Source organism: Cellvibrio sp. PSBB006 (genome assembly GCF_002162135.1).
In the GTDB taxonomy this organism is placed as follows: Bacteria; Pseudomonadota; Gammaproteobacteria; order Pseudomonadales; family Cellvibrionaceae; genus Cellvibrio.
This window is the reverse complement of the sequence record NZ_CP021382.1, coordinates 922743-1038085: the sequence shown is the minus strand read 5'-3', so window position 1 is coordinate 1038085 and position 115343 is coordinate 922743. Positions and strand designations below refer to the sequence as shown.

At 49.5% G+C, this 115343-nt stretch carries 93 protein-coding genes (1 of these 93 only partly in view); 78 read left to right on the top strand and 15 right to left on the bottom strand.

Annotation, left to right across the window (positions count from 1 at the left end; genetic code table 11):
• The 3 genes from CBR65_RS04255 to CBR65_RS04245 form a co-directional block, all read left to right on the top strand.
• On the top strand, positions 1-444 hold the 3' portion of the coding sequence (locus CBR65_RS04255) for a Wadjet anti-phage system protein JetA family protein (protein WP_087465705.1). 1053 nt of this gene lie to the left of the window's left edge; only the last 444 of its 1497 coding nucleotides appear in the window; the start codon falls outside the window, past its left edge; the stop codon is at positions 442-444.
• Complete coding sequence (locus CBR65_RS04250; RefSeq protein ID WP_232461348.1) at positions 437-1153, top strand: DUF4194 domain-containing protein; 717 nt, start codon at positions 437-439, stop codon at positions 1151-1153. Before CBR65_RS04255 ends, CBR65_RS04250 begins: the two co-directional genes overlap by 8 nt.
• Before the next feature lie 354 nt (positions 1154-1507).
• Positions 1508-5149, top strand: coding sequence for an ATP-binding protein (locus CBR65_RS04245; RefSeq protein ID WP_087465703.1), 3642 nt, complete (start codon positions 1508-1510; stop codon positions 5147-5149).
• Positions 5150-5245: 96 nt separating this feature from the next.
• Here the strand turns inward: CBR65_RS04245 and CBR65_RS04240 are convergent, their stop codons facing one another.
• Entirely contained in the window at positions 5246-5902 is a 657-nt protein-coding gene (locus CBR65_RS04240; RefSeq protein WP_087465702.1) for a response regulator, read from the bottom strand.
• 101 nt (positions 5903-6003) lie between these two features.
• Here CBR65_RS04240 and CBR65_RS04235 point away from each other — a divergent pair, with 101 nt between their 5' ends.
• The 10 genes from CBR65_RS04235 (at position 6004) to CBR65_RS04190 (ending at position 20487) form a co-directional block, all read left to right on the top strand.
• Positions 6004-6864: an ATP-binding protein gene (locus CBR65_RS04235; RefSeq protein ID WP_087465701.1), complete on the top strand. Its 861-nt coding sequence runs from the start codon at positions 6004-6006 to the stop codon at positions 6862-6864.
• Between the two features lie 33 nt (positions 6865-6897).
• Entirely contained in the window at positions 6898-9006 is a 2109-nt protein-coding gene (gene ovoA, locus CBR65_RS04230; protein ID WP_087465700.1) for a 5-histidylcysteine sulfoxide synthase, read from the top strand.
• Between the two features lie 33 nt (positions 9007-9039).
• Positions 9040-10230 carry a MalY/PatB family protein gene (locus CBR65_RS04225; RefSeq protein ID WP_087465699.1) on the top strand — a complete coding sequence of 397 codons (1191 nt, stop codon included), beginning with the start codon at positions 9040-9042 and terminating at the stop codon, positions 10228-10230.
• Positions 10231-10548: 318 nt separating this feature from the next.
• A complete protein-coding gene (locus tag CBR65_RS04220) occupies positions 10549-11625 on the top strand; it encodes a glycosyl hydrolase family 18 protein (RefSeq protein ID WP_087465698.1) in 1077 nt (358 codons plus the stop codon).
• 343 nt (positions 11626-11968) lie between these two features.
• Positions 11969-13147 carry a hypothetical protein gene (locus CBR65_RS04215; RefSeq protein ID WP_087465697.1) on the top strand — a complete coding sequence of 393 codons (1179 nt, stop codon included), beginning with the start codon at positions 11969-11971 and terminating at the stop codon, positions 13145-13147.
• 159 nt (positions 13148-13306) lie between these two features.
• Positions 13307-14551 (top strand): putative DNA modification/repair radical SAM protein, encoded by a 1245-nt coding sequence (locus CBR65_RS04210; RefSeq protein WP_087465696.1) that lies wholly within the window; start codon positions 13307-13309, stop codon positions 14549-14551.
• 3 nt (positions 14552-14554) lie between these two features.
• On the top strand, positions 14555-15337 hold the full coding sequence (locus tag CBR65_RS04205) for a TIGR03915 family putative DNA repair protein (protein ID WP_087465695.1): 783 nt from the start codon (positions 14555-14557) through the stop codon (positions 15335-15337).
• A 106-nt stretch (positions 15338-15443) separates the two neighbouring features.
• Positions 15444-16013, top strand: coding sequence for a hypothetical protein (locus tag CBR65_RS04200; RefSeq protein WP_087465694.1), 570 nt, complete (start codon positions 15444-15446; stop codon positions 16011-16013).
• A 253-nt stretch (positions 16014-16266) separates the two neighbouring features.
• Positions 16267-19101 carry a hypothetical protein gene (locus CBR65_RS04195; protein WP_087465693.1) on the top strand — a complete coding sequence of 945 codons (2835 nt, stop codon included), beginning with the start codon at positions 16267-16269 and terminating at the stop codon, positions 19099-19101.
• Between the two features lie 54 nt (positions 19102-19155).
• Complete coding sequence (locus CBR65_RS04190) at positions 19156-20487, top strand: sugar porter family MFS transporter (protein ID WP_087465692.1); 1332 nt, start codon at positions 19156-19158, stop codon at positions 20485-20487.
• Between the two features lie 60 nt (positions 20488-20547).
• On the opposite strand, the gene CBR65_RS04185 is transcribed toward CBR65_RS04190, so the two are convergent.
• Both CBR65_RS04185 and CBR65_RS04180 read right to left on the bottom strand, forming a co-directional pair.
• Complete coding sequence (locus tag CBR65_RS04185) at positions 20548-21765, bottom strand: ROK family transcriptional regulator (RefSeq protein ID WP_087465691.1); 1218 nt, start codon at positions 21763-21765, stop codon at positions 20548-20550.
• Positions 21766-21935: 170 nt separating this feature from the next.
• Positions 21936-22871, bottom strand: coding sequence for a carbohydrate kinase (locus tag CBR65_RS04180; protein WP_157671972.1), 936 nt, complete (start codon positions 22869-22871; stop codon positions 21936-21938).
• A gap of 476 nt (positions 22872-23347) precedes the next feature.
• Here CBR65_RS04180 and CBR65_RS04175 point away from each other — a divergent pair, with 476 nt between their 5' ends.
• The 4 genes from CBR65_RS04175 to CBR65_RS04160 all read left to right on the top strand — a co-directional run bounded on the left by CBR65_RS04175 (position 23348) and on the right by CBR65_RS04160 (position 31041).
• Positions 23348-26290 carry a SusC/RagA family TonB-linked outer membrane protein gene (locus tag CBR65_RS04175; RefSeq protein WP_087465689.1) on the top strand — a complete coding sequence of 981 codons (2943 nt, stop codon included), beginning with the start codon at positions 23348-23350 and terminating at the stop codon, positions 26288-26290.
• Positions 26291-26339: 49 nt separating this feature from the next.
• Positions 26340-28061 (top strand): RagB/SusD family nutrient uptake outer membrane protein, encoded by a 1722-nt coding sequence (locus CBR65_RS04170; RefSeq protein WP_087465688.1) that lies wholly within the window; start codon positions 26340-26342, stop codon positions 28059-28061.
• A 68-nt stretch (positions 28062-28129) separates the two neighbouring features.
• Positions 28130-29743 carry a glycoside hydrolase family 32 protein gene (locus tag CBR65_RS04165; protein WP_087465687.1) on the top strand — a complete coding sequence of 538 codons (1614 nt, stop codon included), beginning with the start codon at positions 28130-28132 and terminating at the stop codon, positions 29741-29743.
• 128 nt (positions 29744-29871) lie between these two features.
• Positions 29872-31041, top strand: coding sequence for a DUF418 domain-containing protein (locus CBR65_RS04160; protein ID WP_087465686.1), 1170 nt, complete (start codon positions 29872-29874; stop codon positions 31039-31041).
• A 52-nt stretch (positions 31042-31093) separates the two neighbouring features.
• On the opposite strand, the gene CBR65_RS04155 is transcribed toward CBR65_RS04160, so the two are convergent.
• Complete coding sequence (locus CBR65_RS04155) at positions 31094-33013, bottom strand: carbohydrate-binding domain-containing protein (protein ID WP_198300874.1); 1920 nt, start codon at positions 33011-33013, stop codon at positions 31094-31096.
• A gap of 415 nt (positions 33014-33428) precedes the next feature.
• Between CBR65_RS04155 and CBR65_RS22225 the strand changes: the two genes are divergently transcribed.
• Entirely contained in the window at positions 33429-34415 is a 987-nt protein-coding gene (locus tag CBR65_RS22225) for a CAP domain-containing protein (protein WP_198300873.1), read from the top strand.
• A gap of 68 nt (positions 34416-34483) precedes the next feature.
• Here CBR65_RS22225 and CBR65_RS04145 read toward each other — a convergent pair whose 3' ends face one another.
• The 3 genes from CBR65_RS04145 to CBR65_RS04135 all read right to left on the bottom strand — a co-directional run bounded on the left by CBR65_RS04145 (position 34484) and on the right by CBR65_RS04135 (position 38975).
• Positions 34484-36736, bottom strand: a complete 2253-nt coding sequence (locus CBR65_RS04145) for a cation-translocating P-type ATPase (RefSeq protein ID WP_198300872.1) — start codon at positions 36734-36736, stop codon at positions 34484-34486.
• Positions 36737-36850: 114 nt separating this feature from the next.
• On the bottom strand, positions 36851-37261 hold the full coding sequence (rnk, locus tag CBR65_RS04140; RefSeq protein ID WP_087465684.1) for a nucleoside diphosphate kinase regulator: 411 nt from the start codon (positions 37259-37261) through the stop codon (positions 36851-36853).
• Between the two features lie 232 nt (positions 37262-37493).
• A complete protein-coding gene (locus CBR65_RS04135; protein ID WP_087465683.1) occupies positions 37494-38975 on the bottom strand; it encodes a glycosyl hydrolase in 1482 nt (493 codons plus the stop codon).
• 218 nt (positions 38976-39193) lie between these two features.
• Between CBR65_RS04135 and CBR65_RS04130 the strand changes: the two genes are divergently transcribed.
• On the top strand, positions 39194-40453 hold the full coding sequence (locus CBR65_RS04130) for an MgtC/SapB family protein (RefSeq protein ID WP_087465682.1): 1260 nt from the start codon (positions 39194-39196) through the stop codon (positions 40451-40453).
• On the opposite strand, the gene CBR65_RS04125 is transcribed toward CBR65_RS04130, so the two are convergent.
• Both CBR65_RS04125 and CBR65_RS04120 read right to left on the bottom strand, forming a co-directional pair.
• Positions 40442-41797, bottom strand: a complete 1356-nt coding sequence (locus CBR65_RS04125) for an MBL fold metallo-hydrolase (RefSeq protein WP_087465681.1) — start codon at positions 41795-41797, stop codon at positions 40442-40444. The two genes, CBR65_RS04130 and CBR65_RS04125, sit on opposite strands and share 12 nt — an antisense overlap.
• 45 nt (positions 41798-41842) lie before the next feature.
• A complete protein-coding gene (locus CBR65_RS04120) occupies positions 41843-43354 on the bottom strand; it encodes a thymidine phosphorylase family protein (RefSeq protein WP_087465680.1) in 1512 nt (503 codons plus the stop codon).
• Between the two features lie 217 nt (positions 43355-43571).
• On the opposite strand from CBR65_RS04120, the gene CBR65_RS04115 reads away from it, so the two are divergent.
• The 5 genes from CBR65_RS04115 (at position 43572) to CBR65_RS04095 (ending at position 50655) form a co-directional block, all read left to right on the top strand.
• The gene (locus CBR65_RS04115) at positions 43572-45494 is read left to right on the top strand and encodes a methyl-accepting chemotaxis protein (protein WP_087465679.1); all 1923 of its coding nucleotides are present in this window, start codon (positions 43572-43574) and stop codon (positions 45492-45494) included.
• 151 nt (positions 45495-45645) lie between these two features.
• Positions 45646-46971 carry a 30S ribosomal protein S12 methylthiotransferase RimO gene (gene rimO / locus CBR65_RS04110; RefSeq protein WP_087465678.1) on the top strand — a complete coding sequence of 442 codons (1326 nt, stop codon included), beginning with the start codon at positions 45646-45648 and terminating at the stop codon, positions 46969-46971.
• A gap of 33 nt (positions 46972-47004) precedes the next feature.
• On the top strand, positions 47005-49893 hold the full coding sequence (locus CBR65_RS04105) for a DUF748 domain-containing protein (RefSeq protein ID WP_087465677.1): 2889 nt from the start codon (positions 47005-47007) through the stop codon (positions 49891-49893).
• Between the two features lie 83 nt (positions 49894-49976).
• On the top strand, positions 49977-50261 hold the full coding sequence (locus CBR65_RS04100) for a GNAT family N-acetyltransferase (RefSeq protein WP_087465676.1): 285 nt from the start codon (positions 49977-49979) through the stop codon (positions 50259-50261).
• A gap of 52 nt (positions 50262-50313) precedes the next feature.
• Positions 50314-50655: a glutaredoxin family protein gene (locus CBR65_RS04095; RefSeq protein ID WP_087465675.1), complete on the top strand. Its 342-nt coding sequence runs from the start codon at positions 50314-50316 to the stop codon at positions 50653-50655.
• Here the strand turns inward: CBR65_RS04095 and CBR65_RS04090 are convergent.
• Positions 50648-51316: a hypothetical protein gene (locus tag CBR65_RS04090; RefSeq protein WP_087465674.1), complete on the bottom strand. Its 669-nt coding sequence runs from the start codon at positions 51314-51316 to the stop codon at positions 50648-50650. The genes CBR65_RS04095 and CBR65_RS04090 overlap by 8 nt on opposite strands.
• Positions 51317-51571: 255 nt before the next feature.
• Here CBR65_RS04090 and CBR65_RS04085 point away from each other — a divergent pair, with 255 nt between their 5' ends.
• On the top strand, positions 51572-52954 hold the full coding sequence (locus CBR65_RS04085; protein ID WP_087465673.1) for a pectate lyase: 1383 nt from the start codon (positions 51572-51574) through the stop codon (positions 52952-52954).
• Positions 52955-53111: 157 nt separating this feature from the next.
• Here the strand turns inward: CBR65_RS04085 and CBR65_RS04080 are convergent, their stop codons facing one another.
• Positions 53112-54575, bottom strand: a complete 1464-nt coding sequence (locus CBR65_RS04080) for a response regulator (protein ID WP_087465672.1) — start codon at positions 54573-54575, stop codon at positions 53112-53114.
• Between the two features lie 632 nt (positions 54576-55207).
• On the opposite strand from CBR65_RS04080, the gene CBR65_RS04075 reads away from it, so the two are divergent.
• The 25 genes from CBR65_RS04075 (at position 55208) to CBR65_RS03960 (ending at position 84147) form a co-directional block, all read left to right on the top strand.
• Positions 55208-56536: a sigma-54-dependent Fis family transcriptional regulator gene (locus CBR65_RS04075; protein WP_198300871.1), complete on the top strand. Its 1329-nt coding sequence runs from the start codon at positions 55208-55210 to the stop codon at positions 56534-56536.
• A gap of 335 nt (positions 56537-56871) precedes the next feature.
• Positions 56872-57129: a hypothetical protein gene (locus CBR65_RS04070; protein ID WP_087465671.1), complete on the top strand. Its 258-nt coding sequence runs from the start codon at positions 56872-56874 to the stop codon at positions 57127-57129.
• Positions 57130-57187: 58 nt separating this feature from the next.
• Positions 57188-59233, top strand: a complete 2046-nt coding sequence (gene tssC / locus CBR65_RS04065) for a type VI secretion system contractile sheath large subunit (protein WP_087465670.1) — start codon at positions 57188-57190, stop codon at positions 59231-59233.
• Positions 59234-59250: 17 nt separating this feature from the next.
• Positions 59251-59847 (top strand): type VI secretion system tube protein Hcp, encoded by a 597-nt coding sequence (locus tag CBR65_RS04060; RefSeq protein ID WP_087465669.1) that lies wholly within the window; start codon positions 59251-59253, stop codon positions 59845-59847.
• Between the two features lie 115 nt (positions 59848-59962).
• Positions 59963-60295: a GPW/gp25 family protein gene (locus tag CBR65_RS04055; RefSeq protein ID WP_087465668.1), complete on the top strand. Its 333-nt coding sequence runs from the start codon at positions 59963-59965 to the stop codon at positions 60293-60295.
• Complete coding sequence (gene tssF, locus CBR65_RS04050) at positions 60295-62070, top strand: type VI secretion system baseplate subunit TssF (protein WP_087465667.1); 1776 nt, start codon at positions 60295-60297, stop codon at positions 62068-62070. The genes CBR65_RS04055 and tssF overlap by 1 nt, the downstream gene beginning before the upstream one ends.
• A complete protein-coding gene (gene tssG / locus CBR65_RS04045) occupies positions 62058-63086 on the top strand; it encodes a type VI secretion system baseplate subunit TssG (RefSeq protein WP_087465666.1) in 1029 nt (342 codons plus the stop codon). Before tssF ends, tssG begins: the two co-directional genes overlap by 13 nt.
• Positions 63050-65860: a contractile injection system protein, VgrG/Pvc8 family gene (locus CBR65_RS04040; protein ID WP_157671971.1), complete on the top strand. Its 2811-nt coding sequence runs from the start codon at positions 63050-63052 to the stop codon at positions 65858-65860. Before tssG ends, CBR65_RS04040 begins: the two co-directional genes overlap by 37 nt.
• Entirely contained in the window at positions 65860-68460 is a 2601-nt protein-coding gene (locus CBR65_RS04035; RefSeq protein WP_087465664.1) for a DUF2169 domain-containing protein, read from the top strand. The genes CBR65_RS04040 and CBR65_RS04035 overlap by 1 nt, the downstream gene beginning before the upstream one ends.
• Positions 68457-69551 carry a pentapeptide repeat-containing protein gene (locus tag CBR65_RS04030; protein ID WP_087465663.1) on the top strand — a complete coding sequence of 365 codons (1095 nt, stop codon included), beginning with the start codon at positions 68457-68459 and terminating at the stop codon, positions 69549-69551. Before CBR65_RS04035 ends, CBR65_RS04030 begins: the two co-directional genes overlap by 4 nt.
• Positions 69548-70105 carry a DUF3540 domain-containing protein gene (locus CBR65_RS04025; RefSeq protein WP_087465662.1) on the top strand — a complete coding sequence of 186 codons (558 nt, stop codon included), beginning with the start codon at positions 69548-69550 and terminating at the stop codon, positions 70103-70105. Before CBR65_RS04030 ends, CBR65_RS04025 begins: the two co-directional genes overlap by 4 nt.
• Before the next feature lie 3 nt (positions 70106-70108).
• Positions 70109-70501, top strand: a complete 393-nt coding sequence (locus CBR65_RS04020; RefSeq protein WP_087465661.1) for a DUF4150 domain-containing protein — start codon at positions 70109-70111, stop codon at positions 70499-70501.
• Between the two features lie 3 nt (positions 70502-70504).
• Positions 70505-70990 (top strand): hypothetical protein, encoded by a 486-nt coding sequence (locus CBR65_RS04015; protein WP_087465660.1) that lies wholly within the window; start codon positions 70505-70507, stop codon positions 70988-70990.
• 23 nt (positions 70991-71013) lie between these two features.
• Positions 71014-72381, top strand: a complete 1368-nt coding sequence (gene tssK, locus CBR65_RS04010; RefSeq protein ID WP_157671970.1) for a type VI secretion system baseplate subunit TssK — start codon at positions 71014-71016, stop codon at positions 72379-72381.
• Positions 72378-73184, top strand: a complete 807-nt coding sequence (locus CBR65_RS04005) for a DotU family type IV/VI secretion system protein (protein WP_087465658.1) — start codon at positions 72378-72380, stop codon at positions 73182-73184. Before tssK ends, CBR65_RS04005 begins: the two co-directional genes overlap by 4 nt.
• A complete protein-coding gene (locus tag CBR65_RS04000; RefSeq protein WP_087465657.1) occupies positions 73181-77026 on the top strand; it encodes a type VI secretion system protein in 3846 nt (1281 codons plus the stop codon). The genes CBR65_RS04005 and CBR65_RS04000 overlap by 4 nt, the downstream gene beginning before the upstream one ends.
• A 21-nt stretch (positions 77027-77047) precedes the next feature.
• The gene (tssA, locus tag CBR65_RS03995) at positions 77048-78133 is read left to right on the top strand and encodes a type VI secretion system protein TssA (RefSeq protein ID WP_087465656.1); all 1086 of its coding nucleotides are present in this window, start codon (positions 77048-77050) and stop codon (positions 78131-78133) included.
• A gap of 32 nt (positions 78134-78165) precedes the next feature.
• Positions 78166-78489: a hypothetical protein gene (locus CBR65_RS03990; RefSeq protein ID WP_087465655.1), complete on the top strand. Its 324-nt coding sequence runs from the start codon at positions 78166-78168 to the stop codon at positions 78487-78489.
• A gap of 31 nt (positions 78490-78520) precedes the next feature.
• The gene (locus CBR65_RS03985; RefSeq protein ID WP_087465654.1) at positions 78521-79612 is read left to right on the top strand and encodes a GNAT family N-acetyltransferase; all 1092 of its coding nucleotides are present in this window, start codon (positions 78521-78523) and stop codon (positions 79610-79612) included.
• Position 79613: 1 nt separating this feature from the next.
• Positions 79614-80036 carry a hypothetical protein gene (locus tag CBR65_RS22005; protein WP_157671969.1) on the top strand — a complete coding sequence of 141 codons (423 nt, stop codon included), beginning with the start codon at positions 79614-79616 and terminating at the stop codon, positions 80034-80036.
• Between the two features lie 321 nt (positions 80037-80357).
• Positions 80358-80675 carry a hypothetical protein gene (locus tag CBR65_RS22000; RefSeq protein ID WP_157671968.1) on the top strand — a complete coding sequence of 106 codons (318 nt, stop codon included), beginning with the start codon at positions 80358-80360 and terminating at the stop codon, positions 80673-80675.
• Between the two features lie 101 nt (positions 80676-80776).
• On the top strand, positions 80777-81577 hold the full coding sequence (locus tag CBR65_RS21995) for a hypothetical protein (protein WP_157671967.1): 801 nt from the start codon (positions 80777-80779) through the stop codon (positions 81575-81577).
• 53 nt (positions 81578-81630) lie between these two features.
• The gene (locus tag CBR65_RS03970) at positions 81631-82509 is read left to right on the top strand and encodes a hypothetical protein (RefSeq protein WP_087465651.1); all 879 of its coding nucleotides are present in this window, start codon (positions 81631-81633) and stop codon (positions 82507-82509) included.
• Between the two features lie 26 nt (positions 82510-82535).
• Complete coding sequence (locus CBR65_RS03965) at positions 82536-83663, top strand: hypothetical protein (protein WP_087465650.1); 1128 nt, start codon at positions 82536-82538, stop codon at positions 83661-83663.
• Entirely contained in the window at positions 83617-84147 is a 531-nt protein-coding gene (locus CBR65_RS03960) for an SPOR domain-containing protein (RefSeq protein ID WP_157671966.1), read from the top strand. The genes CBR65_RS03965 and CBR65_RS03960 overlap by 47 nt, the downstream gene beginning before the upstream one ends.
• Before the next feature lie 6 nt (positions 84148-84153).
• Here the strand turns inward: CBR65_RS03960 and CBR65_RS03955 are convergent, their stop codons facing one another.
• Positions 84154-84432: a DUF6150 family protein gene (locus CBR65_RS03955; RefSeq protein ID WP_087465648.1), complete on the bottom strand. Its 279-nt coding sequence runs from the start codon at positions 84430-84432 to the stop codon at positions 84154-84156.
• A gap of 74 nt (positions 84433-84506) precedes the next feature.
• Here CBR65_RS03955 and CBR65_RS03950 point away from each other — a divergent pair, with 74 nt between their 5' ends.
• Positions 84507-84836, top strand: a complete 330-nt coding sequence (locus CBR65_RS03950; protein WP_087465647.1) for a hypothetical protein — start codon at positions 84507-84509, stop codon at positions 84834-84836.
• A 26-nt stretch (positions 84837-84862) separates the two neighbouring features.
• Entirely contained in the window at positions 84863-85105 is a 243-nt protein-coding gene (locus CBR65_RS22420; RefSeq protein WP_232461347.1) for a hypothetical protein, read from the top strand.
• Here CBR65_RS22420 and CBR65_RS22680 read toward each other — a convergent pair.
• Together CBR65_RS22680 and CBR65_RS03945 are read right to left on the bottom strand one after the other, a co-directional pair.
• Positions 85052-85177, bottom strand: a complete 126-nt coding sequence (locus CBR65_RS22680) for a hypothetical protein (RefSeq protein WP_369825658.1) — start codon at positions 85175-85177, stop codon at positions 85052-85054. The two genes, CBR65_RS22420 and CBR65_RS22680, sit on opposite strands and share 54 nt — an antisense overlap.
• Before the next feature lie 48 nt (positions 85178-85225).
• Positions 85226-86239 carry a zinc-binding alcohol dehydrogenase family protein gene (locus CBR65_RS03945; protein ID WP_087465646.1) on the bottom strand — a complete coding sequence of 338 codons (1014 nt, stop codon included), beginning with the start codon at positions 86237-86239 and terminating at the stop codon, positions 85226-85228.
• A 138-nt stretch (positions 86240-86377) separates the two neighbouring features.
• Between CBR65_RS03945 and CBR65_RS03940 the strand changes: the two genes are divergently transcribed.
• From CBR65_RS03940 to CBR65_RS03840, 21 genes are all read left to right on the top strand, one after another.
• A complete protein-coding gene (locus CBR65_RS03940; RefSeq protein ID WP_087465645.1) occupies positions 86378-87274 on the top strand; it encodes a LysR family transcriptional regulator in 897 nt (298 codons plus the stop codon).
• Positions 87275-87308: 34 nt separating this feature from the next.
• Positions 87309-88523 carry a hypothetical protein gene (locus tag CBR65_RS03935; protein ID WP_087465644.1) on the top strand — a complete coding sequence of 405 codons (1215 nt, stop codon included), beginning with the start codon at positions 87309-87311 and terminating at the stop codon, positions 88521-88523.
• A 126-nt stretch (positions 88524-88649) separates the two neighbouring features.
• A complete protein-coding gene (locus tag CBR65_RS03930; protein ID WP_087465643.1) occupies positions 88650-90770 on the top strand; it encodes a protein-disulfide reductase DsbD in 2121 nt (706 codons plus the stop codon).
• A 170-nt stretch (positions 90771-90940) separates the two neighbouring features.
• Complete coding sequence (locus CBR65_RS03925) at positions 90941-91555, top strand: thioredoxin family protein (RefSeq protein ID WP_232461346.1); 615 nt, start codon at positions 90941-90943, stop codon at positions 91553-91555.
• Between the two features lie 132 nt (positions 91556-91687).
• A complete protein-coding gene (locus CBR65_RS03920; protein WP_087465641.1) occupies positions 91688-92068 on the top strand; it encodes a hypothetical protein in 381 nt (126 codons plus the stop codon).
• Between the two features lie 66 nt (positions 92069-92134).
• A complete protein-coding gene (gene secD, locus CBR65_RS03915; RefSeq protein ID WP_087465640.1) occupies positions 92135-94660 on the top strand; it encodes a protein translocase subunit SecD in 2526 nt (841 codons plus the stop codon).
• 536 nt (positions 94661-95196) lie between these two features.
• A complete protein-coding gene (locus CBR65_RS03910) occupies positions 95197-95607 on the top strand; it encodes a hypothetical protein (protein ID WP_087465639.1) in 411 nt (136 codons plus the stop codon).
• A 124-nt stretch (positions 95608-95731) separates the two neighbouring features.
• Complete coding sequence (locus CBR65_RS03905) at positions 95732-96190, top strand: hypothetical protein (RefSeq protein ID WP_087465638.1); 459 nt, start codon at positions 95732-95734, stop codon at positions 96188-96190.
• Positions 96191-96192: 2 nt separating this feature from the next.
• Complete coding sequence (locus CBR65_RS03900; RefSeq protein WP_087465637.1) at positions 96193-97227, top strand: serine/threonine-protein kinase; 1035 nt, start codon at positions 96193-96195, stop codon at positions 97225-97227.
• Positions 97228-97346: 119 nt separating this feature from the next.
• Positions 97347-98810 (top strand): recombinase family protein, encoded by a 1464-nt coding sequence (locus CBR65_RS03895; protein ID WP_087465636.1) that lies wholly within the window; start codon positions 97347-97349, stop codon positions 98808-98810.
• A gap of 102 nt (positions 98811-98912) precedes the next feature.
• Positions 98913-99686 (top strand): hypothetical protein, encoded by a 774-nt coding sequence (locus tag CBR65_RS03890; protein ID WP_087465635.1) that lies wholly within the window; start codon positions 98913-98915, stop codon positions 99684-99686.
• A gap of 99 nt (positions 99687-99785) precedes the next feature.
• Positions 99786-100103, top strand: coding sequence for a transposase (locus tag CBR65_RS03885; protein WP_198300870.1), 318 nt, complete (start codon positions 99786-99788; stop codon positions 100101-100103).
• Positions 100097-100969: an IS3 family transposase gene (locus tag CBR65_RS03880; protein ID WP_087465634.1), complete on the top strand. Its 873-nt coding sequence runs from the start codon at positions 100097-100099 to the stop codon at positions 100967-100969. The genes CBR65_RS03885 and CBR65_RS03880 overlap by 7 nt, the downstream gene beginning before the upstream one ends.
• A gap of 48 nt (positions 100970-101017) precedes the next feature.
• Positions 101018-101581, top strand: coding sequence for a hypothetical protein (locus CBR65_RS03875; protein ID WP_087465633.1), 564 nt, complete (start codon positions 101018-101020; stop codon positions 101579-101581).
• A gap of 228 nt (positions 101582-101809) precedes the next feature.
• Positions 101810-102229: a hypothetical protein gene (locus CBR65_RS03870; RefSeq protein WP_087465632.1), complete on the top strand. Its 420-nt coding sequence runs from the start codon at positions 101810-101812 to the stop codon at positions 102227-102229.
• Complete coding sequence (locus tag CBR65_RS03865) at positions 102222-102428, top strand: hypothetical protein (protein ID WP_087465631.1); 207 nt, start codon at positions 102222-102224, stop codon at positions 102426-102428. The genes CBR65_RS03870 and CBR65_RS03865 overlap by 8 nt, the downstream gene beginning before the upstream one ends.
• 131 nt (positions 102429-102559) lie before the next feature.
• A complete protein-coding gene (locus CBR65_RS03860) occupies positions 102560-103003 on the top strand; it encodes a nuclear transport factor 2 family protein (protein ID WP_087465630.1) in 444 nt (147 codons plus the stop codon).
• Between the two features lie 165 nt (positions 103004-103168).
• Positions 103169-103687: a DUF1697 domain-containing protein gene (locus tag CBR65_RS03855; RefSeq protein WP_087465629.1), complete on the top strand. Its 519-nt coding sequence runs from the start codon at positions 103169-103171 to the stop codon at positions 103685-103687.
• A gap of 62 nt (positions 103688-103749) precedes the next feature.
• Positions 103750-105171 (top strand): S9 family peptidase, encoded by a 1422-nt coding sequence (locus tag CBR65_RS03850; RefSeq protein ID WP_087465628.1) that lies wholly within the window; start codon positions 103750-103752, stop codon positions 105169-105171.
• A 37-nt stretch (positions 105172-105208) separates the two neighbouring features.
• The gene (gene lepB, locus CBR65_RS03845) at positions 105209-105862 is read left to right on the top strand and encodes a signal peptidase I (RefSeq protein ID WP_232461345.1); all 654 of its coding nucleotides are present in this window, start codon (positions 105209-105211) and stop codon (positions 105860-105862) included.
• Positions 105863-105900: 38 nt separating this feature from the next.
• Positions 105901-106230, top strand: a complete 330-nt coding sequence (locus tag CBR65_RS03840) for a putative quinol monooxygenase (protein WP_232461344.1) — start codon at positions 105901-105903, stop codon at positions 106228-106230.
• Positions 106231-106346: 116 nt separating this feature from the next.
• On the opposite strand, the gene CBR65_RS03835 is transcribed toward CBR65_RS03840, so the two are convergent.
• A complete protein-coding gene (locus CBR65_RS03835; RefSeq protein WP_087465626.1) occupies positions 106347-109493 on the bottom strand; it encodes a glycosyl hydrolase in 3147 nt (1048 codons plus the stop codon).
• Between the two features lie 410 nt (positions 109494-109903).
• Between CBR65_RS03835 and CBR65_RS03830 the strand changes: the two genes are divergently transcribed.
• From CBR65_RS03830 to CBR65_RS03810, 5 genes are all read left to right on the top strand, one after another.
• Positions 109904-110665 (top strand): VIT1/CCC1 transporter family protein, encoded by a 762-nt coding sequence (locus tag CBR65_RS03830; RefSeq protein WP_087465625.1) that lies wholly within the window; start codon positions 109904-109906, stop codon positions 110663-110665.
• A 448-nt stretch (positions 110666-111113) separates the two neighbouring features.
• Positions 111114-111518 (top strand): hypothetical protein, encoded by a 405-nt coding sequence (locus CBR65_RS03825; RefSeq protein ID WP_087465624.1) that lies wholly within the window; start codon positions 111114-111116, stop codon positions 111516-111518.
• A complete protein-coding gene (locus tag CBR65_RS03820) occupies positions 111515-113002 on the top strand; it encodes an ATPase domain-containing protein (RefSeq protein WP_087465623.1) in 1488 nt (495 codons plus the stop codon). Before CBR65_RS03825 ends, CBR65_RS03820 begins: the two co-directional genes overlap by 4 nt.
• A complete protein-coding gene (locus CBR65_RS03815) occupies positions 112941-114704 on the top strand; it encodes a diguanylate cyclase domain-containing protein (RefSeq protein WP_087465622.1) in 1764 nt (587 codons plus the stop codon). Before CBR65_RS03820 ends, CBR65_RS03815 begins: the two co-directional genes overlap by 62 nt.
• Positions 114705-114714: 10 nt before the next feature.
• Positions 114715-115167, top strand: coding sequence for a nuclear transport factor 2 family protein (locus CBR65_RS03810; protein ID WP_087465621.1), 453 nt, complete (start codon positions 114715-114717; stop codon positions 115165-115167).
• Positions 115168-115343: the final 176 nt, after the last annotated feature.

Sequence of the window (115343 nt, the reverse complement as noted above, 5' to 3'; positions counted from 1 at the left end):
GCTGATTTGAACGGTATGCAATTAGCGTTTATCGATCCGGGCCAGATCCAGTTGCGCACGCCCTGGCAGAAAACTGTGGTGCGCAGCAGTCTGGATCAGGACAAAGCACTGGACCCCGTCGCCCAAAAAGAAATCTTTATTCAGCAGGCATTAGACCGCGCCTTTATCGTGCAAGGCAGTGCGGTGCGCGATTATATCCATACCGCATTGGCACAAACCGGCCGTGTAAACAGTCGTCAGTTGTCGGCATCCAATATGCCGGAGTTACTGAATCTGGCGCATGCCATTGAAGTCGGTGCGATTAATAATTTGTCATCCGAGTTGCGCTTTGAAGTCACCCAGGACGCCGACTGGTTAGCGGGTGGGCCACGTGTCGAGCAGGATGATTATTTTATTCGGCGCGATGAATTTGTCATCACGCTTATTGAGAACAATCATGGCTAGTTTGATTGAAACATTGGAACAACAATTGGCATCGCACAATCTGAATCTCGATGATTGGCGAGCGCTGTTGCAGCGATTGTTGGATTATGGCGTATTGTGTCGCGACAATAGCCAGGTAGAAGCAGATTTTTACGATCAATTTGTGCGCGTGCAGGATCTGGTCGATCAGTATTTATCGCTGATGGGTGTGCGGTTTCAACACGATCCACATTTTCGCTTCGTACGTTTGATTCCACCCGGCGCGCGGGTGCCGGGTTTGGAAGATGAAAGCGATGAGCCTTCCGGCGGCGGCTTTCGCCAACGCTTGAGCCAACACGAAATTGCGCTGATTCTGGTGTTGCGCGCTGAGTATGATAAGGCGTTGCGCGAGGGCCTGATTGATGAGCAGGGCTGCGCGGCCTTGTCGTTGGAGGCAGTGGCTTTGGCGATGAAGAATTTGTTGCGGCGGGCGTTGCCGGAGAATGTGGGTGAGCGGCGGCAGGTGTTTAAGCGGTTGCGGCAGTTGCGGTTGATTCATTATGTGCAGGAGGCGGATTTGGATCAGTCGGAGAGTTGGATTAAGGTGCGGCCTTTGGTGGTTAATTTGGTAACGAATGCGTGGTTGGAGAAGGTTCGGCGGGATGTTGGTGGGTTGGTTCCTCAGGATGATGAGAGTGGCCAGGTTGAGGGTGATGAAAGTAGTAAAAGCGAAAAGCATTCGATTTTTTAGTTGAGTGTGCGGTAGGGGATCGGGTGAAGGTGTGTCAGACACGCCGTGAACCCATCCTTGGGGGCTCAGCAGCGGCGTCCTGCCGCTGATGGTCTGCCACACCTTCACCCGATCCCCTTTGGAAAATTTTTCGTTCTATCAAATTTTTAAAAAGCAAAAGAGCTGGCTCTTTAAATGCAGCCGTTGGCACAATACAAGTTTGGCGTTCGGCCTGTTGTTTCGAAACCTTCAAGTCAGGGACGACTTGAAGGAGCTACAGGGATGTATTCATGCGTTTTCGAAACAACAGGCCGAATGACAAACGTGCTACGAAGTACCCACTAAAAAGCTATAAACAATTGACGGAAGTCATTTATGTATCTGAAAAAATTTATTTACGTCAATTGGGGCAATGTGCCGAATACCGAATTTGAGTTTGGCCCGATTAATTTATTTTCCGGCGGTAATGGATCGGGTAAGACTACTGCTGCGGATGCGGTACAGACGATCATGACCGCGGCGCACGATAATCTGTTTCATTTTAATCCGGGCCAAGATGAATCCAGTCAGCGTGGGCGTGGCGGTAAACAGGTGCGGACGCTCGCGTCTTATGTGTTGGGTTGTGATGATGGCGCTTACGCGCGGCCTTACGGCTGTGATGGTTATCTCGCAGCGGTGTTTTATCCGACGCAGGGTGAGGCGGGTGAGCCGTTTACGGCGTTGATGGGTATGCGCGCGGTGATTGAGGGGGCGGGTCAGCAGCGAGTGGCACGGCTGGAGGAGATTCAATTTTTTATCTTGCCGGATGTAATGCTGAATCTGGGCGACTTGTTGAAAGAAGATAAAGTCGGGCGTTATGTGGTGCCGCTGGATCGGGTGTATGCCGGTTTACGTCGTCAGTTTGGTAGTGATCAGGTTGAGAAGTACGATAAGAAGAAAGCCTATTTGTGTCGGTTGTACGGCATCTTGCGCGGCAGTAAAAAGGATGCGGTGTCCGAGCGGGAGGCGATGAATGCGGCGCGGGCGTTTTCGCGTTTTATGGCCTATAAGCCAATCAAAGGTATAGATGAATTTGTCGCGACTGAAGTTTTGGAATATCGCGATCTGGGTGAGGCGATTCGCAATGTGTCGGCGATGCTCAAGCGGATTCATACCATGGAGTCAGATGCGCGCCAGTTGCGTGAGGCGATTGCGCGGATGGCGAATGGTCGCGATACGGCGGATAGCTTTATTGCAAACTGGCTGGAGCAACAGGTTGTACATTACAGCCTGGCGCGGCGGCGTTATAACGATAGCCAGATGCGTTATCTCAAAGAAAAACAACAGCAACAATTTTTGCGTGAGCAGTTGGCGGGTAATGAACAATCGCTCTCTTTATGCGAACAGCGCCGCGAAGAGTTGAACCAACAAATTCTTGATGTGAATGCACGCCGTTTGGGTGTGCCTGCGTTGCGTGACAAAGATCAATTAACAGCAGACAAAAAGCAGCTTGAGCAGCAGATTCACCAGAGCGTGCCCGAGCTGTTGAAACAGGATCAACAACTGCAGTTTAACCATCAGGCAGCGCAACAAATTATCCATGCTCTGCGGCAAACTTCTATCAGTCTTGTGATTCCTGCGCTAGCCGATAAGCCGTTGCAAAAGTTGACCAAACAATTGGTTGATGATGAATTGCATATTGATTTCCACCGTTTATTAAATCGCGACTGGATCGATATCTCACCCCTGGAAGACAAACTCGACAGCGCGCTCCAGCAGCAGCTGTTACACAACCAATTGGTGTCGCATTGGTTTGGTGAGATTGATACACAACGCGATAACCTGCGCGATCAGCTAGCGCAAGAGCGCGATAAGCGTCAGCAGTCGGCGGAACGTTTACACAAACAAGTGGATGCCAAACAGCGCGATATCCATGCATTGGAATCCAATCAGGTTACCTACCCGGCATTTGTGCGCGCCGCCCTGGATATGTTGCAGCACCAGTGTCCGGCAGCGGATGCGCGGGTTCTGTGTGACTATGTGGAAGTGATGGACCGCGAATGGCAGTCGGCTATTGAAGGTTATATCGGCGCCGCGCGCTTCGGAATTATTGTTGCCCCGGATTGTGAAGCAGAAGCCATTCGGTTGGTGCGCAATATGCCGGGGCAGGGTAAAAGTGCGCGGGTGATTCAGGGCGAAAAAGCACGGCGTGATATGGAAAAATTATCCAGCCTGCCAGGCAATTCCATCGTGCAGGTGATGAGCTTTACTCACGCTACTGCCGAATATTATTTAAAAGCCAGCTACGGGAATGTTGAGCGCGTCGCAGACGCTGATGCACTGCGCAACACCCGTCGCGGTTTGACCAAAGATGCCATGGGTTCCGGTAACTACGCGATGTTCCGTTGCGATATCCCCGACAGTGAGCTGGTATTTGGTCAGGAAGCCCGCGAGCGCGCGCTGGAAGAAAAACGTCGCGAGCTTGAGCGCCTCAATCGGGAATGGCAGGACGCAACTGATCAGGCTAACGAAATTCAACAGCTCTTACGCGCGGTAGATAAACTCAAGCCAGTTAACTATGCCGATATATTGCAAACCATGCTGGTCGCGCAACGGCGGGTACAGACCATTGACGAAAAACTGCAGCAACTGGACCTCAGCGATTTTGCGGCCCTGGATGAAGAGCTGGAAAAGCTGCGTGAGTCGGACAAGCTTCTTGCCGCAGAACTTAAGCAATTAACCAATGCGCAGGTGGACTGTAGAGCAAAACTCCATAACGTGGATGACCGCTGCCGCGCGTTGGATGCAGAGCAGGATAAAACGCTGGATATTGTTGATCGCGCCGAAGAGAACCTGCGCAGTGTAGCGGCGCTCTGGCCGGACTTTGACCCGGAGCAACGTTTAACCCTGGCAGATCAGGATTGCGGACAGCACGAGCTCAATTATTTTGAGCAGCAATTGCAAGCCACCACCGCAGAATTAAAAAGCCATCTGAACCGTTTGCAACACGCCGTGTTACAACATAATCAATTCTGTAAAACCGCCGATAGCCTGATATTTAATCTGGATTTTAATGATGATCTCGGGCAGAAAAATTTCCGCGAAGTCTGCGAGATTCGTCGTCATTTTGACAAACTCTATAATCGCGATAAAAACCACATCCTCGCGCAGCGCCACGCCGAGCTGGAATCCTTGCGTCACAGTTTCAACAATGCCTTCGTGACCAACCTGTGTCACTCGATTTACCAGGCGATCAATGACGGCAAAAAAATCCTTGATGAGCTGAACAAGGAGCTGGAGCACCATCGCTTTGGTGCTGATCGCGAGCGCTTCCGTTTTGATTACGATTGGGTGCCCGAATTCAAGGAATACTGGCAGTTCTTTAAAGCAGTAATCGACAACCCGAGCTTGGGGGATGGCGAAACCTTATTTGAGATGAAGTTGGAGCCCAAGCATCAACAAGTGCGCGAGCGCTTGATGACTATGCTGCTCGATGAAGACGAGCAAAAAGCCTTGCGCGAATTGACGCGCATTGCGGACTACCGCAATTATCGGCGGTACGAGATCTACAAAGAGCCGGAAGGCAAACAACCGATTGCTTTGAGTCAATATGGTACAGGCTCCGGCGGACAATTGGAGACGCCTGCCTATATCATCCGCAGTGCAGCCATTACGTCAGCATTCCGTTTTAACGAGGGCAATAGTCATCTGCGGATGGTGTTGGTGGACGAAGCCTTCTCCAAGATGGATGAACACCGCTCGCGCGAAGTAATCAATTATTTAACCGAAAGCTTGGGCTTGCAGTTGCTGTTTATTATGCCGAGCAGCAAGTCCGGTCCTTTTATGGATTTAATCTCCAACCAGTTCGTCTTCAGCAAATGCCCCACCGCAGAAAGCGTTGGCGAACTGAAAAGCCGTGTGGTGCTTGATCGCCAACAGTGCGCGCCGGAGAAGATTAAAAAGCTGATGGAAAACCACCGTCGTACTATTCGCCAGCAAGCGGCGCTGGATTTTATGCAGGAAGTGGAGGCTGACTGATGCAGCCACCAATTTGGTTTCAGGATAATACTGTCAAACCGATAACGAATTTATTGCGGTGTTTACCCTCCGGACGCTGTATCGATCAGGAGTGGGTTACCCGGCAGATGCTGGATCATTAGCGGTATCAAGGGGACGAATGCGTGGGAAGACTCGCGTCAATTTGCGTCGCAGCGTTGTCTGCTCAATCGGTTTGGCGATGTAATCATCCACGCCTTCCTCAATAGCCGCGCGGATTTGTTTGGCTTCGGTGATGGCAGTGACCAACATAAAGCACGCATCCTGATAACGTTCGGCGGCGCGCATGGCGTTGTGGACATCCAGGCCATTTTTCAGCGGCATGTGCCAGTCACATAGCACCAGATCGTAGACGGGGCTGGCGCCGAATAACATACTGACCGCTTTCAGACCGTCTGTGGCGAGATCGATATGCTTGATACCCATGGCTTGCAGCAGGGCAATGATCAAGTTGCTGCTGGCTTCATCGTCTTCGGCCAGCAGTACGCGAATTTTTTCCGGTGGCAGTATCTGACGGCGTTGCGGGGCGCTTAGCTTGCTCATATCTACCGTCTCGGCGCTGCCGGGCTTCTCTGCCGGAGCGAGTTTACGCAGGGCGCTTTCCAGATGAGCCAGGGTTTCCTGATTCTGTGCCTTACTGCCGGCAAGCTCAGGGTTGTTCAGATTTTTTTCCAGCCAATCCCGGCGGAGGCTGAGGGTTTTTATCACAACCTGTAATTCTGTTTTGGTAAACATACTGCACCTTGTCTGCGCGCCATTTTTTAGTCCAATATAGACCACTCTGCCGCGTTTGACAGTGTGATGCCCGCATTATTCCGACTATATCAGGAGTTGTTGTGACCCAGTTTGATCATCTTGTTACCCGTCTCGAAGAATTAATTGACCGCGTGGAAAATGTATTTCCACCCGCGCCGCCCAAGCCTGACTGGAGCGCAGCGGCATTCCGCTGGCGTCAGATGGCCAAGGGGACGGGGTACCTGCAGGCGGTAAAAAATCCCCATCGAGTCGCACTGGAATCCCTGCAAAATGTGGATCGGCAGAAGGAGTCTATCCTGCGCAATACAGCCCAGTTTGTGGCGGGGCATGAGGCCAATAATGTGTTGCTGACTGGTGCGCGGGGCACGGGTAAGTCCACCCTGATCAAAGCCTGCTGGCATCATTTTGCGGAGCAGGGATTGAAGTTAATTGAGGTCGATAAAACCGATTTGTTGCACCTGGCTGACATCGTCGACCTGATCGGTGAACGTTCTGAGCGTTTTATTATTTTTTGTGATGATCTCTCCTTTGAAGAGGGGGAAATTACCTATAAAGCATTAAAATCTGTGTTGGATGGATCTATTTCCGCACCGACACCGAATATTCTGTTCTACGCCACCTCCAATCGCCGCCATCTGTTGCCGCAAAAGATGCGCGAAAATCTGGACGTGAGTTATGAAGACGGCGAAGTCAGACCCAATGACGCCACTGAAGAAAAGGTATCGCTCTCGGAGCGTTTCGGTTTGTGGTTGAGTTTCTATCCGTTTTCGCAGGATGAATACCTGGTGACGGCACGCTACTGGGTAACCTATCTGGGCGGGCAATGGACCGATGCCACTGAACCGGAGGCCTTGCGTTGGTATATGACGCGCAGTGCCCGCAGCGGTCGCGTGGCCTGGCAATTCGCAAAAGATTACGTGGGGCGACAATTTACTCGCTAATTTTGTTTGATCTATCAGCAACAGGAAAATCGCGTGACAGAATTACTTTTTTCACGGACACCGAATTTACGCCTTACGGATGACAATACCATGCGCGCGCAACTGCGCGATTACTTCTTGACGACCTTTGATCGTTACGAATCCTTGTTTGAAACTCTCGCCAACGACGATGCGTTCTACACCAAAGCCATTAGCCTGCGTCACCCGCTGATTTTTTATTACGGCCACACGGCGACATTTTTTGTTAACAAACTGTTGTTAACACGCCTGATCAGCGAGCGACTGGATGCCCGGCTTGAGTCCATCTTTGCCGTGGGTGTGGATGAAATGAGTTGGGATGACCTGGATGGAACGCGTTATGAATGGCCGAGCGTTGCTGAAGTAAAAACCTATCGCGATCAGGTACGCGCCTTGGTGGTGAACCTGATCGACAACGCACCTCTGGAGTTGCCTATCGATTGGCATAACCCCTGGTGGGCGATCATCATGGGAATTGAGCATGAGCGGATTCATCTGGAAACCTCATCGGTACTGATTCGCCAGCATAAACTCGCCAATGTGAAACCCCATCCCCTCTGGCAAACCTGCAAAGCTACGGCGAGTGCACCGCGCAATGAATTGATTGAGGTGCCGGCTGGCGAGGTGTTACTGAGCAAAGAAAAAAGCGATCCTTTTTATGGCTGGGACAATGAGTACGGCGTGCATCAGGCGGATGTGGCCGCGTTCAAAGCCAGCCGCTTTTTGGTTAGCAATCAGGAATTTCTGGCATTTGTGGAAGCAAAGGGTTATCAAACCGCAGAGTATTGGGCAGAGGAGGGCCGTGCGTGGCAGGCGTTTAGTCAGGCAACGCATCCGACCTTCTGGGTTCAAACCGAACAGGGTTGGCACCTGCGTTTGATGACGAAAGAAATTGCTATGCCCTGGGATTGGCCGGTAGAAGTTAATTACCACGAAGCCAAAGCCTTTTGTAACTGGAAGAAAAAAACCACTGGCGAAGCGGTGCGGTTACCGACAGAGGATGAATGGTATCGATTGTATGATCTTAGCGGTATTAAAGAGGTTGGTACCGAACCAGTATGTGCGAATTTGCATCTCGATCATTTTGCGTCGTCCTGTCCGGTGAATCAATTTGCCCACGGCGATTTTTTTGACGTGGTCGGCAATGTCTGGCAGTGGACTGAAACACCGATTTATCCTTTCGATGGTTTTGATGTGCATCCCATTTACGATGACTTCACAACCCCAACATTTGACGAACGCCACAATCTGATTAAAGGCGGCTCCTGGATTTCTTGCGGTAATGAAAGCCTGCGCAGTTCGCGTTATGCCTTTCGCCGACATTTTTTTCAGCATGCCGGTTTTCGTTATGTCGTAGGCGAGGAGATTAATACTGTGCCTGGTTCTCATTATGAAACGGATAAACTGCTATCCGAATATGCTGAATTTCATTATGGCGATGAATATTTTTCGGTGCCGAATTTTTCCAAAGCCCTGGTTGATCTGGGTATGAAAGCGATGATCGATAAACCGCGTCGTACTGCATTGGATATCGGTTGTGCGTCGGGCCGTGCGACCTTTGAGCTGGCGCGGTATTTTGAAGCGGTGACCGGCGTGGATTTTTCTGCGCGCTTTATCGGGCAGGGTGTGCAACTGATTAAAGAAGGCGCCTTGCGTTATACCTTGACCGATGAAGGCGAGCTCGTGTCCTACAAGTCACGCAACCTGGCGGACCTGGATTTACAGGATGTCGCACATAAAGTGGAATTTTTTCAGGGCGATGCCTGCAACCTGAAACCACAATTTTCCGGTTACGATTTTATCCTCGCGGCCAATTTAATTGACCGGTTATACAACCCGGCGAAATTCCTGCGCAGTATCCACGAGCGGTTGAATGTCGGTGGTATCTTGATGTTAGCGTCCCCCTATACCTGGCTGGAGGAACATACACCGCGTGCAGACTGGGTGGGCGGTTTCAAAAAAGACGGCGAAAGTTTTACAACGCTGGATGGTCTGACGCAATTACTCGGTGAGCATTTCACATTGCGTAAAGGTCCACAGGAAGTGCCGTTTGTGATTCGTGAAACCAAGCGTAAATTTCAGCATACCTTATCTGAAGTGACTTTATGGGAACGGGTGAAATAAACCGTCTTTTATAGCCCGAAAAAAGGAAACCTCATGGAGTTCGATTTTGATATTCCCGTGCAACGAGAGGGTAGCCATTCAGTAAAATTTGACGGGCGCCAGCAATATTTCGGTACGACAGATGTAGCGCCCATGTGGGTGGCTGATATGGATTTTGCCGTTCCGCCTTGCGTGACACGGGCACTGTTAGCACGCGCAGCACATCCGGTTTTTGGTTACACCTTGTATCCGGAAAGCGTGTATCAATCCCTTATCGGCTGGTTTCAACGGCGTCACCATTGGCATATTGAACGCGACTGGATTGTCATGGCACCCGGCGTGGTTCCATCGCTTCATGCCTGTTGCCTGGCATTTGCCGAAGCAGGCGAGGGCGTTATTGTGCAACCGCCGGTTTATTTTCCTTTCTTTTCTGCGGTCACCAATACACAGCGGCAACTGGTATTGAATCCACTTCAATGTGTTGACGGTCGCTATGAAATTAATTTTGCGCAACTGGAAGCCCAGGCCAAACATGCCAGGCTCCTGATGCTTTGCACCCCCCACAACCCGGTCGGGCGTGTGTGGAGTAAAGCAGAATTACTGGGTGTGCTGCGTATTGCCAAAGAACATAATTTAATTGTGTTGTCCGATGATATCCACGCGGATCTGGTTTACCCCGGTGTTACCCACACTATGATCGGTACCTTGGAAGCCGAGTTCGGAGAGTTTATTCGCACCAATGTCATCACCGCCGTTGCGCCGAGTAAAACGTTTAATATTCCTGGTTTGGGTTTGTCCAGTTTGATTGTGCCTAACCCGGACCATCGCAAGGCTTTACACAAGGTTTTTGAACTCTTGCATGTCAGCAACAACAATCCCTTCAGCATTACCACGTTTGAAGCAGCTTACAGTGAAGGCGATCAGTGGCTTGATAGTTTGATGATCTACCTTGAACAAAATAAAACAATGACTCGGGAATTTATTGCTGAACATGTGCCGCAGATTCGTTGTGCGGATATTGAAGGTACCTACCTCTTGTGGCTCGATTGCTCCGCTTTGCAGTTGTCCGATGCTGCCCTGCGTGATTTTTTTATCCGGGAGTGTAAGGTGGGGATGAACCCCGGTATCGTCTTTGGCGAAGAAGGGCGGGGGTTTATGCGGATGAACATCGGAACCACGCGGGCTAACCTGCTGGCAGCATGGCAATCTATCAGTCAGGCGGTTAGTTCAAGAAGCCGGCGTTAATCACATTGCCACAGTTTTTTCCTCTGTGATACTTATTATCTTAAATTTAGTGTTGATGGTGATAGTTAATATCACCTATATTCACCCTCTGTAGAAGTCATCTCAAAAATCGATTGGTGAGACTCAGGCAAGGCGAAAAGCTGATGAGGAGCGGAGTTTACTCAAGTAAATGAGCACCGGAATCAGCTTTTCAACGCAGCATCAGGCCGCCAAGTGAGTTTTGAGATGGCTTCTGGTCACATTGTCATCATCGGTCGCGCCAGGGAAGGCGGATGACGAAGTGAATGTTGATAAAACTCACAAAAACAGAGGTCGGCAATGAAAAAAATACTCCTTTCTTGTGTAATCCTGGCGATGACAGCCTGCGGCGGCAGTAGCGGTGGGGATGACGATAACAGTGTTTCGTCCAGCAGCGTCAGTTCCAGTTCCAGCAGTTTGGCCAGTTCATCATCAAGCAGCCTGGCTAGTTCCAGTAGCTCCAGCAGCTTTGATCCCGAATGCCCACAGGGTAAACACATCGTCGGCTATTTCCCCTCCTGGCAGGGCGACGTGCAGGACATTCAATACCAATATCTCACTCACATCATGTACTCCTTCGTACTGCCCAATGACAACGGCAGCCTGCAAGCCCTGGACGATGACAGCATCGCGGAGCTCGGCGATCTGGTCTTGCTGGCCCACGCGCAGGATGTGAAGGTGGGCATCGCATTGGGCGGCTGGAACGACGGCGATGACAGCGCCTTTGTCGAACTCGCGTCAAACAGCGAAACCCGCGCGACCTTCGTGAGCAACATTATTGACTTCGTTGTGCAACACAACCTCGATGGGGTCGACATGGATTGGGAATACCCCAGCACCAACGACGAAGCCGAGGATTACACTGCATTGATGACCGAGTTGCGCGCTGCGCTGGACGAACTGAGTGGCGATAAATTTCTAACCGCAGCGGTGATTGCTCAAGGCGATTGGAACGGCCAATACATTCAAAGCGCCGTGTTCGACCAGGTCGACTTCTTCAACATTATGGCCTACGACGAATATCAGGCAATTAACCATTCGACTCTCGCCTACGCCACGACCAGTATCGACTACTGGGAAAATCGCGGTTTATCGCGCGAAAAAACCGTGCTCGGCGTTCCCTTCTATGCACGCCCCAGTTGGGCAACCTACAGCAGCTACGTCGATGCTGACCCTGCGAATGCTTGTACCGATTCGGTCGGCGACAATTACTACAACGGCATACCCACCATCCGCATCAAATCCGAACTCGCCAACGACCGCGTCTGCGGCATGATGATGTGGGAGTTATCACAGGATACCCATGACGAAACCTCATTGCTCAAAGCCATGTGGGAAGTGGTGGCGGGGCAGGAGCTTTCTTATATCTGCGATTGATCTTTGCTTAAAATATTATTCGGTTTTGTAGTTAATCCATGCGTGACGCAGGTATGTGCACCTGAATGTACCATGCCTGCGTCGCATCCGGGTTGATTTGATTTTGATTGGCGCAATGCAAATCTATAGTCTTTACTCAATGTATCGATGGTAAGTCGGTCTAGGTCTCCAGGGTATTCGTTGACAAAGGGATGTGCGATTAGGTACTGATTCTTATCCCTCACTCTGATCAATCAACGCGGGCGAAATGCTCGCTTTAGATTGCTATATTGGATTTTTATGTATTCTGCCAGCGTGGTTTTCATAGCAGCCTTGGTTATTGTAGAAATAGCAGGAGAAAACATTGAAGAGAATAATTTATCTTCCGGGATTAGGGCATGAGCATCTGGATATTTCTTTAAAAGCTTATGCATTGAGAATGATGAAGGCTATTGATGAGCAGAATCCTGATCCTTCAAAAAAATACCGTATCGAATCGGCTGATAGAGAATATGATGTGGATGGAACCACGGCCGGCGTTGTTAGCATATTTGAAATGGATGTTAATTCAGAAGAAGAAATTTATCGGCTTTATGAATTTAAGTATGGGAGATTTTTGACGGGGAAGTTGAGCGGGTCCAATATTCTATATCGGTTTATACCCCTTTTGATTATTCTGGTTTCTCGATTGGGTTCGGTGTTTAAGTCGCTGTTGTCATTTGGTGACGGTGTTAGCAAGAAGTCAAAAATTCAAGCACTATATTTTATGGTTATTTACTGCTTCCTGGCGGTGTACCTTATTCTTTTGGTGCCATCATTGCTGAGTTTTATTGCAAGTATTATGGCTGATCACCATCAGCTGAATTATTTAAGCGGTTACATTAAAGACTGGGAAGGCATTTTTCAGGCAATCCTGGTTTCGTTTTCCGGTTTCATGTTATTTATGCCACGGTCTAAAAATGTATTTTCAGAGATGGCAGCCGAATATATTGGCGCAAATCAATATTTAAGTGCAGGCGATCAAAGATTGCTAATGATGGGAAAGCTTAGTCGTTTGATTGAGGTGATGTCTGAAGAGGGTACTGATATTACATTCGAGATTCATGCTTATAGCTTTGGGTCGGTATTGGCCCTGGACGCATTATTTCCATATGAAGCGGAGCCAAGTTACAGGATTAAAAATAATGTGACCAGGTTAGTTACTATTGGGTGTCCATTTGATTTTATAGAAATTTATTGGTCAAATTATTTTAATGACAGAAAGCATTCAGGTGTATCTTTGCCTGTGTGGATTAATATCAATTCTGATCTTGATGTCTTGTCTACAAAGTTTGATGGTAACCCAGCTAAGAAGCTTGCTTTTATTGGTTCGGAACAGTTCTGGGAAAGGCATCAGTGCATTGACGTTACCTATAATATGATAAACCCAAAAAGAATATCATTCTTTCAAATGTTGATGTTTTATGGCGTGAGAGCCCATCAAATGTACTGGGATAATCATGTTGATTCAAGAAGCTGTTTGTCCTATGTCGTTGAATCATGAAGTAAATATAATGTATTGAAGGAGTAGGGTATTGGCAATGTCGTGCCCACGTCCTTGCAAAGCTAGCCCCCTCCGACGCCAGGATTTTAAGGCTTGACGCCATGCACTATTGGATATACTGTATTTGCATACAGTATATCCAGGTCTTGGTAGTCTGCCATGAGTCGCACCCTCGAAAAATTAACAATTTTATCCGGCGCCGCAAAATACGATGCCTCCTGTTCGTCCAGTGGCAGCAAACGTGCCAATCACAATAAAGGGTTGGGCAATTCGGATGGCATGGGTATTTGCCACAGCTATACCGAGGACGGCCGCTGCGTTTCCTTGCTGAAAATCCTGTTTACCAATCACTGTATCTATGACTGCGCCTATTGTGTAAGCCGGCGCAGTAATGATGTGCGTCGCGCGGCGTTTACGGTAGAGGAGGTGGTTGATCTCACCATCAATTTTTACCGTCGCAATTATATTGAGGGGTTGTTTCTCAGCTCAGGGATTTTCAAGAGCGCAGATTACACCATGGAGCGCCTGGTGCGCGTGGCGAAAACCTTGCGCCAACAACATAACTTTAATGGCTATATTCATTTAAAAGCGATCCCCGGTGCGAGCCCGGAGTTGTTGCATGAGGCAGGGCTTTATTCGGATCGACTGAGCGTTAATATTGAAATTCCCTCCGAAGTGAGCCTGAAGAAAGTGGCTCCCGAGAAAAACTACCCGGATATCATCACACCGATGAACTACTTGAGCGATGAGAAAGATCGCTACAAGGACGAGAAAAAGCATATCAGGAAAACGCCCTTATTTTTACCGGCGGGGCAGAGTACGCAACTCATTGTCGGCGCTTCACCGGAAAGTGATTTGCAGATTCTTAATCTGGCGGATGGTTTATATAAACAGCAACGCCTCAAGCGTGTGTATTACTCCGGTTATGTGCCCATTGCGACGGATAATCGTGTGCCGGTATTAAAGGCGCCGCCGTTGGTGCGTGAAAATCGCGTGTACCAGGCGGATTGGCTGCTGCGTTTTTATCATTTTTCCGTAGACGAAATTGTCAGCGAAGCGCATCCCAATCTCGATCTGGAGGTGGACCCGAAGGTCAGTTATGCCTTGCGTCATCCGGAAAAATTCCCGGTGGATATTAATAAAGCGGATTACGAGATGATCTTGCGCGTACCCGGTATCGGCGTGAAGTCAGCCATGAAGATTGTGAAATCCCGCGTGCATCAGCGGCTCAATCTGGATCATTTACAGCGGATGGGCGTCGCCTTGAAACGCGCACGTTTTTTCATTACCTGCCCCGGCAGCCAATATCAACATAAAGATTATGAAGCCGGTCGGTTACGCCAGATGATTCTGTCGAGTGAGTCGGTTGCGCGACAGACGCCGCAGCTGAGCCTGTTCGGGTGAGCTGTGAGCCTCTATCTGTATGACGGCAGTTTTGATGGTTTGCTGACGGCCATCTTTGAATGCTTTGCCGATCGCTGCGAGCCGATAGATATCGTCAATGAGGAAATCTATCAAGCGTCGCTGCTTGAAGACCTGCGTCCAGTCCAGACGGATACCACCAAAGCTGAACGGGTTATCAAAGGTATAGACGCGCGTTCAGATGGCGTGGGCGGGGAACTGGTTTATCAATTATTCCTGTCTGAACTGGCGGGAATAGAGTTGCGTATTTATCGGCTGGTGCGGTTACTGGTTCGCCAGAACGACCCCAATATCCTCGAAAACTTTGCCAACCCGGATGTGCTTTACAGCGCGCAGGTCAAAAAGATGATCAGCCGCGAAGTGCATCGTATGCACGCGTTTGTACGTTTTCAAAAAGCTGATAACGATATTTACTACGCGGTTATCAGCCCTGATTTTAATGTGATTCCCTTAATCGGCGATCACTTTCAACGACGTTACGCTGACCAGCCTTGGGTTATCTTTGATACGCGCCGGCATTATGGGTTGTATTACGATGTGAATAACCTGTCTTTTATTGATGCTAGTTCAGATATCCTTTCCTTCGCTACGGTTAACGCCGCTGTTAACTCTTCCCTTGACGGTCTTGAGGACCAATACCAACAATTATGGAAGCAATATTTCCAGTCGGTTACGATCCAGGAACGGCGCAACATTAAATTGCACTTGCGCCATATGCCGAGGCGATACTGGAAGTATTTGATTGAGAAGCAGGTGGGTAGGAAATAACCTCGTCCGTTGGTCGTAAAGCGACGCGCTCCAGTGGCGAAATGCTTGGCCTTGGTATTTACTGTTTATCCTAATAGATAAAGGAATCTACCTTCGGAGGTGTCAAATGGCCCTGTTCGACGAGATACGCAAAGCATTAATGGATCTGGCTACCAGCCTGCCCAAGATCAACCGTGAAAATCGTAAGGAAATACGCGAGATCGTACTTGAGCTCCAATCAGAGCTGGAAAGGTCATTGACGATGGCGATTTTTTACCTGGATGGTGTATCACGCATAAAGCCGCGCCCGGAACTACTCGATCATCTTTACTCCGCGCCCATGAAGCTGATGGACACCTACAACCAGTTTAAAGTGTGTGCTGGATTGTATGGTCTTGCGGATCGATTTCAGGATGTATTTTCGTCGCTTAAGGGTTCTATTGCTGTGGGACAAGTGTCTGCATTAGAAAACCTGGTGCGGGACTTATCCAATGGTGAACGCATGGTTATGGATGGCCTGCGCGATATGACGGGTATGCTGGCGGACTTTGCCCGGCAATTGGATGTGTTGAATGGTGATGATTATGACGACTGTTATAGACGATTGCTCGACCGTGTAGACCTGGAGAGAAAAGAATTGAAATCTCAAATTGAATGGCTCAGTAAAACGGTTAAAGAAGTGTTGACCAAGATGTAGACGGTCTGTTGAGCATGAAAATCCCTCGTTTTAAGAGACTGAAGCCTGGTTTCTTTGTAACTATTTAAGTAAATCAGTGTTTCTTTTCGTTATGTGTGTATTTTAGTAATGAATTTTTCAATCTTTACTTGTATTTTAGTCCTAAAATACCTGGCTATAAAATTTCCTTGACAGAGCTTTTTGATGATCACTATTATTTAATAACTTAATCAGTGTAAGTTAATAATTACATAAATAATAATGAGGTCATCTAATGAACAGTATCCGCAAGCCTGGATTCTTGGCTCCAATAGGTTGTTTTATAGGTATCTTACCCCTGGTTTTAACGCTTTCGGGTTGTGGCAGTGATGATAACCCCATCGATAAAGACTCTGATGTAGCGCTGATTATCCTTGAGGAAGGGCAAACGGTTGACGATGTCATCGCTTCCCGAAGTTCAAGTAGTACCAACAGCTCAGGCAGCTCCAGCAGCGCTGACACCACCGATGTGATCATCACCGACGAACCTGCTACAGAAGGTAAGCGCTTGTTTGTCCGGTCATCAGATGAAAACCAGAACATTGCAGGTTTTGAGTTTTGTTGTGGGGGGTACGATACTTATCAAGAGCATGAATTTACCCACGCGACAGGGGATTTTGCACAGCTTGACGGCGGTTTCTGGGCGAGTGAAATCAACGGTGCCGTTGGTGAGCGGGTGTTCTCAAGCTATGGTGATGGCTTTGACGATGATCTTGATTCCACTGCGGCACAGATAGGGCCAGCTGCGACGGGCTCAATAATGTCCCCGCCCTTTGTGATAGATACAGCCTATATCAATTTTCTCGTCGGCGGTGGTGGTAATCGTTTTGATGCCGCTAATGCGACTGCCGTGGTGCTAGTGATTGATGGGGTTGTTGTGCGTCAGTCGCACGGTAAAAATCTCGATAAAGCTGTGGCTTGGGATACCTGGGATGTTACCGATTTGGCGGGGCAGACTGCGGCCGTTAAATTTATTGATTTTCACCCGGATGACAGTTCTGATTCCGCGATAGCCTATATTTTGGCTGATGAATTTCGCGCAGCAAACAAAGCTGCCGTTGTACCGGCCGCCGAGAGCAAGGTTTCAACCAGTGCTCTGGTCATAGTTCCCGCACCGGAAACCGCAGGAACTGCGCTATTTCAGCGCTTGAATAACGCGGAACAAAACATCGCCGGCTTTGAGTTTTGTTGCGGCGGTTACGACACCTACCAAAACCACAGTTTTTTGGCGAGTGGTGATTTTTTACGTTTTGATGGCGGTCAGTGGGCGGGTGATATCACCAATAAGTTGGGGGATCGGGTGTTTGCGAGCTACGGTCAGGCTTTCGCAAACAGCCAGGATAATGTTGGAAGTTATTACGGTTGGGAGGCTACTGGCAGGTTGCATACACCCACCTTTGCGATTACGTCGCCTTACATAAATTTTCTGGTTGGTGGCGGTACCAACCGTTTTGACAGCGAGAATGCGACGGCGGTAGTGCTTCGCGTAAACGGAAAAATTGTCCGTCATGCAACAGGCAATGGTTTGGAAGCAGAGTTGTCCTGGGCGACTTGGGATGTGTCCGGTTTGATGGGGCAGGCTGCAGTTATAGAAATTATTGATGCACATGACAACAGCAGCGATGACGGTTCATTTCCATTTATTTTGCTAGATGAATTTAGGCAGGCTAATAGTGCGGCCGCTACGCCAGCAACGGATAGTGTAATCAGTACCCCAGCCGGGCACGAGCAACCATTGGTGTTAGATCTCGGAGACCCTAATCCGTTTTACAAAGATGGTGTCTACTACATCTACTACCTGCAAAACAGTGGATTTCACCCTTGGTATCTGGTTAAAACTGACGATCTCTTAACGTCAACTTATCCGCAGGAAGTGATTCGCGCATCTGGCGATGCAGCGGCACGAGATCGCTGGGTGGGTTCGGGAAGTGTGTTGCAGGATCAGGAGGGTGAGCCCCATTTGTTTTATACCGGCCATAATACCAGTATTTCTCCGGTTGAGGCAGTTATGCATGCAACCGCTACAGACAAGACCTTGGTAAATTGGACGCTTCAAACAGCTAATACTTTTTCGGGTTCTTCCGGTTACAGCGATTTTGATTTTCGCGATCCGCTTGTCTTTTGGAATGAAGCCGCACAAAAATATTGGATGTTGATTACCTCTCGCTATACGTCGCAAGCAGCGATAGGTTTGTACACCTCGGACGATTTAAATAGTTGGTCTGCAGCAACGCCCCTGTACACTGAAGTGTCACCGCTCAATCTGGAAGTGCCGGATTATTTCAGTCTACAGGGAACGCCCTTCATGGTGTATTCCGATCAGCGCGATAGTTCCCGCCAAGTCAAGTATTTGCAGCAGTCCGGTGAGACCTGGATCAAGCCGGCTTATGATGCTTTGGATGGTAAAGCATTTTATGCGGCACGCACGGCAGGTAGCGCAGAAGAGCGTTTGCTGTTTGGCTGGGTTACCCATAAAAATGGCCGCAATAATTCTGGTGGACCTGTGTGGGGTGGGGATCTGATGGTGCATCAGGTACACAAACAGGATAACGGCGAGTTGATTGTCGCATTGCCTGATAAATTGCGCACCGGCCTGGCGACGCCCGTTGAATTAACACGTGTTATTGCCGAAGGCGCGACTGATAATCTAACCGCGGTTGATTTGACCCCTAATGGACACTTTACGTTAATGGAACTGGGTGAAAAAAATCGCTTGTCCATGCACGTGACTAGCGCGAACGCGAATGCAAGCTTTGGCATTCAATTGCGCCACGCTGATACGAGTGAGTTGGCAATGATCAATATCGATGCCGCTAACAATCAGGCAATTTTCTACCTCGAGGGGGATGCAAGCAATCCGGATAACCCGGTAGTTAATGCGCCACTTAATACACAGGAAGGGGTGGAGATAGAAATATTGCTAGATCCAGCAGCTGGTGTAGGTGCGGTTTATATGAATAACTATCGCGCGCTAAGCTTTAGACTTTACGGTTTGGGTGATTATCAAGTGGGTGTTTATGCCGCTGATGACGCGATTTCGGTTGCAGATCTGGCAAGATTTACTCAGTAATATTTAACTTATCGACGACTACAGTTAAATTATAAAAGTAATAAACGAGGTTTTATGAAAAACATTATATTTTGGGCTGTCACAGTTGCCGTGGCCGGATTTCTTTTTGGGTTTGATACGGCGGTCATTTCCGGTGCCGATCAACCTATACAGGCCTTATGGCAAACCAGCCCCCTTTTTCATGGCATGTTTATTATGTCGTCGGCGCTCTGGGGTACTGTAATAGGCGCACTTTTGGGCGGTATTCCGTGCGATAAGTATGGCCGTAAAGCAACACTGATTGGTATCGGTATCCTATACATTGTCTCCGCTTTGGGGTCAGCGATTGCTGCTGACCCCTACACTTTTTCGATATTACGTTTTTTGGGTGGGCTGGGTGTCGGTGCCTCCTCAATCGCGGTACCGGCCTATATTTCCGAAATTGCGCCGGCGAAGTATCGCGGCCGTTTGGTTGCTATGTACCAATTTCAAATAGTATTCGGCATTTTGGTAGCGTTTTTATCAAACTATTTGTTGTCGGGTATCGGTGCAGACGCTTGGCGTTGGATGCTAGGTGTCGAGGTAATTCCCGCAGCGATTTTCCTGTTTCTGGTAATCAAGGTTCAGGAAAGCCCCAGATGGCTGTTATTACATAAAAATGATGAGGTTTCTGCGAGGAAAGTATTGGCTTTGATGGAAGAGCAGGATGTGGACAAGCTGGTTGCTGATATTCGAAAAACCAAAGTGTCTTCGAAAGGGGAGAGCTTATTCTCTGGCAAATACAATCTTCCGATAGTGTTGGCCTTTTTAATTGCCTTCTTCAACCAACTCTCGGGAATTAATTTTATTATATATTTCGCCCCTCGAGTTTTTTCATTGGCAGGGTTAGATAATGCCTCTTCATTAATATCTACAGCTGGTGTTGGTATTGCCAACTTAATATTTACCATGCTGGGTTTGTATCTGATTGATAAGGCGGGTCGGAAATCATTGATGCTGATCGGATCAATCGGTTATATCATTTCGCTGAGCGTCGTGTCGTGGGCATTTTATTCAGATATTGGTGGCATGCTGGTAGTGTTTTTTGTTTTCCTCTTTATCGCATCCCATGCAGTGGGGCAGGGTGCTGTTATTTGGGTATTTATTGCTGAAATATTTCCCAATAGCGCACGTGCTAAGGGTCAATCTTTGGGGTCGGGAACACACTGGGTATTTGCTGCGCTGATTGCGCTACTAATGCCTTACTTTCTGAGTGAGTTCAAACCCTATATTATTTTTCTATTCTTTGCAGGCATGATGGTGCTGCAGTTGTTATTTGTGCTGTTTATGATGCCGGAAACAAATGGGCGAACGCTTGAATCAATTTCTGAAGATATGTCGGATAAGCATCCAATTGCAGATTCCTGATAGAAATTTGATGCGAAAAAAGCGGCTCAAATTGAGCCGCTTTTTTGTCTAAGATGTGCGTTAGTTAGACAATCGATCAGGCACGCCACCCTTCAGTAGTACTGTTCTATCGGGGGCGAAGTGAGAGTAAAGCGGTAAAATGGCACCACCTATGGCAATGGCGTCTTCACCTAAACTGCCTTGCTGAAGCTGCGGAATGAATAAATTTTTCTGTTCCTGGTTATCCAACCGGCGGCGGGTCATGCTGACCAGTTCGCTGAGTAAATAGGATGGCAGCTCGGAATCTATAATCACGGTTTCCAAATCTAAAAATCCGATGCTGGACAAAATGGTGAAGACCAGACTGTCTGCACAGTCAACCATCCATTCATGAATCAGTGAGCGGTTTTCATCGATCACCTTGGGTAGCTCGGAAATGTTGCTGATATTGACACGATGGAAATTTAAGTGTGCCAATAGTGTGGTAATTGATGCCCGGCTGGCTAGTGTGTCCCATTTCCCATCATTTTTGACACTGCTTAACGATGAGCCGGGAACCGGGATGGAAGCCAGGCAAGCGGCATTACTGTGAATGCCTCGCTCCAAATCCCCGTTTAGCACCAAGCCACCGCCCACGAAAGTTCCAATGTAAATGTATAAAAAATGTTTAAAAGGTTTGCCGTTCCCAAAATAAAGCTCTGCGGCTGCGGCGGCCGAACAATCATTTTCAAAAAATATTGGATATTTTATTCGCTCTTCAATTGCCTTGGCAAAATCAAAATCATCCCATAGCGCTGCGATATCTGCAGCCATTTCTTTTTGCGCAGCCCATTTTCCCATAAACCAGGGCATGGCAATACCAACTCCAACAAATTTAGCAAGTTGTGTTTCATCGAGCTTGTTGGTCATCAACTCGACACCTTGTTGAATTGTATCGAGGAGTTCGGTGGGCGATGGTGAATCATAAAGGCTAATTTTTTTTTCAAGAATATTGCCTGAGAAATTCGCCAGCACAAATTCTATATTTTGACGCCCCAGTTTAATACCTACCGAGTAAAGACCATCGTCATTAATTTGATAAAGGTTTGACGGTTGTCCGACACCGTGTGAACGGCGGCCGGATTTTTCGATAAGCCCGCGCTCTTCCAGCTCATCAACAATACGGGTTAATGCGGGTAAGGTGAGACCCATCAAACGCGATAAGTCTGCTTTAGATGCTGCACCTGCTTTTCTGAGAGCCGAGATGACAACCCGCTCGTTGTATTGGCGGACGGTTGAGGAATTACTGCCTTGTCCCATACTGAGTTCACTTTAGCTAAAGATGATTATGCTGCGACAAGAGAATTTTTAAAACGACGATCGTTTTAAGACCCTCTTTTTGCTAGAGCATAAACCAACGTGAACAATAGCGCCACCTCAAAAAATGCAGTGGATTCTGGAATTTTTTTTCATCCAAAGGATGAATGCACTCAGCTGTTCAGGGCCATCTGAAGTTCTTGTCGGGTTGGGGGCGCGCAGCCGTGGCGCGAAACATTGATACTGGCAGCCATAACGGCATGCTTAAGTGCTGACATTAAGCTGGCACTCTCTAATTCGCTGGCAGGCAGCTTGTCCAGATTAAATTCCCACAGGTAGGCGAGCAGTGTGGCATAAAAAGTGTCACCAGCGCCGACGGTATCACCAAAGACAGCTGGCGTAACAACGGGCAAAGCGAGGTCCACCGACGGGCTAATAATGCGCGCGCCTTTGGCGCCTTCTGTATACGCAAAAATGCCATTGCGCATTTGTTGAGCCAGGTGATTCGCAGCAACTGTTGGGTTGACATCTGGATAAAGAAGGGACAGATCTTCATCACTGGCTTTCAGGTAATCACATAGCGGAATAATTTTACGAATACCGTCAATGTATGCTGTTTTGTCAGAAACAAAATTAATGCGCACATTGATATCAACACTAATTTTTATCCCACGTATTTTGGAAAACTCTAATACGTCGAGGAGGCGGATAAGATCGTTTGGCTCCAGCGCCAGAGAACCGGTATGCAAAATCCGGGTACCTATGGGAATACTTTGTTTTAACTGTTCGGCCGAGGTGTCTCGATCGGCAACCTTCTCGCGATAAATGCTGTAGTGCGGTTGTCCGAGCTTATCGAGAGAAACGATGGCGATAGATGACGGGTTGTTAGACCTGAAATTCGCGCCGTAGATGACATTATTTTCCGTTAGATAATGTAGAAAGGCATCGCCAAACCTATCGCTCGACAGAGTGGACAGGTAGCTACAGGCAACCGCTTGCTTGCCAATTCCGATGGCAACGTTGAAAGGTGATCCGCCAAGGTGGGGGCGATAACTCCCATCTGTATGAGGCAGAAAGTCGACGATATTTTCACCAATTACCGCAATCATTATTTTTCCTCTAAAGATTTTGTTACCCATAAGTGGGTAACTAAGTAACACTGTTTATTATTTGTCTTTCAAGGTAGCAAATCATCATGTTGTGACTATCTTTCTCATCACTTATTTTTGCATTATCAGCTCCATTCTATTTTTATATAGCTTAAAACATAAATCAATGTAATTAATTGATCTTTGTTGATTTGCTGTCATCTTTTATATAAAACATATTAAAAATCAATATGTTAATTGTATTGTCATTGCTCATGATAAGCGATCTTAAGATTTTTCTATAAAACATAGAAATATATGCTTTTAATAAATTAATCAGTGTTATATATTTGGTTGGAAGTGCAGTTGAAGCGATGGGTGGATTCTGTTCCTGCGTCTTTTATAAGAATAAAGCATCACTGGGTTGATATCTCGCCGCAAAAAAGCTAATGCATTCAAAATATAAATATTAGAAATGAAAATAATGAGGCTTAACTATGAATAAAAAATTGTTTGTCTTAAGTGCTCTCTTTTGTGCCGTACATACCTCTGCTGTCAATGCGGCGGAAGAGGTTGCCAACGGCAATCTTCAGGCAGGGGCCAAAGATGTTTCCGATCCTGCGGGTAGTCAACAAGTTGAAGAGGTAGTGGTTGTCGGATATAGCACGTCTAAAAAACAAGACATTACCGGTGCAGTGGCAAAAGTTGAGTTAGATGATGTTGTTGATAAATCCTCGGGTAACCTGATGCAAAATCTTCAGGGGCGTATTCCTGGAGTTCAAATTACAACCAACGGAAGCCCAAGTTCCAACGCCACTGTGCGTATCCGTGGTCAGGGGTTAGGTGTACTTGGTTACAATGATCCGCTCTATGTCATTGATGGCGTTCCGACCAACTCGGGTATGCATGAGCTTAATTCCAATGACATAGAATCGGTTTCTGTTTTGCGCGATGCTGCATCGGCCAGCATTTATGGAGCGCGTGCAGCCAACGGTGTAATTATTATTACTACCAAAAAAGGGCAACAAGGAACTCGATTTGATTTGAAGGTAAATCAATCCCATGAGGATTTTGATTACGACCTTAATCCATTAACCACTCAGCAACGCGCTGAGGTTGTTTGGCGCGCAGCAGTGAGCGATGGATCAAACCCCAATAACGCCAGCTCGCTCTATAGCTACGACTGGAACGGTGATTTCTCCAATCCTGAGCTTTATTCCATCATTCTTCCAACGTTCATTGATGGTGCGCAAACGATGCGTCCAGCGAACACCAACTGGTTTAACGAAGTAACACGCTCATCCACTACTGAAGATATTAATCTATCCCTTTCCAGTGCTGATGAGGACACACAAATCTTTGGTTCAGTTGGCTTCTTCAATCGTGAGGGTATTGTTGACGGTTCGAAATTTGAACGCTTGTCTGCGCGTCTGAACTCCGAGCAATTATTTTTGGATGGCAAGATTAAGGTCGGTGAAAACTTTACCATTACTAACCAAGAGCAAAATTTGGTTAATGATTTAGCTGGAAATATTTTGGGGTTGGCTATTGAACAGCAGTCAATCGTGCCGGTGCGTACAGAAGATGGCATGGGCTGGGGTGGTCCTGCAGCGGGTATCACTGACCGTGATAACCCGGTGCGGATTATTGCGATGAACCGTGATAATGTGAGTCGTTTTAACAAAATTCTGGGTAATATTTATATTGAGGCAAGCCCGGTTGATAATCTTGTTCTGCGTTCCAGTTACGGTATTAACTACGGCCAATTTAAATTTCGCAATTTCACCAAAGCGTTCACGGCGGGCAGCTTGCAATTTGATGATCGTTTGACTGTATCGGATGATTGGAATAAAAGCACCATCTGGTCAAGTACTGCGAAATACAGCTTTGTGCTTGGCGATCTGCATGGTTTTGATTTATTGATCGGAACCGAAACCGTCGATTTTGAAAGTGAATTTTTCAGCGGAACGGCATCTGGTTTTGCTTCGCAGGATCGTGATTATGCCTATCTTTCGCAGGGTACAAGTGGTGTTTCCACAGCCGGCTCAGGTACCGAATGGACTTTAAAATCCTACTTTACCAAGCTTGATTATGATTACGATGCTCGGTATCTGGCATCAGTGACAGTCCGTCGCGATGGCTCCTCGCGTTTTGGTGAGAACAATCAATGGGGTAATTTCCCTGCAATATCTGCCGGTTGGCGCATCAGTGAAGAATCTTTCTTTTCAATCGATGCCATTAATGAATTAAAGCTGCGTGCTAGCTGGGGGCAAAATGGAAATCAAGAGATCAATACGCGGGCTATTGCAACGATTTATGAGTCTCGCTATGCGACGCCCTCCCTATTTACCAATGAGCAAGACGAAGGAACTGCATATGATCTGCATGGGGTTGATCAGGGCGTTTTACCCTCCGGTTTTGCCAAAATTCAAACCGGCAACCCTGATTTAAAATGGGAAACATCTACCCAAACAAACTTTGGTGTGGATTTTGACCTGTTCAGTAGCCGGGTTTACGGTAGCATCGATTGGTTTGAAAAACGCACAGAAGATATTCTGACGACCACTCAACCACTTGCCGCAGAGGGCGAGGGTGCGCAGATGATTGTTAATGGCGGCACTATTGATAACACTGGCGTGGAATTAATGCTTGGTTACATTGATGAGTTCGACGTGTCCGGGCTCGGGGTCGTTGGGCTGGATATATCCGGCAACATTTCCACGGCAAAAAATAAGGTAGTGGATTTACCTGCGGCAGTCGTAAACTCATTTGGTGGTAACGGTCAGGATAAAACCATTCTGGGTGAATCGATTAACTCTGTTTACGGCTATGTCGCGGATGGACTCTTTCAGAGTCAGGAAGAAATAGATGATCACGCCCAGCAGGCTGGCGCTGGGTTAGGGCGCATACGCTATAAAGATCTGAATAATGATGGTGTCATTAATGATCAAGATCAGGACTTTTTTGCAACCACTGATCCCGATTTTATCTATGGCATGAATTTCAATGTGACCTACAAAAAGTGGGACTTCAATATGTTCTGGCAGGGGGTTCATGGTGGTCAAATTAAAAATCACTGGAGACTATTTACCGACTTTACCTCGCTAAACATTGGTTCAAACTACGGTGACAGAACATTGGATGCCTGGACACCTGAAAACAGTGAAACCGATGTGCCCGCATTGACTCTTATAGATAATAACAACGAGGGGCGTGAATCCAGTTTTTACTGGGAGTCAGCCTCCTATCTAAAATTAAGAAATCTTTCTATCGGTTATACCTTTGAGAATTTTGGTTTCGAAAGCGCACGTGTGTACTTGAATGCCGAGAATCTGATTACCATTACGCCCAGCGGCACTTTAAGCCAGGACCCGGAAGCACCGAATGGGGTATTCCCGATTCCGAGACGCATAACGCTCGGCGTTTCCATGAATTTCTAATCGCCCAATAAATTGATAAATATAGACGCGAATTTAAAGGATACACAACATGAAAATAAATATGCTAGCTCTATTTATGACAACACTGATATCGTTACCGGCGTTGATTAGTTGCGGGAGTGATGATCTTAGCAAGAATCAAAAAGGCACCTTGAGTGAGGAGCAAATTACCAGCAAGGAAAATCTCGATGGTTTGGTGACGGCTTCATACTCCTATTTGGGTAATGATCATTATACCGCACCTAACTTTTTATGGCCCACTGGCGATTTGCGTGCAGGGGATGCGCACAAAGGCGGCAATGGCCCAGGTGATATTTTTGCTTATCACGCGCTGTCTGTTTATACCGCGATTATTCCGGATATGGAATCTTATCCTCCAGATTTCGTGGATTTAAACAATAAAAAATGGGTACGCAACTATACCGGTATAGCGCGTGCGAATACTGCGCTAAAGGCTATTGCCAATGTGACTGAGATGGATTATCCCAATAAGAGCATTCGTGAGGCGGAGTTGAGGTTTATTCGTGCGATTTTCTATTTTGACTTAAAAATCCATCATAAGAGAGTTCCGTATATTGATGAAACTATGACAGCAGATGAGATTAAGGCTACCTCTAATATGGATTTAACTGATCAGCAGTTGTGGGACAAAATTGCTGAAGACTTTCGTTTTGCAGCGGTTAACCTTCCTGTTGAGCAGCCTGAAATAGGCCGTGCCAATCAATTGAGTGCCAAAGCGTATCTGGCAAAAACTTTGTTATATCAAGCCTACGAGCAGGACGACTTTAATAATGTCGTAAATATCAATCAGGCCAAGCTTGAGGAGGTTGTAACCTTGGTCGACGAGATTGAGCAGGAGAATAGGTACGATTTACTCGATAACTTTGGCTACAATTTTATGCATGAGTTTGAGAATAGTGAAGAATCAGTATTTGCGATACAGCGTTCCATGAATGATGGATCACCTGACGGGCGTGGTTCCTGGGCGTCGGCCCTGAACGCACCCTTGCAGGGTGGCTTTGGTTGTTGTGGATTCCATGTGCCAACTGAAAATTTCGTCAATGCATTTAAAACCGGTGAACAAGGCCTGCCTTTATTTGATAGCTATAACGATGTCAATTACGTGGTTGCCGATGACACAGTTGATCCACGTCTCGACCACACAGTCGCCATGCAGGGGAAGCCCTTTAAGTACGATCCTGCTCTGACGATTGACAACGCCAATGCCTGGGCGCGTGCACCCGCTATTTATGGAAACTTTATTTCGATGAAAGAGCTGGAACATCCTGACTGTGACTGTCGTTTCCAGAATGGTCCATTTCCAGTTTTTTCGATGAACACTGTATTAGTACGTTTTTCCGATGTACTTTTATGGAAAGCGGAAGCCTTGATTGAATTAGGCCGTGAAGATGAGGCGCTACCGATCATTAATCGAATCAGAACCCGTGCGGCAAACAGTACCGGTATGCTTAACAATGCCAGTAACTACAATATCGGTGTTTATTCTGGATTTGCGACACAGGAAGAGGCGAGAATAGCACTGCGGATGGAACGTCGTTTAGAACTGGGTCTCGAGGGGCATCGCTTTTTTGATTTGGTTCGCTGGGGGATAGCCAAAGAAACCATTGATGAATATCTCGCTGTTGAACGTACTCGTAAAGAGTATTTAATTGAAGCAGAATTTACTAAAGGACGGGATGAATATTTGCCTATTCCGCAATTACAAATTAATTTGAGCGGGGGGTTATACCAACAGTTGTCTGGATATTGATATTTGTCCATTGAGCTGGTTGTTCAGCAACCAAGCGCAAGGTTTAATTTAGATAATGAGGTTTACCCATGAAAAGAAATAAATTATCTGTGGGCCAAAAGTTTCTTCTGCTGTCGATTTCGCTAACGTTAATTACATCCGCGATGACGGTTGTAGCTGAAGAGATATACCACGAGAAGCACCGCCCCCAGTTTCACTATTCACCCCACCAACAGTGGATGAATGACCCTAACGGTATGGTGTACTACGAGGGTGAATATCACCTTTTTTATCAATACAATCCCTATAATAATATTTGGGGGCCTATGCATTGGGGGCATGCTGTAAGTAAAAACATGCTTAATTGGGAGGAATTGCCGATTGCATTGTTTCCCGATAATCATGGCGCAATTTTTTCAGGCAGTGCTGTGATTGATTGGAAAAATACCAGTGGGTTCGGCACAACAAAGAATCCACCTATGGTAGCAATCTTTACTTATCACGATCATCTGGCTGAGAATCTGAAGCAGAAAACCTACCAAACCCAGGGGCTTGCCTATAGTTTAGATAAGGGGCGTAGCTGGACGAAGTATGAGGGTAATCCAGTGTTAACCAGCCCCGACATTCCTGACTTTCGCGATCCCAAAGTTAGTTGGTACGAGCCGGGTAAAAAATGGATTATGACGCTGGCAGTAAAGGATCGGATTAGCTTTTATTCGTCCAAAAATCTTAAAAATTGGACACATGAAAGTGATTTTGGGCAAGGTATTGGTGGTCATGGTGGTGTATGGGAATGCCCTGACTTGATAAAAATGAAAGTCAAAGGTACTGATGAGGAAAAGTATGTATTACTGGTAAGTATTAATCCCGGCGGCCCGAATGGGGGGTCGGGAACCCAATATTTTGTAGGCGATTTCGATGGCAAGGAATTTGTCCTTGAAACCGGGTTTTCAGAGTTGCTTGCCAGTGATGTAGATACTTCGCCAGAATTGATCAAGGATGGCATTTGGTTGGACTACGGTACCGATAACTATGCAGGTGTAACTTGGGCAGATGTTCCCGCGACTGATGAGCGAAAGCTTTTTATTGGCTGGATGAATAACTGGCAGTATGCGAACAAGTTGCCGACAAACCGCTGGCGCGGTGCAATGACTATTCCCCGGGAATTGCAATTGGTGAAGGCCAAACAGGGATATCGTGTTTATTCTGTACCAGTAGCGGAAATCGAGAATCAGCATGAATTACTCGAATCCAACGAAAATCTGGTAGTTAAAAAGCATTTGGATGTAACCAAAGCTTTGGGGCTGGACACTGTTACTCAACGCACGACATTAAGTGTGGATCTACAGAAGGCTAAGGTGCTGCGTGTAATCGTCGAGAATGATAAGGATAGATTGATTTTCACTATTGATCGAAATAAAAAGCAATTTCAGCTAGATCGTTCAGCTTCCGGTATCGTCGATTTTGATTCGATGTTTAGCCAAATACAGCTGGCACCGTTAGTGGACGATGTTGGGATGTTCACCATGGATTTTTTTGTTGACGAATCGTCCATAGAGATCTTTGTAAACAATGGACAAACCGTATTCACCAGTTTGTTATTTCCGGAGTCACCCTATCAGCGAGTTCTACTGGAAACGGATGATACGGTATTGCTCAAATCGGCTGTTGGATACGGTATTGAACCACTCTGGATAAAGTAATTTGGTTGGGTGTTACTGTAAAACTTTCTACGCCTCGACACAGACCGTGTGTTCGAGGCTTTTTTGCTTTCCATCCGAGTGAGCGATAGGCTATGGTAATGTGATTTAGTCTACTGCGGACAAAACAAATGACGCAAACCCTTACTCCCATGCGCCCCCGTATTGTGCTTGCCGACTCCCTGCGCGGTTTTGCCTTGATGGGGCTCTATATTGTGCACATGGTGGAATACTTTGAACTCTACTGGTACAAGCCGGAGCCGGGTTGGGTGCATAACCTGATCTTTTTCCTGTTCGGCGGCAAAGCCTACGGTCTGTTTGCACTGCTGTTCGGTTTATCGTTTTTTATTATTCTGGATAATTACCAGCGTCGCGGGCAGGATTTCCGGTTACGTTTTTGTTGGCGTCTCACCGTGTTGTTGGTGTTCGGGTATTTACACAGTTTGTTATATGCCGGGGATATTTTGCAGTTGCTGGCGCTGTGCGGATTTTTACTGGTGCTGAGCCACCATCTTTCCACCCGCTGGTTGATAGGGTTTTCCGCATTTTTTCTGATTCAGATCCCGCAGATCATTTTAATTATCTTGTATAGCATCGTGCCCGAGTGGTCTTATCCGGGACCGAGATTTCCCGGTTTGATGATGGCTAATTTTGAGGTCTTTGCTCATGCAGATCTGCCCGGCCTGTTGCGTCATAACCTGATGGAAGGGCAATGGGGTAAATGGGCTTTCTTTCTCGAAACTGGTCGCTTGTGGAATATTATCGGTTTGATGTTTGTCGGGGCCGTGTTGGGCAGAAGCGGATTTTTCGAGAAGACTGATTTCAAGGCAACACGGCTGATGATTTATCTAATGGCGGCCGTGGCCAGCTATCTTGTTTTATGGGCGCTCAAGGGCGGCGTGATCAATCTTGCCCCAGATGGTATGCCGCGCTGGGCTGCAGGTCAGGTATTTACCTACTACGAAAACCTTGCGCTTATAGCCGCCGGTGTTTTCCTGTTTACCCTGTTGTTTAATGCCACTTTTTCTCGCCGACTACTGATGTGTTTTGCACCAGCCGGTCGCTTAACCTTAACGTTTTATATTGCGCAAAGCCTGGTGTTTGTACCGGTTTATTACGGTTTCGGCTTGGCGGCTTATAGCTTTATGGGACAAGTCCCCAGTTTATTACTCGGCGTTGCCTGCTGGTTAATTCAAATGGTGTTGGCATGGTTTTGGTTGAGGAATTTCCGTTACGGGCCACTTGAATGGGTATGGCGGAAGCTGACGTTTATTGGATTTAATTCTGTCCGTACGAATTGATCATCCCTATAAAAAAGCCGGCGGTAAGCACCGGCTTTTTCACTTCATCGTGTTACTGTAAATTCGGCGTAGTCCAATTAATCCAGCGCGCGCGATCCACACTGAAGTTGCCATCGGTACGCACCACATTGGTATTGCCGTTGCCTGTGCCTATCAGGAATTTATCCACAAAGGCGTTCACTTCCGGCTGTTGCGAAGATGGGAATGAACAGTGTTGATGTCCGCCAACTTGCGATACACCCATGCGATCCGCAATACCCAAACCGGTCCAGATTTCCCTCGCTACGACAGAAGCCGTGTAGGTACTGACGTTGCCCAGCCATTCCATATCGGTATTTTCAATCACCAGCAACGCGCGTGGCGCAACGAGTCCCATCACCTGGTGATGATCAAACGGTAGACGGGTTGCCGTGGAAGAGAATTGTGAGAAGGAGCTTCTGAACCATACATTCTCGGTCACGATCTGGCTGAGGGTTTGCACATTTTGTCCCGCTGAACGTTGCGCATCGGATACACGCCAGGCGGCTGAGCCGCCGGAGCCGCTTTCTTGCGGAATGGTCAACAAAATACGCTCATCCAACGCACCCACAATCAATGCGCCTTTGCCATTGCGTGAACAGCCGGTCACACCTAAACGCTCCGCATCGATATTTGCGCCCGGTGTTTTTTCCAGTGCATCAATCAAACGGCTCACGCCCCAGGCCCATGCCGTCATCGCACCCGCACCATGGTTGCTGCCGTAGAGCGTGTAGAACTTGCCGCGCCCGCGCGAACTGCCATTGGTTTGTTCGGCAATGTCATTGTTGGGGAAATTAATCACCGCCACACCGCGGCTGAGCAACGCAGAATTATTCAGGTTGGAACCGCCGATACCGATTACCGCAGGGTAGGGCGCGCTGCCGGTTGTAGGTAACTGGATGCTGGCGTTAAACGAAATGGATTGGCCGTTCGCCTGAACATTCACGGTGATGCTGGAACCGCTGGCGGAGGCCGTAACGTTAGCCGTGGACGGATCAGGTTTTTCACCCAGCTCATAAAATTGCGCTTGCTTGCTGACTTCTGCGCGGCGACAGGTCCAATCGTAGCGGCTGCCAATGCGCGAGCCATCCAACGAGCGGAATGGATCGGGAAGTGCAGCGTTTGCTGTCAGGTTAGCGTAACTCGGTAAGCCAGGTACAAAACACCCTGCACCGGAATTCTCGACGCCCGCAGGTTCCAACGGATCGGATTGCGAACTGCTGGATGAACTGGATGCGACCGAAGAGCTGGGCGCAACGGATGAACTGCCCGGTTGGCTTGACGCCACAGAACTGCTGGATGCACTCGACGGACAGGTACTATTGCCGACGATGCCATAGGGCGACGGTTGGCTGTTGCAGGTTGTGCGTGAGATGCAGCTTTGCTGGTTTTCCCAGCCCCAACCACTTTGTGTCGTAACGCACAAAGGATAATTCGTCCCATACCAATTGCATTGCTGACCGGTACTGACGCAGGCACTCGATGCTGTGGATGAAACCGATGTAGCCGATGAACTTGCTGGCGCACCAACAGTGCCGAACGAAATGTATCCGCCGCAATACATCCACTCGCTGTAGCTACCCAGACCGCAGCCACCGTTGTAAGAACCGGTATTGGTTTGTTGATCTTCCGCCTGGCGGGTCGAGCCGTTAACGCTGATGTAATCCACGCGCACGTCGCGGCCGCTGGCATCGTTGGTAAAGACTACCCGAATTTCACCGGATAAATTGATCGTAGCGGTATAACTCGCCATGGACGTACTGAGTGTCCAGGTATTAACGGTGGTGCCGCCAACTTGTAATGACACAGACTCTGACCCGGCCGTTCCTTGCATGCGTACTTCAATACTGTTGCCTTGCGCACAGGCTCCTGTGCTCACTGTCAGGGTGAGAAGAAAACTGATAAATAACGATAGAGGGTTTTTGAATAGAACGACAACCTGCTGGATGCTCATAGGGGTAATCTCCATTTTATTTTTATCGCTGGATAGATGATCAGCGTCGACTGAGGGCAAGTTTAACAGCGCCGCGCGTATCATCCGCTTATGAACGCCTGCTTGAATACAAGTATACAGGTGGCCGGAATAATGGAACAAAAGGCCATCATTGGCAAACGAAAAGAGCCAGGTTTTTCCCTGTGCGGTAAAGTACGACGTGAAACACTGAAAAAAGCGACAAAATGTTTTGCAGGCTAAAAAACATTAAGAAATAAAAACAAACGAGCCGGTTAAACCTGACTTGAAAATCCCTATCGGCTATTTAACTCGCTGATTTGGGTGTCGAAAGTTAACAAACCAGAACAGCATCACACCGGCTTTTTCAGATTGCTCTATACACTCAGCCGTCTATCAATATGTACAGGGGCTGTTTATGAATAATGTATTGCGTCAGTGGATCGGTTGTGTTGGCGGACTGAGTTTGGCTCTTACGCTAAGTTTGTCCGCTTCGGCAGGTGCTGCAACCATTGCGATTGATGTCAGCAACACGGTGGGTATACCAGGGCAGGATTCGCGTAACGGAACGGTGGTTGCGGATGGAGCAAACCTGATCGTCACGGGTAATCGTTGGCGAGCCACCAGCACCACCTACAACATCACACCAGACACGGTATTGGCGTTTGATTTCATGAGCACGGAAGAGGGAGAAATTCACGCGATTGGGTTGCAAGAAACCCTGGCTTACAGCCCGGATAATCTTTTTCAATTGTATGGCTCTCAGCCATACGGTATGACCAGTCAGGGCACCTATACATTGCCGGGGCAATATCAAACTTTTCAGATTCCGGTTGGCCAGTATTACACCGGCAATAATTTGCGAATGGTATTCGTCAGCGATAAAGACACGGCTGGCAAAACCAACAACAGCCATTACCGCAACCTGCGCCTGATTACACCGGATGAAACCACCGGGCCAGATATTGTTGGCAATTGTTCATTGAATGAAACCGAGTTGGCGTTGATCAATGCACACAACGCAGCGCGTGCGGTGGGGCGCAGTTGCGGTAATACCTGGTACAACCCGGCACCGGCATTGCGGTGGGATTGTCGCCTGGGGCAGGCTAGCCACGTTCATTCCACAGACATGGCAACCAATAATTTCTTTAGCCACACAGGTTCTGATGGTTCGTCTCCATTTGATCGTATGCGCCGTGAGGGCTACCAATTTCGTACCGCCGGTGAAAATATCGGTGCGGGTTACCGCACGGTTGAGACGGCCGTGAACGGTTGGTTAAACAGTGCAGGGCATTGCTCCAACATCATGAATCCAAACTTCCAGGATATGGGCGCGGCCAGAGTGGACTCTGCCAATTCGACCTATCGGATTTATTGGACTGCGGGCTTCGGAACAAGTCGTTAGTCTTGTAGATATCAAATAAATTGTCCTCATAAAAAACGCGCGCGGATGTGTTATCCGCGCGCGTTTTTTTATGAATCGGTATGCCCGGATTGATCTCTCGTGTGAGGTCGCCAGCGTTTCAACAACAATGCGTTCATGACCACGCTGACACTGCTGAACGCCATGGCTGCTCCGGCTATGATCGGGCTTAAAAAACCCATAGCGGCGAGTGGAATTCCAATCAGGTTATAGATAAACGCCCAGAATAAATTTTGGCGAATCTTGTTATAAGTGCGTTGTGAAATATCAATGGCATCGACAACCAGCGCCGGATCACCGCGCATTAATGTAATGCCCGCAGTGTGCATAGCGACATCCGTTCCGGTTGCCATGGCGATACCGACATCTGCAGCGGCTAATGCCGGTGCATCATTAATGCCATCACCTACCATGGCAACCGATGCATATCGTTGTTTGAGTTCAGCTACCGCATGGGCTTTGTCGGCGGGCAAGACATTGGCAAAAACCTGTTGAATTCCCAGTGCCTTTGCGACGGCATCGGCGCTGCCTTGGTTGTCACCAGTGATCATCACGGTATTGATGCCGCGCTGATGTAATTGTTTGATGGCTACTGCTGCGCTGGGCTTAATCTGATCGCCAAAAGCTAACAAACCGAGCAATTGTTTATCTTCTTGCTTGCCATCGTTTCCGTTACGCGCCAACCAGGAAATGGTATTTCCCCGGCTTTCCAATAATCTTGCCTGCGCCGCCAAAGGAGACAAATCAATTGATAATTCCTCCATCAAACGGGTGTTGCCAAGATAATACTGAACACCCTCTACAATGGCAGCGGTGCCGCGGCCGGGCAGGGCTTTGGATTGTTCGCTTGCGGGCGCAATCAGGTGTTGTTGCTGGGCCAGGGCAATGACGGCCCGCGCCAGGGGATGCTCGCTGCCTGCTTGCACGGCTGCGGCAATACGCAAGATAGATTGTTGATCCTGATTCACCGCAAGATGTTCGACCAACACCGGTTTACCCTGTGTGAGCGTGCCGGTTTTATCGAATAACACGGTTGTAATGCGGTGAGCGACTTCCAGAGCTTCGGCATCTTTAATCAGAATTCCCTGCTGCGCTGCGACACCGGTTCCCGCCATGATGGCGGTAGGTGTTGCAAGCCCTAATGCACAGGGGCAGGCAATTACCAGCACAGCGACGGCGTTGATGATGGCCTGCTGCACATCGCCACCGAACCACCACCAACCGATAAACGTACTCAAGGCAATTATTAGAACTACAGGCACAAATACGGCGCTGACTTTATCAACCAAACGTTGAATCGGTGCTTTGGCGATTTGTGCATCCTCTACCAAACGAATGATGCGCGCGAGCGTCGTTTCGGTGCCGACCGCCAGCGTCTTGATAACCAGCAATCCCTCGGCATTAATAGAGCCACCGGTCACTTTATCGTGTACCTGTTTTGTTACCGGCAGGCTTTCACCTGTTACCAGGGATTCATCGGCATGGCTGCTACCTTCGACAACCACGCCATCAACCGGAATACGTTCGCCGGGTTTGACGATAATCAGGTCGTTGACTCGAACTTGTTCGATGGGAATTTCTTTTTCCTGTTGATGACAACGAATGCGCGCTGTAGCAGGGCGTAATGCTTGCAAGGCTTGAATGGCGGCGGTGGTTTGGCGCTTGGCGCGACCCTCCAGCCATTTGCCCAACAATACCAGGGTAATAACCACCGCTGAGGCTTCAAAATAATAATGGGCAGCGTGGCCCGTATGGCGAATTAATTCGTACACACTCAGTCCATAACCGGCACTGGTACCGAGCGCGACCAATAAATCCATGTTGCCGGTTTTTGCTTTTAGTGCGCTCCAGCCTGCGCGATAAAAACGCGCACCCAACCAGAATTGCACCGGCGTTGCGAGGAAAAATTGAATCCAGCCCGGCAACATCCAATGAACACCAAAAATGGACAACACCATGGGCACCACGAGAGGCAAGGATAAGATCACCGCAATAACAACCGCACGCGCTTCGCGGTCAGTTTGCTGTTGTTTATTGTTTTCGTGTTGTGCAACCGGAACGGGAGCGGGCAGAGATGCGTGATAACCCGCCGCCTCAACGGCATGAATTAATTCGCTTGCTGCCGTAGCCCCCTGAATAAAATCAATATGGGCTTTTTCGGTTGCCAAATTTACCGTTGCGTTGACGACGCCTTCCGCGTTTTGCAATGCTTTTTCAACACGTCCGGCACAGGATGCGCAGCTCATTCCCTGAATGGATAGATCAAGCGATTGGGTTGGTGAAGAGGTAATAGGGCTGTTCATCGTGACCTCCAGAAGAAACTCGACCTTTCGATGAAACCAGTATTCCGCTTCCAGTGACTGGAAGGTCAAGCCCTATTTCTGGCAATGTTGTGCGAAACCATTCCGCTGATACGGCTACTGCGTTTTTTCCGGTGACGGCTCGGGTGCAGGTGCGGGCGAAACTGCCGTTACTTGCAGGCGGCGAACTTTTCCCCCCGGAATTGGCCAATCAATCTTTCCGCCCACACGCAAACCAATAAGCGCGGTACCGATTGGCGTCAGGATAGAGATTTTCATATCTTCCACTTTGGCATCCGATGGATAAACCAAACTGATACGGGTTTCTTCACCAGAGTCGAGATCAATAAATGTCACAGAAGAATTCATGGCAACAATATTTTCGGGTAGCGCCTCGACAATATCGGCACGCCCCATCTCATCCTCCAGTGCTTCGGCAGCGGGGGTATTGGCTTTTTCACAAAGAGACAACAAATGTTGGTAATCGAATTCGGAAATAATAATAGAACTGTTATGGCTGACAGACATGAGTACACCTCAATAGCTATGACGACATGCAAAAACACCCTCGTCAACAGAGGGTGAGTTAAATTAAAAAGCGCAGAATAAAAAGAAGTGTTACGGCGATTAAGCGTAACGGTGCTTAATCGCCGATAGAGAGGAAGGTGTGAATAGTGGTGTGAGGAAAATTATTCATGGGCCAACCATACACCGGACCCAAAAACTTGGCAAGTTGCAGATCCTTCCGCACCGTGGCTTTTCAGAAGTCCGGCAACTCATCCAGCGTAATCACGTTGTCATGGTTATACACCTTGAGCTTGTGTGCGTTGGTGTTGTAGTACTCGCCGGTCCAGAAATTATTGGAGCTGGTTACGCCGGCATCCGTATTGCTGTCATTCCATACCATAAACCACAACCACCAGGCGCCGTCTTCAGCAATATTATCCGGGCCGGGGATATTGCTGTTTTCACTGAGCGCTACCAGTTTGCTTTGCAACGGAAAGGCTTTGACCGCATTGTAGGTATCGATTTGTGACTCGTAATTTTGCTCACCGTCATAAATGTCCTGGCTGACGATATCGACATAAGCATCGCCTGGATACCAACCCGCGCTTTGGCCATTCCACACCCACAGCAAATTGGTTAAGCCGTGGTGATTCACCATCCGCTCATAAATATATCGCCACAACACAACCTGCGCGTAAGCGGGAGAGATACCATCCGAGCGTGAGCGACCCCACCAGAACCAGCCGCCGGAGGCTTCGTGCAGCGGGCGCCATAACACCACAACACCGGCATCTTGCAGGGTTTGTAATTCAGCGGCGATGCTGTCGATATCCGCTTGCATCCTGGTGAAGTTGGGATCTTGCGTATTCAATTGCCCGTCAGCGATTGGAATCTGAAAATCCGTTTCCGCTGAATAAAACGCGCTGGTCGTGTCGCTCGGGTCGCGCCAGTGCCAGGCAAATGAAACCAGGCCACCGCGATCCCAGTGTTCAATCGCCTCTTCGGTTTGTTGCAAACCATCGCCGCTGGTGAAGGCGTAATTCATAAAGTCATAGCCCATGATGGCCGGTGCTTTACCGGTATCGTCCAGCACCCGTTGATACATATCGATGCTGTCTTGCCAGGTTAAATCCTGCTGGCCAGAAAGGGTTTTGGTACCCCACACGGAACGGAAGTAGTCGTAAACCGCTTCAGCTTTTTCCGATGAAGCAGGATTGCTCAGGTCTTCGGCCATGGCTGTTTGCGTCGCGCTGCGATTGGCCGGGCAGAAGCTCTGGGAAACACAGACGGCGCCAGCTTCATAGCCCCAGCTGGTGTTGTCCACGGTGCAATATTGCCAGCTAAGCGTACCAATGATGCAGCCTTCGAAGTCGCCTTTGTCCGGGTCAGCCACCGAATTGCGGACTACGCAGCTTGCTTCTTTCTCCCACCCCCAACCATCGCCATCCGGGTCTTCTCCGGCGGATGTACAGTAAATCGTGCCGTTTGAAGCATGGGTAGGCAGTGATGAACTGCTGCTGGAGGACGGGGAAGGGGTGCTGGTGGAACTTACACTGCTTGAAGTCGCAAGACTGGAAGCGGGTTGGCTCGATGAGCTGGCCGGTGTGGATGAACTGGTTGCTGTACTGGATGGGTTGCCGCCGGAATCGGAGCCTCCGCTGCCAGCGCAGGCCGAGAGAATCAAGGTAAAACCAAGGCCAAATAAGCTGGTCTTGAGGTGCGTCAAGGGAATCATAAGCGCTCCAGGTTATGTTTATTATCTGGTATAGGAATCGTTGCACCGACAGATATGTAATCGGTTACCTTTTGAGTTTACTAGAATTCACGCGCCATTAGAAAGATCTTTACACAGATTTTGTAACCGTTTTCATGTTGCCACCTATCCGGAACGGTGAGTAAACGCGCGACGGACATCTATTATTGAATGACCAACCCCGGACGAAGCCCACCACCATGAATGATTATGAAATCGGGTTGACCCACTCCATGTTGTTCGTCCAGAGCCTGGGTATCGGGTTCTTAATCGGATTGGAGCGCGAGCGCCATGAAGGCAAAATTGCCGGGGTGAGGACCTTCACCTTGATTGCGTTGTTGGGGGCGCTGGGCGGTTTCATCAGTACCCGGCTGGATTTACCCTACGTGCCCTGGATGCTGTTACTACCCATGGTTGGCAGTTTGTTGCTTGCCCAATATAAATCTGCTGTAACGGAACCGGACACCACGACAGTGATGGCGGCGCTGATCACCTTTGTGCTCGGCTATATGCTGTGGTTTGCCCATTCCCTGTTGCCTGCCGCGTTGGCAATTTCCGTAACGGCTGTGTTGTATTTCCGCGAAGAACTGCGTGGGTTGCCGCGTAAACTCACCCGTCAGGACATCATTTCATTTTTTCAGTTTGCTGCCATCGCGTTTATTTTATTACCCATTTTGCCCAATCAGACTTTTGGACCTTACGACGTCTTTAACCCTTATCAGGTGGGCTGGCTGGTGGTGTTAATCAGCGGTATCAGTCTGGCGGGTTACGTTGCATTACGCATGTTTGGCGGTAAACCGGGGCTAGTCATGGTGGGTTTACTGGGGGGCTTGATCTCCACAACGGCCACAACCCTGGTATACGCCCGCCACAGTAAGAAGATGAGTCATTTCGCAACCAGTGCGGCGACGATTATTTTGTTGTCACACCTGATGCTGTTTGTTCGCATTGCGGTGGTGGTAGCAGTGGTGGAGATGTCCGCGTTAATGTTTATGTTGCCCTGGATTCTGGGAGGGTTAGTCGCGGGACTGGTATGCCTTGGTGTGTTGATGCAACGGCATCAAATGAGTATGCAATTTCCGGAACTGCAAGTATCCAATCCTACCGAACTGAAAATCGCATTGGGTTTTGCACTGGGTTTTTCTGCTGTCTTGTTTTTGTCGGTCTGGATGAATGATGTTTTTCACACTACCGGTGCTTATGTGGTGGCATTTTTCTCGGGCCTGAGCGATGTCGATGCCATCACCATCGCCAATTTAAAATTATATGCATTGGGCACGATCAACATTCAGGTTGCGATCATCGCCGTTGTTATCGCCTTCCTGGCTAACCTGATCGTCAAGTTGGGTATTGTCCTGCTTTTTGGCGATCGCCAACTTCGTGCTCCGGTTTTGATCGGTTTTGCTTTGTTGGTGGTGGGCGTGTTACTCGGGCTGATGTACTCATTGTCACAGGTGTAGCACACTACGATATTCCGCCACAGCAGGATTAAACGTTGTGTGATCCTGCAAATAAAGCCGCATGGAATCCGCAGCATCGGGCTCGCCGTGAACCAATTGAATACGTGTGCCGGGTTGCAGTGCAGAGTGCTGTAACCATTCGGTCAAATCGACGAAATCGCCATGACCGGAAAGACCGTCTAACATGGCTATTCGAGCTTTGCATGGTACATATTCACCGTGAATTTTTATGGCTTCTGCTCCTGCCAACATGTGCGCGCCGCGTGTTCCGCCCGATTGATAGCCGGTAAATAATAACGTTGTTCGATAATTGGCAAGTAACCGCTTCATATGATGAAGAATTCGTCCACCCGTGGCCATGCCACTGCCAGCAATGATGATGTGCGGATATTTTAATTCCGCGAGAGCTTTGGATTCATCGACCGAATGGATGTAGGTCACCTTGCGCGAAATACGTTTGCAATCTCGATCCGTTAATCGATGTTGATCTGCATAACGATGGTAAATATCCGATACATCAATCGCCATCGGGCTATCGAGGAAGATAGGCAGTTCAGGTATGCGATGTTCTTCTATCAGTGTGGCCAGTAAGTGTTGTAAAGCTTGGGCGCGTCCTACGGCGAAGCTGGGGATTAATAACACGCCGCCGACCGCTACGGTTTCGTTAACAATGTCAGCCAGCTGTTGCCAGACATCTACGGGAACGTGTCGACGATTGCCATACGTAGATTCAAGTAACAGGAGATCCAGGTCGGGCAGGGGAGTTGGTGGATACATCAAAATATCGTCCGGTCGACCTACATCGCCGGAAAAACCGATACGCTGGCCTTCGGCTTCGAGAATGATACTGCCAGCGCCAAGAATATGGCCGGCGGACTGCAAGTGCAGCTTGATATTACCGATGCTGAAAACTTTATTGAACGAAACTGTTTCAAATAAAGCGAGAGATTTTTCTGCGGTTTCGCCATCATATAATGGCTCGGGATGAGCATGTTTGGAGAGTTTGTGTCGCTCAAAAAAGCGCGCATCTTCTTCCTGGATACGACCACTATCAGGGAGTAAAATGCCGCATAACGCGCGCGTAGCTTCATGACAAAAAACGGGGCCGCGATAACCTGCGTTGTACAGCCGGGGCACATAACCCGAGTGATCCAGATGTGCGTGTGTCAGGACAACCGCATCTATTTCATTGATGTCCACCGGCAGCGGTTGCCAATTTCGCTCTCGCAGCCATTTGTACCCCTGGAACAACCCGCAGTCGATCAGAATACGTGTATTAGCGGTTTCTACCAAAAACTTCGAACCGGTAACCGTTTCTGTGGCACCAAGAAAAATAATTTTCATGTGAATTGACTCCCGCGAAAAAGGGTTGTGGTTGAACGTTTCTGTTTACACCGCGTTTTCAATTTGAAACAAATCGCGGTTATGCTCGTAGTAATCCAATGCGTAGGCTAACTCTCCCGATGTGGCAGCAAATAAGGTGGCCAAATACTGTCCTTTGCTCACTGGCTGACCCGCTTTAACACGTAGACGCACACCGGCAATCGGTGAAGAAGGCGCACCGGCTAATTTCGCGAGCTGGGCGAGGCGACGATTATCAGTAGCGATCAAGCGACCATTTTTTGCAGCCGTTAATGTCGTGTGGTAAGCCGAATCAGGAATGGCTTTGAGCCCACCTTGCGCATCACAAATGCGTCGGAACTGCGCCCATGCTTTCCCGGAAAAAAGAATGTCTTTTGCTTGTTCAATAGTTACATCCAGCTCGTCGCCAGAAGCCATGGATAGCAGATTGGCGGCGAGTAACAACGAGCGTTGAATCAAATCCGACGGTGCATCGAGCTGGTTTTGCAGAACGGCAATCACGTCGCGGGCTTCTTCTCCCGGCCCAATACCATTGCCGATAGTTTGGCTGCCGTCCGTTACAACACAACGTAGGTGCACCTCAAAGCTGCGCGCGACGGCGTAAAATAGTTGGGACAAGCGTTCAGCCTGCGCATGGTCACGAACTTTGGCTGTTGGCCCAACGGGAATGTCGATGAGGATATGGGTTGAGCCCGCCGCGATTTTTTTTGACAGCACAGATGCGACCAACTGGCCTTCGCCATCGAGATCCAGCGCGCGCTCAATACGAATCAATACATCATCGGTTGGGCTGAGTTTTATTCGGCCGCCCCATGCAAGGCAAGCGCCGGTCTGTCGAACCACGGTTTGCAGTTGAGTCAAACTCAAATCGACATTCGTGAGAATTTCCATGGTGTCAGCGGTGCCGGATGGTGAGGTAATGGCGCGGGATGATGTTTTAGGAATAATTAATCCGGCTGCGCTTGCGATGGCGATGACAATCGGTGTTGTGCGATTTCCGGGCAGGCCACCGACGCAGTGTTTGTCATAGATGCGTGAGTAGCCCGGCCAGGACAATCGACTACCCGCGCTGATCATCGCTTGGGTTAATGCAACCGTTTCATCTGTATCAAGGTTGCCTCCGGCACAGCTTGTGACAAAGCTTGCAATATGAATGTCGGAATAATGCCCTCGGTTGATGTCGTTAATAATGCTCGCAATTTCTGACGCGCCGAGATGGTTGCCGTATATCTTTTTACGCAAAGCACTCAAGGATTGCACCACCGGGGCATGGCGGACGTTAATTGGCTGATCAGCGGTGAGCTTCAGACGGCGCCACGCGCTGACGGAAAATCCTATCGTTCCCGCCGGTAATGCAGATAAGGTCACGGTATTCAATGTCGCAATAAGCGTTTTGTCTCCAGCTTGTATCTGTAGGCGAGCATTCGCGGCAAAACCCTCTGCTTTGCAAACATCGCAATCCCTTCGCATGTACACAACCAGTTCTTCATGGGTATCGATACCCATTTCAAAGGCTCGTAGATGCCCGGTTGTTATCATGGTGATTTTCGCTCACGGGAGTAGTTTGCTACAGGATAAAGCAGTTGCGTTCGCGGACTTTGATACAAGTCAAGCTGATCATCCCACTCGTCTTAGAAGTTGGGTTTGCAAACTGTCGCTTCCTGTGGCGTTGACTACACTAATAACTAGGCTTGGTATTTAAATTGCATATTTAAGCGACAAACGTCGGCCGGCGTTCAAAGGAAGAGGTATCTGAATGACTATTGCCAAAAAGTTTATGTTGGTCCTGGGGTTGATCTTTGTTGCCGGTATCTTGATGGCGATTCTTGCTGTCTACCAACACCAGCGCAGCACGGTCGGCGAACAGGCCGAGAATGAGAGTGCACGTATCAGTCGCGAGGCAGTCAGGCTGCTCACGGTGACCGATGCGATCATGCTGGAGCGTGTTAAAAGCAGCATGGCTTTGCTTAAGGAATACGGAGCTGAATTTGGCGAACCTCGCCTGGGTGAACCGATCAGGGTGAATGATCGGGACGCGCTGAATCTGTATTTGGGTGAAACGCCGATTGCCAATGCCTTTGATCTGGTAGATCACGTCACCCAAATCATGGGTGGTACGGCGACCATTTTTGCCCGCGACCGCGATGAGTTCGTGCGCATTTCCACCAACGTCATGACTCCCACCGGGCGTGCCATCGGTACTATCCTTGCGCCGCAGGGCGCCGCCATCAAACAGATTCAGCAGGGCCGCGCGTTCTATGGTGTGGTCGATATCCTCGGTAATCCCTACGTCACCGGTTATGAGCCCATTGTCGACAGCACGGGCGCCACTATCGGTATCTGGTACGTGGGTTATAAAGCGGACCTGACCGACTTATTTACCGCTATCGCCGCCAGCCGGGTTCTGCAAAACGGTTTTGTTGTGTTGCGCGATAACACCGGCAAAACCCGTATCCATTCCGATAATCTCTCGCTGGAAGCCGTCGACGATATCCTTGCAAATCCTGGCGATAACTGGACGCTGAACAGTACGCGCTTCGATCCCTGGGGCTACGAAATTGTCACCGCCTACTCAAACGACGAGATCAGTTCCATGGTTCGCCAGGTGTCGTTGATGCTGGGTTTGCTGATCGTGGTGGTAGGGGTTGTTGCGCTGGTGATCGTTTATCTGCTGATTCAATCGGTGGTGATTCGCCCGCTGAAACAAACCACCGCGCGCTTGCAGGATATTGTGAGCGGGGAAGGGGACTTAACCTTACGTTTCCATTCGCGCAGCAAGGATGAGCTGGGTCAATTGGCCAATGGTTTTGATTTGCTGATGGATCGCCTGCAAGGCACGATTCGCTCGGTGTCACAATCCACCCAACAGCTCACCTCATCGGCCGCGCACTTGAAAGACATTGCCTTGCACACCAGCGACACCATTACCCATCAGACCCGCGACATCGATGCGATTGCCGCGGCGATTCACGAAATGTCGGCGACAGCCCATGAAGTCGCGCGCAACGCCGCCAGCGTCGCTATGGCCACCGCCAAAGCCGACAGCGAAGCGCAACAAGGCCACAAGATTCTGAACGATACGATTCAGGCGACCGAAGCCCTGGCTGGCAAGATTGAAAATGCCGCCAAGGTTATTTCGGCGCTGGCGGATGCCAGCAATGAAATTGGTGCGGTGTTGAATGTGATTCGCTCCATTGCAGAACAAACCAATCTGCTCGCGTTAAACGCGGCCATTGAAGCCGCGCGAGCCGGTGAGCAGGGGCGCGGTTTTGCCGTGGTGGCCGACGAGGTGCGTTCCCTGGCCAGCAGAACCCAGGCATCTACGGAAGAGGTCGACAAGATGGTGCAGCGGTTCCAAAGCAATTCGCTCAAAGCCTTTGAGCAAATGCGCATGGCTGAGGAAACGGTGCGCACCAATGTGGCCACCGCCCAGGAGTCCGGCAGCTCCATCAAGACCGTGTTGCGTACGGTCTCCGAACTGAACAACCTTAATACCGAGATTTCCCACTCGGTCGATCAGCAAAGTCAGGTAGCTGAGGACATCAATAAAAACATTACCCGTATCAACAATACCGGTGACCAAAGCCAGGAACGCGCCGCTGAAACCCTGCGGGCCTCGGAAGGACTGTCGAAATTGTCAGAGGACATTCAACGGCAGTTGGCGGCTTATCGGGTGTGATGGGTGCTGTGCCCGACGTGTTGAGGCATGTCGGGTACGCCTCATATTTACCGGAAAAGGTGGTACAAAAAATAGCCTATTTTGCACATGCAAATTCCCCCGCAAACCCCTACAATAGCGCCCCTTCTTTGAACACCCTGGCAGTCTTTCTATGAAAACCACCCCCACCATTGGCTTTGTCAGCCTCGGTTGCCCTAAAAACCTCGTCGATTCCGAGCGTATCCTCACCCAGTTGCGTATGGAGGGTTACAACATCGTGCCCACCTATAACGACGCGGACATGGTGATTGTGAATACCTGCGGGTTTATCGACAGCGCCGTGCAGGAATCTCTCGGCGCTATTGGCGAAGCCCTGAACGAGAACGGCAAGGTACTGGTAACCGGGTGTTTGGGCGCGAAGGAAGATGATATTCGCCAGGTGCACCCCAATGTGCTCGGCATTACCGGCCCTCACGCTTACGAGGCGGTGTTGGGGCAGGTCCACCAGCATCTGCCACCCAGTGCGGTGCATAACCCCTTTACCGATCTGGTGCCGCCCCAGGGCGTGAAGCTCACACCGCGTCATTACGCCTATTTGAAAATTTCCGAAGGCTGTAACCACAGCTGCAGTTTCTGCATCATCCCCGACATGCGTGGCAAGCTGGTGAGCCGGCCGATCGGGCAGGTGATGGGTGAAGCCGAACGTCTGGTGAAAGCCGGAGTAAAAGAGCTACTGGTGATTTCCCAGGACACCTCGGCCTATGGCGTGGACATCAAACACCGTACCGACTTCTGGGATGGTCGCCCGCTCAAGACGGATATGTATCAGTTATCGAGCGCGTTGGGTGAGCTGGGTGTGTGGGTGCGTTTGCATTATGTTTATCCCTATCCCCATGTGGATAACATCATTCCGTTGATGGCCGAGGGCAAGGTGTTGCCTTACCTGGATATTCCGTTCCAGCACGCCAGCCCGACGCTGTTGCGCAAGATGCGTCGTCCGGGGCAGGTGGAGAAAACCCTGGAACGTATCCAGAACTGGCGCCAGCAAGTGCCGAACCTCACCTTGCGCTCCACCTTTATTGTCGGCTTCCCCGGCGAAACTGAAGATGATTTCCAGCAACTGTTGGACTTCCTGCAAGAAGCGCAACTGGATCGCGTGGGTTGCTTCCAGTATTCGCCAGTTGAAGGTGCCAAGGCCAACGAATTACCGAACCCGGTTGCGGATGAAATTAAACAGGATCGCTACGACCGTTTTATGCAGTTGCAGCAAAAAATTTCCACCGCCCGTTTGCAACAAAAAGTCGGCCAGACCCTGCAAGTGTTGATTGACGAAGTGGATGACGAAGGTGCTATTGGTCGCAGCTTTGCCGACGCGCCGGAGATTGATGGCAGCGTTTATCTGAATGGCGAAACCGATGTTAAGCCGGGTGATCTGGTCAATGTCACCATCGAACATTCCGACGAGTATGATTTGTGGGGCAGTAAAGTCTCCGGTTAACGAGACACATAAACCTGGTCTACAAGGAGAAACATGGTGTCTGTCCGTCAGCCGTTGGTAAAAAGTTTCGGGCATATTTTCAAACATAAAGTGACACGCCTGTTGCTGCAGGCGTATGTCATTTATCTGGTAATCAGTATTGTGGTGGTGACGCCGCTGTTGAACTGGGCCGGCGCGGCCATTTATCAGCAGCAGACCGGGCGGGTGTTATCCTACAGCCTTATCAGTTTTAATCCTTTCACGCTCGCAGTAACGCTGCATCATCCCAAAGATCGCAACCCGGATAAGAGCATCTTCTGGGCAGCGCAAAAAATTCAGGTTAATCCTTCGCTATTGCAAACCCTGGTGCGTTTCGCACCGACGCTCGATGCGTTAGCGTTGAATCAGGTGCAGGTGGCGGTTAGCAAATCGTCCAATGACCAATGGAATTTTGCGGATATCCTTCAGCATCAGGCGAATCAGCCGCAAGTGGAATCGGAAACAACCGCACCTACGGAAATTCCGCCGTTGGTGATCAATCAGATTGCGCTCAGCATTCAATCCTTGCAATTCACCGATGCGAGTCATGAAGACACTTTTCACACCAGTGTGGACGATCTTGAATTTGTCTTGCAGGACTTTTCAACAATTAAAGATGTGGGCCAACCTTATTACCTGCGCGCCCGCAGCAGCGGCGGTGAATTTGTTTGGGAAGGTAATGTGTCGGTCAAACGTGGCAGCAGTGAAGGCGAGTTGAGCTTAAAAAATATCTCCCTGCAGCCGGCCTGGCAGTACTTTAAACCCTATCTTCATTTTGCTTTGCGCGATGGCGCAGCGGATTTTTCCGGCCACTATGAGGTGAGTTGGCAGTCAGATTTATCCTGGTCTTTGAGTGACAGTCGTTTGGCTTTCAATCGTCTGGATTTGCGCAGTCGTGCTGGCGATAAAAAAAGCCGCCTGGCGTTTTCACGTTTGTCACTGGACAATTTGCGCGTGTCGAGTCTGACAGAGCTTGTGGAGATAGACCAGATTTCACTGGATGGATTAGCCATCGCCAGCTGGAGTGAAGCAGATCAAATCGGTCTGGTGCAGATGTTGACACCCGAGCTGCCGGAAAGCCCCTCTGCAAACGATGCAGAAAGCCAGGGCGAGAATAATGAACAGTCCGCGTGGGGCGCTTACATCAAAGCCGTGAATGTAAAAGGTATTGTGGATTGGCAGGTAGCTGAGCTGAACCAGCATGCATTCAAGATAACGCCCCTTGAATTAAACCTCACTGATATTCACACCTCCGGTGAAACCGCTGCGCAACTCAACCTCACCGCGACCATCGACGCGCAGACACAATTTCAGATTGATGGTGACATTAATCCCTTAAGCCTCGACGGTAACCTGGCCACACAGATCACTCAGTTGCCCTTGTCGTTGATTAATCCCTTGTTGCAACCTTACCTCAACGCGGAAATTCTGGCGGGCAATCTTGATGTGCAAACCCAGTTGGCGCTGCGCGAAGCGGCACCGATTACCTTGACCTCCAACGGTAAGGTTACACAGTTCAGGTTGCGTCCTTTGGCATCGCCAGACGAGTTGATAAGTTGGGAAGCATTGGCCTGGCAAGACACGCATGTTGACCTTGAACAGCAGCAGCTGACATTACCGCTGCTTGCATTAACCGGTTTTGATAGTCGCTTTATTATCACCAAAGAAGGCACGACGAATTTGCAAAGCTTGTTCCCGGTGGTGGAGATAAACCCGAGCGAACAAACACCCAATGCGGTGGCTACTCCGGCAAAGCCCTGGCAATTTACGTTGCAAAAACTTGCCTTGAATAATGCCTCCTTTCGTTTTCACGATGAATCCCTTACGCCGGATTTCACCGCCGCGGTGCAACACTTCAGCGGTGAGCTGATTGGCTTGACATCTGATACGAAAAAACTCGCGTCGTTTAATTTCAAGGGCGATGTGGACGGCTATGCACCAGTGACACTCAATGGCAAGGCGCAACCTTTTCTGGAGCAACCCAAGCTGGATGCCACGCTTAACTTTGAAAATATGGATCTCGGCGGATTCAGTGCTTACTCAAGTACCTATGCCGGTTGGCGAATTGATCGCGGCTTGTTGACAGCCAATTTGCATTATCGACTGGCCGATGGCCGCATCGTCGGCGACAACCATATTGTGATGGATCAATTGCAGCTGGGTGAACGCGTCCGCAGCGCCAGTGCGATGGATATTCCTCTGCGTCTCGCCCTGGCGTTGTTGACGGATGAAAATGGTGTAGCAACCCTGGATGTAGGTATCAGTGGCAGGCCGGACGATCCGAGTTTCGATATCAGCAAAGTCATTTGGTCGGCGGTGCGCAATACCTTGATGAAGATCGTGACGGCGCCCTTTAGTTTGCTCGCCAATCTCGTAGGTGCTGACGAAGACCTGGGGGAAATAAAATTCAATTCCGGTTCAACCCAGTTGTTGTCCAAGGCCACGCGCAAACTAACACTCCTGGAGGAAGCGTTGAACAAGCGGCCTCAGCTGCGCCTGGATGCGCGTGGGCAATACGATGTGGTGACCGACACTCGCGGTTTACGCGCAGCCCAAGCAAAGCCGCTGCTGTTGGCGGAAGGTTTAACCAATGACGACATCAAGAAAAAAACGCCGGCCTGGCAAAAAGTCGTCACGGCGCAATACCGCCGTCTCGATGTGGCACATGACAAGAACCTGTCAGTGGACGAACAGTACGCCGCATGGCTAAATACCTTTCCTGTTACTGATGAAGACCTGCGTCGCCTGGCAGTAGAACGCAGCGTGGTTGTTAAACAATTTTTGGTTGAGCATCTTCAGGTCAGTAATGATCGGGTACTGGTAAATGCCGAGATTGATTGCAGTAAGGAAAAAGCCTGTAGCAGCCGCACGGTGGTGTTTGATTTGTCTGAGACTGTGCAATAACCCTGGTGTAATAGTCTGGCCTTGGTGCAAAAGTCGGGTTCTGTTGTCTCAGTGATAAGGCAGTGATCCAGTAGGAGGTCTCTATGAATGAACCCATCAATTTGACAGTACAGCATCAACCGGAGCAGAATCGCTTCAGTTTGACGGCAGGCGACAGCGAGGCCGTGCTCCAGTACCGACGTTTTGAACGCGACAATAAATCCATGATCGACTTTACCCACACCTGGGTTCCACCGGAATTTCGCGGTAAAGGCATGGCAGAAAAATTAGTGCGTGAGGGGTTGGGCTGGGCGAGGGCAGAGGGGTTTGGCATTGAGGCGAGCTGTTGGTATGTCGCCCGCTTCCTGAAGCCTTCCGATAATAAATAGCGGCACTACTATTTAGCGGCACTATCTACCGGCACTACAGGAGCGCCGACACATGAACAAAGTATTGATCGGCTTTCTGGTGCTGCTGGCAGTGGCATTCAACTGGAAAAAATTTACGGCAGACGCACAGACACCGGCGAACATCAGTATGGCTCATGGCCAACAAGTGGTGCTTTATGCCACAGACTGGTGTGGGTACTGCGCGCGGACGCGCAAATATTTCAAGGACAACAATATCCCTTTCACCGAATATGATATTGAAAAATCAAGCGAAGGCCGCGAACAATACGACCAGTTAAATGGCAAAGGTGTACCTTTATTGGTTGTGAATGGCGAAGTAATTCGTGGCTACAACCCGAATGCAATTCAGCAGGCAATGAAGAAAATTAACTAATGGCAGATTCATCGCGCCAGAAGTTCTTCCACATGATTCCGCTTACCGCATAAAAACCTGTCATCGCCAAAGCAAAATTCCATTCGAGAATATTGTTGGCCTGATAGCTGAAATCTGGCTGGTAGATCGTAACCGCCAGTGACAGCAGGCCGATCACCCACTGAATCACAATAAAGAATAATTGCCATCGCACCAGATGCAGTAATCCCCTGGGTTGTTGCGCGCGCGACTGATACAGAGAATAGACACTCAACAGTTGCGCGAGCATCGCAAAACCGAAATAGAAGGTTACGCCGGTGCGGCGCATAAAACGGTAGATTTGGCCATCGCTGCCAAGGAAGTTGGCATAAAGTGTTAGCGCGATAGCAGAGACAATACCAATCCAGAGAATGGCGGTGTGTCGGTGCCGTTTTCCCATCCAGGCATTTAACCAGCGATAATGAAAAATCCAGTAAACAACGAGCAAGCTGCTCAGCGGTAACATTAAACCGCGAAATAAAAATAGAGCATCGCCGTAGCGGGCAGCGCGACTGATCGACGTGCAGCCGCTCCAGAAGGGATTACACACGCCTTCATAGCCCTGATAAATCGCTAATCCATAGGCGCCTAAAACTGCAATCAATGGAATCAGGGCGTTTAGCCAAGCGGTTAGTATCGGCATGTGTCATTTCCAGTCATTAGCAATAAACAGAAATTAAAAATGCGTTCACCATTTCGCGGTGTTATTAATCCGTTTTCGTGTTATGAAAATCATCACAATAATTCACAATCAACCTTGACCGCTGATTGACAACCTTCGCTCCTCACCCCTAGTGTCGTCGTGCCGTCAGTTTTTTTATTCAACCTGTGGCGGCTGTAAAAACACAATGAATAATAAAACTGACACAACAATAACGATTCAGTTTAGGAGAGATTTATGGTGAGCCATTATAAAATCAACCAACGCGCATTGCTGTTCGCGTGCAGTCTGACATCCGCCCTCGCTGTTGCAGATGTCACCATCCAGGAAAACAATCCGGGCTTTTGCAGTTACGAAGGTGTGATCAGTACCAGCAACAACGGTTACACCGGCAGCGGCTATGTGGATCTGGATAATAGCGGTGGCAAAAGAATCAACTATGACATCCAGGTGCCGGTGAGTGGAACCTACCATCTGAGCTTCCGATATGCCAATACCGGTTCAACCAGCTCAGCCTTGGTGGTCAACGGATCTTCCGGCAGTTTATCCTTTCCGCGTACCGCTTCGCTGTCTACCTGGAGTGCTGCCGGCAAGCATGTGAATTTGTATGCGGGCAACAACACGGTGCGCTTGCAGGCGACAGGTTCGCAAGCGATTGCGAATATTGATTCGCTGACGGTTACCGGCAATGCCAGTGCCGGAACCTGTGGCGGCAGTTATTCGTCGGCCAGTTCCAGCAGTGTGGTTGCCAGTAGTACGTCAAGTGCCGTCAGTTCGTCCAGCAGTGTCAGTTCCTCGATAACCCCATCAAGCAGCAGCTCATCACTGATTTCATCCAGTGCGTCTTCGGCATCCAGCACGCCTATCGCTAATTGTCCGGCGCAGCCAAATCCGTCGGAAACCGTGCAATTACCAGCAACCGTTGAGTTGGGAGTCGGCGAAGTGTTCGATGGCAACAACCGGCGCTACAACTTGTCCGGCGGAAGCCAGGCGGAAGGTCAGCCACCGCTGTTCCGGTTGCAACACGATGCGGTAATTCGCAATGTCGTGATCGGCAATCTTGCCTCTGACGGTATCCATTGTGAAGGCAGTTGTACGATTGAAAATGTCTGGTGGGAAGACATCGGCGAAGACGCAGCAACCGCGCGCGGCCCGGCAGGCACTGTGATGCGCATCAATTGCGGCGGCGCCTTTCAGGGAGACGACAAGGTGTTTCAACACAATGGTCGCGGCGCTGTGCATATTTCCAATTTTATTGCGGAGAACGCCGGAAAATTGTATCGCGCCTGCGGCGACTGTACCGGCAACGGCGGCCCACGTTACGTGACCATCGAAAATGTACGCACTAACGATGTCGATACCATTGTGGGGATTAACAAAAACTTTGGTGATGTCGCCGTGTTGCGCAACCTGACAATTTATCACCCCTCATCTCACAAGGTAAAAGCCTGTCAGGTGTATCAAGGTGTGGTTAAAGGGCAGGGTTCTACATCGGCATTGGGCGTGGAGTTTGAAACGGAAAATTGCGATGTTAAACCGTCAGACATTACCCTGATCGGCACAACACGTTTGAATATGGATGGCTACACTGGCTCGGATCAGCCGAATGTTAGTCCCTGATGGCAGATAAAGTTGACATTTGCACAATGGGAGTTTGGCGTTAGGCCTTTTGTTTCGAAACCTTCAAGTCAGGGACGACTTGAAGGAGCTACAGGGATGTATTCATGCGTTTTCGAAACAAAAGGCCTAATGACAAACGGATTACGAAGTGCAAGTGTTATTGCAAACTATCGACATCACTAAGCTCGATCGTCAAACGATTATTATTTTGTGCAACACGATTCCATTCGCTCGCCAGGGTTTGCGGTTGGCGGGTTGGATAATTGAGTAACTGGTCGTCCATGCGGCTCACAATCACATTAATATCGCCACGGTTTACACTGTTGATCGCCACCAGGTTGGAATCGATTTCCTCAACCACTTCTTCCATCATATTTTCGATGGTGTAAAGCTCGCTCAGCAACATGCAGTCTGACATGCGTGCGTCTTTCCCCGGCAATTGTGCGCGGCCGGCGCTGTCGGTCACGACGCAAAAATCACCGGCACTCAGGTTTACCCATACCGCACCTTTAAAACCCTGTTGGCTGATGCGGTGAACAAATTCACTCAACCGTTTAATCGCGTTCGGGTCCATGATGTCCGGGTTAAATGGCATAGCACCATTCTGATTAAACGCCCACACCATATCGTTCAACATATTGCTTTTTACTACGCGGCCGCTGTTCACAACGCCGAGTTGGGTTTGCATATTGCTCTGCATTTCCAGGGATGTATGCAGCTCTACCAATTTGTTGTTGATGTCATTCAAGTGGCTGCGTTGCTCGGCTTGTTGTTCGCTGAGCGCGCTCAAGCGTTCATTCAGTTTATTGAAATAAGTGAATGAAAAGCCGCCGACGATCAGCACCACCGCCAGGGTGGCGAAGGGAAGAAACCAACCCTGACGCGACGGCTGAGCAACGGGTATCGATTGAGCCTCATCTGCAGCCGGGGTATCGGGCTTTTTGAGTGGCTCTGCGGGCGCCACATGTTCGGTCAGCTCACGGCTGATGTTGTAGCGCAATTTCTGGATTTCCCGCACCAGGCGCGCGGTAATCACCCGGCGGCTGTCGTCAATGGCATGTTCAAGTTGGGAGATCCGCAATTCAATACGGCGAGAGTTATCGCTGCTCGGCCCTTCGGTACGCGGTGCCGGGGCTGCTACCGCTTCCACCGGTGGCAGATCGCTGATATCCAGTTGGGGATTAATGCCGTCATCCGGCAGCATCACTTCCTCAGGCTCCGCTACCGTTTCCTGGACCCTTTTGAGCGGATAGATATGAATGCCTTCCATGACCTTGGACAGGTCAGTGGCATTGATGGTGTCCTTGCTGATCACGTCCAGGGCGCCCAGCGCGCGGGCTTGGCCGGTATAAACGTCACCGCTTTTGGAGGTGTACATGATGACCGGCACCATGGCGGTCTCGGGGTGGGACTTGATGATTTGCAGTGCGCGGAAGCCATCCATCCCCGGCATCAGGTGATCCATAAAGATGACATCGGGAACATGGGAGGCGAGATGGAGCAGGGCGGCTTCACCGGAATCCACGGCATCAATTTGCAGGTCATAAGCCCGCAACATCTTCTTCAGGCGATATTGGGCGGTGGTGGAGTCATCAACTATCAGGGCGCGCTTGGTCGGCATGGGTATGGTTCCTGGGCGAGATTATGATTCTCGCGATTTTTAAACCTTGATTCAGCCGAAGCATTTATTACCCGCCCCGGCTGCGGCGCAAATCTATCACAGGCCTTACTTGAAAACCGGTAATGTCCCACAGTTTATTGACGTTTTCAATATGATGCTCGGTTTTCGCGTCCAGCTGACGGATTTCGGACTCCGGCTGCGCTAGCTCCCGGATGGGCCGCTGCAGGATAACGAATAACGCGGTTAACTTTTGAGATCATGGATGCGGTGTTGTGGTCCAGCGGATGCCAGACATGTAAAGATTCAAATAAATGAAGACGGCATATGCAAAAAAATAATGTATAAAAACTTCTTATTCTTTTAGCTGTTTATTTGCCCTTAAAAATGTGCCATGAAATATCGTGTAATATTTTTTTCCGAGTTCTTGCTTGCACACTTCTGCTTTGTTGCCTAAGTTCACAAAGCTGTTTTGACGTATGTATCGAGTGGTATGTTTTTTGAGCTATGCACCATGTGTTTTGGAGTTGAGTCCAGGCTTTATACAAAAATCATGAATAAATATAAATCTGGTGAGCTGCCGACGTAAAACATCTAATAGCTTGTCAGTGTTTGTGTCATATAAAGGAAAGCGTGTGACAAAGACAAAAATATATCTGCAATGCATATCTTCGGAAGAAGAACGCAGTTTGATCATCAGTGCATTGGATGCTGCCGGAATTGACATCGTTTGTTCTGAAGAGTCGTTAGAAGAGGTCATCCATTTGCTGGCGGTGGGTGATGGATTTTCCGCTTCTATGCCGTTGCTGCCAAAACCGGATCTGCTCATCAATTTTTCGCATCATCCGTTATCCCTGATTGATACTGAGGTCTTACCTTGGCCGGGTAATGTGAAAGAGTGCGCGCAACTGCTGCGCAATTGGTTTGCACCGCCGCGTCTTCATGCTGCTGTCGGGCTTAATATGATCGGTTCGAGTGAATCCTTGCAGGGTTTGATTGCTGTGATCAACCGGGTAAGTCATTCTGACGCGCCGGTTTTGGTGCAGGGAGAAACTGGAACGGGTAAAGAAGTCGCTGCGCGTGCTATTCACTATTTGAGCCCCAGGGAAGCGGGTCCGTTTGTTCCCGTTAACTGCGGTGCATACAGTGATGATTTATTTATTGCGGAGCTTTTCGGTTTCGAGCGCGGTGCCTTCACTGATGCCAAAAAAAATCACGCGGGCTTTATTGAGCAGGCGGAAAAGGGAACACTTTTCCTTGATGAAGTGGACAGTTTGTCGCCCAAGGCCCAGGTCGTTTTGTTACGTTTTTTACAGGATAGAGAATACCGTCCACTTGGCTCGTCGGGCTATAAACGAGCTAACGTAAGGATTATTGCTGCAAGTAATAAATCCACCAGCTATCTTTTGTCCGGGGAACATTTCAGGGAAGACTTGTTTTATCGGCTTGATATTCTGGCGGTCAATATTCCTCCCTTGCGCCAGCGGTCTGATGATATCCCGCAATTATGTCAACATTTTCTGAAGCGATTCAGCCAGGAATATAATCGTCCAAATAAGGTTCTATCCCAGAGAACCCTCGCCTGGATGTCTGCGTACGAATGGCCCGGCAACATCCGCGAGCTGGAAAATTATTTGCACAAATTATTTGTGTTGACTGAATCGACGGTCATTGATGTGGCTGATGTAAAGGGCCTCCCCGGAACGGCCTCTGTTACGCATATGACCTGCGAGAGTTCCACGGGCCTGATGGATGAAAATACACTGGATTCATTCCAGCAGGAAAAAGCTCGCGTCATAGAAGAGTTTGAAAAAAATTATATCCGTACCCTGTTACAGCGGTGTGCAGGCAATATTTCCAAAGCGGCTCGGCTGGCGGGTAAAGAACGACGGAGTTTTACTCGCCTGATAGAAAAATACGGTGTTGATAAAAATCAATACCAGACGGACCGCTACCCTACCTGACCTTCGTTATTCTTTCTTCCGGTTAATACAAATCTCTTCCGGTAAGCCTGCCGATTCAGCATCAACTTTCATTTTTCCTGAACCATTTTTTGATGGGGCAATAGCTTGTTCTTATTGAACAGGTTATTTCTGTCATCAATAAAAAGTGAGGCGTGATTGCCTCACCTGTGGTCATCTTACCTCACTGATGATTTCCATAACTGAGGTCTTTTTGCCTCACAGAACTAATGCGTGTCCGGCCGAGCCCAGACAATGCAAGGGCTTTAAAAAAATATTTTTCTGGCATGGGTTTTGAAGAGATAACGTTGTGAATCCATGACTATGAGGAATGCTGAGTGATACAGGCAGAGCCGGACCAGATACAGTCAATAGCAGGCATTATCAGACGATATTTATCCAGCTGTCCCGAAGCTTCAGAAACAGTGGAGGGTATAGCGCGCTGGTGGTTGGCTCGTCAACGTTACCAGGATTCACTGGAATTGGTTCAACACGCACTTGATTATCTGGAATCCCAGGGGCAAGTCGAAAAGGTCAATGCCAGTAAAGGAGTTGTGCTGTATCGCAAGCATCAACGTTTGGATCAGTGTTCGTAAGCGATACAAAAAATTTATTGACGTTAATTAGCATGTAAAGCAATGAGGAAGCCTACCTATGTCGGAAAGTATTCAGAAAGTCCTGGCTCGACGTCGCCCGCCCCGGGTAAAGATCACTTACGATGTCGAAACCGGAGGCGCAGCGGAGAAAAAAGAATTGCCGTTTATTGTAGGAATATTGGCGGATTTGTCCGGCGATACCCCTACGGCAGAGCGGTCAGCCTTGAAAGAGCGCAAGATGGTGGAGATAGACTCGGAAATTTTTGATTCGGTAATGGCTTCGTTCAATGCGGGTATTACCTTTTCATACAAATTACCCGAAGATGATGCCACCGCCGATGCCAAAAAAAGCACGCTGGCATTCAGTAAGCTGGAGCAATTCAGTCCGCTGTCTATTGTCCAACGCTTTGATCCGTTAAAAGAAATTTATGAAAAGCGGGCTGACCTGCGCGATATGCAAGCTCGCATTGAAAGCGATGATGAAGTTGAGCGTCTTATTGACGCCACCATGGCTGACTCACCGGAAGGTGAGGCGCTGCGTAAGGATTTCACGGCGGCTTACGACCCGGCAGCCACCGATGGCTGGGTGTCAGCAGATCTTGCAGCCGTGGCGAAGGATAATACGCCGGAGTCCTACACCCAATCCGGCGATAAACAAAAAGCCAATGCCAATCGCGCGTATGGTCGTTTTGTGCAGATGGTGGTTGCTGATTATGACAACCTCAAAACCACCGAAGGCAGTGTGGTTAAAAAGATCGACAGATTAGTTGTCGACATGGATACACGCTTGAGCAATATCCTTAACCAGGTATTGCATGATGAAAACTTTCAACGGCTGGAATCGTCCTGGCGTGGGCTGTTTCATCTGGTTGCGCGTGCTGAAACCGGTACTTCATTGAAGTTACGGGTTTTGAATATCACGCGCAAGGAATTGAAAGATGACTTGTTCAAAGCGGTTGAGTTTGATCAAAGCCATTTGTTCAAACTGATTTATGAAGCGGAATACGGTACTTATGGTGGTGCGCCCTACAGTTTGCTGCTGGGCGATTACAGCTTTGGCCGAGATCCGGAAAGTATTAGCCTGCTGGAAAAAGTATCCCAGGTGGCCGCTTCGGCACATGCACCGTTTATCGCTGCGGCGTCACCGGATATGTTTGGCTTGAAGTCGTTCGATAAATTAGCCAAGCCGCGCGACCTCGCCAAGATATTTGAAAGCGTTGAGCTCAATGAATGGCGCGGTTTTCGCGACCAGGAAGATTCCCGTTACGTCACTCTGACATTGCCGCGCATCTTGTTGCGTTTGCCTTACGGTGAAAAACGTCTGGCGGCGGATGGTCTGCGTTTTGAAGAACAGGTCGTTGTGCCGATCTTGCGCGAAGGCGAAGCCTTGCCTGATGTCATCATGCACGATGATTACGAAGAAAATTCCGGTAATGTCGATGCTGAACGTTGTCTGTGGGGCAACCCTGCGTATTTCCTCGCCGAGCGAATTACCCACGCGTTTACGCTTTATGGTTGGACAGCGGCCATTCGCGGTGTTGAGGGCGGTGGGTTGCTGGAAGGCTTGCCCAATCTCACCTTTAAAACGGCAGACGGTGACATTGATATGCAATGTCCCACGGAAGTAGCCATTACCGACCGCCGCGAAAAAGAGCTGAATGACCTGGGCTTTATCACGGCGTGTCATTGCAAGGGCACCAATCGCGCCGCCTTTTTCGGCGGACAGACCACCAATAAACCCAAGAAATATTTATCTGATTCCGCCAACAGTAATGCGCAGCTGTCTGCCATGTTGCCTTATGTGTTAGCCGCTTCGCGCTTTGCACATTACTTGAAGGTGATCATGCGCGATAAGGTGGGCCGTTTCATGACTCGCGGTAATGTCGAAAAATATCTCAACGAATGGATCGCGCAATACATCCTCCTGGATGACGAGGCGACCCAGGAAGTGAAGGCGGCATTTCCGTTACGTGAAGCGCGGATCGATGTCACCAGTATTCCGGGCAAACCCGGTGCCTACAACGCCACCTTATTCCTCAAGCCGCATTTCCAGCTTGAAGACCTTACGACTTCCATTCGTCTGGTAGCTGAGCTGCCGGCTTAATCAAGGGGATTTGACTCATGGATTTAATTTTATTGCAACCCGGCAATGCGGAAGGCATCTTCGGTGCAGGTGACTCCAACACCTGGACAACCGGCGGTAGCCTGATCGACAAGCCCGGCCTGACGGAAGACCTGGGGAAAAATTTCGGCCAGTGTATTGAGCTGGTATCTATTCACCAGGGCATGAAGCAACAGGTCACCACGGATGTCAGTAACTCGGCGCGCACCTCTGGTCGTCCGGTTATCACTGAATTTACCTGCGTGAAATATGTGGATAAAACCTCGGTGAAATTTTATGAATTTTGTCTGCGTGCCGAGCCCATCGGCAAAGGTGCGGACAAGCCGACGCGTATTTATATCCTGCGCAACTCCGGTGATAAAACGGCCAACATCCTGACCTTTGAATTGCGTGATGCATTGATCAGCGAGATTCAATTTCAATCCCATCCCAACGATATGCCGACGGAACAGTTCAAGCTGAATTTCACCGAAATCCTGTGGACTTACACGGTACAGAATGCGGATACCTCACTGGCGGGCAACAAAATGTCCGGCTGGAGCGTGTCGCGCAATCGACCGATCGGACAGTTCACTGACAACTCGCCCACCTTCTGATGATGTGATGGTAAACGCTTAAGCTGACGTGCCCGGCGTCGTGAAGCGTTAGCGAGTTGTGCGTAAAACATTAGGCATAGAACGTCAGGTAATCGTTGCGTAGAGGATAGTACTGATGAAGTTCCTGTTTGAACGCCTGAGTCATGAAATCGACTGGGACATGAAAGACGCGGTGCGTGAGTCAGTCTCGCAGCTTACTGCAACAGCGATGTTGGAAAACAGGGATGTGCCGCCGGGCATTTTGAATTTTGGGGTTCCCCATGTGGTGGAGTTGGGTCCGGGTGACGCCGCACTTGAGCGTTACGGTAACGCCCTGGCCCAGCGCATCTATCAGTTTGAACCGCGCCTGAAACAGGTTGCTGTTGATGTGGTTGATGGCCAGTTGCAAATCAGTGCGCAGTTGCGCGATCAGGTAGAAGAATCAGTCACCTGGAGATTGGGCGAATAATGTTATCGGATGAAACCTTAAAGCGTTATTTCCTCGAAGAGCTGGAGTACCTGCGTACCGAGTCGGTGCGTTTTGCCGGCGATTACCCCGAGGTGGCGCAGGAGCTTTCGCTGAATCGCGAACGTTCCGGTGATCCGCACATTGAAATGATGTTGCAATCCTTTGCTTATCTCACCGGGCATTTGCGTTACCAGATGGATCTGGATGATGCCTTGCTGCCTAATCAATTATTGGCTGCGTTATCACCGCATCTTGAAGCGCCCTGGCCAGCGGCATCGGTGGTGCAATTTGATGTGACCCAGGGCAATTTTGCCAGCGTGCAATGTGTTAAACGCAATACACCACTTTCAACCGAAATTGATATGCACGGCAAACGTTATCCGTGCCGTTTTATCACGCGTTACGATACCGAAGTCTGGCCGATAGAAGTCACCAGGGTCACGGCGCCACCGCACAATCTGATCCGCGCCGTAAAACCCGGCAGCGGTGTGTTTGCGGCGCTGTGCGTGCACTTGCGTGCGTTTCAGGGGTTTCGTTTCGATGGTTTCCCCATGCAGCGGTTATCGTTTTATTTGCATGGCCCGGATCGTTTCCGTTTATATGATCAACTGAAAAATCATCTGCAGGGCATCCTGGTGCGCAACCCTGTCGATGACTCCTATTACAGCTTGCCCGTTTCGGCGCTGGGATTTAAAGGTCTGGATACGGAAGATTCACTTTTGCCCGGCGATGCCGGTGTCAATCCGGGTTTGCCTTTACTGCGAGAATATTTCCTGTTTCCCGATAAATTCCTGTTCGGTACCTTGGAAGGATTAAGTACCAAAGGCTTTGAACAGGAACTGGAGATTATCTTCCTCTTATCACAAGAGTGTGAAGCACTCACGACCGATGCTTTCAAGGTGAATTGCGCACCGGTGATTAATTTATTTCGCCAAGCTATTGAGCCTATCCACCTGCGCGCAACACGCCTTGAATATCCGGTTACCGGTGACCAATTTCATCACGCGCATTGTGAAATCCATTCGCTGGGCGAGGTGTACTTTTTATATCCCGACGGCACGACGCAATCGCTACAACCACTCTATGGCGATCGCAATTCACCTTTCGGCTATTGGGTTGCACGACGCGAGCCCAGCCAATTGCCCTCGGTGACCGGTACAGAATATTTCCTGCGTTTCCTGAATGAGCAATTTGAACCGGACTGGCAACCGGGTATGAGTGTTATGGGGCGCGCCTGGTGTACCAATCGCAACCTGCCTGAGCGCTTGCCGCTGGCGGGTAACTTACAGATGGAAGTGCCCGGCGTTGTGCAAACTGCACGCATGGTCAAACGGCCGAGCCGCCATCAGTCACCGCAATTAACCGGTGACCAGACCCGCCGCCTGGTGGCGCAGTTGAATAGCCATTACCTGCCGTTGCGTTCGGGAGCGGAAGGTCTGGAGGCCTTACGACAATTACTGGTACAGCATATTCCCGCTGACCAGGCGGGAGCGCGCCGCCAGATTGCTGCGCTGCTCGCTCTGAGTTGTCGGATGGTAGGCCACCACGTGGGCGATGAAGCCTGGCGCGGCTACTGCCATGGCACCGAGCTGACCCTGTCGGTCAACATCCATTACTTTGATCGCGCCAGCGTGATTCTCTTTGGCGAGGTGCTTAATGAATGCCTTGCGCATTTTGTGCCGCTGAACAGTTTTGTCAGCCTTATCCTGCGCGATGCGGATGGTGAGTTGATCAGGCGTTGGCCTGCCAGGGTGGGTACGCAATGTCTGCTTTAGCCTCGGTCGAACACAAAACCTATGCCGGGCTGAATCTGTTGCAGCTTGTGCGGCGGCTCTTGCCTTTGCCGTTGCGCGATGGCTCGCAGGTGATGAAGCAGTTGGGTGATCACGTGCGCTTCCGGGCGCACCTGGGTTATGAGCATCCCCGGCATCAGGTGGCGGGTGTGGATGTGCGGACCACGCCGGTGCAGATTTATTTAAACCAGTACATCCTCGCTGGCCTCCTCGGCACCTTGCCGGCACCATACCTGGAGTTGTGTTACCAGCGCGCCCGTGAGGGCGATGGTGCCATGGCGGCGTTTCTGGATGTGTTCAATCACCGCATCAATACCCTGCGTTACTGGATGATGATGCGCGCCAACCCGGATCTCGGTCTGGCCCAGGACCAATTGCCTTTACCGGGCCGTTTGATCAACGCCATCAACGGCGATCAGGCGGGCCCGTTAAATCCTCGCCAGTTGCTGGCCATTGCCGGGTTACTCAGCCATCCGCGCCGCAGCCACAGCTTTGTGCAATCGCTGTTGCGCCGCCTGATCGGTTTGCCCTTGCAATTGCAACCGTTTCGCGGTGGCTGGCTGCCGCTCGACAAGGAGCAGCACATCGCCCTGGGGCTGCAAAACAGTCGGCTTGCCCAGACTACCGTGATCGGCACGCGCTGCTGGGATCAGCACAAATCGCTGCGCCTGTTGATCCAGGTTGAGACCTATGAGCAATTGATTGACTTCCAGCCGGAGGGCAATCGTCATCAATGGCTGTGCGACCTGGTGCGCTGGATTACCCATTACCGCTATGACATTGAGGTGTGCCTGGACCTGCCCAAAACCCATCAGGTGTTGCCGCTGCATGCGCACCCGGAAGCAGGCAAGGGCCTGCGGCTCGCCTATACCAGCTGGCTGTACCAGAGCGCACCGGAGATGGCGGCGCGCAAACAATGGCGGCTTAACACCAGCATGCCCGCGCAGGCGGATGCCGAGCAGTGGCAGCTGACCTTCACAATCCCGGCGCTGAGGTGATCATGACAATTCCGGCACACACATCGGTCGGTCGGACCGCTATCAGCAAACAGGATAATGAAAAACTGTTCACCCATGTCGCCATCTGGCTGGCCGATGGACGGGTCCTGGGGCGTGACTATTTCCGGCTGGAGTCGATCCAGGGGCGGGAGGGGGTTTCGCAACCCTTTGAGTTCCAACTGGAACTGCGCGCTAACACTAATCCGGATGGCGGTGACCCGCTGGATTTTGACCAGATCATCGCGCGGCCAGTTACCTTTGGCGTGAATTTGCCGACCGCTGGCAATAACGGCGACTTTTTATTCGAGCAAGCCCTGACCGGCAATAAGGTAGAAGAGTTGTCGTTATTTAACGGCATGATCGCCAGTTTCTCGCTGGCAGAGCCGGGGGTGTACCGGGCCACAGTACGTCCGGATTTATGGAAGCTTAGTCTGACCAACCAATATCGGCTCTACGGTTTGCAGACCATCCGCGGGGTTATTGAAACCCTGTTGCGCGAACACGCGGTCCGCTTTGATACCCAAAGTCTGTCGCCAGATAGCAACCTCGCGCTTAACCGGGTGCAGGACTGGTTGCAGGCCGGTGAGTCAGACCTGGAGTTGATCACGCGCCTGATGGAAAAGGCGCACCTGTATTACTACTTTGTCCATACCGGCAACAGCCACACGCTGGTGCTCGCCAATGCGCCCAAATACCCCATGATGCTGGGCGGGCGTCCGCTGCGTTATACCCAAACCAGCAGTGCGCCTTTGGGCGGACAGCAATGCGATGTCATCACCCAATACCAGTACCAGAAGACTCTGGCGAGCTCCTCGGTGCAGGCGGTATTCAGCACCGCGCAGGTGGCATCGCAACAGGATTCGGTGGCTGGTTATACCAGTTATAAACCGGGCTCTTCCCCAAATAAGGGCAAGCTGCCGTTCAACCTTTATCGTGTGTATTCCTACGGTGGCGGCACGGCGGAAGTAGATGCCCACGCCAAGGAACAGGCGCAGATGCTGGATACATCGCGCTCCAGCCTGTCCGGTTCCAGTCAGTGCGCCCTGATGCGCGTTTGCCACCAATTTGAAATGGCCATGGCCCAGGATGCGCGCAATGTGCCGGAACTGGTTCGCCCCAGTCTGGATGGCAAACGTTTTGTACTGACCTCGGTACAGCATCAGTGCAGCCTGGATGGCAGCTATTCCAATCAATTCCAGGCCACGGAAGCCTCGCCGGATACCCTAGTGACGCCCTTTGAGCTGCGCAACACACACCAGGGCAGCATCCTTGCCAGGGTCGTTGCCCACGATTCCGGTATACCGCCGCGCGACTGGCGCTACTACGACAAAACCAATTTTTCCCCCAATCGCAACACCTACACCAACTACCTGCCGCCGACCCAGACCCAGGAATTCCAGGGAGTATATGTGGTGTTTTCTACCGACCTGGCTGGCACGGCAGTGTGGGTACGGCTGGCGTCGCATATGCAGGTGATCCCCGAGATTAATGCCATGGTGTGGGTCTCCCGGTCCAACGACAACGGTGAGATTCCGGAGATCCAGAGCATTGTGCAGAACAACGGCACCATGACCGTTACCCCGTCCCACTGGATGGCCAATACCCATGTGGGCAATAGCTATTCCACCAGCTACAGCGACAGCAAATCCATCCGCTTTCCTTACAGCCTCGGCGTGGATCTGGCACCGGCGGTGGCGATGGTGGAGGACCGCTACAGCAAAGGCTCGCAGCTGTCGCCCAAATTCCAGGGTGCGCAACAGTTTCGTGATGTGAGTTATTCCATCGGCGGCGGGTTCGGGTATTCGGCGGCGAGCCATGGGCGTGGCGATATACTCAATGAAGGTCACTCCATCGGCTGTACCTACAACAAGAGCGATGGTGAGGAAACCAAAAGTTGGACGACCTACGACCTGGCCTGGAGCGAATCCACCCATCAGGTGGTGGAGAGTTACCAGACCATCAACGACCGGCAGTACAGCAAGTCCACCATCGGCAACACGGAATCCCACACCCATATCAAGGGCAGCAGCACCAGTTACCAGACCATGGATGGCCCGGTGCTGAGCTTCAGCACCCATAACAATTTGCTCAACAGCACCTCGCTATTTAATGGGCCGGTAACCAGCGAGACCACCCACAACATGCCCGTGGGCAGTGTGACGCTCTACAACGTGACGGCGCCAGTGATGAGCAATACCACTTACTTTGCTCCCGTCACCAATACCGCCCTGCACAACGCACTGGTGACCAGCACGACAACCCACAACGGCGCTGTGGTGAGCAACACCACCCACAATGGCAGTGTGTCCAGTACCACCACTATTACCGGGGTACAGAACAGCGTCAGTACTATTACCACCAGCAGCAGTACCTCAACGCTTGGCACAAGCAACAGCACGTCGATTATCGGCAGTAGTGCCAGCAGCAATATGATCGGTAGCAGCGACAATACCCATGTTATTGGCGTGAGCACTAACAGCAGTATCACCGCCAAATCTGACAATACCTCCATGGTGGGCGTCAGTACTGACATGAATATGATTGGCAGCACTAACAGCCTGAGCATGATCGGCAGTAAGGCAGGATTGAGTGTAGTAGGCGTCAGTGCCGAACTCAGCTCCATCGGTTCGGTGGAGAGCATTACTGCGATAGGGGTAAACAATACCGTTACCTCAATCGGCAGCGGCCTGCTGGTTAACATGGACCCTCGTGTTCAAAGTGAAGTCAAGGGATTGCGGGCCAAGATCCTCACCGCGCTGGAGGCGATCATCTAATGCGCGCCGTCATCAAGCCCATGACCCTCGGCCTGTTGGCCAAGCCCTACGGCTACAAGGGGCAGACGCACCTGGCCGTCAGTGCGCTGGCGTTTTTCCGACTGGGTGAATCCCCCGCGCTGATTTCCGAGCATCAGGCCTGGCCGGTTATCACGCCGGCTTTGCCTGCACAGCAGGTGCTCGATGAAATCATGCCCAAGGCCTGTGCCGAAGTGTTACTGGCAGGTACCGCCCATGCCCCAGAGGGAAAAGCGGTTAAGCAGATGACGGTTTCCCTGCGCTGTGGCGAGGTGGATAAATCCTTGCGGATTACCGGTGATCGCCAGTGGTGTTACGGCCTGCTTCCACTGCAGCAGGTCGACGCGCCGCTGCCGTTTACAATCATGCCGCTGGATGCCGCCCGCGCCTGGGGCGGTAAGGATTACCCGGCTAACCCGCTGGGATGCGGCTACACCGACAGCCGCTGGCCGGCATTTTTCAAACGTAACCAAGGCGTGCTGCCCAATATCAGCCTTGCGGGAGAAGTGCGTCGCCCAGGGCGCCGCCGCCACACTCCGGCAGGCTTTGGCCCCTGGTCAATCAATCATCCGGCACGGCGCAAGCTGGCGGGTAGCTACAACAAGCGCTGGCTGAAAGAGGATTTCCCCGGCCTCGCGCGCAATATCGATTGGCGCTTTTTCAATATGGCGCCGGCGGATCAACGCCTTAAAAAGTTCTTTAAAGGTGATGAACCTTATTGCCTGACCGGATTGCATCCACTTCAGACTGAGTTGACGGGCAAACTGCCGGGTATCAAGGCTCGGGCATTTATCCGCACCGAGCGCGCGCCTTTTGCCGAGGTACCGCTTGAGGCCGACACCCTGTGGTTCTTCCCCGACCAGAATCTGGGTGTGCTGATATTCCACGGCCACCGTCCGATCGAGGACAGTGAAGCCCAGGATGTGCAGGCCGTGATGTTGGCCTATGAGCGTCTGGGCGAATCCCGTCCTCTGGCGCACTATCAGGAGGTGCTGCAATTGCGCCTCGATCCCGCCACTCGTCATCTGCATGTCTTCAATGACGCACAGCTCACCATGCCATTAATCCCGCAACCAGCCACGACAGAACCTGCTGTTGATGTCCGTCGCCAGGCGTTGCAGGCACGGCTGGATGAAATGGAGGCAGATTTCTGGGCTCAGGCCGGCATGGAAAAACCGGCGGATTACACCCCGCCGGTCTTGCCTGAACCCTTATTGCCCGACCCGCAATTACCAGATGGCTCGCTGGACTTCACTGCCTTGATGGCGGCTGCGGATACCCAATTAGCTCAAGCCAAGGCTGACGCCGAGGCGGAGCAGGCGGCTATGCAAGTGCAGCGTGATGCGGAGCTGGCAAAACTTGAGCAGCCAATGGCGGAAACGGAAGCATTGGTGGCGGTGGAGGAGGCTCTGGCTCGGGCCAATCCACAACAACAACTGGATGCCGAACTGGCGCGTCTGCCATTGCATGATTTATCGCCCGCGCAACAGGAAGAACTTGTGCAGGCTATCAGCGGGGGAATAGCCCAGGGCAGGGCATTGCGGCGGCTCGCGCAAGAGCCGATCAGCAAACCCGTCGCCGCTGACGCCGCGATAGCGCTGGCACAGTTGGTGGATAACCACGTACAACAACATCTACCGCTGGTGGGTTTTAACCTCGCCGGTGTCATTCTGGTCGGGCAATCCTTTGTGGGTATGAACCTGGCGGAAGTCAATTTTGAGCGCGGTAATTTTTCGCATTGCGACTTCAGCAATGCCGACCTGCGCGGCGTTTCCTTTGTCGGCGCCACCTTGAGCCATTGCCGTTTTCAGCGCACGCAGATGAATGAAGTCAATTGCTCCGGTGCGAATATCACGGCCTGTGAATTTTCTGAAGCACAGCTACAACACAGTCAATGGAGTAAGACACAACTGCATGGTTGTCATTTTTCACAGTCTGATTTGAGCGGTGCCAGTTTCAGGCAGGCGCACCTCGTTGCCAATCAATTTCCTTCCGCCAAACTCGATCAAACAATCTGGGCAGACGTCACAACCCGAGACAATCAATGGGACAACTCCAGCGCGCAACAATTTGCGTGGTTGGGGTGTGAGCTTACCGGTTGCAGGTTTAACGGCATCCGCTGGCAACAGGGCGCTTTTTTAAATTGCGTAACAGAAGGTCTGGTGTTGGCCGATGCACAGTTGGAAAAAATCCTGATTACCGGTGAGGTAGATAAAAGCTTATGGAACACGACTGATTGGCGCGGAGCAAAACTGGTGCAATGCGGTTTTCGTCAAACCTGTTTCAACGCTGCTGATTTTACCCAGGCACGTTTTTCCAATTGTGATTTCGGCAATACAAAATTACCGCAACTTATTGCTCGCCATGTGTTGTTTCATCAATGCATCCTGATGGGCGCTGCTGCGCCTGACGCTGACTTGCGCGGGGCGGATTTCTGCAACAGCCTGGCGATGAAGATGAATCTCACCGGTGCCGACCTGCGCGATACGCAGTTGTGGTGCGCCCACTTTCGGCAAGCGCAATTAGCGGATGCCCGCACCGACAATGCCTGGCCATCCAAACAACTGGAGGTGGCCGCATGACCTACGACGAATTGCTTAAAACCTTGCGGCTCGGTAAACCGGTGCAGCAACAAACACTGAGTGATCTCGACCTGGGACAGTTGCGACAGGAAACGGCCATCTTTACCGACGTGCATTTTCATAATGTGCGTTGGCAAGGCGCGCAACTCACACAATGCATCTTTACCCGTTGCCGTTTTACCCAGGATGTCGACCGACACTTGCCTGAAGTTTTTAGTGACTGGCGTAATGTTAGCTTGCAAGGCTGCCATTTTGATCGCTGCGATCTCGGCCATTCGCAATGGGCTGGTCAATCGCTCACCACATGCACATTTAATCAATGCAACCTGAGCAACAGCAACTGGCAAGCTGCTCAGCTCTCGCAACTTTCTTTTACCCAATGTGATTGTCGACAGGCTTCCTTTGTTGACGCGCGTGTGGAACGCAGTTTTATCAGCGATTGCGTCAGTGACGGTATTAACTTGACGCGGGTGGTGGTGGAAAACATTGTCTGGATCGGGAATGACTTTACCCACGCCGATATAACCGGTGCCTGCTTTCACCGCTCGCTGTTGTTGAAGAGCCGTTTCCAACAAAAAAATCTGCAAGGTGCTTTCTTCGTGCAATGCACATTAAACCAGTCACACTTCCATCAAGTGCAATTTCAACAGGCACAACTGACCGAGAGCCAGTTTGGTGAATGTCATTTTAGTGAGTGCGATTTTTCACACATTCAGGCAAACAGCACGCAATTTGTCAGTGCCCAGTGCACAGACTGCTGCTGGGATGAGGCGCATTTGACCGGCACTATCTGGAAACAGGCGAGGCTGGTGAATTGCCAGTTTAAACAGGCGCAATTGGAAAAAAGCTTTTGGGAATCAGCTGTCCTGCAACAGTGTGACTTCACTGATGCACAATTATTTCTGGCAGATTTTTCCTGCGCACAATTAACAGAATCGGTATTTGATGGTGCGGATCTACACCGGGCCAAACTGCATCAACTGGAATCTTATAAATCCCAACTGCGTTCTGCACACATGAAAGGCGTCAGTTGGACCGACCAGGATCGTCTGCGCGGTGAACAGCGCGCACAGCAGGAGTTCAGCCAATGAATGCACGCGTGACATTTGCTTTATCCGCTACTGAGCGGGAATACCAACCGGCTGTAGAACAATGGTTTGATTTCATTGTAAAGGCCGAGGGCGACCACTGGCTGCTCAGCAGCGGACGGCGAGCAGCGGTGGCATTTTCCTGTTTGCTGGTGCCTGATAATGGTGACCGGGTGGCGTGTACCGGCAACAACACCGAGATATTTATCACCGCCATTGTGCAGCGTTCATCGACGCAACCGGCCACCCTCGGGCAATTGCATCAGCCGCTGCGACTCCATGCATCTGAATTAACGCTCAGCGCCGGTAAAAAACTGTCACTGGGTTCTGCTGGCGATTGCGATATCAATACAGTGCGCGGCAGCTTGTCGATTAACTGTCATCACCTGATTACCCAGGTGGCGGCTAACTGGATTCAATCTGCCGCCCATTGCATGGCGCGTTTCGGTGACTTAACGACGACGGTAAAACAATTGCTGCGCACTCACGCGCAACGGCAACTGATTACCGCCGAAAAAGAATTGAAAGTGGATGCTGATGTTATTCATATGGGGTGAACTATGTTTTCAACTACTCAGATTGGTGCAATGGGTTTGGGATTTCCAGATGTATGTCTGACTCCGGCGGGGCCGGCGGTGGTGCCGATTCCTTATCCGAATATCAGTCAGTCTATGGTTCACATTCCCAATAACCTCAAACAGTTTCACGGCGGCGGGGCGGTACACAATTTATTGACGCCGGGCACCATCACCAACGGCGACGAAGCCGGTGCGTCCACAGGCGTGGCGTCCGGTACGGTCATTGGGCCGGAAACCTATTTATTGGGCAGTTTTAAAGTATTTAACGGCGTCGCGCCCGGTGCGCGTATGACGAGCCTGACCTTGCAGAACACGACTAATGCAGCAGGGGGCACGGCAGTGCCGAGTCCTAATCGTGTTTGTTTATTGGGGTAGGTGATGGATTCGTTCAATCAACCGTTAAGCCATCGAGCACAGTACGCCCTGATCCTGTTGATGTTGCTGGCGGTCACCGGGTGCAGCATGGTCAGCCATTGGTGGCGCGATACAACGGCCTTGAAAACAGTGAACATCCAGGCGAGTGAAGACGTAAATGATTTCAGCGCGGTAATGGTGGATCTGGTGTTTGTGCGTGATAAAGATCTGGTGGCACAACTACCGGATAACGCGCCGGAATGGTTCAGTCGGAAGCCGGGATTATTGTTCAAATATCCAAAGGAATTATCGTTGCGCAGTTTACAAGTGCCACCCAGTTTTCGTGAGCAAGCCATCGCGCTACCGGACAATTATCGCGACGCACAACGGGTATTGGTCTATGCGAATTATGTAAACCTCCAGGGCCAGTTGCCGCTGGAAATTACCGATTACCCTGTTATCAACCTTGAGTTACAAAAGGATAGGGTTGTGCTTACACAACCTGACTAATACATGCTATGGAATCTCTATTAATGCCTTACATACCGATTTCCGATCCGCTGCTGTGGAGCGAAGGCATGTTGTTGACGCCGCAGCACTTTCAGCAGAATGATCTGTATCAGGAAAAGCAGCGGCTTTTTATGTTGCAGCAAATCCAGCCGTACTATTGGGGGCTCAGCGATTTTGCGCTGAAAAGAACCGAACTGGAAGCCGGGCTGATCCAGGTGGAAAAACTGGTGGCTGTAATGAAAGATGGCCTGTGTGTGCAATTCGGCAAACCCTGGGCGCGCCCCTACGATTTACAACTCGATATCAGTCAGCATGCGGACATTAAACGCCGTCAATGGGTGATGATCCATTTGTTGGTCCCTTTGCGGGTAGACGGTGCAGCAGCAGAGAACGCCAGTATTCGCCGGTTTAAAACCGTGCAGGGCGACATGGCAATTGATGATACCAACACCGATGGTCGAGTGGCGCTGGATCGTTTACAGGTGCGCGCGCAATTATGGGCCGGAGATAATCCGCCAGCGCAATATGAATCCATGCCGCTGTGCAAGGTTGCACTCACGCCGAACGGCAACTTTGAAATCGTCAACGGTTACTTGCCGCCTCTGCTGCGTGCCAGCGCCGCCGACTTTATTGGCGATAAAAAATCACTCAATTACCGCTTGAAAAAATTGATTGAAAAATTGCGTCACAATGCCAACTACCTGGCCACCACCCAACAGTTACACGCGCAAAATTTACTGGCGTTTACCACGGCTTTACCACCCCTGGAGACGCTAGTGAATTCACGTATGGCGCATCCGTTTAATCTTCTGGGTGCGTTGGCCGGTGTGTATGGTTGCATGTGCGCATTGCGCGCCAATCCCTTGCCCGCAGAAATTCCTGCTTACGACCATCACCAGGCAGCGAAGTCAATTTATAAAGTGGTGCAACAGATCCATGAATTAATCGACAGTATTCCATTGGCTTACAAGCTCTATCGCTTCCAGAAACGCAAGGACAATATCTTCGGTCTGTTTATGCCCCAGGGCTGGAGCACTGAACAATTGATCATAGAACTTGTTCCCGCCCAAGGGCAGTCGCCGGTAGAAGCAGAAGAGTGGTTGAACAACGCACGTATCGGTTCGCGGCCGGTAATGGAATTGTTGCGGCGGCAACGTTCGCCTGGCGCTTGGACCGGAAAAATGTCACAGGATGTACGCATGCGTTATACCCAAAGATCCCAGGCGCAGCTTTACGAAGTACGCAATTTAATGGTGGGTGGCGAAGACCGTGACCAGCCCGCCATTCAAAGCGAACAGCCATTAATTATCTGGGGTGATAACGACCTGCAAGCGCCGGAAGCCGTGCTGTTATATCGTCCGGCCAAACAGTCGGCAGGAGACGCGGCATGAGATTGCTCAATCGTTTCCTGGTGACCTATGAGGCGCTTTACAGCATTGCTGAAACCTTATCCGCCGGTGAGCAATTGGATGAATCGGTCGATGCATCTAGCACCACCCAAACACTGGCGTTACAAACAGCGCAAAAGATGACAGTGATTCTGGAACGCCATCTCTACAGCGGTGACCCGGCAGAACAACCGTTGATGAATGAACTGCGCTATATATTGGCAGCGTTAGTCGATGAAATGTTGCTATTCCAGATTAACTGGTCGGGAAAAAATTATTGGTGTGATCATCTGCTGGAAGAAAAATTATTCGGTACCTCTATTGCCGGGCGCATGATATTTCAGCGCATCAAAACCCTGGGCAAGCGGCATGGCGATCCCTCAGACAAAGATCAGTTTGCCAGCATCTATCTCATGCTGCTGCAATTGGGTTTTTACGGGGAGTGTCGTCACCAACGTGAACGCTTGACGGAATATCAGGTGATGCTGAATCGTTTGCGTTTTCAACCGGGCTTGCCGCCCTTGGCTTTTGCCCAGGCTTATGAACATCCTCTGTCTGGTGCTTATCCGCAAACCTTGGGCGCTATGTCGCGCTGGTGGCGTTGGGTAGGCGTGGCCCTGGCTGTTTATTTAGTTCTGGCGTTGATCATCTGGGTGAGTGCGGTGCAGATTTTTGCCGGCATTTACGATGAACAAATAACCGATGCGGTGAATATAGAATTGCGTATTACCACGGATGAAACGGAACCTGCTGCATCTGAAATTGACAGCACGGCAACACTCGCGCAGCGGCGAGGTGATTTATGAGTCCGTGGATTTTCTATCTGCTGATTGCCCTGGCCATCGTCCTGTTGATGGTGATCCTGGCACTGGTTATGCGCGCCCGTTTTATGGCGAAACAAATCCTGGCGGATTTACTGGCTGTGTTACGTCGGCGCAAAAAGGTCAAGGATTTCTGGGGCGGGCTTGAGCAACTCCTCGGCGAACTGTATACCCATCGGGCAGGGCGGTACGACACACCCTGGATGATGCTGCTGGGTGAACCGGACAGTGGTCGTTCGGAGCTGGCGCGCGCCCTGGCGCTGGGTGATAAAACCCATCCCATGTTGAAGTTGATCAACCGCTCTGGCACCAAGGATGCCTGGCAGATTCTGGAGCATGGCATCATCATCGACGGCCAATTCCTTGGTGAAAATAAACAGGGCATCAAAACTCTGTTGCAAGAGGTCAACCAGATTCGACCTGAGCGACCGCTTGACGGTGTGATTGTCACGTTATCCGCTGAAACCTTACTAACCGAAGGACGCACTCGTTTACGCACCCAGGCGCGTTACATCCACAGCGTGTTGTGGTTGCTGCAAAAGGAACTGGAATTTGTACTGCCGATTTATATTGTGATCACCAAGACAGATCGCATCTCCGGTTACCGTGATTTCTGGCGGCAGTTCCCGCAGTTCCAACAGCAAATGTTTGGCTGGTCGAGCCCTTATCACCTTGAAGCCAAATTTGAAAAACATTGGATAAAAATCGGTCTGGAAGACATTGTCCAGCAACTCTATCGTCTGCAAGCCAGCGCACTGGCGAAGCTGGATAAGGATGCATTAACCCTGACCGAAGCGCGTGACTTTATTCTTTTTCCGCAACGCCTGGCGAAGTTGCAGGAAAATTTAGGCTGGACGTTGGAGCAGGTCTTTGACGACGTTATTTTTTCCAGCGGTGCAAGTGTGCGCGGTTTTTATTTTACCGGACGCATGGATGAGTCCCGGGCGCCGGGCGCCATCAAGGAATTGATTGAACAGAAATGTTTTGCAGAAAAAAACCTGGCTAAACCACTGCGTTTTGCACTCTGGTCGCGTTCGTTGCGCTTACATAAAACCCAGCGGTTTGTTTGCTGCGGACTCGGTGTTCTATTCTTATCTCTCGTGTACAGTTTTTTTGATTTGAAGCAACAGGTTGACCTGCAGCTTGAGGCGGTTAAGATACTTCAGGTTTACAGCAGTTACGCAGAGGATCTGGATGATTGCATCAGCGCCGATGATTATTTTCGTTTGCTCAATCCCATTTCCAAAATCCACGCCAAGGTGACCTACTGGAATATTCCTTATTCCTGGCGAGAAAGTAGAATTTCTACCCGCCCTCTGGATACTATTGCCAACGAAGCCTTTGGCGGGGTGATCTTGCCCGCGTTTAAATGCTGGTTGGAAAACAAAGCCGATAATCTGGTGGCTGCGGATAAAAATCCATTGATGGTGGACGATGGCAAGGTGAATGCTGCCGTCTTTAATTATGCGTTGGAGGTACTCGCTTTTGAGTATCACGAATCCCTGTTCAGGGAAATTACCCATACCAATAATCGTGCCCAGTCCAGGGAAGTATTGGAAGCCTTTCACAAATTAACCCAATATCTCTATAACCGGCAGTTACCCGATAGCCTGATTACCAACAACAGTGCGTTGCTGAAAGCCTTGTTGCAGGTCAACTACAAGGAGCGGGTGAAAAAGCCAGAAGGTTATCATCAGATTGTTGACAGTCGCTTGCGAGCAGGCGCGGAAAACCTGCGTCTTTCATTGACGGATGCTGTGGGCACGGGTGAAATCCTGCTTGATAAATTTGCTCGCCCGGATTCGGTGACACGCGCCGATGTCGATGATCTGCTGGCCTGGAGTCGCCGGGTGGAGGAAGCCTGGTCAGGCGCGACAGAAGCTGACAATCCCTGTGCGAAAATTTTTGTGCGGGTTGATGCCTTATTAAAATCGTTAAAAAAATACGATGAGCACGATATCAGTGATCTGGAAGCTGTGGTACAGGATTTCACGCCGGATAATTGTTACACACCGCTAAAAAACCAGTTGCTCGGATTGCGTTCTGTGGAATCTGTTCCACTCATGGAAGAGACTGCCCAAGGGTTAGTATGGACGGAGCGTTATCAACGCAATCTGCAACAGCTTGAGGCACTGACCACACGCGAGTTCATGATCGATCATCCTGCGTCGTTTTCCAATTGCGATCAGCCCGCCACGATCAATCAGGCGGCATTAATACAATCGCTGAAATCGTTACAGTCGTACCAGGAATTTATTGCACCGGCACCGCTGGAAAAATTGAGCGGTGCACAAACCGTTTCCGATAAATTATTGGCTGATAATTTTATTAATGCCGTGGCGCGTAGCCAGGTCAAGAGCTTGGTCAACTACCAGATGGCTAATGCCATCCAGTCCATCGGGTTTACAGTTACCCAGCAACAGCTGATCGAAAAAGTCAGTTTCTCTTACAATCAATCGATCAATGAACTGATCGCCCTGGTCAGGTTATATCAACAATTAATGCTCGATCCCTCCGATGCTACCTGGTATGACTGCTTGAGCAATATTGCCAATGAACAGATCAATGAAATCACTCATCTTTATCTATCCTCGTCCGTCTTCCTGCCGAAGTTAGCTTCGCCAAACAAACCATTTTTATACACCAACATGGATGATGTTCCGGAGGTGACGGATTTCCTCAATGCAGAGCAATTATCCGCTATGCGCCTGTTGCAATACGCCAGACCCTACACGCGCTGGTTTAATGAAGCAGCAAGCCTGCATAAAGCCGCCGGGAATGCCCAGGTATTTTTCTGGACTAATTCGGTCAATGAGTATGACAACTTTACCCGTTTCAATGACAAGAACAGCAAGCTGGGACAATTGCGCGATTATTACACCAGCCATTTTGCCGGAGTGACCACAGAGACCTGTTATCAGGAAACATTCGATGCCGGTTCGTCGGGCAACGATTTATTTTCCGAGCGAAAAAAACTTGCCGTCAATGACCTTGCCAACGTGTGTGCCGATACCACCGCCCAGTATGTGGCCAAGGATTACCAGGAATTAGCCGATGCATTTAATCGGCAACTGGCGGGGCGCTATCCGTTTGCCAATACCGGTGCACAGGATCTGGACCCGCAGTCCTGGGTGAATTTTGATGCGAGCTATGGCCCATTGATCACAGCGCTGGATCAACATCTGACGCAACAAGAAGAAGGCGATCGCTGGTTCTCGGTCAAACAGTTTATTGCTGAGTTGAAAGGGATACGCGAGCACCTGAATTTATTCTATCCCAAGGGTTTGCCAAGCAGCGTCAGAATCAGCGCGCAGTTCAGGCAAAATCCCGATAACTCGCCGGGCATAGAACAGATCGTGCAATGGGTTATGAAAACGCCGGCAATGCAGAGCAGTTTTCCCAATCAGGTCAACGACCTTGAATGGTTGAGCGGACAATCCTTGCAAGTCAGCATGGCATGGGCGGAATTGTCCCGCTATACCCCCGTGCGCGATCCGAGTCAACGACACATGATGGTGCAGCGTAATGCGGTCACCTTTCAGCAAAACGGACCCTGGGCTCTGCATCGCCTGGTTGACCAGCAACGCGACGGTATTGCCAGTGATCCGGCCGTTATTCCCTTGCGCTTTACCATTCCTGTGAGTGAAAAAAAATCAACGGCCAAAACAACAAGCGATAAAACCTCGACAGGTCAGCCCAGTGAAACCATTCAGCTAAATGAAGTGAATGCACAGGTGACCTTGCGCTTATCCATCAAAGGTGAAACTGCACAATGGCAAGCCTGGCCGATGCCCGTGGATTTTCCCCAACAGGCTCCTGCTATTTAATAGGCTATTGAGAGGCGAGATATGGAATCCATCACTATTAACCAGTTGATAAAAGAGCAAACCGGTTTTGAATTGTCGATGTTACTGGCCGCGATCAGCGAACAGAACCCCGGTGGCGATAACCTACGCTTCAGTGATACGTATAAAGCGCTTAAGCAAGCACGACAGGCTGACGATCCCTCCATTCCACGCGGCGAATGGGCTCACGATCTCAAACAGGCCAATTGGGCAAAAGTCATCGAGATTTCTGCATCGGCGTTATCAACAAAAAGTAAGGATCTGCAAATTGCCATCTGGTTATGTGAGGCGCAATTGCACCGCTACGGCTTCGCCGGATTAGCGCCGGCATTTCGGATTGTCGAACAACTCTGTCGTCATTATTGGCCGACACTTTACCCCCAGCCAGAAGGCGGTGATCAGGAATACCGCACCAATATCCTCAGTTGGGCCAATGAAAAATTTATGCCGCTGCTGAGCATTCTTCCGTTAAATCCGAGCGGTCGGCAGTTGCTGGCCTGGGAGGATCTGGAGATTGCGATGCGCAATGAACAGATTCAGGCCCAGGGCAGGGGCAGGGAGGCGCTTGAAGGTTTCTCCGTGGCGGATTGCCAACATATTGTTAACCAAACGCCATCGCAAGAATGGGCCGATACCCTGCAATGTATTGATGCGGGCGTTAACGAGTTGCAACACCTGACAACAACGCTAAATGAATTGTGCGGCGAGGAATCCCCCTCGCTTGGCAGCATCACCGGTTTACTGAACCACATGGCAGATTTTTTACGCAACGAATTGCACAAGCGCGGTTACACCGCCACCGCTGTTGAGGAAGAAATAACTCATCAGGATATTCCCATAGAGGGCAGCGCGGATGATGTGTTAGTGACAGACCCTCGACGCGGGCGCATGGAAGCCTATGCGCAATTGGAAGCGATTGCTGATTATCTCGCGCACATAGAACCGCATAGCCCCGTGCCCAGCGTACTCAAGCGCATGGTGGAGTGGGGCAATATGAGCACATCGGATTTATACCGCCAATTATTTGTTCAGGGTAATGGGCAGATCAATATTTTTGATTTGCTGGGGCTGGATAAAAACGCTGCGTAAATGGTTAGCTACAACAGTAATGGAAAATAATTATGCATAACAACGATGACGACAAACCGCTCGACGGTGATGGCTTTGACGGTTTCCGCTTAACTGTGCAACTGGATCTTGCTACAGAAAAAGCATCATCCACAGCTACACAGAACCTTGACGATAAGGATTCACCCACGTCTTTATCAAATACCGCTTACTGGCTGGAAAACCTTAACACGCCTGTGAATGAACGAATTAAAACCCGCTTTACACCCGGCACAACATTTTTTGCGTTGCAGCAAGTGGCGGATGAGCAGGAAAATTTGTTGCAGTCTGAGCGGATTGAAATAACACAAGGTAAAGAAAGACAAGATACCCATTGATGTAAGTGATTTAAGAAGACGGAGCCCTATTATGGCGGCACAGGTAGCGATCGCGGTGAATAGAAAGGCCGAGCAAGTTTATCCCAGTATTCAGGATAATCTGTGTCATCTACATTCGTTTATCAAAAAATCATGCGTTCATCGCTGGCTCCACTATCTGTGCGGCGCGAAAAACAACATCTATGCCAGTGAGCGCTTAGCCATCCTGATGAATCTGCGTGATTTTTACCGAGAGCATCAGTCAAGGATTGAGTTAAATCATTGCAATCAATTGGCAGAGATTTGCCAGTATTTATGTGATTGGAAATTATTAATCACTGTGGCGCAGCAGGGGCTCGTGTTGCAGCCGAATAATGTTCAACTGCGTTGTTATTTGATGCAGGCTTGCTGGCATCTCGGTGATCATCAGGGCGCCATTGCACTAGCAACACGCTATGTTCTGGATGCACCGGTGCAAAATATTTTCTATGACTATTATCAGCGAATATCTGCGTGGCAGAGGTTCTCTAAAGTAAAGAAATTTACACCATCCAGTTTGTTGCAAGGCAAGCACATTTATCTCCAGCCTTTAGGCCATCAACATGTTAACGACTTTGCCTGGCAATATGCTGACCCCAGAATAGCAGCGTTGTGCTGCCTACCTTTGTATCAGGGTGGTAATCAATGGCATGAATGGTTAGCCGAAGACATGGAAGATTCCAGACGTGCAACCTACGCTGTTATGCATCCGGAGTGGGGTTTTATAGGTATAGCATGCTTGATTCGCTATCGTGAACTTGGTTTGTTTTATTACTGGCTGGGTGAAGACTTTCAGGGTCACGGTTTTGGCCCTGACGCGGTGGAAATGCTTCTTGATCATGATTTCGCGTATAAGGATATGAAAGTCTGCTATGCGAAGGTTTATGAATATAACATTCCATCTATTAAAGCTATCACCAAAATGGGTTTTATCCCTTTATCGGTTACAGCGAAATTTCCTTTTGATCAGGAGTTATTTTTCTATAAGGGGACAGTGACGGATGAAGATTATTTGCAACAAGGCTTTATCGACTTAATGGATTTTCTCGGTATTGATATCCAAATCATTAATAGCAAAAAAATCACAACTCTTTCTGGAGAATAAAATGAGCAATCCATCAAATATAGAAATGACAACTTTTAGCCGTACAGAAATTACACGAGCGAGGAGTGGTAGCTTCACAGGACATACCATTGATTCCCCACATGGAGTACCGAGTGGAAATGCATCTTTCAGTTACAGTCAGTCCCGAAGAGAAATGGATTTGACTAATATTGTTTCAGGTGCGCCAGGTGGTGGCGCACGTATGATGCAGGTGGCTGAGGAGGTAGCACGATCAGCGGGTGCAACGTCTATGGTTACAGCAACAAGTCGCCCGGGATTCTTCAAAAAAATGGGTTTTGATTATACTCCCGCCCAGCATGAGATTAATGCAAGAAAATATACGGCTAATGAATTGTCGGCTCAGGAAAACAATAAAGGAAGGGATGGCGGAGGAGGGTTTTCGATGCATAAAAGCCTGCTTTGATAATGAATACCTCCGTTGGAGGCTTTTAGTTTAACTCGCTCCTTCATTCAATAGACATCGTGAAGATAAATTATGAGTGCCCCAACCAAGCCGTCATACGCAGACATGGTACGCAAGACTGCTCCCGAATCTGCACCACTTACTCAGCCTGCTGCATCAGTCGTAGCGCCTGTTGTACCTGCACCACCTGCTGCTTCTGCATTGGTAAGAAGAGCGCGTGCTAATAGTGTGGGGGGAAGCCTGTATGAGGGTGTAAACAGCGGCAATGTTACGAGAACAGACGTCCACACGAGAGAGGTTACTACAATCAGTGGTGACCAGATGCATCGTGCTGTTAGATTAGGTAATGAACGCCATGAGCCAGCCGCAGAGGCATTGCATCAGCAAAACCACGCATACAACTATCGTAATTTAGCAGGACCAAGAAATGATCAACATGCTCCCATGGGCTGTGTTGAAGCAAGGTTGGAATCTGCTATTGCTTTCCATCATATCCAAGGAAATGAAAGTCGACGCAACGTGCGTGCCGCTTGGAGTAATTCGGCGCAGTCGGTGTTCACGGCTGTAACTGATCAAAGAGAAAATGTTGTGCCCGCATGTGGATGGTGTGAGGCAAGAGGCCATCCAAGAGGAAATTAATGAATCACAATATTAAATATATTATGGAAAAATTGGTTTAATGTTTTTGAAATGTGGAATTCACCGTGGGAAATCTCTTTATTGTGAAGCGAGGTGTACTCATGAGCTACTTTGGAGCGATTGGAAATTTTGCTAGGGAAAACCTTGGCGCCTTGGTAAAAAGTACCGGTAAACAAATTGGCAATCAGGCCTTGATAGACCAAGGCAGGCATCTCCAATACGGGCACCTATCACCGGATGAATTGTTCAAGCAACATCCATCGGAATTTCTGCGTAGCTACGCAGTACAATCCACAATCCAGCATCCAGAGCATCCAGGTGGGCAATCAAATACAAATGTATCTTTTCAATTACGAACGATAACAGCAAATACGTCAGTTTTTCCAAATCTGAATCAGATTACCGATGCTTCCGGCGTTACACGTACACCGATCCAACATCTACAGTTAATAAAAACCTCGGATAGTGCAGCTCACGCGGGGACACACAACAGCCAGCAAGTAGGAAATAATTTCAGCGCAGCATTTTTGCCCATGCTTCAGGCAAGTACAGATCAACTGCCTAACCGTCTTAATGATGTCTTGGTGCCGGGGTTTTCACAGGGCCGTGTTCGGGACAAGAACCTGAATCGGCGGGGAGAAACCATCACTGTTACTACGCAATTGAGCGGATGCTCAGTGACAAAGCGCGGTGGCGACTTGATGCATATACGGCCTTCTGTCAGCGGCATAGCGCTAAATAGTTCTTTGGCAAACAACAGTAATACTTTTGGACGCAATGACTATCCTGGCCAAGGGGCATTCGTGATGATGCGGAAAAAACCGGATGGCGGAACAAAACTATATTTTCAAAAACACGATCCAAATACTAATACGATCACTTCTGGTAGCCGGCGCCTCTAAAACAAGATAGATAATCTTCGTAGAAAAACTTTATAAATCATAGAGATAACATTATGTATCCCAATAACAACAGTGAATATGGATGGAATCCAGACAGAAACTGGCCACCCTCATTTAAGCCCGCGTTGGAGAGTATTGAGAAAAAATTAATCAGTGGTACATCTACTGATATTCGAGTTAAGGCTGAAAAACAAACAGGCGAAGAGTGGGGTGCAGGGCTGGATGAGGAAATTGCAACACGTATTCAAAAGCAACGCCAGAAATCTGGAAATATTGGGCAGGATCTTTCATCGGCAATGACCTGGACCCGTGAGCGTACCAGCGATCTGATATGGACAACCAATGATGGAGGTATTGCTGGTCATCCCGGTGCGGTTAAAAAGCTTCCTGGGCTGCGTGGCTTCGTCATGTCAGAGCATAATACACGAGATAACGCTCGCTACGAAGGTGTCATGACGGAAATTGATGCATACGATAACAGTACAGCCTCAGTCCATGACATCTCCATAAAAGCGAGGCTTATGACAATACAGAAAATGATGTCACCCGCCGAAGAGTTGCTCACGGCTACAAGTTCCCACTTTGTCCAGAGCAGCGTTATTTCACAGCTGAATCAACCCGGTGCAATGAATCAGTTATCTGTCATGCAGCAACAAAAACGAGAAACATTAAAGTGGGAAACGGCTCGTGACATGATGATTCAAAAACATACTACTTTAGTACCACAAACATATCAGGACTATCTCTCTCATACGAACGGTGATGTTGGTCAAGCCATGGATATCTTTCAGCAGCATGTCCAACAGAAAAAAGTCGTTCCCAATACCGCCACAACCAGTCAGACAGATGATATGCGTTCGATAACGATTGCCGGTGCGGCCAAGATGACGACGGGAAGGCCAAGGGCTTTAAGTGATGCGCGACGTATCTAACCTTTCACTAGTATCGGAGCAGTATTATGGGCAAGCAGATTAATCGCGAAAACACCTACCTGACCGGTATACGTAGCGGTGTTATGTCAGTGCGCAATAGCCTGAGGTTCAATTTTAAAGCAAGGCCCAAAATAGAAAAGCAACGAATTGGCAGATTGGCAACCAGAGGATTGAATCCGACGATATCGCAAGATTTACAAGGGTTATCATCATCGTGGGTTAACTGGGCGGTAAAAAAAAGCAAATCCAACTATTCAAAAAAAATCAGGGTAAATGCCAATAAAATCATGACCGGCAGGAAAAATGCCCAACCGACTTTTGTCGGTACCGGTCTTGATGAGAATATTGCAACTCGTTTATTAAAGGATTCATCAAACTGGAAAAGCATCACCAATGACCAAGCGGAGGACGTTTTCAATGCACGCTCTCGTACGGCGGATCTTATCTGGGCTACGAAAAAGCCAATCGGGAACCTCGTCCCTGGCTCATGGGAACCTATATCAGGACACACACCCAGTGTAAAAAAGAAGTTGGTGGGTGGAACAACAGCTGCTATTACGGTAGAGCATGGTACTCGAGATAATATTCGTGAGTCCGCCATAGACAAAACCAGGTTAGATACTACGAGTCCGAATTTATTCGGCGATTTGTCAGTAATGGGGACATTAGCCACGATTAAATATATGGCAAGCCCCTCAATGGAACTGGAAACTGCAAAGCAAGATATGGGTAAGATGCCATCGCCTCGTTATACGGCATTGACGGGAAAGAAAGATATTCGCGATTCGAATAATTTTGATGAAATGGTCCAGCATGTTCAGGAAGAACGGGAACGAAAGAAATGGGAGATCGCATCCGTCATGAAAGGTGATTCCCGTTTAAGTTCATTAGTGCCTCCCACGATGAATAATTATTTGGGGACCTTTGGAAACAATCCGCTACAGGCAATGGAGTCCTTCAGGTACGACACGCATAACTCCTGGTTTGCCCCACCTGTAAATCGTTCTCTGCACTCAGATACGGAAGATTTAACCCAGAATTCATTAAATACTATGGTTACTACAACACAAACAACGCAGCGTCGCGCTCGTGCATTAAGCGATGCTCGTGATCTACCAAAAATTGCTCCGCCGAATAGTAGAGGAGTGGTATGAGGATGCATTCATGGCAAAACTGGGGTTTTTAATTATTCTATTGCTCTTTGGTTGCGCCCTTTTTTTAGCCGGGATCATGGCGCCCACCAATATTGCCGAGCCGGTAGAAAAGTTGGCGATGGATATCTATAACCGTTGGGCGCCTAAACTGGATGAAATCGATAAAGAAATTTCACAAGATAAACCAGCCGCTGTTGAATACAGTAGTTTGCTGGATGTTAATGAAAGAACATCACCTTTAGGTATCCAGATCGGATTATTTACCTCGGTGGCTCAGGTTGAACTGTTACAAAGTGAATTAGCGTATTTAAAAGTGCCAGTAAAGACTATTGCTGTGTCTTTGGATCAGGACATCCATTGGGCTCTTTTGGCAGCGGGGCCGTTCAAGAGCCGTGAAGATGTTCAACTGGCTACTGCAAAATTGCGCGAAAATTATGGTTATTCCTGGGCGCTTGATGTGATTGCATGGCCGGAAGAGAAGTAAACTCGACTAACCGAAGCGGCCTTTAAGTGGGTGAGCATGTTGCCAGCCTGCCATACCTTGTGAAGCCACAAAGTGAATTTTTACTTGCGCCATGCCGATGCTACAAAAATAAACCCTCACGCTGGCCTGATCGCGATCATTGGTGACATACCAGAGTGCGTCACCGGCTGCCATGCCCCAGGACGACACTTGGTACACCCACAAATCAGCCATGCCCGGGTCATTCACCAGCGCCACCCTGATATGGGCATCGCCTTGAGAAAAGGCTTGATAAACACGTGCCATCTCACTTTTCCTTAACGATTATGTATGGGTTCAAGTGTAGGGTATTCATAACCGTAACGTGAAAGGAATTTACCATGTTTCGCCCTTTGTTGCGTTCCCATCGCCAGAAACTCGGATTACTTAAAACCAGTGAGCAAACCAGTTATCAATTGGCCCATCACTATGGCAGTGACGACAATCAGCGTGCCGAAAGTCTTCATTGCTGGGATGCCGCCCGGCAATCACCCCGGCTGACACAGCAGGGGATTAATATTCCTTTGGAAAGCCGGGAACAAACTATATTGTCATATGAAGTATCTCCCGCTGTTCGCGCGATTATTAACGGCCAGTGTGCGCCCTTGATTCATTCACGTAGCGAAGCAGCGGCGGGGAAAAAAGCAACAGACATTCCACCAGACAAATGATACCGACGAACGCTGGATCGGCGTCAATGCTAAACAATATGAACTGGATAATCGGTATAACCCTGGCCATCGCCACCAAACAACAGCTCACCCTTGAAATCCGTCAACGGAAAATTATATTGCAGGCGCGTAACCAAATCGGGATTGGCGACGAAGAAGCGCCCGAACGCAATCATATCGGCATAACCCTCGGCCAATATTTTTCAGCACGCTGTTTATCGAATTTTTCTGCGCCAACTTCTTCTGCAACAGTGGTGACAACCTCTTAAAAAACGCAGGCGATTTTGTTGACTACCACCGTAGTTGTCAGTGCGTTGATTGAAGGCGCCCGACGGAAACAGTAGTAAATAAATTCATTGTTTGATACCTCTAATGACTGTAGATATTTATTAATGCCAATGTTCAAGTACCACTTTGCCAATGGTGCGGCCGCTCTCCAATTGCGCATGAGCCTTACGCAGATTTTCCGCATTAATCGGCGAGAGAACGTTGGTAACGGTGGTTTTAATTTTTCCAGCGTCAATCAATCCGCTCAGTTCGTTGAGCAAGTGATGTTGCTCAATCATATCGTCTGTCTGAAACATGGAGCGGGTGAACATTAATTCCCACACAAAGCTGGCGGACTTGTTTTTCAAACCATTGAGCTCAACAGGCTGTTTGGTTTCAACAATGGAGCAAATAATACCTTGTGGTTTGACCAGGTCGCATAAGCTCAGCCAATGCTGGTCGGTGTTGTTTAAACAGAAAATATAATCCACCTGTTCGTGGCCGGCAGCGTGCATGCTGTTAATGAGTTCACGATGGTCAACAACGTAATCAGCCCCGAGTGACAAACACCATTCGCGGGTTTCAGGGCGTGAGGCGGTGGCGATCACGGTCACCTTGGTGAGTTGTTTGGCGAGCTGAATCGCAATAGAGCCCACACCGCCAGCGCCGCCGATAATCAGCAGCGTCTTCGCAGCATCCTCGTGACGGTTAATCCGCAAACGATCAAACAAACCCTCCCAGGCTGTGATTGCAGTCAGGGGTAGGGCGGCGGCTTCAGCATTGGAAAGACTCGCTGGCGCACGACCGACAATGCGCTCATCCACTAATTGATATTCACTGTTGCTGCCAGGGCGGGTGATATCGCCGGCGTAATACACCCGGTCACCGGGCTTAAACAAACTGACCGCCGGCCCGATGGCTTCCACCACCCCGACAGCGTCCCAGCCCAATACTCGCGGTTGGTCTTCATGTTTATCTTTGGGGGCGCGGACTTTCGTATCGACCGGGTTGACGGATATCGCGCTCACCGCAATCAGCAGGTCGCGCCCCTGCGGTGCCGGTTTTTCGAGCTCAACATCGAGCAGGGATTGGGGGTTATCGATAGGTAAATAGGTTTTTAGTGCGACGGCTTTCATGATGGCTCCCTCTCAGAGACGGATCTAATGGACATGGATGGCTCAATGAAAGCACCATGCTAGCGCTTTCCTTGATAATTGATAATTCCGTTTTTTGTTGCAACACTATCAAAAATTTTTTGATAGTGAGGTGAGTCTATGGCTGGAAACTATTCGTTGCAGGACCTCGACCTGGTGATGCGGGTGGCGGAAAACGGCAATATGAGTGAGGTGGCGCGCCAGCTGAACATCACCAATGCGGCGGTATCGGCCGCGATCAAGCGCCTTGAAGCCAGCCTGAATGTCAGCCTGTTTGAACGCACCACACGCAGCGTGCGTCTGAGTCCTGCCGGTCAGGCTTTTCTGCCCCATGTTCAGCAGGCGCTGGGTGCGCTCGACAGTGCCGAGGCGGAATTGCGCAATATGCAGACGCTGGTTGCTGGTGAAATCCGTCTCGGCCTGCCTTCGGATTTCGGCCGAAATCTGATGTTGCCCTGGCTTGACGCGTTTCAGCTGCAACACCCGGCGGTCACCATCAAATTGTATTTTTCCGACTTTATGCAGGATTTGTATCGCGAGGGGTTGGACGTAGTGATTCGCTACGGCGAATTGAAAGATTCCGGTCTGGTGGCCCGAAAATTATGTAACAACCGCCGTACACTTGTGGCCGCGCCCAGCTACCTCGCGCAACACCCGCCGCTCACTTCGCTTGCGGATTTGTTGCAGCACAACTGCATTGTGTTTTATCGCAACGACCGGCCTTATACCAAGTGGGGTTTTCATCAGGACGGTAAATGGATTGAGGTGGATGTGAGCGGGGACCGGAGCGCCGATGATGGCGATGTGGTGAAACGTTGGGGCATAGCGGGGCGGGGCATTATTTATAAATCGCGACTGGATGTGCAGCACGAATTGGAAACGGGGGAATTGGTCGAGGTGTTATGCGGTCACTATGAGGGACAATCGACTGACATCTTTGCGGTATATAAAGAACGGCGCTATCAACCCTATCGCTTGACCGTGTTGTTGAATTTTCTTACTCAGACCATGGCATAATGCGGCCACATCAACCAACAAGACTATAAAAACTATGCAAGCATTATTTCTCGGCGCAGGTGCGTCATTTGATTGTGGTTTACCACTGACCTGGGAACTGACCGCCGAGATTCGGCGTTGGCTTACGCCAGATCGATTAGCAGCCTATAACGCCGGTTGGGAAGCGCGCGGAGCACACTGGAACGAAGCCGTGATTGCGCGCGTGAATGAGTTGATGGCTGATGAGGATCGACATTACGAACATATTCTCGACTGTCTGGCGCGCGACAGTCAGTCGGCAGATTATGATTTTTTGCAGCGGGATTTTCGCAACGCCTATATTTTCTTCGCGCAAACGGTTTATGCATTTCTGCTTGAACGTCAGGCAAAAAACTTCGGTTTTGCATCCGTGGTGCTGAAAGATTACGAAGGGCTGAAAAGTTTGCTGGAGCTTAATCGGCCGCTGTGGATTTTTTCTACCAACCAGGATGTGGTGGTCGAGTTATTGGCCGCCCGTTTGGGCGTTCCGATTAAAAGTGGTTTATCGGATACGCAAACCATTCCCGTCAGTGATGGCATGTCCACCCGCGCTATCACTTTTGAAAGCCACATTGATGAGGAACAGCCGGATTATTTTTCAGAAGGCGAATACGGCATCAACCTGGTGAAACTCCAGGGTGGGTTGGATATATTTTTTACTGAAGAAGGGCGCAGGCTATTAAAGCTGAAACCAGACCCGCAACATCTGGATGATTATCTCGCTGATTTAGTCTTTATCAATCAGATGAATCAGGCGTTAACGGTCAAAAACAATGGCATAGTAACGAACCGCAGTCTGTATCAGGACCCACATGGAAAACTGCAAGCTTTTGAGCGCAGTTTGCTAGCAGGCTATCAGCATTTTTCTGACAGCATCCCGTCTTATATCCCTACACAACTAAAGGTTATGCACCAGGTGTTGGCCGATGTGGAAGAGCTGATTGTGATTGGCAGCCGTATGGAAAATCCGGCTATCAATGAGATGTTGGCTGATTGGTTAACTGACGACAGCCACCGCCTGATGATTGTCGATCCTGCGCATCGCCATTTGCCTAAGGTGTTGCAGGAAAGTCAGGGTAACATTCGCCCGTTGCGCCAGGGAGCAACCGAATTTTTTCTGTCATTGAATCGCCATAAAAATGTGTATATGTCATTGCTGCATAACCTGCAACGGAATATGCGGCGCAAAGTCAGGATGAAATTGCTCAATTCTTTGACTTCACGACACTAAACGCGCGCTATTAACACTTCTTTGCATAAACGCGTGTTACATAACTTGTGTTTGTCTCTCTAACGCTTAAGATCGAGTGGCGCATTCGCGGTTTTGCTTATCCCTGCTTTACATTCCAAGTGCATAATGAGAATCGGTTTAATGCAACAGGGCAGTCTGGTTCACCTCACTACACGCGTTGTCGGATTGGCAATCACTTTTGTGATCGCTTGCACAACTATTTTTGCTGAAGCCAAGACAGACTTTTCTGAATCGCAATCTGCGGAAGTTATCGAAGCCGATCACGTACGCATTCGCTGGTTGGTGCCGGAACAGTTTGCGGAAAATCCTACCGGAAAAACCATCGGACTCTATTTTGAAGTCGATCCCGAATGGCACGTGTATTGGCAAAATGCCGGCGACTCCGGCGCTGCACCGCGCTTTGCATTCAACAGTGAACAACTCGCGGTTGGCGATCCACAATGGCCGCGTCCCAAGCGCCTGCCTATCGCCCATCTCACCAACATCGGTTACGAAGGCAATGTTGCCTATTTATTTCCCGCGCAACTGACGACTAATGGGGCTGATCGCGTAACCCTGACAGCAGACCTCGAATGGCTGGTATGTAAAGAAGACTGCATTCCCGGTTTTGCCACGCTTACTTTAGAGCGGCCCATCGCCGGTGATGAAGATCAATGGGCAGCGGCGGATGCGGAAATTATTGCGCATTTTCAGGCACGTTTACCGCAGCCAAAAGAAAGCGCTCCCTGGCAAATCGATTCCTTAACATTTAATGCAGCCAGTGCTGAATTATTAATGACGCTGCGTGGTTCGAAAGAACACGGGGCGCCAACCGCGTATCCGCTCGATGGTAATTTTGTGTCCGCTGCCGAGCCGGGCGTAACAGAAATGGCTGACGGCTATCAACTGCGATTTAATACCGCGAGTGGTGTTGCCACGCCGGAACAAACGGATTTTATTATCGTAGCCGATGATAATGCCTGGGCATTTTCGGACACGCCTCTGGTTCTCTCAGGGATTGCATCAGGGGTTACCTCAACACCGTCGGTAGCACCCGCCAATCAATCGTTAATTGTTTTGATATTTTTCGCGTTTATCGGGGGCATCATTTTAAATTTAATGCCCTGTGTATTCCCGGTACTATCAATTAAATTGTTCAGCCTGATTCAAACATCAGGGCAGGGCGCTGCGGCACATCGCGTGCGCGAAGGCATGATGTACACCGCTGGAGTACTGGCAACCTTCGCTGCTTTGGGTGGAATTTTTCTGGCGTTGCGCGCGGGCGGTTCGGCGATCGGCTGGGGCTTTCAATTGCAATCGCCCGTCGTCGTTATGGCGTTGGCATTATTGTTCTGGTTGATGGCATTAAGTTTTATCGGTGCGTTTGAATTTGGCCATTCCTTGATGAACCTGGCGGGTAAAGCGAACAGTCGCTCGTCATTTGCTACGGGTGTGTTGGCGGTATTTGTCGCGGCACCTTGTACCGGTCCGTTTATGGGCGCCGCGTTAGGCGCTTCCGCCACCTTGCCGGCGCCACAGGCCATGGCAATTTTTCTGGGGTTGGGCGCCGGTTTGGCCGCACCCTTTTTGCTGTTAGCCATAAGTCCGAGACTGTCTTCATTCTTGCCAAAGCCCGGCGCCTGGATGGAAACCTTGCGTCAGTTTTTAGCCTTTCCATTATTTGCCACCGTCATCTGGTTGTTATGGGTGCTAGGTAAATTGGTCGGCGATGATGGCTGGTTGATCGGCGCGAGTTTGTTGCTGGTGGTGTCGTTGGTGATCTGGTTATTGCGGTCTAACCGAATAACCATTAAAGCGAGTGCCGGCGTGTTGGTGTTCTTGGCAGTCGTTGTGTCATTGCAACAGTTGCAAGAGGCTGAAACCTCGGCGGTGCCTGTTGCGTCCAACAGTGCGTGGCAAGCCTTTGATGCACAAAAAATTGCAGCGGCCAGGCAGAGCGGGCAGGCGGTATTTATTGATTACACGGCGGCCTGGTGTATTACGTGTCAGGTGAATAAAAAGTTGGTGTTGGATACGGATGAGGCAAGTACGTTGTTTGAGCAGCATGATGTGTTGCGCATTCGTGCAGATTGGACGCGGTACGATGAGAGTATTACGGAGGCGTTGGCGGCATTAAATCGAAATTCGGTTCCGGTGTATGTGTTTTATCCGGCGGGTGGTGGGCAGGAGGTGTTGCCGCAGATTTTGACGTTGGATTTGATTCGGGAGTTGTTTTCCAAAAGCTAGACCGGCTGATCTCCCCCGGTACTTCTGAAAACGCGGTGAATACGTCCCTGTAGCTCCCTCACGTCGTCCCTGACGTGAGGGTTTCAGAAGTACCGGGGGAGATCAGCCTCTGTGCGATTCTGCGAGAGGGTGCAAAGAATATTTTTTTGTTAATGAAACGGAGGCTTGGTATGAAAACGCTAAAGGTATTGTTGGGTAGTTTTACTGCGTCGTTAGTGTTGTTGTCGGCGCTTGTCAGTGCGAGTGCGGTGCCAGGTAAGCCGGCGCCGGATTTCAGTGTGAAGGATGCGGCGGGTAAGACGCATACGCTTGCGGATTACAAAGGCGAGTGGTTGGTGTTGGAGTGGTTTAACAAAGATTGTCCTTATGTAAGGAAGCATTACGGCAGCAATAATATGCAGTCGTTGCAAGAGAAATATACGGCGCAGGATGTGAAGTGGTTGACCATCATTTCGTCTGCCAAGGGTAAGCAGGGTTATCATGAGCCGGCGGAGGCGCTGGAGGTGGGTAAGGCGCATAACCTGGCGGCGAGTGCGCCGTTCCTGTTGGACCCGAGCGGTACTATGGGTAAGGCGTACGATGCGAAAACCACGCCGCACATGTACATCATTAACCCGGAGGGTGTTTTGGTTTATGCCGGTGCGATAGACGATAACGATTCGGCTAATCCGGCGGTGATTCCGGATTCCAAAAACTATGTAGCCGCTGCGTTGGATGAAGTTTTGGCGGGTAAAGAGGTCAGTACAGCGGCGACTCGTCCCTACGGTTGCACGATCAAATATTGATAGCGCGGCTTTTCCGGTCAGGCGATAGAGCATGAAGGGCTCATGTTCTATCGCTTTATTTCTGCCTCACCATTGACTATTCCGCTGTTCGACCCCACTCTATTGGGCATCGCTTTCGTCGGTTCTCCGTAAATGCAAAACTCATCACTTCATTCCAGATTTTCCATCCCCCTGTGGCGGTGGTCGCTGGCATTGTTGTTGGTGTGTGGTTTTGGTTTAACGGCCAACAGCCAATATCCGGTTGCTGTCGATGAGCAGCACGGGCATGCCAACCTTGTGGCAACCCTCGATGTCCCGCTGGCATACAGCCAACACCTTGCGCTGGCCAAGCGTCCCAATTCCACACAAAAAGATGAAGACAGGCCACAACCCTGGGGCTTGTTGCTGGTTGAACTGCCACATCACGCAGTAGCCAATCTGGTTTATCGCCTTCCTGCTTTACCGGAATTCCATCCCTCACTGAGTTCGGTTGTCCAGCAACCGCGCATCCCGCGCGCACCACCGCTGGTGTAATCCCTTCTGAAAAAAACATAACACTTGTTTGCTTTCGCACGGCGAAGGCTTCGTTGAGGATTACCCATGAAAACCCTGGCTTCCCGGGCTGTTGTTTACAGCCTGATTATTTTGTTTGGCTTATTAAGTGCATTACCCAACACGCTACCGGACAATATTCTCCAGAAATTGCCCGACTGGTACGCGCAAAATCAAATCACGCTCGGCCTGGATTTACGCGGTGGTTCACACCTGTTGATGGAAGTGGACACCAGCGATTTATTAAAGACCGACAACCAACAATTAGCTGATCGCCTCACCGGCGAACTGCGCACCGCGCGCATTCTTTACAACACGCCGATAGTCACCGCCGACAGTATCAAGATCAATATTCTTGATACGAAGCAAATGCCCGATGTAGCGCGCATGGCGCGCGTGCTGATTAAACAGGATGGCGGTACGGCACCGGTGTATGAAATCACGGAAGAGCAGGGCATATTGACGATTCAAACTACTGAATTGCATCAGCGCAACCTCACCAAAGATGCGGTCGATCGCAGCCTGGAAGTCGTGCGTCGTCGCCTGAATGAAACGGGTCTGGTTGATCCCATCATTACTCGCCAGGGGGCAGACAGCATCCTGGTGCAATTGCCCGGTGTGGATGATCCGCAACACATCCGCGATTTATTGGGCACCACCGCGCGCATGACCTTTCATTGGGCCGCCAATGAAAAATCCCGCTTGCACACTAAAGTGATTACCCTGCCGGGCCAGTTACCCAGTGAGCGCTATCAACTGGAAGAACGTATTGCGCTAGAAGGCAAACACGTCAGCGATGCGAGTTTGGGGTTTCACCTGGACACCGGTGAACCGGTCGTCAATTTTCGTTTGGACAAAGAAGGCGCGCGTCGCTTTGGCGACATGACCGAAAATAATATCGGGCGTGCGCTGGCCATTGTGTTGGATGACCGTGTGATTACTGCTCCCGTTATTCGCAGTGCCATTACCGGCGGCAGCGGTGAAATCAGCGGCGCCTTCACCAGTGCCGAAGCCCACGACCTTGCCTTACTCTTGCGCGCCGGTGCATTACCCGCGCCCTTGCATGTGATTGAAGAACGCACCGTCGGCCCCGACCTCGGCAGCGATGCTATCTCGATGGGGCTCACCACCGGTGTGATCGGTGCGCTATTGGTGCTGGCCTTTATGGTTGGCATCTACGGGCGTTGGGGTTTGATCGCCTGTTTCGGTTTGGCCATCAATATTGGTTTAGCCTTTGGTGTGTTGAGTTTGCTCGGCGCAACCTTAACGCTACCGGGTATCGCCGGATTTATTTTAAGTATCGGTATGGCCGTCGACGCCAATATCCTGATAAATGAACGCATCCGCGAAGAAACCCAACGCGGACAAAACGCACGCGGCGCACTGGATGCCGGTTTCCGGCGAGCTTACGGCACCATCCTGGATTCCAACATTACCTCGCTCATTGCCATCAGTTTATTATTCTTATTCGGCAGCGGGCCCGTGCGCGGCTTTGCGGTGGCTATGGCCGTGGGTTTGATTGTGTCCATGTTTACCGCGATTTCGGTAACGCGGTTGATTATGGAATGGCGCGTGAACCGGTTGGGCCGCGAGCAACTGCACATTTCCGGCATCAAAGCGCTGGACCGCATCAGTAACACCACCATTAATTTTATGCGCGGTCGTTTTATTGGCATCACCGCATCGGCGATTTTATCCCTGGCAGCTATCGCGCTCTTTGTTAAACCCGGTTTGGAATATGGCATTGATTTTAGCGGCGGCAGCGTTATCGAAGTACAAGCACCCGATACATCGGTGGAAACCCTGCGCGACGGCTTACTGCAACACAGCTTCCCGCAAGTTGCCATCCAGGAATTTGGTGCAAAAGATACTTACCTGATGCGCCTGCCCATGCAAGATGCCGCCGCCGTCGCCAGCGGCGCAATGGTAGAAGGCGTAAAAGCTGCTGTACTGGAAGTTTCGCCTGACGCAAAATTTCCGCGCACTGAAATTGTTGGGCCGCGTGTTAGCGGTGACTTTACCGATGCCACCATCCTGGCCATTTTATTAGCCGGCGGCGGCATGCTCGCCTATTTATGGTTCCGGTTTGAATCACACTTCGCCATCGGCGCAACACTCACACTCGCATTGGATTTAACCAAAACCATCGGCTTTTTTGTGCTCGCCGGCGTTGAATTTAATTTAACCGCCGTCGCCGCCTTATTGGCATTGATCGGTTACTCGGTTAACGACAAAGTCGTGGTGTTTGACCGCATCCGCGAAAACCTGCGCATCACACCCGACAAACCCCTCGCGCAATTGTTAAATGAAAGCATCACCTCCACACTAACACGCACCGTGTTCACCTCGGTCACCACTTTCCTTGCACTCCTCCCCATGGCCATCGCCGGCGGCAGCGCCGTAGCAAGCTTCGCACTGCCCATGCTATTCGGCATCGTCATCGGCACCAGCTCCTCCGTCTTCATTGCCGCGCCCATCGTCTACTGGATGGGCCAACGCCGCCTGCGCAAAGGCCTCAGCCAACTAAGACCCGACGCCGAGCAACGGCGCGCAATGGTAGACGAACTGCCGTAATCGTCATAAAAAAGCCACCTTAGCCGGTGGCTTTTTTAATGGGGACCGCCCCCGAAACCTTGACGAATAGGGGCTTTCAACCTAGGTTTGTTCAATTATGGCTTCGGGAATATGAGGCGCGGAGCAAATGGCCTCCGGGGCTTATATCTGGAGTTGGCGGTAAGAAACCTCCGTAAATTGTTTGATATCAATGTTTTAGAGCTGACCGTGGGAAAGTTAATATGAGCCTCGGTGATTGTTTTGTGGGTAGTCAGATTCTGGCATAACTTCTCTCCAGCCTTGACGCTTCAAGGGTTTCGGCTTAATTTTGGGGAAAAGTGGAGTCGGGATATGAGGCTCTGGGAAACGGCCTTCGAGGCTACGATTTAAATGTTAGGACTACTATGAACCGAAGGTCTATATGCATAGGTTTGCTGCTAGCGCTTCTTGTTCTGAATGGATGCGCTGCACCAGGCAGCGCAATAGGAAGCCTCAAAATTCAAGGTTCTTTGGTATCGGACTCGGACAATCCCATTCCAAACGAGGAGATCGAATTTATGCTCCCCGCCGCCTACGGCCTAGGTGGTTTGGACTTAGTAATGAATAGCCCGGAGGATTTTGGCCATACGGACCACCGGTTCAAAGTTACAACCGACCAAGACGGAAATTTCGAAGCAGACCTTGGAGAGCGTGTGTACCACATGACGTTTTGGTTATTGCCTCCGCTAGGCGGCTTCCCTAAAAGACCACCGGCGCCGTTCTTGTTTGTCCGCTTTTCGGAAAACGATACAGAATATTATGCAGTTCAAACGCACGATGGTCGATTCAAGATATACAACTACTCGGGCAAGGAACTGCCACTTTCAGAGTCAGAACTCGGGGGGCTTTCAGCCTTTAACATAGAAGGCAGCCACCCCGAGTATAGAGAAACCGTTGGCGTGATAAAATTGAAAGTGAAAACGGAGTAACATCAATTCCTAACAATCTGTTGCAGTACATTCCGGCACCTTCGGTGCCTCCATCGGACAGCCTAGACGCGGCTTCGCCGCAGGCTGCCGCTGAACAAGTGCGTTATGCAAGAAAGGAGAGAAAATGAAAATTTTAGGAGTTCGCTGTAGTACTGCAGATTTTAGCTACGCGGTGTTATCCGGAAGTGGTGAGAATCCCGATGTACTGGAAGTGAATACGGTTTCCATGCCTGCAAATTACTCTCAGCCGGAAAAGCTGAAGTGGCAGTTTGACGAGCTGCAGACGTTAAATCGCAAGCACGAAATAAGTGGATGGGCAATAAAGGGAGCAGAGCCCATGGCAACGAAGGGAAAGTCCTACGCCGACAGGGTTGAGCTAGAAGCAATGGTTTCCCTATCAGCGGCAATATTAGGCCACGACAATGTGGTACGGAAGGTAAAACCGACAATTGCGAAAGATTTAGGATTAAGGGGTAAAGCTAAAGCTCTTGTCGAAGACTTAGATTATTCAAAAATCGACGGTTTGGATAAGAAATCAGATAAAGAATTTGAGGCAATAGTGGTTGCCTGGAGTTGCTTGTAGACATGTCTGCCGGATTTGACTTTCAAACACGATTGGGGGCGGGGCATTTTGGTGAAGTCTGGCATGCTATCGATTTAGGCCTAAACGCCGAATGCGCTCTAAAGTGCATCCCACCTGACAAAGTAATAAACAAAAATAATTTCTACCAAGAGGCGCAAACTCTCAAGGCTGCGGAACACCCTAACATCGTGAAAGTGAATGCAACCGGAAAGCTTGATGACGGACGCATATACGTATCGATGGAGTATCTCGTTAACGGAAGTTTGGAGGACGAGGCAAAAGGCGCTTATGTTCCATTGCGGCGCGCCAAAAGAGTTATGTGTGATGTACTACGTGGGCTCGAGTACGCGCATGAAAATGGGATAGTTCACCGTGACATTAAACCGGCAAACATCCTGGTTGGCAACAATGGCGAAGGGAAATTATCTGATTTCGGGCTAGCGTTGCCCAACCTAAAGGGGCTGGACCTTTCAGCAGTGAAGGGGTATCAATACCTTCTTCACCTAGCACCAGAAGTATCAACATTTTCCGAGCATGACCAACTGGCAGATGTTTATGCGTCTGGAGTAACTATGTACCGTTTGGTTAACGGCGACAGCTACCTGCCCGTGCTGAAGCCAATGGAAGCTGTTCGTCGTGCCCGAGCGGGCGAGTATCCTGACCGGAAACTCTACCGGGGGTTCGTTCCGGCATCCGTAAAGAAAGTTATAAACAAGGCGATGGAAGTAGATCCTGACAAACGGTACCAATCCGCCGAAGAATTTCGACGCGCTCTTGAGGCTGTTCCCATAGCGATGGATTGGAAGGAGCGGAATTTCGCACAAGGAAAGCGATGGACGGGAAGCGACGGTAAACGAGATCTTGAGGTTTCTCGTAAACAAGCAGCTAACGGCGAATGGGAGCTAGAAGTCAGGAAGGCGGGAACAGGTAAAGCTCTTCGGAGAGACACATCAATGTGCAAATCGGGGCTGAACGAAAAGCAAGCAATGAGGGAGGCCTATCGTGTTCTTCAGAAGTTTGTCACTGGAAAAGCATAACAATGCCAAGCACTGCGACAGCTTTTCCGTTGCGGCTCCGCCTCCACTACAAAGCTGCGCGTGTTGGCGGCGTTATAGGTTTTCAGATAGTCAACAATAAACGGGAAAGGGATATCTAGATGGCAAAAATACAAGAGCCAATACTTTTTTCAAGCTATTTTGGTGTTGACCCTCAAGTACTAGATGAGCATGGTTTGATAGATCCCTTCTTAAACGTCGACACACAACTATTCATTGACCCGGTTCTTCTCGAGAAATCATCAAATGAAATCATATCTAATGACGCCCTAGAAACATTCAAAGATCACTTCTCAAAATTTATCCGGCTGTTAATTATTTCTAAAAAAGAGGGCGATCCTGCATGGAAAGGAGCTCAGAAACTATTAGATCTCAGGGAGCCCCCTGAAAATGGGCTTGGATTTGGTGGCAGCGACCGGTCAGGAAGTTCGAGGCCTGAGGAGATACGAGATCAGATCATTAGGACAGTAAAAGAAATAATTGAGTTAGGTTCGAAAGACCCTGAGATGATATCCCTTATGGGTTTCTTTGAAGAAGGAGTTGGACCCGATACTATAAGCGATTTCACGACAAGGGTGATTATGGAGCAACTGATTGAGATCACCCAGCGCTTCTGTGAAACTGCGAACATACCAATGTTCGACTTTGATTATGAACATAAGCTACCAAAGTATGAGATCGATACAAAAAGCTCTTTTATCGTTCTTATCCCTAAGGATATTGTCCGAGATCTCCCGATAGCTAATGACTGGTCAGATATAAGCCGTGCTGTTATGGAGAATAAATCTCTTAGGGAAAGAGTGAGTGTCTTCTTAGGAGGGATTACTGAGCCCACAGTCAAGGAAAAAAAGGAAGCCCTTAGATCAGCCGCTTTAGAATCAGCAAATAGTTTTGCAGAGTTCCTTGAGGCAATAAAAAGCAGTGCCACTGGCTATGACCCAAACTTGGATGCACTGGGATACTATGCATTAAAACGAATTTTCTCAGAAGAATTGGATAACTTTAGGCTTAAACAAAAATACGAAGTTGAAGCCAATCCAGTAAATCTAAAACAATTCGTATTAGAAACTCTTGAGCAGTTTAAACACCATGTTGAAAACGGAAATTTATGGGAAGAACTGTGGGTTGATGGCAAGCCTAAAAAAGAGAGAGCTGCTCAATTAATATACTATGCAATGGCCGATTGTTTCTGTAAGGCTAATGATATAGACATCTCTCCTGAAGCAAACATGGGTGGAGGCCCGATTGACTTCAAGTTCTCGAAAGGATACTGCGCTCGGGTTCTAGTAGAAATGAAGCGGTCCTCTGGCAAGGTTGTAAGTGGATATAAAAAACAGCTCGAGATTTATAAGAATGCCTCGAAGACGGAGTTTGGTATATATGTCGTAATAGATTACGGAGACAATAAATCAAGCTTTAAAATCATAAGAGACGCAAGAGCAGAATTGATCTCTGCCGGTGAGCCTGCATCAGATATCCTAGTGATCGATGCAACTCCAAAAGATTCTGCGAGCAAAAGAAAATATGTAACGGAAACTATCCCGTTAAATTTTGGTGATGAATAACGTTGGAAAGGGTTTGACCACCTAACTTATAACGAGCAGAAAAGACCGCTATTGAAGGGTAAGTTAATTCTCGAACACAAGTGAAAATTAAGGAGAACACGATTGTCATTCGATGCAAAAGTTTACAAGGTTTTGATTGCAAGCCCTGGTGACGTCGGCAAAGAGCGCGAAGCAATTGCTGAAGTGATTGCGAGGTGGAATGCGGTAAACGCCGAAAATCAGAAGGTAGTTCTTATGCCGTGTGGCTGGGAGACACACTCTGCACCACTGCTTGGAGGTCGTGCGCAAGGCGTCATCAATGAGCAGGTAGTTCATGGCTGCGACATGTTGGTGGGAGTTTTTTGGACAAGACTTGGATCTCCTACGGGGGTAAGTGAAAGTGGAACTGTGGAAGAGATTGAGTGGTTTATTCAGAATCAAAGGCCGGTAATGCTCTATTTCTCGTCACAACAGGTGGACATTAGCAGCCTAGATGTTGATCAGCTGTCATCCCTGAGAGCCTTTCAAAAGAAGATGCAGAAAATAGGCCTGACGGGTAGCTACAGAGATATCAATGATTTTAAAGAGCAGCTTTCGAGTCAAATTTCAATCAACGTGAATCGCCTGTTGAATAACCAGCCAATCCCCCAGCCATCAGAACAGTTGGCTAAAGATAAGGCTGCAAGCATCAAAAAGATCATGAAAGAAGGACGGGTCTACATGGAGGACTACGAGAAAGACGGTCAAGTCAAGTCGTTCTTGGTAAAAGGCGATACAAAAGAGGTTAAAGAGCAGTTGAAGGGACTAGGAGGTCGATGGAATAAAAGTCTCCGGGGATGGATTTTCCCAAAGTCTAAAGAGCTAGAAGTGGCTGAATTTTTGAAGAAAAATGCATAACAATGCGTTGCACCGGACAAGCCGGTGAACGCGGCGTTAGGCATCCGAGTTCCCCAAGAAAAGTAGACACCTCACTACCACCTAACGAGGGTCTAGAAAATGACAAAGAAAACCAGAAACAAGTACAACCACTATACGGAAGATTTTCGGCGCGAAGCGGTACGCCGTGCGGACGACCCCAATACCAGTGCTGCCGAGGTAGCGAAAGAACTCGGAATTCACCCCGGCCAAATCTATAACTGGCGTCGACAATACAAGCGATTGTCCGACAAGCAGTTTAATAGCATCCAGGGGGTGGATTATTCTATGAACGAGAGCGAAGAAATCCGCAAACTGAAGCGGCAGATCTCGGATCTAAAAGAAGAGAACGAATTTCTAAAAAAGGCGACCGCGTACTTCAGCAAAGACAAATGGTGAAGTACGCCCTCATTGAGTCATTGCGTGGTGAGCATGCCGTGATGAAAATGTGCCGCTGGGCACACGTCAGCCGATCAGGTTATTACAAATGGCGCTGCCGTAGGCCCAGTGATACTGAGTTGCGAAGGTTTGAGGCAGAGCGCCTCCTGATTAACCTGTTTACGCGTTTTAAATCTCGCTACGGGTCGCCACGCATGACCGTCGAGTTGAACGAGTGCGGATTGCCCATCAGTGAAAACACCGTGGCAAAACTGATGGCCAAACAAGGACTTATGGCGAGAAATGGAAAAGGTTACAAGTACTTCCCTGATGTATTAGCCCGGAACCATGTCAGCGACAACCTGCTGCGGCGTAACTTCCAGGCAAGCAAACCGAATGAAAAGTGGGTGTCGGATATCACCTACATAAAAGTAGAAAAAGGGTTTGTTTACCTCGCGGTTATCATGGATCTGTTTTCACGCAAAATCATTGGCTGGTCACTCGACACTACGATGACTAACCAACTGATCATAGATGCCTTTAAGATGGCGGTTGCTTCGCGCGACGTAGAGCCCGGTTTGATCTTGCACTCGGATCGCGGAGTGCAATATCGTTCGTGGGAATATCAGCAGCTATTGCTCGACGAGAAGATTCGGCCTAGCATGAGTCGTAAAGGCAATTGTTGGGATAATGCCGCGATGGAATCGTTCTTCGCCCGCTTTAAAGTTGAAGCGCTCTATGCCGAGGATGTCACCACGAAGAAAGAAGCGTATTCTTGCGTGTTTGATTACATCGAACTATTTTATAACAGTCACCGAAGACACAGCACATTGGGCTACAAAAGTCCGAATCATTTTGAATCGGCTTATGAAAAAATGTCCGCCTGAAACAGTGTCTACTTTTGGTGGGGAAGATCAGAAAAACTTGGCAGCAGTATGATTACTATTGTTCATGTAGTACCGAATGAAAGTTGGCAGTTAGCCATCAAGTTTAGCAATGGCGAGTATCGCCTGTTGAACCTTTCAGCTTTGAGGGAGAAGTACGGATGGAAAGAGCTGGCCTACCCTCAGCATGCGAAGAGCTATACATTCAGTGAAACCGATATAGCCTGGGAGTTCGGTGGGACGCTTGATTCTCGGTATCTATATGAAAATTCCGCCTCAATGAGTGGCCCTGATCTTGAGCGGCACTCAATTAGAATTTGCTATAAGAACCAAGCGCCGACCGCCGAAGATCAGAATCATCATGTATTCGGCGTATACCTATACCCGTTCACGGAAAAACTTTTTGTTGTTGGGGAATCGATAGGCGGAGGTCATGGTGATAGAGGTGGTTCTCGGTCTTTTTCATTAAGCGAGCTGCTCGCTTGGCAAGACTGGAAAAAGCATTTCGAACTGTCTGGCTGTAGCTGGGCGATTGATCTCATTGAGGCAAACGATGATCTTGAGCACATAAAAAATGTTCTGATAAACGAAGCGCGTAGAAGAAATGGAATCTAGTATAACGCCTAATAATCAGCACCACGGCGAAAAATGGGCCGGCGCGGTTTTGTGTTACTCGCTGCGCTCAAACATCAACACAAAACCGAACCAGCCCAGTTTCGCGTGTGCTGGGGCGTTAGGTCACCGAGTTCCCCAAGAAAAGTAGACACCTCACTATCGATATTGGTACTGAAACTATTTTTATTTTACTAATCATTACCTGAATCATAAGTCAAGGAGAAAAACGTGATTAACAATGAAGATTTATACATTTATGACGTGACGATGTTTACTGAAAATCTATACAGAATGGGCAACGCGACATGGCCTGCTTTCACTGAAGAGCGAGCAAAGTCCGATGTTCTTATTACAAAGATTAATGGTGTCGATGTTGTCATGGCTAATGGAAATGGGTTCTCTGCTTTTAATTATTTGACACCCATTATGAAGAGACCTGGAAAAACGATATGGCGAATAAAGAAACATGCTCAGATTCCTCAAGGCTTAAAGCTCGTTAAGGATATGCGTCCTGGTCATGAAGGTCACTTTATGATTGCGCCAGAGAGGCAGATGCCTTTGAAAAAATATCTCGGGCTTCTTGAGGAGCTTGGCATGGATAGGGTTCGTGTTGTGAAGCTATCTGCTGTGGAGGTTAAAAATGGCTAATCCAACAATTTTAATAAAGGAATACAATATAATTTGGGAGGCATTGGCACATTATGAAAAGTATTTAGAGCAAATGTCTTTAAGTTCTTCGAGCGAAGATGAAGAACTTATTTTTGATGAAAAATTACAAGACATTGAGTCCGCCAGAAAGACCATTCAGTACGGTGCGCTTAATTCATACGGGGTCGAACTAAAATAATGTTAATTTGTTGCGGTGGCCCCGCTGGCGCGTGCGGTGTTATGCGACAAATCAGATTCTCCTGTCGATTCTGACCTCCTCAATTCGACTAATCATTGCCTATCCTGGTAATTGAATCTGGAGAACTGGACATGAACACTAATGCCGATATAGAAGCTATCAAAAGTCTGATCGCAGCGCGCGAGACAGCCATCGCCAACGCAGACGCTGAAGCTGCCATCGAACCGCTTGCGCATGACGTTGTGGTCTACGATCTGCAGCCGCCGCTTGCTTTCGCTGGAGCCGATGCGCGCGATGCTGAGGAGCTGCGTGCCTGGCTGAAAACCTGGAGGGAACCGGGGCCTCGGGTCGAGTTCCGCGAGTCGCGGATTCTGATCAATGGCGACCTAGGCATCGCTTATGGTCTCAGCCGCATGCGAGGGGAAAAGATTGGGGAAGGGGCGGTTGAGCTGTGGTTCCGTACCACCCTCGTATTCAAGCGCTCCGAAGAAGGCTGGATGATCGTCCACGAGCACAACTCGGTGCCGATGAAGATGGATGGCAGTGGCCTTGCTGCCGTCGATCTTAAACCCTGATGATAGGAAGGAACGTATTGCTGCGTACGAAAATCCCGGCCCTCGAAGGCCCGCCTGCACACGGTGACTCGTTACGACTATTGAGAATATGATTGAACGCGAGCGCACTATTTTGGGAGGGCTCTTCAATATGAATATGCGTATCTTGCAGGCGAGAGAGACTGAATGAACACTTACATCGCTCTTTTTCGAGGCATTAACGTTGGTGGTAATAACATATTGCCAATGAAAGACCTTGTCGCAATCCTTCAAGCCTTAGGCTACGAAGGTGTCCAGACATATATTCAGAGCGGGAATGCGGTATTTAAAAGTCGAGAAACTATCGACGCTAAGGGCGCCGCTGACATTAGCAGAGAAATATTTAAGAAAATGGGTTTTGAACCTAAAGTTCTGTTGCTTAGTCATAAACAACTTCAGGAGGCTATAAAAAATAATTCATTTCCCACGAACGATGGAAAAGCGTTGCATTTTTTCTTTCTGGAGCAGCCCTGTAGCAAGCCTAATATTGATTATCTTGAATCGTTAAAAATCGAGTCAGAAAAATTCAAACTGCATAAAATGACATTCTATTTATACGCACCGGAAGGGGTCGGTCGATCAAAGCTGGCGGCAGCGACCGGGAAAGCACTAGGGGTTTCCCTAACAGCCAGGAATTGGAATACCGTTAATAAACTGCGTCTATGATTGAGCCGCGCTGATAACTCAATGCAGACGGTGTCGGATGCTCATCACATAGGAGAAAACCAGTGAAAGGCATTTCCGACAAGAGCTTTTCTGCCAACCGACGATTGATACTGTCGACCATCCCCGCTGCTCTGATCACGACGCTCCCTGGATGTTCCTCGGCTATTCGCATACCTGGACGGCAAGATAACGCTGCCATATCTAATGGGTTCGAAGCCTTGCAAGCTTATTGCGGTGTCTATCGCTTCAATGCAGGACACACCTTGGGTATTGACCGCTTCATCAACGACAGTGGAGAAGGTGTGTTGCTCTGGACGGATCATCGCACCGGAGCAGTACGGCGAATATTCAACGAATCGACAGATGAGTTTTCCATCGGTCCGGGTTTCAATACTCGCGATCCTGTTCAGCAGACTATCCGCTTCATGTGGGATAAGGACATGCGCGTTGTTGGTCTGACTGCCAGCTCTCTGGAAGGTGAAAATTTTTCTGCAAGGAAAGCGTCCACGCGGGAGGAGGAAGTCGTTTTTTCTCAGGGAGACGCTACGCTCAGGGGGACTCTCATTCATCCGGAAGGCTCCGGTCCGCATCCCGCGATCATACTCTTGCACGGTTCAGGGCCTCTTACCCGTTATTCTTTTGGCCCTTATCCCCGTTTTTTCAACTCGCTCGGCTTTGCGGTTCTTGTGTTCGACAAACGGGGAACGGGGGACTCAACCGGATGGCGCATAGATGCGTCGACTGGCGCACCAGAAAAACTATCGCCATCCTACTACCCGGACGATCTGCTGGCAGACGCCACCGCTGCGTTAAACCTTTTGCATACTTATCCGGGAATCGATCCTGATCGGATAGGGTTTTGGGGTTCAAGTGAGGGAGGCATGCTTTCTACACAGATGGCTGCGAGATCGCAAGAGGTTGCTTTTGCAATTAATTCCTCGGGCTTCATGGGGCCGCTATGGCAAACATTACTGTATCAGGTTGAAATCAACATGAAGGCCCGGGGTCATTCTCGAACCGATATTGAACAAGCGCTTGAGTTTAATAGATTTGCTTTAGAGGTGGCCCGAACTGGTAATGGGTTCGACACCTTTTTGGAACGACGTGAAAAAATTGTTCAGAGTGGCAACGCGGCGTGGATCGGTTGGTATATCGGCGAATATTCTTCTCTCTCTCAAATGAGGTGGTCCTGGGACCATATATTATCGTTTAATCCGCTTCTTACTCTTAGCCAAGTCAGTTGTCCAACGCTCGGCGTGTTCGGTGAGTTCGACCTCTCGACCGATGCATCGACTGCCTCAGTTGCAATGCGGGATGCCATTCTGGCAGCCAATAGTAGAAGAGACGTGACTGTGAAGGTAATCCCGAATGCAAGCCACTCTCTCATGGAAAGGCATGCGATTGAAGATAGATCTCAGTCGAACCGTATGGCCCCAGGCGTTTTCGACTTGCTTCGGGAGTGGTTAATACAACGGGTGAGCTAGAGTTTTGTTGCTGGTGCCAAAAAACTATTGGAGAAATATGATGAAACATTGGATTTGTAAAGCCTGGAAAGAGAATAAGTCATTTCTTATATTTATTGCCTTAATGCTCATTTTTCGAAGTGCTGTAGCAGACTGGAACGAAGTTCCAACGGGGTCGATGAAGCCTACGATTCTGGAAGGCGATCGAATTCTTGTGAACAAGATGGCTTATGATATCCGTGTACCTTTCACTCATATTTCCTTATTCCAACGTTCCAATCCGATTAGGGGCGATATAGTAGTTTTTGATTCTAAAGCTTCAGGGAAAAAACTTGTAAAGCGAATTGTGGGTGTTCCGGGAGATATTGTTGAATTAAAGAACAATGTTTTGATTATAAATGGCGAGCAATTAAGCTATGAACTCGTCACATCTAACGACACAGCCATAGATAAAATGGAAGATTTGCTAGGTGTAGAGCACTTTATTCGCGTCAGTAAACATGGCTCTCCTCTGTCGAGTTTCCGGTCTGATGTTATTCCTTCCGGGTATTATTTTGCCCTCGGCGACAATAGAGATAATAGTGCAGACTCCCGAGTCATAGGTCTCGTTCCACGACAGGAAATAGTGGGGAGGTCTAGGCACGTTGTACTGTCATTTAATTATGAAAATTATTATATCCCTCGAAAAGATCGTTTTCTCCAAAAGTTATGAATAATAAACCACTCATTATCAGGCGCGGAAGGCGTCGGTTGATTGAAGCATTACAGCTTGGGAAGTTAATCAAGAAGGATCAAATGTTGAGAAAGATAATTTTAGAAGGATACATAATCGTTCCGGATGCTGATCTTGAGATTATAAAAAATGAATTAAAAACTCATATCAATCTCACTAGAGAAGAGGTTGGCTGCATAAAGTTCATCGTAGAACAGGATCAGAACGATAAGAATCGGTTCAATGTGTACGAAGAGTTCTTGGATCAAAATGCGTTTAATAGCCATCAGAATCGCGTTAAAAATTCGTATTGGGGAAAAGTTACAAAAAATGTGAAGCGCGATTACAAAATTTTTGAGCAAGATTGAGCAGAAAAATATTTGATCCTATGGGGTATTGGGATCAAAAATCTTCTAAAAATATAGGTGGGAGAATGAGGGCGTCGATGCATCACCCAATCACATCGACGTCACTCACCAACGATTTATCTCCTCACTGAACGTGCTTTAGTTACAACACCACTACCCAGCACTGCCAGCATCAGTAACAACAAAAACGGACTGGTGCTACCACCACCGCCACCATGACTTTCTCTACTACTGGCTGCTGAGCTGTTGCTGGAAATAGCTGACGACTCTTGCGAACTGGCAGCGCTTTCTGTAGACGAGCTGTTTGCTTGTGATGAACTGCCAAGGCTGCTGGAAGATACCACTGCCGATGTGCTGGATGATGAAGCACTTGATGGCGCCGAGCTTGCAGAGGATTCAGAGTTTGCAGAAGACGCCGAGCTTGTTGCCGTAGGCGCCGAACTCGATGAGGCAACCGAGCTGCTCGATGCGCCGTTTCCGGAGAATTCATGCAGTTGCCAGGGCGTGGTTCTGCCGGTGCCGGCAATAATCGTAAAGGAGACGTTGATCATGTCGCCGGCCACCAGGCCGGTGATGTCGTAATACCAATTACTACCGTCCTGTAGCATGCGCAGGTTTTGTTGTGGGCCACCGTTGAGGGTGTAGTGAATATCCACAATATCGCCTTCGGTGACTATGGCGCGGAGTGTGGTGGTGTTGATTTCCTGCAAACAAATTTCATCGCAATTGGTATTGGCCGATGAACTGCTGGATGCAACGGAAGACGCTGTGCTGGACGATACGCTGCTGGCAGCGCTTGATGAAGAGCTGCTGTTAGGCTCGCCTTGTTGAGTCATGCTGAAGCTGCCGGGTGCTGCGGTGAGTGTTACGCCGTCTGAAAAGTTTACGGGCGTTTCAGTAGTGCTGTAGTTGTAGGCGAGGTAGGTGGTGACTCCATTGTTATGAAAGGCCACTGCCGAGGGTAAATCCGCGGTCAGCTCGCCGGTGCCGGTCAGGGTGTGGCCGAGTTTGGCAAAGGTGTGCACCCAGTGATAGGTGTGGGCTTTGGTTTCGCCAGCTTCGGGAACGTAATCAAAACCGTATGTTTCCAGATCATCCAATGCCGCAGTGCCATCGGTCATTGACCAGATATTCCACCAGACATCGCGCCAGTGATCATCCGGTAAACCGGAGGGCTTGCCGTTACTGGATTCGCCGCTCATACCGACATCAACATAGTCTTTCAAATAATCGGCGTGCTGACCGATGTGCAATACCAACGGGCTTAAGGGTAACCCCTGAATACCGAGGATATGCGCGAAGGCGCCGCTGAACCAGGTGGAAAACACATGGCCGCTGCCCCAGATAATCGAGGTGGTCATGCGCGTGTAACCGGCGGGGAAGTTATCGTAATCGCCATCCAGACCACGGAAGCGATCAATATTATTCCAGTATTCCCAATAGGCAGAGGTTGAGGATGCATGTAAATACATGCCGCGTTCAACCAGTTCATCGTTTCCGGTAATCAAACCGTACAGCACGATGGCACCGTAGGAGTTGGCGGCTTCCGAGGTGGATTCATTGTTGTTGCCCAGCGCAAAATTCGCGTGGCCTGAAGCCCAGGAAAAACCATAAGCCGGATCAAAGTTGCGCAGGTAGGGAAACATCGTATCGTCGCGGCCACCGGCGTAATCGCGGATCAACAATTCAATCATCGGGCCCCAGGCATCAGCGCCACACCAGTCCGGATCAACGCGGCACACTTCCGTGGCGGCACGAACAAAATAACCGTAATGGAAATGGTGGTCGTTCAATTGTTGATGAGAACCGAAGGATTCCTCAAGTCCGAGCAGCGTGTTCCATTGATCGTCGTACACAAAATATTTATTGGTATCCAGGCTGCCGTTGGTGTCGGCGCGGAACCAATCTTCCAATTCAGCTTTCAACCAATTGATTAGCGTATCGGCTTCTTCAACCATGTCGTTTGAGCGTGCGATAGCTGCCAGCTCCGCAATCTTGCCGTAGTTTTTACCGGCCCAGTAGGTGTCTTCCGCGGTATTCCAGTTGGCGGCGCCCTGGTTCATAAATTCCGTGATCAATGCCTGCAATTGCACAGGATCGTATTCGCCAATGCCTTCGGGAAAGTAGGGCAGTACACCAACAAAAGGAATGGTGTAACTGAAGCTGCTGGTTTCAGCGAATTGGGTAACGCCGCGTGCGCTGCGGATCTTGTAGCCGCTTAATGCCTGGTCAGAATTTTTCCAGTGCATGGGTAACAGGCCAGCCATGGTGGTGACCGGTGCATCCTGAAAGCGGTATTCATGGGAAACCGTCACGCTGTTGCTGCTGCGATCAACGCTGTAATCGATAAAGACTTCATCTACGCGTGTCGTGGCATGTGCTTCAAATGATTCAATCATTGGCGTACTGGGGTTGCTCGCCAACTGTGGCAGCCAGGTGACCGTCATGCGTTTTACGGGATTGTTAACGCCGATTTCAGCAGAATTAACATTGGTGAATTCGGTAGTGTCGTGGCCGGTAATTAGAAAGTGATTGCGATTGCCTGCAACACTGGTCCACACGCCGAGGCTGTTGCCTTGTTGATAAAAAATCCCTTTTTCGCCACCGTCCGGCGCTTTGGTGCGCACAACAAGATTGCCTTCCAACGCGGTAAAGAAAATATAAGGCGAGCCATGCACAAAGGTCGCTTCCATCACCGGTGTATCGCTGCTGTTCCATTGAACAGTGACCGAGCCATCGCTGTAATCCTTGAGGGATGCGCTCATATTGGGATAGTCGGTGTTGGCGACGGCGATACCGTCGAACACTTCGCTAAACGGATCGGGAATAGGGTAGATGTACTCTTTATCTCTTGCCTGTAAACCGGCAGGAATGCCGAGTATGCGCGTGCCGCGATTGGTGATGCGCGCGGTGATCGGATCGGGCGTGATGTAACCCGCTGTACTCGGATCGCCCACAGTCATTTCGCCGAAAAAAGAAACAGATCCCCACCAGCGATGGGTCATGGTGGGCTTTTCACTCGCGGGTGCTACCAGTTTTGGGGTGAGCGGTGTTGGCGCACCGATAGGGTCGCAACCGCTTACGCCCGGCTGCACAACGCCCGCGTTATAAATCCAGGTGCCGTGATCGATAGCGCATTTGTAACTGGCGGGATTAATGGTGTCGCTGATATTGCCCGCGCCGTACGAGGTAATATCGGCCAGGCTTGAGTGGGATACAAAAAGTGCAGACAAACAGAGTAAGGTTTTATGAAACCTGAACATAATAGAAGGCCCTCTAGGGTGCCTTGGTTTTCTGGCTATCGATGTGCAAAGGGATAAGCGACAGATAGAGAAATGCGCAAGACTCGTTATTAAAGTTATGTGTTATGACCTGGCTGACGTATTTCCCTATTGATCAATGGCTCAGGTTGCGCCTATGCTGCTGTAGATTAATTGCCTCGTCGTCCCACTTAAGCGACTCGCCCAGCATGGGAAAGAATCGCAGCAGACCGTCCGTGTCCCACTCTTGTGTCCCACCTTTGTAAACGCCAGCTGGAGCGATGTCCGGGTACTGAGACTGTTTCTTTTAGGCGTAGACGTAGCTTTGGCTGGATGATGTCAAAGAGATGTTTTTGGTGACGTCCCACTTTTTTGTGTCTGTGTCAGGAGAGAATATCTAATTGGATCATCACATGAATCCGAACGAAAAACGCAAACTCGCCATGGACCATAGCCCTGAAGCCATAAAAGAACGCTTGAAAAAGCCGGCGAAGGAAAACGTATTGGGTGACGCTGTTTTGGGTGGTATAGATGGGTGCGTGACAACTTTTGCTGTGGTGTCCGGTGTGGTTGGCGCGGGTTTTCCTTCGTCAGTAGCTCTAGTGCTTGGATTTGCAAATCTCATCGCCGATGGGTTCAGTATGGCAGTCAGTAATTATGAATCTATTAAAACGAGCGGCGAATATATTCAACGTATTCGAGACACTGAAGAAGAACACATAGATAACGTGCCGGATGGAGAGCGAGAAGAGCTACGTCAAATATTCGGAAATAAAGGATTTACGGGCGAAGTTCTGGAAAGCATTGTGAATACAATAAGTTCAGATCGCCATTTATGGATTGAAACAATGCTAACGGAAGAGCACGGGATGCAAAAAGTAACGCGAGATCCGGTTAAGGCCGCTTTAGCCACATTTGGATCATTCATCATGGTTGGTGCAATGCCGTTAATACCCTTTATGGCACCTGGAATAGGGCAGCGCGTGCAGTTCACGATAAGTGCGTGTTTCGCAGCATTCATGTTCTTTGCTATCGGTGCAATAAAAAGCCAGGTATTTTCCAAACCAGTATTTCGATCAGGTATAGCTACTCTTCTCACAGGCGGAACAGCTGCTTCGCTGGCGTTTCTGGTGGGCTACTTGTTAAGGGAAATATTTGGAATTTCGTTGGCATAGCGATTGTATCGGCGTAGCCACGGCGATTGCCTTCCAACATGGCTCAGGTTGCGCCTATGCTGCTGTAGATTGATTGCCTCGTCGTCCCACTTCATTGACTTAATCAGCATGGGATAACAACCAGTACAGTGCGCCTGTGTCCCACTATTGTGCCCCACCTTTGTAAGCACCAGTCGGAGCGGTGCCTGGGTTAATATCTTACCTCGATGGCGGTCTCTTCTTTGCATATAAGAGGGGTCATTTTTATTTGTATTAATGCCTTGTTGTTAGGTCGTGCAAGTGTCATTGTGGGTGGCCTTCATGCAGGCAAGGCATATCCCAACATCACTCCCAGCTCGCCTGTTCCGCCATTTCTCTACATTTTGATTATTAAACACGGCTGATTAGCAACAAAATTCGATTTCCCCTAGCGTCATATGTTGTTGTTCTGCGCACTGAGGCGCAATTTATGCAAGCAGCTCTGATAAGCCTGATTGCAGCGGGTGCAAGCTCCAACCAAATCGCTGAGGCCGCCGTAAATGAATGGCGAGAAATTGATGCTGTTTTATCTCCTATCATCGGCCTGCATGGCGTAGCTGCGCTTTACAAGCGGGCGCTTCATTTAATTCTTGATGACTATCCCTGGATGATTTCCGCGCACGATGAGCAGCTTGTGTTGGGTGATTTTGCCTCGCTGAAAATGGCGTTGGCCAAACGGACCAGTGCAGAAGCAAGCGCTGCGAACCTATCGTTGTTTCAATCTTTTCACTCCACGTTGGTCAGCTTGATCGGCGAATCGCTCACTGATCGTCTTCTTATATCCATTGTAGATAACCCTTTGCGCGGCGATGCCGCACAGGACATCCCGTCATGATCATCGGTAGTAGTAGTGTGAATAAAGCTAACATCAATCGGCTTAAGACAGGTGTGCCGGGACTGGATGAGGTGTTAGGTGGGGGCTTGCCAGAATATTCGTTCAATGTTCTGGCTGGACCACCTGGGTGCGGTAAGACAACCTTGGCACATCAAATGATGTTTGCCCTGGCAACACCGGAGCGACCGGCAATTTATTTCACGGTGCTCGGCGAACCACCGCTGAAAATGTTGCGTTATCAGCAACAGTTTAATTTTTTTGATAATGAAAAAATCAATGATTCGATCCACTTTATTAATCTTGCGGATGAAACTGCCACAGGTGATCTCGATAAAGTCCTGAAACGCATTGTAATGGAAGTAGAAACCCATGCGCCGGGGATGGTGTTTGTTGATTCCTTCCGCTCGGTTGTACTTGCCAGCCGCCCTGAGCACAGCTCGTTCATAACACTGCAACAGTTTATCCAACAGCTGGGTATCCAGATGACCAGTTGGCAAGCCACGACTTTTCTCATCGGTGAATATTTTACCGAGAGCGATCCCAATCCGGTTTTTACTGTCGCGGATGGGCTTATCTGGTTGCGCCAGAGTGTGCAGCGCAATTCGGTGGTACGCAAACTGGAAATCATGAAGATGCGCGGCCAACCAACGTTGCCGGGCTTGCATACTTTTCGAATCAGCCTGGAAGGTATTCAGGTTTTTGCACCACCGCAACTCTCTGAAGCGGACCAAACCAAAACAGAGTGGCCTGTTAAAAAACGTTTACCTATGGGTATACCGGCGTTGGACGCGATGATGGGTGGTGGTTTGCCAAGCGGCTACTCGCTGCTTGTTGCTGGACCATCAGGATCAGGTAAAAGTATTTTGGCAGCCGCTTTTCTGGAAGAGGGGGCTCGTAACGGTGAAACCGGTGTTATTGCGGCATTTGAACAACGGGCAAGCCGTGCGCGCGGATCGGTAATTGCTGATTTAATTGCACGTGACCGGATCGGTGTTGTCGACACGCGCGTGCCGTCTTTGTCGGTTGATGAAATTTCGGCATTGTTGATTGCAGAAATCCAGCGGCTCAATGCTGCGCGCGTTGTCATTGACTCCCTATCGGGTTTTGAATTGACGTTGGCACCGACATTTCGGGAAGACTTTCGCGAGTCCATGGCGCAGATGGTATCGGCGCTGACCAGTACCGGTGTCACGGTACTGATGACATCGGAATTGGAAGACCGTTACACCGATTTGCGGTTTAGTCCATACGGTACTGCGTTTCTTACGGACGCCATTATCGTGCAGCGTTACATCGAGGTAAAAAGTCATTTGGAACGTGTGATCGCGGTAGTAAAAGTACGTGGCAGCGCACACTCTAACGAATTACGTTTGTTCACGATTGATGAGCAGGGTATTCAGATTGGTACGATGTTGACTAATCATGAAGGCTTATTGGGTGGCAGCCCTACCCGGCGCCAAAGCATGGATTACGTTGATGGGTGAGCATGACTATAAAGTTGCTGCCGCAACCCGTGAGCTGGCTGTGCTCACCGGACAGGTAGGCCAGCTGCGTACAGAGTTAATACGCTTAAGGCGCGATGTCACGCTTGCTCACCGTGAACTTGCTGGTGCCAAACGTGAACTTGTCATTGTGCAACTGGAGTTAGCACCGGCGTTGCGGGAATTAACGCGGCTTGAAGAGCGCGCGTCAGGCCTGCTAAGCCAACAAAATGAATCACAAAGGTTGCGCGAAGCCAATGAGCAATTGGTACTGGCCACGCTACGTGCTGAAACCTCGGCTGAAATCGCCATTGGTCATTTAAACGAAGTAACTCAGGCAAGTCAGCGCGATGCATTAACCGATACACCCAACCGTACCCTGATGTTTGATCGTTTGAATAGTGCAATTGCTATGGCGCGTCGTAATGGAACGCACATCGCTGTGCTGTTTCTCGATCTTGATCACTTCAAACAAATCAATGACACGCTAGGACATGGCATCGGTGATGAAGTTTTGCAATTGGTTGCTCGACGCCTCGAAGCAGTGGTGCGTGATTCCGATACGGTTAGCCGTCACAGCGGTGATGAGTTTCTGGTGTTACTGACGGAAGTTGCTCAAGCGTCGGATGCTGCATTAATTGCCGCAAAAATGTTATATGTGCTAAGTGCTGCCAGTCACGTTGGGATTCATGTATTGCATTTATCAACCAGCATCGGCATTGCGATCTATCCTGAAGACGGTGAGGATGCGGAAACCCTCATTGCAAAAGCGGATGCTGCTATGTATTCCTCCAAACGTAGTGGGCGGAGTGGCTTTGAATTCTATCGAGAAGAAACCACTGATCATTTCCAACCCAACATATTGACCGATAAAATAAAAAAATTTGTTTACGAAAAAAACACAGCTAATGATGGTGGGCCGCTGGGGTATTTACGTGAAGCCAATACACAACTAATTATCGCCGCGTTAACGGCGCAGGAACTTGAAACGAAAGCCAGAAAAGCCCACGAGCAACAACTCAATATCATGGCAATGATTGCCCATGAACTGCGCAACCCTTTGAATCCTATTCGGACCGCTGCTGGATTGCTGAATCATGCGCGTAATGATGAATCGATGCATTTGCGTTTGCAGGCTATTATCGAGCGCCAGGTTGTTCATATGTCACGTCTTGTTGATGACCTTCTCGACGGGTCGCGCATGACAACGGGAAAGCTCCGGCTTCAACTCCAAAAATTGGAACTGATTGATGTTCTCAACGCCGCTGTTGATTGCTGTCGTCCAGCCATTAACAGCCGACGTCAGCATTTTACGTTTAAACGCTTAATAGACTCCGTGAACATCCTGGGCGATCCGATGCGTCTTACTCAAGTCTTTAGCAATCTATTGGACAATGCCTCGAAATATACGCCGGAGGGCGGCGCGCTTAGTATCGTAGTCGAAACTAAGGGTGAGGAAGTCGTTGTTATGGTTACCGACAATGGCATTGGTATTACCGAAGCTGCGTTGCCGCATATTTTTGAATTATTTGTACAGGATACCTACGGGCTGGTGCATCACAACGGTGGGCTTGGTATTGGGCTGGCAGTGGTACGTAATTTGGTGGAAGCTCACCAGGGATCAGTCAGTGTGCAAAGTGCCGGTGCAGATTGCGGTAGTGAGTTTGTAGTGACGCTACCCATTGCCCGGTTGATTACTCATTAGGAGAACCACCATGCGCGTCATCACATCCATCCTCACGTTCATTTTTTTGTTACCCGGTTTTGCTATTGCAGTTGACCCCACTGTTGATGAAAGCGTCGAAGCGACAATCAGGAGACTTGACCTCGCCGAAGCCAGCGCGGTACTCACGGCGGACTTTGATACTGTTGAGAAGCTCTGGGCGCCGGATATGATCGTCAACAACCCTTTCAATCAGGTCGTCAAGGCCAGTAGTGGCCGGGTAAGAAGCGGTGCAGTTACATACGCTTCGTTTACGCGCAATATCGAATCGATCCAGATCCACGATACTACCGCCATTGTCATGGGAAACGAGATCATCGTACCCAGCGGGAAATCTATTGGTGCAGGGACCACGATTCATCGGCGCTACACGAACATCTGGATGAAACGTGATGGCCAATGGTTGTTGACTGCACGGCATGCGAATGTCATCTGCGCGAATTAGCCAAGGCTTTACGAAGTAAATACAGCGTAACTTGATATCCGTAAATTTCTAGCGTCACAAAAAATCCTTTTGTGACGCTAGATACTTCAATTACGGCCTATATTCGCTTGTCCGTTTGCGTCTCCCACCTCTGCCTGCTATACCAATGGTATATATTTTTGCCGCGGCTAATAACC

Excerpts from the sequence above, each read along its gene's own strand:
- CBR65_RS04250 (WP_232461348.1), top strand. The coding sequence starts at position 437 with ATGGCTAGTTTGATTGAAACATTGGAACAACAATTGGCATCGCACAAT.
- CBR65_RS04245 (WP_087465703.1), top strand. The coding sequence starts at position 1,508 with ATGTATCTGAAAAAATTTATTTACGTCAATTGGGGCAATGTGCCGAAT.
- CBR65_RS04240 (WP_087465702.1), bottom strand. The coding sequence starts at position 5,902 with ATGTTTACCAAAACAGAATTACAGGTTGTGATAAAAACCCTCAGCCTC.
- CBR65_RS04225 (WP_087465699.1), top strand. The coding sequence starts at position 9,040 with ATGGAGTTCGATTTTGATATTCCCGTGCAACGAGAGGGTAGCCATTCA.
- CBR65_RS04220 (WP_087465698.1), top strand. The coding sequence starts at position 10,549 with ATGAAAAAAATACTCCTTTCTTGTGTAATCCTGGCGATGACAGCCTGC.
- CBR65_RS04210 (WP_087465696.1), top strand. The coding sequence starts at position 13,307 with ATGAGTCGCACCCTCGAAAAATTAACAATTTTATCCGGCGCCGCAAAA.
- CBR65_RS04200 (WP_087465694.1), top strand. The coding sequence starts at position 15,444 with ATGGCCCTGTTCGACGAGATACGCAAAGCATTAATGGATCTGGCTACC.
- CBR65_RS04195 (WP_087465693.1), top strand. The coding sequence starts at position 16,267 with ATGAACAGTATCCGCAAGCCTGGATTCTTGGCTCCAATAGGTTGTTTT.
- CBR65_RS04190 (WP_087465692.1), top strand. The coding sequence starts at position 19,156 with ATGAAAAACATTATATTTTGGGCTGTCACAGTTGCCGTGGCCGGATTT.
- CBR65_RS04185 (WP_087465691.1), bottom strand. The coding sequence starts at position 21,765 with ATGGGACAAGGCAGTAATTCCTCAACCGTCCGCCAATACAACGAGCGG.
- CBR65_RS04180 (WP_157671972.1), bottom strand. The coding sequence starts at position 22,871 with ATGATTGCGGTAATTGGTGAAAATATCGTCGACTTTCTGCCTCATACA.
- CBR65_RS04175 (WP_087465689.1), top strand. The coding sequence starts at position 23,348 with ATGAATAAAAAATTGTTTGTCTTAAGTGCTCTCTTTTGTGCCGTACAT.
- CBR65_RS04170 (WP_087465688.1), top strand. The coding sequence starts at position 26,340 with ATGAAAATAAATATGCTAGCTCTATTTATGACAACACTGATATCGTTA.
- CBR65_RS04165 (WP_087465687.1), top strand. The coding sequence starts at position 28,130 with ATGAAAAGAAATAAATTATCTGTGGGCCAAAAGTTTCTTCTGCTGTCG.
- CBR65_RS04160 (WP_087465686.1), top strand. The coding sequence starts at position 29,872 with ATGACGCAAACCCTTACTCCCATGCGCCCCCGTATTGTGCTTGCCGAC.
- CBR65_RS04155 (WP_198300874.1), bottom strand. The coding sequence starts at position 33,013 with ATGAGCATCCAGCAGGTTGTCGTTCTATTCAAAAACCCTCTATCGTTA.
- CBR65_RS22225 (WP_198300873.1), top strand. The coding sequence starts at position 33,429 with ATGAATAATGTATTGCGTCAGTGGATCGGTTGTGTTGGCGGACTGAGT.
- CBR65_RS04145 (WP_198300872.1), bottom strand. The coding sequence starts at position 36,736 with ATGAACAGCCCTATTACCTCTTCACCAACCCAATCGCTTGATCTATCC.
- rnk (WP_087465684.1), bottom strand. The coding sequence starts at position 37,261 with ATGTCTGTCAGCCATAACAGTTCTATTATTATTTCCGAATTCGATTAC.
- CBR65_RS04135 (WP_087465683.1), bottom strand. The coding sequence starts at position 38,975 with ATGATTCCCTTGACGCACCTCAAGACCAGCTTATTTGGCCTTGGTTTT.
- CBR65_RS04130 (WP_087465682.1), top strand. The coding sequence starts at position 39,194 with ATGAATGATTATGAAATCGGGTTGACCCACTCCATGTTGTTCGTCCAG.
- CBR65_RS04125 (WP_087465681.1), bottom strand. The coding sequence starts at position 41,797 with ATGAAAATTATTTTTCTTGGTGCCACAGAAACGGTTACCGGTTCGAAG.
- CBR65_RS04120 (WP_087465680.1), bottom strand. The coding sequence starts at position 43,354 with ATGATAACAACCGGGCATCTACGAGCCTTTGAAATGGGTATCGATACC.
- CBR65_RS04115 (WP_087465679.1), top strand. The coding sequence starts at position 43,572 with ATGACTATTGCCAAAAAGTTTATGTTGGTCCTGGGGTTGATCTTTGTT.
- rimO (WP_087465678.1), top strand. The coding sequence starts at position 45,646 with ATGAAAACCACCCCCACCATTGGCTTTGTCAGCCTCGGTTGCCCTAAA.
- CBR65_RS04105 (WP_087465677.1), top strand. The coding sequence starts at position 47,005 with ATGGTGTCTGTCCGTCAGCCGTTGGTAAAAAGTTTCGGGCATATTTTC.
- CBR65_RS04100 (WP_087465676.1), top strand. The coding sequence starts at position 49,977 with ATGAATGAACCCATCAATTTGACAGTACAGCATCAACCGGAGCAGAAT.
- CBR65_RS04095 (WP_087465675.1), top strand. The coding sequence starts at position 50,314 with ATGAACAAAGTATTGATCGGCTTTCTGGTGCTGCTGGCAGTGGCATTC.
- CBR65_RS04090 (WP_087465674.1), bottom strand. The coding sequence starts at position 51,316 with ATGCCGATACTAACCGCTTGGCTAAACGCCCTGATTCCATTGATTGCA.
- CBR65_RS04085 (WP_087465673.1), top strand. The coding sequence starts at position 51,572 with ATGGTGAGCCATTATAAAATCAACCAACGCGCATTGCTGTTCGCGTGC.
- CBR65_RS04080 (WP_087465672.1), bottom strand. The coding sequence starts at position 54,575 with ATGCCGACCAAGCGCGCCCTGATAGTTGATGACTCCACCACCGCCCAA.
- tssC (WP_087465670.1), top strand. The coding sequence starts at position 57,188 with ATGTCGGAAAGTATTCAGAAAGTCCTGGCTCGACGTCGCCCGCCCCGG.
- CBR65_RS04060 (WP_087465669.1), top strand. The coding sequence starts at position 59,251 with ATGGATTTAATTTTATTGCAACCCGGCAATGCGGAAGGCATCTTCGGT.
- CBR65_RS04055 (WP_087465668.1), top strand. The coding sequence starts at position 59,963 with ATGAAGTTCCTGTTTGAACGCCTGAGTCATGAAATCGACTGGGACATG.
- tssF (WP_087465667.1), top strand. The coding sequence starts at position 60,295 with ATGTTATCGGATGAAACCTTAAAGCGTTATTTCCTCGAAGAGCTGGAG.
- tssG (WP_087465666.1), top strand. The coding sequence starts at position 62,058 with ATGTCTGCTTTAGCCTCGGTCGAACACAAAACCTATGCCGGGCTGAAT.
- CBR65_RS04035 (WP_087465664.1), top strand. The coding sequence starts at position 65,860 with ATGCGCGCCGTCATCAAGCCCATGACCCTCGGCCTGTTGGCCAAGCCC.
- CBR65_RS04030 (WP_087465663.1), top strand. The coding sequence starts at position 68,457 with ATGACCTACGACGAATTGCTTAAAACCTTGCGGCTCGGTAAACCGGTG.
- CBR65_RS04025 (WP_087465662.1), top strand. The coding sequence starts at position 69,548 with ATGAATGCACGCGTGACATTTGCTTTATCCGCTACTGAGCGGGAATAC.
- CBR65_RS04020 (WP_087465661.1), top strand. The coding sequence starts at position 70,109 with ATGTTTTCAACTACTCAGATTGGTGCAATGGGTTTGGGATTTCCAGAT.
- CBR65_RS04015 (WP_087465660.1), top strand. The coding sequence starts at position 70,505 with ATGGATTCGTTCAATCAACCGTTAAGCCATCGAGCACAGTACGCCCTG.
- tssK (WP_157671970.1), top strand. The coding sequence starts at position 71,014 with ATGCCTTACATACCGATTTCCGATCCGCTGCTGTGGAGCGAAGGCATG.
- CBR65_RS04005 (WP_087465658.1), top strand. The coding sequence starts at position 72,378 with ATGAGATTGCTCAATCGTTTCCTGGTGACCTATGAGGCGCTTTACAGC.
- CBR65_RS04000 (WP_087465657.1), top strand. The coding sequence starts at position 73,181 with ATGAGTCCGTGGATTTTCTATCTGCTGATTGCCCTGGCCATCGTCCTG.
- tssA (WP_087465656.1), top strand. The coding sequence starts at position 77,048 with ATGGAATCCATCACTATTAACCAGTTGATAAAAGAGCAAACCGGTTTT.
- CBR65_RS03990 (WP_087465655.1), top strand. The coding sequence starts at position 78,166 with ATGCATAACAACGATGACGACAAACCGCTCGACGGTGATGGCTTTGAC.
- CBR65_RS03985 (WP_087465654.1), top strand. The coding sequence starts at position 78,521 with ATGGCGGCACAGGTAGCGATCGCGGTGAATAGAAAGGCCGAGCAAGTT.
- CBR65_RS22005 (WP_157671969.1), top strand. The coding sequence starts at position 79,614 with ATGAGCAATCCATCAAATATAGAAATGACAACTTTTAGCCGTACAGAA.
- CBR65_RS22000 (WP_157671968.1), top strand. The coding sequence starts at position 80,358 with ATGCATCGTGCTGTTAGATTAGGTAATGAACGCCATGAGCCAGCCGCA.
- CBR65_RS21995 (WP_157671967.1), top strand. The coding sequence starts at position 80,777 with ATGAGCTACTTTGGAGCGATTGGAAATTTTGCTAGGGAAAACCTTGGC.
- CBR65_RS03970 (WP_087465651.1), top strand. The coding sequence starts at position 81,631 with ATGTATCCCAATAACAACAGTGAATATGGATGGAATCCAGACAGAAAC.
- CBR65_RS03965 (WP_087465650.1), top strand. The coding sequence starts at position 82,536 with ATGGGCAAGCAGATTAATCGCGAAAACACCTACCTGACCGGTATACGT.
- CBR65_RS03955 (WP_087465648.1), bottom strand. The coding sequence starts at position 84,432 with ATGGCACGTGTTTATCAAGCCTTTTCTCAAGGCGATGCCCATATCAGG.
- CBR65_RS03950 (WP_087465647.1), top strand. The coding sequence starts at position 84,507 with ATGTTTCGCCCTTTGTTGCGTTCCCATCGCCAGAAACTCGGATTACTT.
- CBR65_RS22420 (WP_232461347.1), top strand. The coding sequence starts at position 84,863 with ATGCTAAACAATATGAACTGGATAATCGGTATAACCCTGGCCATCGCC.
- CBR65_RS03945 (WP_087465646.1), bottom strand. The coding sequence starts at position 86,239 with ATGAAAGCCGTCGCACTAAAAACCTATTTACCTATCGATAACCCCCAA.
- CBR65_RS03940 (WP_087465645.1), top strand. The coding sequence starts at position 86,378 with ATGGCTGGAAACTATTCGTTGCAGGACCTCGACCTGGTGATGCGGGTG.
- CBR65_RS03935 (WP_087465644.1), top strand. The coding sequence starts at position 87,309 with ATGCAAGCATTATTTCTCGGCGCAGGTGCGTCATTTGATTGTGGTTTA.
- CBR65_RS03930 (WP_087465643.1), top strand. The coding sequence starts at position 88,650 with ATGAGAATCGGTTTAATGCAACAGGGCAGTCTGGTTCACCTCACTACA.
- CBR65_RS03925 (WP_232461346.1), top strand. The coding sequence starts at position 90,941 with ATGAAAACGCTAAAGGTATTGTTGGGTAGTTTTACTGCGTCGTTAGTG.
- CBR65_RS03920 (WP_087465641.1), top strand. The coding sequence starts at position 91,688 with ATGCAAAACTCATCACTTCATTCCAGATTTTCCATCCCCCTGTGGCGG.
- secD (WP_087465640.1), top strand. The coding sequence starts at position 92,135 with ATGAAAACCCTGGCTTCCCGGGCTGTTGTTTACAGCCTGATTATTTTG.
- CBR65_RS03910 (WP_087465639.1), top strand. The coding sequence starts at position 95,197 with ATGCTCCCCGCCGCCTACGGCCTAGGTGGTTTGGACTTAGTAATGAAT.
- CBR65_RS03905 (WP_087465638.1), top strand. The coding sequence starts at position 95,732 with ATGAAAATTTTAGGAGTTCGCTGTAGTACTGCAGATTTTAGCTACGCG.
- CBR65_RS03900 (WP_087465637.1), top strand. The coding sequence starts at position 96,193 with ATGTCTGCCGGATTTGACTTTCAAACACGATTGGGGGCGGGGCATTTT.
- CBR65_RS03895 (WP_087465636.1), top strand. The coding sequence starts at position 97,347 with ATGGCAAAAATACAAGAGCCAATACTTTTTTCAAGCTATTTTGGTGTT.
- CBR65_RS03885 (WP_198300870.1), top strand. The coding sequence starts at position 99,786 with ATGACAAAGAAAACCAGAAACAAGTACAACCACTATACGGAAGATTTT.
- CBR65_RS03880 (WP_087465634.1), top strand. The coding sequence starts at position 100,097 with ATGGTGAAGTACGCCCTCATTGAGTCATTGCGTGGTGAGCATGCCGTG.
- CBR65_RS03875 (WP_087465633.1), top strand. The coding sequence starts at position 101,018 with ATGATTACTATTGTTCATGTAGTACCGAATGAAAGTTGGCAGTTAGCC.
- CBR65_RS03865 (WP_087465631.1), top strand. The coding sequence starts at position 102,222 with ATGGCTAATCCAACAATTTTAATAAAGGAATACAATATAATTTGGGAG.
- CBR65_RS03860 (WP_087465630.1), top strand. The coding sequence starts at position 102,560 with ATGAACACTAATGCCGATATAGAAGCTATCAAAAGTCTGATCGCAGCG.
- CBR65_RS03855 (WP_087465629.1), top strand. The coding sequence starts at position 103,169 with ATGAACACTTACATCGCTCTTTTTCGAGGCATTAACGTTGGTGGTAAT.
- lepB (WP_232461345.1), top strand. The coding sequence starts at position 105,209 with ATGATGAAACATTGGATTTGTAAAGCCTGGAAAGAGAATAAGTCATTT.
- CBR65_RS03835 (WP_087465626.1), bottom strand. The coding sequence starts at position 109,493 with ATGTTCAGGTTTCATAAAACCTTACTCTGTTTGTCTGCACTTTTTGTA.
- CBR65_RS03830 (WP_087465625.1), top strand. The coding sequence starts at position 109,904 with ATGAATCCGAACGAAAAACGCAAACTCGCCATGGACCATAGCCCTGAA.
- CBR65_RS03825 (WP_087465624.1), top strand. The coding sequence starts at position 111,114 with ATGCAAGCAGCTCTGATAAGCCTGATTGCAGCGGGTGCAAGCTCCAAC.
- CBR65_RS03820 (WP_087465623.1), top strand. The coding sequence starts at position 111,515 with ATGATCATCGGTAGTAGTAGTGTGAATAAAGCTAACATCAATCGGCTT.
- CBR65_RS03815 (WP_087465622.1), top strand. The coding sequence starts at position 112,941 with ATGAAGGCTTATTGGGTGGCAGCCCTACCCGGCGCCAAAGCATGGATT.
- CBR65_RS03810 (WP_087465621.1), top strand. The coding sequence starts at position 114,715 with ATGCGCGTCATCACATCCATCCTCACGTTCATTTTTTTGTTACCCGGT.